108 protein-coding genes (1 of these 108 cut by a window edge) are annotated in these 115,343 nt (G+C 39.9%); 53 read left to right on the top strand and 55 right to left on the bottom strand.

Annotated features, from left to right (window positions below; translation table 11 throughout):
• The 4 genes from FTU16_RS02710 to FTU16_RS02695 form a co-directional block, all read right to left on the bottom strand.
• Nucleotides 1–283: the beginning of an HRDC domain-containing protein gene (locus FTU16_RS02710; protein ID WP_180162639.1), read on the bottom strand. Its footprint begins 860 nt before the window's first position; the window shows 283 of its 1,143 coding nt (coding positions 1–283); its start codon is at nucleotides 281–283; its stop codon lies beyond the left edge, outside the window.
• 201 nt (nucleotides 284–484) lie between these two features.
• On the bottom strand, nucleotides 485–1,081 hold the full coding sequence (gene recR / locus FTU16_RS02705) for a recombination mediator RecR (RefSeq protein WP_180056134.1): 597 nt from the start codon (nucleotides 1,079–1,081) through the stop codon (nucleotides 485–487).
• Nucleotides 1,082–1,093: 12 nt separating this feature from the next.
• Complete coding sequence (locus FTU16_RS02700; RefSeq protein ID WP_078188506.1) at nucleotides 1,094–1,423, bottom strand: YbaB/EbfC family nucleoid-associated protein; 330 nt, start codon at nucleotides 1,421–1,423, stop codon at nucleotides 1,094–1,096.
• A 32-nt stretch (nucleotides 1,424–1,455) separates the two neighbouring features.
• Nucleotides 1,456–2,643, bottom strand: a complete 1,188-nt coding sequence (locus FTU16_RS02695) for an O-succinylhomoserine sulfhydrylase (RefSeq protein ID WP_168379669.1) — start codon at nucleotides 2,641–2,643, stop codon at nucleotides 1,456–1,458.
• A 142-nt stretch (nucleotides 2,644–2,785) separates the two neighbouring features.
• On the opposite strand from FTU16_RS02695, the gene FTU16_RS02690 reads away from it, so the two are divergent.
• From FTU16_RS02690 to FTU16_RS02640, 11 genes are all read left to right on the top strand, one after another.
• Nucleotides 2,786–3,880, top strand: a complete 1,095-nt coding sequence (locus FTU16_RS02690; RefSeq protein ID WP_180005092.1) for an alpha/beta fold hydrolase — start codon at nucleotides 2,786–2,788, stop codon at nucleotides 3,878–3,880.
• A gap of 22 nt (nucleotides 3,881–3,902) precedes the next feature.
• Nucleotides 3,903–4,775 (top strand): NAD(P)-dependent oxidoreductase, encoded by an 873-nt coding sequence (locus FTU16_RS02685; RefSeq protein WP_180005093.1) that lies wholly within the window; start codon nucleotides 3,903–3,905, stop codon nucleotides 4,773–4,775.
• An 88-nt stretch (nucleotides 4,776–4,863) separates the two neighbouring features.
• Complete coding sequence (locus FTU16_RS02680; protein WP_180005094.1) at nucleotides 4,864–5,133, top strand: YARHG domain-containing protein; 270 nt, start codon at nucleotides 4,864–4,866, stop codon at nucleotides 5,131–5,133.
• 31 nt (nucleotides 5,134–5,164) lie between these two features.
• Complete coding sequence (locus FTU16_RS02675) at nucleotides 5,165–5,578, top strand: HIT family protein (RefSeq protein ID WP_180005095.1); 414 nt, start codon at nucleotides 5,165–5,167, stop codon at nucleotides 5,576–5,578.
• A gap of 312 nt (nucleotides 5,579–5,890) precedes the next feature.
• Complete coding sequence (locus FTU16_RS02670; protein WP_180005096.1) at nucleotides 5,891–6,970, top strand: porin; 1,080 nt, start codon at nucleotides 5,891–5,893, stop codon at nucleotides 6,968–6,970.
• Nucleotides 6,971–7,494: 524 nt separating this feature from the next.
• Entirely contained in the window at nucleotides 7,495–7,686 is a 192-nt protein-coding gene (gene cydP, locus FTU16_RS02665) for a cytochrome oxidase putative small subunit CydP (protein WP_078188513.1), read from the top strand.
• The gene (locus tag FTU16_RS02660) at nucleotides 7,686–9,272 is read left to right on the top strand and encodes a cytochrome ubiquinol oxidase subunit I (RefSeq protein ID WP_168378621.1); all 1,587 of its coding nucleotides are present in this window, start codon (nucleotides 7,686–7,688) and stop codon (nucleotides 9,270–9,272) included. Before cydP ends, FTU16_RS02660 begins: the two co-directional genes overlap by 1 nt.
• Complete coding sequence (gene cydB, locus FTU16_RS02655) at nucleotides 9,269–10,414, top strand: cytochrome d ubiquinol oxidase subunit II (RefSeq protein WP_078193913.1); 1,146 nt, start codon at nucleotides 9,269–9,271, stop codon at nucleotides 10,412–10,414. Before FTU16_RS02660 ends, cydB begins: the two co-directional genes overlap by 4 nt.
• Before the next feature lie 24 nt (nucleotides 10,415–10,438).
• Nucleotides 10,439–10,540, top strand: a complete 102-nt coding sequence (gene cydX, locus FTU16_RS02650; RefSeq protein WP_002120988.1) for a cytochrome bd-I oxidase subunit CydX — start codon at nucleotides 10,439–10,441, stop codon at nucleotides 10,538–10,540.
• 3 nt (nucleotides 10,541–10,543) lie between these two features.
• Entirely contained in the window at nucleotides 10,544–10,846 is a 303-nt protein-coding gene (locus FTU16_RS02645; protein ID WP_078188516.1) for a cyd operon YbgE family protein, read from the top strand.
• Between the two features lie 291 nt (nucleotides 10,847–11,137).
• On the top strand, nucleotides 11,138–12,322 hold the full coding sequence (locus FTU16_RS02640; protein WP_180162638.1) for a hypothetical protein: 1,185 nt from the start codon (nucleotides 11,138–11,140) through the stop codon (nucleotides 12,320–12,322).
• Between the two features lie 359 nt (nucleotides 12,323–12,681).
• Here FTU16_RS02640 and rodA read toward each other — a convergent pair whose 3' ends face one another.
• The 6 genes from rodA to FTU16_RS02610 form a co-directional block, all read right to left on the bottom strand.
• Nucleotides 12,682–13,818 carry a rod shape-determining protein RodA gene (gene rodA, locus FTU16_RS02635; protein ID WP_168378624.1) on the bottom strand — a complete coding sequence of 379 codons (1,137 nt, stop codon included), beginning with the start codon at nucleotides 13,816–13,818 and terminating at the stop codon, nucleotides 12,682–12,684.
• An 85-nt stretch (nucleotides 13,819–13,903) separates the two neighbouring features.
• Nucleotides 13,904–14,629, bottom strand: coding sequence for a 2-C-methyl-D-erythritol 4-phosphate cytidylyltransferase (ispD, locus tag FTU16_RS02630; protein WP_180114254.1), 726 nt, complete (start codon nucleotides 14,627–14,629; stop codon nucleotides 13,904–13,906).
• The gene (locus FTU16_RS02625; protein ID WP_078188520.1) at nucleotides 14,592–14,984 is read right to left on the bottom strand and encodes a septum formation initiator family protein; all 393 of its coding nucleotides are present in this window, start codon (nucleotides 14,982–14,984) and stop codon (nucleotides 14,592–14,594) included. Before FTU16_RS02625 ends, ispD begins: the two co-directional genes overlap by 38 nt.
• 16 nt (nucleotides 14,985–15,000) lie before the next feature.
• On the bottom strand, nucleotides 15,001–16,290 hold the full coding sequence (gene eno / locus FTU16_RS02620) for a phosphopyruvate hydratase (protein WP_180162637.1): 1,290 nt from the start codon (nucleotides 16,288–16,290) through the stop codon (nucleotides 15,001–15,003).
• A gap of 64 nt (nucleotides 16,291–16,354) precedes the next feature.
• Nucleotides 16,355–17,212 carry a 3-deoxy-8-phosphooctulonate synthase gene (kdsA, locus tag FTU16_RS02615; protein ID WP_078188522.1) on the bottom strand — a complete coding sequence of 286 codons (858 nt, stop codon included), beginning with the start codon at nucleotides 17,210–17,212 and terminating at the stop codon, nucleotides 16,355–16,357.
• A gap of 31 nt (nucleotides 17,213–17,243) precedes the next feature.
• Nucleotides 17,244–18,884: a CTP synthase gene (locus FTU16_RS02610; protein ID WP_078188523.1), complete on the bottom strand. Its 1,641-nt coding sequence runs from the start codon at nucleotides 18,882–18,884 to the stop codon at nucleotides 17,244–17,246.
• 229 nt (nucleotides 18,885–19,113) lie between these two features.
• Between FTU16_RS02610 and FTU16_RS02605 the strand changes: the two genes are divergently transcribed.
• Complete coding sequence (locus FTU16_RS02605; RefSeq protein ID WP_180041001.1) at nucleotides 19,114–19,527, top strand: internalin; 414 nt, start codon at nucleotides 19,114–19,116, stop codon at nucleotides 19,525–19,527.
• A gap of 111 nt (nucleotides 19,528–19,638) precedes the next feature.
• Here the strand turns inward: FTU16_RS02605 and FTU16_RS02600 are convergent, their stop codons facing one another.
• Nucleotides 19,639–20,523 (bottom strand): LysR family transcriptional regulator, encoded by an 885-nt coding sequence (locus FTU16_RS02600; RefSeq protein WP_180162636.1) that lies wholly within the window; start codon nucleotides 20,521–20,523, stop codon nucleotides 19,639–19,641.
• A gap of 108 nt (nucleotides 20,524–20,631) precedes the next feature.
• Between FTU16_RS02600 and dkgB the strand changes: the two genes are divergently transcribed.
• Nucleotides 20,632–21,438: a 2,5-didehydrogluconate reductase DkgB gene (dkgB, locus tag FTU16_RS02595; RefSeq protein WP_218955611.1), complete on the top strand. Its 807-nt coding sequence runs from the start codon at nucleotides 20,632–20,634 to the stop codon at nucleotides 21,436–21,438.
• Nucleotide 21,439: 1 nt separating this feature from the next.
• Nucleotides 21,440–22,615 carry an MFS transporter gene (locus FTU16_RS02590; RefSeq protein WP_180026264.1) on the top strand — a complete coding sequence of 392 codons (1,176 nt, stop codon included), beginning with the start codon at nucleotides 21,440–21,442 and terminating at the stop codon, nucleotides 22,613–22,615.
• 38 nt (nucleotides 22,616–22,653) lie between these two features.
• Here the strand turns inward: FTU16_RS02590 and FTU16_RS02585 are convergent, their stop codons facing one another.
• The 3 genes from FTU16_RS02585 to FTU16_RS02575 all read right to left on the bottom strand — a co-directional run bounded on the left by FTU16_RS02585 (nucleotide 22,654) and on the right by FTU16_RS02575 (nucleotide 26,500).
• Nucleotides 22,654–23,745 carry a YheT family hydrolase gene (locus tag FTU16_RS02585; protein WP_180162635.1) on the bottom strand — a complete coding sequence of 364 codons (1,092 nt, stop codon included), beginning with the start codon at nucleotides 23,743–23,745 and terminating at the stop codon, nucleotides 22,654–22,656.
• A 201-nt stretch (nucleotides 23,746–23,946) separates the two neighbouring features.
• Nucleotides 23,947–24,351: a nuclear transport factor 2 family protein gene (locus FTU16_RS02580; protein WP_121532411.1), complete on the bottom strand. Its 405-nt coding sequence runs from the start codon at nucleotides 24,349–24,351 to the stop codon at nucleotides 23,947–23,949.
• Nucleotides 24,352–24,475: 124 nt separating this feature from the next.
• A complete protein-coding gene (locus tag FTU16_RS02575) occupies nucleotides 24,476–26,500 on the bottom strand; it encodes an NADPH-dependent 2,4-dienoyl-CoA reductase (RefSeq protein WP_180022123.1) in 2,025 nt (674 codons plus the stop codon).
• A 181-nt stretch (nucleotides 26,501–26,681) separates the two neighbouring features.
• On the opposite strand from FTU16_RS02575, the gene FTU16_RS02570 reads away from it, so the two are divergent.
• Both FTU16_RS02570 and FTU16_RS02565 read left to right on the top strand, forming a co-directional pair.
• Nucleotides 26,682–27,221 (top strand): PadR family transcriptional regulator, encoded by a 540-nt coding sequence (locus tag FTU16_RS02570; protein ID WP_180022122.1) that lies wholly within the window; start codon nucleotides 26,682–26,684, stop codon nucleotides 27,219–27,221.
• Between the two features lie 24 nt (nucleotides 27,222–27,245).
• Nucleotides 27,246–28,154: an alpha/beta fold hydrolase gene (locus tag FTU16_RS02565; protein ID WP_180162634.1), complete on the top strand. Its 909-nt coding sequence runs from the start codon at nucleotides 27,246–27,248 to the stop codon at nucleotides 28,152–28,154.
• A 133-nt stretch (nucleotides 28,155–28,287) separates the two neighbouring features.
• On the opposite strand, the gene FTU16_RS02560 is transcribed toward FTU16_RS02565, so the two are convergent.
• On the bottom strand, nucleotides 28,288–29,199 hold the full coding sequence (locus FTU16_RS02560) for a LysR family transcriptional regulator (protein WP_078188530.1): 912 nt from the start codon (nucleotides 29,197–29,199) through the stop codon (nucleotides 28,288–28,290).
• A gap of 279 nt (nucleotides 29,200–29,478) precedes the next feature.
• Here FTU16_RS02560 and FTU16_RS02555 point away from each other — a divergent pair, with 279 nt between their 5' ends.
• Complete coding sequence (locus FTU16_RS02555) at nucleotides 29,479–30,393, top strand: LysR substrate-binding domain-containing protein (RefSeq protein ID WP_180162633.1); 915 nt, start codon at nucleotides 29,479–29,481, stop codon at nucleotides 30,391–30,393.
• Between the two features lie 311 nt (nucleotides 30,394–30,704).
• Here FTU16_RS02555 and map read toward each other — a convergent pair whose 3' ends face one another.
• A complete protein-coding gene (gene map / locus FTU16_RS02550; RefSeq protein WP_168378636.1) occupies nucleotides 30,705–31,499 on the bottom strand; it encodes a type I methionyl aminopeptidase in 795 nt (264 codons plus the stop codon).
• A 349-nt stretch (nucleotides 31,500–31,848) separates the two neighbouring features.
• Here map and brnQ point away from each other — a divergent pair, with 349 nt between their 5' ends.
• Both brnQ and FTU16_RS02540 read left to right on the top strand, forming a co-directional pair.
• Complete coding sequence (gene brnQ / locus FTU16_RS02545; RefSeq protein ID WP_180162632.1) at nucleotides 31,849–33,141, top strand: branched-chain amino acid transport system II carrier protein; 1,293 nt, start codon at nucleotides 31,849–31,851, stop codon at nucleotides 33,139–33,141.
• A gap of 559 nt (nucleotides 33,142–33,700) precedes the next feature.
• Complete coding sequence (locus tag FTU16_RS02540) at nucleotides 33,701–33,937, top strand: hypothetical protein (RefSeq protein ID WP_078188534.1); 237 nt, start codon at nucleotides 33,701–33,703, stop codon at nucleotides 33,935–33,937.
• 273 nt (nucleotides 33,938–34,210) lie between these two features.
• On the opposite strand, the gene FTU16_RS02535 is transcribed toward FTU16_RS02540, so the two are convergent.
• Nucleotides 34,211–34,672 carry a hypothetical protein gene (locus FTU16_RS02535; protein ID WP_180162631.1) on the bottom strand — a complete coding sequence of 154 codons (462 nt, stop codon included), beginning with the start codon at nucleotides 34,670–34,672 and terminating at the stop codon, nucleotides 34,211–34,213.
• A gap of 174 nt (nucleotides 34,673–34,846) precedes the next feature.
• Between FTU16_RS02535 and FTU16_RS02530 the strand changes: the two genes are divergently transcribed.
• Both FTU16_RS02530 and FTU16_RS02525 read left to right on the top strand, forming a co-directional pair.
• On the top strand, nucleotides 34,847–35,707 hold the full coding sequence (locus tag FTU16_RS02530) for an alpha/beta fold hydrolase (protein ID WP_180162630.1): 861 nt from the start codon (nucleotides 34,847–34,849) through the stop codon (nucleotides 35,705–35,707).
• A gap of 216 nt (nucleotides 35,708–35,923) precedes the next feature.
• The gene (locus FTU16_RS02525) at nucleotides 35,924–36,409 is read left to right on the top strand and encodes an Lrp/AsnC family transcriptional regulator (RefSeq protein ID WP_078188537.1); all 486 of its coding nucleotides are present in this window, start codon (nucleotides 35,924–35,926) and stop codon (nucleotides 36,407–36,409) included.
• Nucleotides 36,410–36,494: 85 nt separating this feature from the next.
• Here the strand turns inward: FTU16_RS02525 and FTU16_RS02520 are convergent, their stop codons facing one another.
• The 10 genes from FTU16_RS02520 to FTU16_RS02475 form a co-directional block, all read right to left on the bottom strand.
• Nucleotides 36,495–36,707: a hypothetical protein gene (locus FTU16_RS02520; protein WP_180162629.1), complete on the bottom strand. Its 213-nt coding sequence runs from the start codon at nucleotides 36,705–36,707 to the stop codon at nucleotides 36,495–36,497.
• Nucleotides 36,704–36,916, bottom strand: coding sequence for a DUF4177 domain-containing protein (locus FTU16_RS02515; RefSeq protein WP_180063815.1), 213 nt, complete (start codon nucleotides 36,914–36,916; stop codon nucleotides 36,704–36,706). Before FTU16_RS02515 ends, FTU16_RS02520 begins: the two co-directional genes overlap by 4 nt.
• A 202-nt stretch (nucleotides 36,917–37,118) precedes the next feature.
• Nucleotides 37,119–37,934: a tetratricopeptide repeat protein gene (locus FTU16_RS02510; RefSeq protein ID WP_180162628.1), complete on the bottom strand. Its 816-nt coding sequence runs from the start codon at nucleotides 37,932–37,934 to the stop codon at nucleotides 37,119–37,121.
• Between the two features lie 165 nt (nucleotides 37,935–38,099).
• Nucleotides 38,100–39,323 (bottom strand): sodium/glutamate symporter, encoded by a 1,224-nt coding sequence (gene gltS / locus FTU16_RS02505; RefSeq protein ID WP_180011287.1) that lies wholly within the window; start codon nucleotides 39,321–39,323, stop codon nucleotides 38,100–38,102.
• Nucleotides 39,324–39,527: 204 nt separating this feature from the next.
• The gene (locus FTU16_RS02500) at nucleotides 39,528–39,743 is read right to left on the bottom strand and encodes a hypothetical protein (protein WP_078193934.1); all 216 of its coding nucleotides are present in this window, start codon (nucleotides 39,741–39,743) and stop codon (nucleotides 39,528–39,530) included.
• A 106-nt stretch (nucleotides 39,744–39,849) separates the two neighbouring features.
• On the bottom strand, nucleotides 39,850–40,860 hold the full coding sequence (locus FTU16_RS02495; protein ID WP_078193935.1) for a DUF4034 domain-containing protein: 1,011 nt from the start codon (nucleotides 40,858–40,860) through the stop codon (nucleotides 39,850–39,852).
• A gap of 99 nt (nucleotides 40,861–40,959) precedes the next feature.
• Complete coding sequence (locus FTU16_RS02490; RefSeq protein ID WP_078193936.1) at nucleotides 40,960–43,599, bottom strand: bifunctional aconitate hydratase 2/2-methylisocitrate dehydratase; 2,640 nt, start codon at nucleotides 43,597–43,599, stop codon at nucleotides 40,960–40,962.
• A 296-nt stretch (nucleotides 43,600–43,895) separates the two neighbouring features.
• Nucleotides 43,896–44,165 carry a hypothetical protein gene (locus tag FTU16_RS02485; protein ID WP_078193937.1) on the bottom strand — a complete coding sequence of 90 codons (270 nt, stop codon included), beginning with the start codon at nucleotides 44,163–44,165 and terminating at the stop codon, nucleotides 43,896–43,898.
• A 296-nt stretch (nucleotides 44,166–44,461) separates the two neighbouring features.
• Nucleotides 44,462–44,821, bottom strand: a complete 360-nt coding sequence (locus FTU16_RS02480) for a hypothetical protein (protein WP_078193938.1) — start codon at nucleotides 44,819–44,821, stop codon at nucleotides 44,462–44,464.
• A 112-nt stretch (nucleotides 44,822–44,933) separates the two neighbouring features.
• Complete coding sequence (locus tag FTU16_RS02475) at nucleotides 44,934–45,368, bottom strand: I78 family peptidase inhibitor (RefSeq protein WP_078189190.1); 435 nt, start codon at nucleotides 45,366–45,368, stop codon at nucleotides 44,934–44,936.
• Nucleotides 45,369–45,667: 299 nt separating this feature from the next.
• Here FTU16_RS02475 and FTU16_RS02470 point away from each other — a divergent pair, with 299 nt between their 5' ends.
• The 4 genes from FTU16_RS02470 (at nucleotide 45,668) to xseB (ending at nucleotide 49,214) form a co-directional block, all read left to right on the top strand.
• The gene (locus FTU16_RS02470) at nucleotides 45,668–46,315 is read left to right on the top strand and encodes a LexA family transcriptional regulator (RefSeq protein WP_180105534.1); all 648 of its coding nucleotides are present in this window, start codon (nucleotides 45,668–45,670) and stop codon (nucleotides 46,313–46,315) included.
• A 15-nt stretch (nucleotides 46,316–46,330) separates the two neighbouring features.
• The gene (locus FTU16_RS02465) at nucleotides 46,331–47,626 is read left to right on the top strand and encodes a Y-family DNA polymerase (RefSeq protein ID WP_180162627.1); all 1,296 of its coding nucleotides are present in this window, start codon (nucleotides 46,331–46,333) and stop codon (nucleotides 47,624–47,626) included.
• A gap of 123 nt (nucleotides 47,627–47,749) precedes the next feature.
• Complete coding sequence (gene xseA, locus FTU16_RS02460) at nucleotides 47,750–49,030, top strand: exodeoxyribonuclease VII large subunit (RefSeq protein WP_180162626.1); 1,281 nt, start codon at nucleotides 47,750–47,752, stop codon at nucleotides 49,028–49,030.
• Nucleotides 49,020–49,214: an exodeoxyribonuclease VII small subunit gene (gene xseB, locus FTU16_RS02455; RefSeq protein ID WP_078188551.1), complete on the top strand. Its 195-nt coding sequence runs from the start codon at nucleotides 49,020–49,022 to the stop codon at nucleotides 49,212–49,214. Before xseA ends, xseB begins: the two co-directional genes overlap by 11 nt.
• A gap of 71 nt (nucleotides 49,215–49,285) precedes the next feature.
• Here the strand turns inward: xseB and FTU16_RS02450 are convergent, their stop codons facing one another.
• Nucleotides 49,286–53,806, bottom strand: coding sequence for a translocation/assembly module TamB domain-containing protein (locus FTU16_RS02450; protein ID WP_180162625.1), 4,521 nt, complete (start codon nucleotides 53,804–53,806; stop codon nucleotides 49,286–49,288).
• 21 nt (nucleotides 53,807–53,827) lie between these two features.
• Nucleotides 53,828–56,569, bottom strand: a complete 2,742-nt coding sequence (locus tag FTU16_RS02445) for an autotransporter assembly complex family protein (RefSeq protein WP_180162624.1) — start codon at nucleotides 56,567–56,569, stop codon at nucleotides 53,828–53,830.
• Nucleotides 56,570–56,746: 177 nt separating this feature from the next.
• On the opposite strand from FTU16_RS02445, the gene FTU16_RS02440 reads away from it, so the two are divergent.
• Nucleotides 56,747–58,066, top strand: coding sequence for an MFS transporter (locus FTU16_RS02440; RefSeq protein ID WP_180027036.1), 1,320 nt, complete (start codon nucleotides 56,747–56,749; stop codon nucleotides 58,064–58,066).
• Nucleotides 58,067–58,069: 3 nt separating this feature from the next.
• Nucleotides 58,070–58,705: a 2-polyprenyl-3-methyl-6-methoxy-1,4-benzoquinone monooxygenase gene (gene coq7 / locus FTU16_RS02435; RefSeq protein WP_180004953.1), complete on the top strand. Its 636-nt coding sequence runs from the start codon at nucleotides 58,070–58,072 to the stop codon at nucleotides 58,703–58,705.
• A gap of 69 nt (nucleotides 58,706–58,774) precedes the next feature.
• Here the strand turns inward: coq7 and FTU16_RS02430 are convergent, their stop codons facing one another.
• From FTU16_RS02430 to FTU16_RS02405, 6 genes are all read right to left on the bottom strand, one after another.
• Nucleotides 58,775–59,455 carry a hypothetical protein gene (locus FTU16_RS02430; protein WP_180048876.1) on the bottom strand — a complete coding sequence of 227 codons (681 nt, stop codon included), beginning with the start codon at nucleotides 59,453–59,455 and terminating at the stop codon, nucleotides 58,775–58,777.
• A gap of 77 nt (nucleotides 59,456–59,532) precedes the next feature.
• Nucleotides 59,533–60,111: a DedA family protein gene (locus FTU16_RS02425; protein ID WP_257220684.1), complete on the bottom strand. Its 579-nt coding sequence runs from the start codon at nucleotides 60,109–60,111 to the stop codon at nucleotides 59,533–59,535.
• A gap of 162 nt (nucleotides 60,112–60,273) precedes the next feature.
• Entirely contained in the window at nucleotides 60,274–60,723 is a 450-nt protein-coding gene (locus FTU16_RS02420; protein WP_078193947.1) for a 2-amino-4-hydroxy-6-hydroxymethyldihydropteridine diphosphokinase, read from the bottom strand.
• Complete coding sequence (gene folB, locus FTU16_RS02415) at nucleotides 60,680–61,060, bottom strand: dihydroneopterin aldolase (RefSeq protein ID WP_168377722.1); 381 nt, start codon at nucleotides 61,058–61,060, stop codon at nucleotides 60,680–60,682. The genes FTU16_RS02420 and folB overlap by 44 nt, the downstream gene beginning before the upstream one ends.
• Nucleotides 61,061–61,143: 83 nt before the next feature.
• Nucleotides 61,144–62,442: an AarF/ABC1/UbiB kinase family protein gene (locus FTU16_RS02410; protein WP_180040380.1), complete on the bottom strand. Its 1,299-nt coding sequence runs from the start codon at nucleotides 62,440–62,442 to the stop codon at nucleotides 61,144–61,146.
• 58 nt (nucleotides 62,443–62,500) lie between these two features.
• A complete protein-coding gene (locus FTU16_RS02405; RefSeq protein WP_180162646.1) occupies nucleotides 62,501–63,229 on the bottom strand; it encodes a HesA/MoeB/ThiF family protein in 729 nt (242 codons plus the stop codon).
• A 662-nt stretch (nucleotides 63,230–63,891) separates the two neighbouring features.
• Here FTU16_RS02405 and FTU16_RS02400 point away from each other — a divergent pair.
• Nucleotides 63,892–64,407, top strand: a complete 516-nt coding sequence (locus tag FTU16_RS02400) for a pyridoxamine 5'-phosphate oxidase family protein (RefSeq protein ID WP_078193950.1) — start codon at nucleotides 63,892–63,894, stop codon at nucleotides 64,405–64,407.
• Between the two features lie 162 nt (nucleotides 64,408–64,569).
• Here the strand turns inward: FTU16_RS02400 and FTU16_RS02395 are convergent, their stop codons facing one another.
• From FTU16_RS02395 to FTU16_RS02385, 3 genes are all read right to left on the bottom strand, one after another.
• Nucleotides 64,570–66,213: an AMP-binding protein gene (locus FTU16_RS02395; protein WP_180162623.1), complete on the bottom strand. Its 1,644-nt coding sequence runs from the start codon at nucleotides 66,211–66,213 to the stop codon at nucleotides 64,570–64,572.
• Between the two features lie 297 nt (nucleotides 66,214–66,510).
• Complete coding sequence (locus FTU16_RS02390; RefSeq protein ID WP_180162622.1) at nucleotides 66,511–67,647, bottom strand: acyl-CoA dehydrogenase family protein; 1,137 nt, start codon at nucleotides 67,645–67,647, stop codon at nucleotides 66,511–66,513.
• A 319-nt stretch (nucleotides 67,648–67,966) separates the two neighbouring features.
• A complete protein-coding gene (locus FTU16_RS02385) occupies nucleotides 67,967–68,737 on the bottom strand; it encodes an SDR family NAD(P)-dependent oxidoreductase (RefSeq protein ID WP_180162621.1) in 771 nt (256 codons plus the stop codon).
• A 141-nt stretch (nucleotides 68,738–68,878) separates the two neighbouring features.
• Between FTU16_RS02385 and FTU16_RS02380 the strand changes: the two genes are divergently transcribed.
• Both FTU16_RS02380 and FTU16_RS02375 read left to right on the top strand, forming a co-directional pair.
• A complete protein-coding gene (locus FTU16_RS02380; RefSeq protein ID WP_180162620.1) occupies nucleotides 68,879–69,913 on the top strand; it encodes an AraC family transcriptional regulator in 1,035 nt (344 codons plus the stop codon).
• 200 nt (nucleotides 69,914–70,113) lie between these two features.
• Nucleotides 70,114–70,467: a hypothetical protein gene (locus tag FTU16_RS02375; protein WP_180026411.1), complete on the top strand. Its 354-nt coding sequence runs from the start codon at nucleotides 70,114–70,116 to the stop codon at nucleotides 70,465–70,467.
• Between the two features lie 76 nt (nucleotides 70,468–70,543).
• Here FTU16_RS02375 and prmC read toward each other — a convergent pair whose 3' ends face one another.
• Together prmC and prfA are read right to left on the bottom strand one after the other, a co-directional pair.
• Nucleotides 70,544–71,362 carry a peptide chain release factor N(5)-glutamine methyltransferase gene (prmC, locus tag FTU16_RS02370; protein WP_180162619.1) on the bottom strand — a complete coding sequence of 273 codons (819 nt, stop codon included), beginning with the start codon at nucleotides 71,360–71,362 and terminating at the stop codon, nucleotides 70,544–70,546.
• Nucleotides 71,362–72,450: a peptide chain release factor 1 gene (gene prfA / locus FTU16_RS02365; protein WP_078188570.1), complete on the bottom strand. Its 1,089-nt coding sequence runs from the start codon at nucleotides 72,448–72,450 to the stop codon at nucleotides 71,362–71,364. The genes prmC and prfA overlap by 1 nt, the downstream gene beginning before the upstream one ends.
• Before the next feature lie 367 nt (nucleotides 72,451–72,817).
• On the opposite strand from prfA, the gene FTU16_RS02360 reads away from it, so the two are divergent.
• The 5 genes from FTU16_RS02360 to FTU16_RS02340 all read left to right on the top strand — a co-directional run bounded on the left by FTU16_RS02360 (nucleotide 72,818) and on the right by FTU16_RS02340 (nucleotide 76,782).
• Complete coding sequence (locus tag FTU16_RS02360; RefSeq protein ID WP_078193959.1) at nucleotides 72,818–73,246, top strand: glycine zipper domain-containing protein; 429 nt, start codon at nucleotides 72,818–72,820, stop codon at nucleotides 73,244–73,246.
• A 289-nt stretch (nucleotides 73,247–73,535) separates the two neighbouring features.
• Nucleotides 73,536–74,051 (top strand): hypothetical protein, encoded by a 516-nt coding sequence (locus FTU16_RS02355; protein WP_078188572.1) that lies wholly within the window; start codon nucleotides 73,536–73,538, stop codon nucleotides 74,049–74,051.
• A 178-nt stretch (nucleotides 74,052–74,229) separates the two neighbouring features.
• Nucleotides 74,230–75,237, top strand: coding sequence for an LLM class flavin-dependent oxidoreductase (locus tag FTU16_RS02350; RefSeq protein WP_180162618.1), 1,008 nt, complete (start codon nucleotides 74,230–74,232; stop codon nucleotides 75,235–75,237).
• Nucleotides 75,238–75,470: 233 nt separating this feature from the next.
• Nucleotides 75,471–75,947, top strand: coding sequence for an inner membrane protein YiaA (yiaA, locus tag FTU16_RS02345; protein ID WP_180007913.1), 477 nt, complete (start codon nucleotides 75,471–75,473; stop codon nucleotides 75,945–75,947).
• Between the two features lie 262 nt (nucleotides 75,948–76,209).
• The gene (locus tag FTU16_RS02340; RefSeq protein WP_180162617.1) at nucleotides 76,210–76,782 is read left to right on the top strand and encodes a flavoprotein; all 573 of its coding nucleotides are present in this window, start codon (nucleotides 76,210–76,212) and stop codon (nucleotides 76,780–76,782) included.
• 1,000 nt (nucleotides 76,783–77,782) lie between these two features.
• On the opposite strand, the gene FTU16_RS02335 is transcribed toward FTU16_RS02340, so the two are convergent.
• The gene (locus FTU16_RS02335; RefSeq protein WP_168377735.1) at nucleotides 77,783–78,619 is read right to left on the bottom strand and encodes a pyruvate, water dikinase regulatory protein; all 837 of its coding nucleotides are present in this window, start codon (nucleotides 78,617–78,619) and stop codon (nucleotides 77,783–77,785) included.
• Between the two features lie 153 nt (nucleotides 78,620–78,772).
• Here FTU16_RS02335 and ppsA point away from each other — a divergent pair, with 153 nt between their 5' ends.
• The 14 genes from ppsA to alr all read left to right on the top strand — a co-directional run bounded on the left by ppsA (nucleotide 78,773) and on the right by alr (nucleotide 94,275).
• On the top strand, nucleotides 78,773–81,151 hold the full coding sequence (gene ppsA, locus FTU16_RS02330; RefSeq protein ID WP_180162616.1) for a phosphoenolpyruvate synthase: 2,379 nt from the start codon (nucleotides 78,773–78,775) through the stop codon (nucleotides 81,149–81,151).
• 82 nt (nucleotides 81,152–81,233) lie between these two features.
• Nucleotides 81,234–82,016 carry an RDD family protein gene (locus tag FTU16_RS02325; RefSeq protein ID WP_180005233.1) on the top strand — a complete coding sequence of 261 codons (783 nt, stop codon included), beginning with the start codon at nucleotides 81,234–81,236 and terminating at the stop codon, nucleotides 82,014–82,016.
• 302 nt (nucleotides 82,017–82,318) lie between these two features.
• Complete coding sequence (gene cyoA, locus FTU16_RS02320; protein ID WP_078188579.1) at nucleotides 82,319–83,386, top strand: ubiquinol oxidase subunit II; 1,068 nt, start codon at nucleotides 82,319–82,321, stop codon at nucleotides 83,384–83,386.
• Between the two features lie 3 nt (nucleotides 83,387–83,389).
• Nucleotides 83,390–85,378, top strand: coding sequence for a cytochrome o ubiquinol oxidase subunit I (gene cyoB / locus FTU16_RS02315; RefSeq protein WP_067767311.1), 1,989 nt, complete (start codon nucleotides 83,390–83,392; stop codon nucleotides 85,376–85,378).
• 4 nt (nucleotides 85,379–85,382) lie between these two features.
• Nucleotides 85,383–86,003, top strand: a complete 621-nt coding sequence (gene cyoC, locus FTU16_RS02310) for a cytochrome o ubiquinol oxidase subunit III (protein ID WP_078188581.1) — start codon at nucleotides 85,383–85,385, stop codon at nucleotides 86,001–86,003.
• Complete coding sequence (locus FTU16_RS02305; RefSeq protein WP_078188582.1) at nucleotides 86,003–86,329, top strand: cytochrome o ubiquinol oxidase subunit IV; 327 nt, start codon at nucleotides 86,003–86,005, stop codon at nucleotides 86,327–86,329. The genes cyoC and FTU16_RS02305 overlap by 1 nt, the downstream gene beginning before the upstream one ends.
• 10 nt (nucleotides 86,330–86,339) lie before the next feature.
• Nucleotides 86,340–87,218 (top strand): heme o synthase, encoded by an 879-nt coding sequence (gene cyoE / locus FTU16_RS02300; protein ID WP_180073995.1) that lies wholly within the window; start codon nucleotides 86,340–86,342, stop codon nucleotides 87,216–87,218.
• Nucleotides 87,219–87,321: 103 nt separating this feature from the next.
• Nucleotides 87,322–89,436, top strand: coding sequence for a hypothetical protein (locus tag FTU16_RS02295; protein ID WP_373683878.1), 2,115 nt, complete (start codon nucleotides 87,322–87,324; stop codon nucleotides 89,434–89,436).
• Nucleotides 89,437–89,443: 7 nt separating this feature from the next.
• On the top strand, nucleotides 89,444–90,235 hold the full coding sequence (locus tag FTU16_RS02290; RefSeq protein ID WP_180116742.1) for a DUF3142 domain-containing protein: 792 nt from the start codon (nucleotides 89,444–89,446) through the stop codon (nucleotides 90,233–90,235).
• Nucleotides 90,236–90,392: 157 nt separating this feature from the next.
• Nucleotides 90,393–90,779, top strand: coding sequence for a 30S ribosomal protein S6 (gene rpsF / locus FTU16_RS02285; RefSeq protein WP_004696436.1), 387 nt, complete (start codon nucleotides 90,393–90,395; stop codon nucleotides 90,777–90,779).
• Nucleotides 90,780–90,791: 12 nt separating this feature from the next.
• Nucleotides 90,792–91,019 carry a 30S ribosomal protein S18 gene (rpsR, locus tag FTU16_RS02280; RefSeq protein WP_004278792.1) on the top strand — a complete coding sequence of 76 codons (228 nt, stop codon included), beginning with the start codon at nucleotides 90,792–90,794 and terminating at the stop codon, nucleotides 91,017–91,019.
• A 9-nt stretch (nucleotides 91,020–91,028) separates the two neighbouring features.
• The gene (gene rplI, locus FTU16_RS02275; RefSeq protein ID WP_078188585.1) at nucleotides 91,029–91,475 is read left to right on the top strand and encodes a 50S ribosomal protein L9; all 447 of its coding nucleotides are present in this window, start codon (nucleotides 91,029–91,031) and stop codon (nucleotides 91,473–91,475) included.
• A gap of 238 nt (nucleotides 91,476–91,713) precedes the next feature.
• Nucleotides 91,714–93,153, top strand: a complete 1,440-nt coding sequence (dnaB, locus tag FTU16_RS02270) for a replicative DNA helicase (protein ID WP_111884293.1) — start codon at nucleotides 91,714–91,716, stop codon at nucleotides 93,151–93,153.
• A gap of 48 nt (nucleotides 93,154–93,201) precedes the next feature.
• Nucleotides 93,202–94,275 carry an alanine racemase gene (gene alr, locus FTU16_RS02265; protein ID WP_180162615.1) on the top strand — a complete coding sequence of 358 codons (1,074 nt, stop codon included), beginning with the start codon at nucleotides 93,202–93,204 and terminating at the stop codon, nucleotides 94,273–94,275.
• Nucleotides 94,276–94,371: 96 nt separating this feature from the next.
• On the opposite strand, the gene FTU16_RS02260 is transcribed toward alr, so the two are convergent.
• From FTU16_RS02260 to FTU16_RS02245, 4 genes are read right to left on the bottom strand one after another with little or no spacing between them, the layout of a single operon-like run.
• The gene (locus FTU16_RS02260) at nucleotides 94,372–95,106 is read right to left on the bottom strand and encodes a proteasome-type protease (protein WP_180007906.1); all 735 of its coding nucleotides are present in this window, start codon (nucleotides 95,104–95,106) and stop codon (nucleotides 94,372–94,374) included.
• A 17-nt stretch (nucleotides 95,107–95,123) separates the two neighbouring features.
• The gene (locus FTU16_RS02255) at nucleotides 95,124–95,903 is read right to left on the bottom strand and encodes a transglutaminase family protein (RefSeq protein ID WP_180162614.1); all 780 of its coding nucleotides are present in this window, start codon (nucleotides 95,901–95,903) and stop codon (nucleotides 95,124–95,126) included.
• Nucleotides 95,900–96,502, bottom strand: coding sequence for an alpha-E domain-containing protein (locus tag FTU16_RS02250; RefSeq protein WP_180162613.1), 603 nt, complete (start codon nucleotides 96,500–96,502; stop codon nucleotides 95,900–95,902). Before FTU16_RS02250 ends, FTU16_RS02255 begins: the two co-directional genes overlap by 4 nt.
• A 22-nt stretch (nucleotides 96,503–96,524) precedes the next feature.
• Complete coding sequence (locus FTU16_RS02245) at nucleotides 96,525–98,072, bottom strand: circularly permuted type 2 ATP-grasp protein (protein ID WP_180162612.1); 1,548 nt, start codon at nucleotides 98,070–98,072, stop codon at nucleotides 96,525–96,527.
• A 260-nt stretch (nucleotides 98,073–98,332) separates the two neighbouring features.
• Between FTU16_RS02245 and FTU16_RS02240 the strand changes: the two genes are divergently transcribed.
• On the top strand, nucleotides 98,333–99,331 hold the full coding sequence (locus tag FTU16_RS02240; protein ID WP_180102508.1) for a YafY family protein: 999 nt from the start codon (nucleotides 98,333–98,335) through the stop codon (nucleotides 99,329–99,331).
• An 840-nt stretch (nucleotides 99,332–100,171) separates the two neighbouring features.
• A complete protein-coding gene (locus FTU16_RS02235) occupies nucleotides 100,172–101,842 on the top strand; it encodes an FMN-binding glutamate synthase family protein (RefSeq protein ID WP_180040358.1) in 1,671 nt (556 codons plus the stop codon).
• A 449-nt stretch (nucleotides 101,843–102,291) separates the two neighbouring features.
• On the opposite strand, the gene FTU16_RS02230 is transcribed toward FTU16_RS02235, so the two are convergent.
• Genes FTU16_RS02230 through FTU16_RS02215 form a run of 4 tightly spaced genes read right to left on the bottom strand, consistent with a single transcriptional unit; the run spans nucleotide 102,292 to nucleotide 106,058 of the window.
• Nucleotides 102,292–103,335: an alpha/beta hydrolase gene (locus FTU16_RS02230; RefSeq protein WP_111884274.1), complete on the bottom strand. Its 1,044-nt coding sequence runs from the start codon at nucleotides 103,333–103,335 to the stop codon at nucleotides 102,292–102,294.
• Entirely contained in the window at nucleotides 103,335–104,474 is a 1,140-nt protein-coding gene (locus FTU16_RS02225; RefSeq protein ID WP_180063537.1) for a YdcF family protein, read from the bottom strand. Before FTU16_RS02225 ends, FTU16_RS02230 begins: the two co-directional genes overlap by 1 nt.
• A gap of 21 nt (nucleotides 104,475–104,495) precedes the next feature.
• Nucleotides 104,496–105,533, bottom strand: coding sequence for a UDP-N-acetylmuramate dehydrogenase (murB, locus tag FTU16_RS02220; RefSeq protein ID WP_180162611.1), 1,038 nt, complete (start codon nucleotides 105,531–105,533; stop codon nucleotides 104,496–104,498).
• A 9-nt stretch (nucleotides 105,534–105,542) separates the two neighbouring features.
• A complete protein-coding gene (locus FTU16_RS02215; protein ID WP_180063535.1) occupies nucleotides 105,543–106,058 on the bottom strand; it encodes a low molecular weight protein-tyrosine-phosphatase in 516 nt (171 codons plus the stop codon).
• A gap of 118 nt (nucleotides 106,059–106,176) precedes the next feature.
• On the opposite strand from FTU16_RS02215, the gene FTU16_RS02210 reads away from it, so the two are divergent.
• Both FTU16_RS02210 and FTU16_RS02205 read left to right on the top strand, forming a co-directional pair.
• Complete coding sequence (locus tag FTU16_RS02210) at nucleotides 106,177–107,337, top strand: iron-containing alcohol dehydrogenase (protein ID WP_180162610.1); 1,161 nt, start codon at nucleotides 106,177–106,179, stop codon at nucleotides 107,335–107,337.
• 36 nt (nucleotides 107,338–107,373) lie between these two features.
• Nucleotides 107,374–107,805: a thioesterase family protein gene (locus FTU16_RS02205; RefSeq protein WP_180041166.1), complete on the top strand. Its 432-nt coding sequence runs from the start codon at nucleotides 107,374–107,376 to the stop codon at nucleotides 107,803–107,805.
• A gap of 21 nt (nucleotides 107,806–107,826) precedes the next feature.
• Here FTU16_RS02205 and dnaX read toward each other — a convergent pair whose 3' ends face one another.
• From dnaX to FTU16_RS02175, 6 genes are all read right to left on the bottom strand, one after another.
• The gene (gene dnaX / locus FTU16_RS02200; RefSeq protein ID WP_180162609.1) at nucleotides 107,827–110,046 is read right to left on the bottom strand and encodes a DNA polymerase III subunit gamma/tau; all 2,220 of its coding nucleotides are present in this window, start codon (nucleotides 110,044–110,046) and stop codon (nucleotides 107,827–107,829) included.
• Between the two features lie 61 nt (nucleotides 110,047–110,107).
• Nucleotides 110,108–110,836: a hypothetical protein gene (locus FTU16_RS02195; protein WP_180162608.1), complete on the bottom strand. Its 729-nt coding sequence runs from the start codon at nucleotides 110,834–110,836 to the stop codon at nucleotides 110,108–110,110.
• 90 nt (nucleotides 110,837–110,926) lie between these two features.
• Nucleotides 110,927–111,376 (bottom strand): copper resistance protein NlpE N-terminal domain-containing protein, encoded by a 450-nt coding sequence (locus tag FTU16_RS02190; protein WP_180162607.1) that lies wholly within the window; start codon nucleotides 111,374–111,376, stop codon nucleotides 110,927–110,929.
• 84 nt (nucleotides 111,377–111,460) lie between these two features.
• Nucleotides 111,461–112,747 carry a serine hydrolase gene (locus FTU16_RS02185; protein WP_180162606.1) on the bottom strand — a complete coding sequence of 429 codons (1,287 nt, stop codon included), beginning with the start codon at nucleotides 112,745–112,747 and terminating at the stop codon, nucleotides 111,461–111,463.
• 75 nt (nucleotides 112,748–112,822) lie between these two features.
• The gene (locus FTU16_RS02180; protein WP_180162605.1) at nucleotides 112,823–113,677 is read right to left on the bottom strand and encodes a MaoC/PaaZ C-terminal domain-containing protein; all 855 of its coding nucleotides are present in this window, start codon (nucleotides 113,675–113,677) and stop codon (nucleotides 112,823–112,825) included.
• A 133-nt stretch (nucleotides 113,678–113,810) separates the two neighbouring features.
• Nucleotides 113,811–115,202 carry a 3-oxoacyl-ACP reductase gene (locus FTU16_RS02175; protein WP_180007894.1) on the bottom strand — a complete coding sequence of 464 codons (1,392 nt, stop codon included), beginning with the start codon at nucleotides 115,200–115,202 and terminating at the stop codon, nucleotides 113,811–113,813.
• Nucleotides 115,203–115,343: the final 141 nt, after the last annotated feature.

Here is a 115,343-nt window from a genome sequence, read left to right as displayed (position 1 = left end):
AAGACTTATGCTGTGCATAGTGATAAATCAGGTCGATATCTTCACTACAAGCATGAAAAATGTTTTGCTGAGCCGCAAATAATTTTTGCCAGAATTGGCTTAAATCGAGGGTTGTACCATCAAGTAAATACACCTGATTTTGTACATTAATTTGGAAAAGTCCAAGTTTGGGCCACAGGGTATCTACTTTTATAAACTCGGTGTCGAGTCCGTAAATCGAGCTTTGGTCCATAAGATTTAAAACAGAATTTAAATCTGGCTGATTTTGAATGAATTGATACATAAGTTGCTGAGTCTAATTTTAGATGCTCTATGAGCTTATATTAACTGATATATATTATTTATCTATAAGGAAAAACGTTATTTTAGTGACTTATTTTCTTTATTTGGCTTTTTTATTCATTGTAAACAAAAACTTTAATCGTTATTAAGTATAAATAATTAGGTGAATTTTATACAAAGCGAAACGAGTTTCGCTCTATAGTTACTTCATTCGCATTCGGTTATGCACGGCCTGACTTAAAGTATGACTATCCACATATTCAAGCTCACCACCCTGTGGTACACCCTGTGCAATACGGGTCATTTGTATTGGTAAATGCTTGGTCGCTTCAACCAAATAATGTGCTGTCGCTTGACCTTCTACCGTTGCATTGGTCGCCAAGATCACCTCCTGCACTTTACCATCACTTAATCGTTGAATTAAATATGGGATACCAATTTCGTCTGGGCCAATACCATCGAGTGGCGACAAATGTCCACCCAATACATGATATTTCCCTCTAAAACTGCCACTTTGCTCGATTGCCATGACATCTGCTGGAGATTCAACCACGCAAAGCAGCTGATCATCACGCTCTGAAGAGATGCAAATATTGCATACTTCATCTTCAGTCAATGAATGGCAAATGGAACATTCATGAATATAGTTGGTTGCTTCAGTCAATGCATGTGCCAAACCAACAGCGCCTTCCCTATTTTTCATGATTAAGTGCAGTGCCATACGTTGAGCCGACTTTGGCCCAACGCTTGGCAAAATACGCAATGCCTGTACAAGTTGATCAAAACGATCACTAAACATTCAACGTATTCCTTAGAATAAACCTGAAAGACCTGGTGGAAGCCCCATACCAGAGTTTGCAGATTTCAGTTTTTCTTCTGAAATCACTTCAGCTTGACGTGAAGCATCATTCATTGCCGCTGCAATTAAGTCTTCAATCATATCTGCATCATCTTGAAGTAGTTCAGGATTAATTTCGATACGTTTCACTACATGACGTGCAGTCATAGTAACTTTAACCAGACCACCACCTGCTTCAGCGTGAACTTCAACTTGTGCAAGCTCTTCCTTGGCTTTTTTAATGTTGCTCTCAACTTCTTTTTGCATGCGTTGAGCTTGCTGCATGAGCATATTAATGTTCATAAAAATCTCCGAACAAAACTGATGAATTCACTTTAGATAAGATCTAAACCGCGTGAAAGATCGCGAATAATATCATTAATATCTTCTAAACCAACAGATACCCGAATTAAACCTTCGCTAATCCCTGCTGCTTTTTTCGCTTCTGCTGACATTCTGCCATGAGAAGTCGTTGCAGGATGAGTAATTGTTGATTTTACATCACCCAAATTACTTGTAATAGAAAGGAACTTGGTATTATCAATTACTGTCCAAGCACCTTCACGTTCGCCTTTGGCAACAAACGACACAACACCGCCAAAGCCTTTTTGTTGCTTTTTCGCCAACTCATGACCTTCATGATTTGGAAGTCCCGCATAGTACACTTTTTCAACTTTCGGGTGCGCATCCAACCATTCAGCTAAAGTCTGAGCACTTGCACAATGTGCTTTCATACGTAAGCTTAAAGTTTCTAGACCTTTCAGGAAGATCCATGCATTGAATGGACTCATCGAGTTACCCAGTGTACGAATAACACCTGTAATCTCTTCCATCAATTTTGCACTACCAACAACTGCACCACCTAGCGCACGACCTTGACCATCAATATATTTTGTTGATGAATAGATCACGAGGTCCGCACCAAATTTAATCGGTTGCTGTAACACTGGTGTACAGAAGGTATTATCGACTGCAAATAATGCGCCATGCGCATGTGCAATATCGGCAATGGCTTGTAAATCACCTACTTGAGCTAATGGGTTTGACGGTGTTTCAATAAACAATAGGCGTGTAGTTGGACGAATCGCTTGTTTCCAAGCATCTAAATCTTCCAAATCAACAAAAGTAACATCAACGCCAAATTTGATGACATATTTTTCAAACAGAGAAATGATCGAACCAAAGACAGCACGTGAACAAACCACATGATCGCCAGCTTTCAAATATGCCAAAGTAATTGCGTGTACGCCCGCCATACCTGAACTTGTCGCAACCGCGGCTTCAGCACCATCCAAAACAGCTAAACGTTTTTCGAAAGTTTGTACAGTTGGATTGGTATAACGTGAATAGGTATTGCCTTCAATTTGACCTGAAAATTTTGCTGCGGCATCTGCTGCACTTTCACAAACAAATGATGAAGTCAGGAAAATTGGCTCGCTATGTTCACCCTCAAAAGTACGAGTATGACCTGTACGAATCGCTAAAGTCTCTAATTGGTATTCGATGTCGTCTTGTTGGCTCATCTGTATTACTCAGTCGCGAAGAACTGCCTTTGTGAAGAATTGCCAATATTTTGAGCGTCTAAGCTATTTAAGGTCAAGGTAAAATACGAAATTATCGCTTAGACTTCGACCAATCCTACAAGGACTTAGGCAATTGACAGTTATGCACCCTTTCAAACAGAAATTTCTAGCGCAGCAAAAGAAAATTAAACACCTGTCTACACGTGTGTTTAATGCAAAATCGCTGGTCCTTTCTCAATCAACACCCTATGAAGTAATTACTGAATATAAACATGCAAAAGTTCGGTATTACGCTTCGCCTGATCGTAAATACAAAGAACCCTTAGTGTTTGTTGCACCACTGGCCATCAATATGGCAATTTATGATTTGTATCCATATCGCTCATTGGTGAAACATTTTCAACACAGTGGCTTTGATGTCTATTTGTTGGAATGGGGAAAGTTGAACTATCAAGATCGATTCTTAAATTTTCTATCGTTTATTGATGATGTGATTCCACATTGTATTGATCAAATTTCTCAGCATGCAGATAGTCGATACATCTCGCTACATGGTTGGAGTATGGCTGGAGTCTTTGTCACGCTGTATACCGCATTACATCAACCTGAACATGTTAAAAATCTAATGGTGATGGGCGCGCCGATAGATAGCTATGCCTCAGGTCGTATCGGAAAGTTATTTCAAAAAACCAATCGCTTGCTTTCACGTAGTAAGAATTTACAAGATACGGTCTACACCGGGAAAATCCCTAAACATTTTATCCATACACCGGGTGTGCTCAATGCGATTGGCTTTAAAATCGTCGATCCAATGGGTTGGTTCAAAAGCCAAAAACAATTTCTTTCCAACTTAGATAATCTGCATGATCTGTATGAACATGCAACCATGGGCGATTTTCTCAATCACATGATTGACTATCCTGGTGGCATTAACCAAGACATGGTATTCAATGTTTGGCTGCAAAATCCGCTTAAAAACGGCATTATTCAATTGAAAGATAAAGTTATTCAATTAAAAAATATCCACTGTTCATTGTTAATTGGCGCGGGTTCTACCGATCAAATCGTTACGGCAGATGCAGCAAGTCCTTTAGGCGAATTGACAAGTAGTCAAGATGTCACGTTTACTCTCATTCCCGGTGGTCACCTCGGCCTGATGTCGAGTCAAAAAAGTGCCAATCAATTTTGGCCAACTTTGACCCAGTGGCTTACACAAAGATCCAGTTTATTGAAATAAAAATTTAGAGGGTAAAGTAAAGATGATTCAGTCAGTTGCATTTATTGGATTGGGCGCAATGGGTTCCCGTATGGCAGCGCACCTACCAAAACAGTTCGACACGGTTTATGTCTGGAATCGAAACTTTACCAAGGCAGAGCAACATGCTGCTGAATTTGGTACGCAAGCGGTTGCTTTAGAACAAGCAGTACAAGCGGACATTATTTTTTCTTGCCTACCCATCAGCCAAGATGTTGAAAATTTAATTGCGAGTGTGACGCTGAAATCAGGCTCGATTTGGGTCGACTGTACCAGCGGTGTGCCAGAATCTGCAAAAAAACTCGCTTCAGCCTTAAAGCAACAAAACGTTTCATTCTTAGACGCCCCTGTGAGTGGACAAACCATTGGCGCTGAAACGGGAACATTAACCGTCATGATTGGTGGTGACGCAGCAGCCTTTGAACGTGCATTACCTGCGATCCAAACATTTGGCAGACTGATTAAACATGTGGGTGAACCGGGTGCGGGTTTTGCTGTTAAAGCTGTAAACAACATGTTAATGGCTGTAAATCTTTGTGCAGTTGCTGAAGGATTCACCACCTTAAAAGCGCATGGCGTAGACTTACATGAAGCACTCGATTGTATAAATGCGTCGAGTGGTAAAAGTAATGTGACCGAAACGGTTTTACCGCAGCGCGTACTGAATCGTAGCTTCCCATTAACCTTTGCACTTCCATTACTTGCAAAAGATACGGGAATTGCTGTTGATCTGGTGCGACAAGCAAAACTTTCAGCGCCTGTGCTGTCTTTGACGCAAAACTTAATCCAAGCAGCAAGTGATCAAGCTGAAGAAAACAGTGATTTTTCAAGCGCTATGATTATGTATGAAAAATGGAGTAAAATTACAATTGAGTAATAACTCGCCATTGAATAACGATAAATAACCATCATATTGTACTCTAGTGTCATAACACACATTGTTACAAATGACAGAGGAAACTCGCATGAACAAATTTACCCTCGCAACTTTGCTAGGTGCTGTAACTTTAATCGGGGCTTCTACTACTGTTTTAGCATCTGAGCAAGAATGCCAAAAGTTGAAAAATGACCATGACGTGATTTATGCATCGAAAGGTTTCTGCTTTAAAGATCCTGACGCTAAAGCGAAGTTTGGCAATGACAATTGCTACACAACTAAGCCTAAATTTTCAGAAAAAGAGCAACAACGACTTGACGCGATCAAAGATCGTCAGAAAGAATTGAACTGTAAATAATTACGATTCAATTCGCTCAAGGAATTTAGCAATGACTTATGATGATCAAAATATTTTTGCTCGGATTTTACGTGGAGAACTTCCCGCGTTTAAAGTCTATGAAGATGATCAAGTACTCGCTTTTATGGATGTCATGCCACAGGCCGAAGGTCATACGCTCGTAATTCCTAAAACCCCTGCTATTACGCTACTTGATTTAGATCCTGAAGCGGCTGCTTATACCATTCAGATTGTCCAAAAAGTTGCGAAAGCAATGGAGAAAGCCTTAGACGTGAAAGGTATCGTATTGATGCAGTTGTCTGGTGCTGCTGCGGGTCAAACTGTTCCGCATGTGCATTTCCACCTAATTCCGACTTCAGTCCATGAATTAGGTAAACATGCCGCACAAATGGGCGACATGGAAAAAATTAAAGCTATTGGCGAAAAAATCAAAGCAGCACTTTAAGTCCAATTGAGTTTAAAGTGATGATCAATGGAGCTTCGGCTCCATTTTTTTATGTTTAGAATATTGTGCCAAGTCATTTTAACTGCAAAATTTAATATTTAAAAATAACTATAAATATTTAATAAATATCAATCTTTATAAATAAAAATACAATTTAAACCAAAAATCACCTTTCACCGTTTTGAAATATTTCCTTAATAGAACTGTCTTATTTGTAATGAATACTTAGCGCCATTAGATAGCGAAATTACTTCTAGCCAAGCTACTGATAAAACATATTGATATGACTGGAAAAGTCTTCTGGAGCTTCAAATGAAAAAAACTCTATGTGCATTAGCAATCGGGGCAACAATTCTTACACCAATGATGGCATCTGCTGCAGATGTAAAAATTTATGGCCGTGCACATGTCTCTCTTGACTATCTAGATGATGGTAAAGATTACAACGAAGTTGGTCTTTCTTCTAATGCTTCACGCTTAGGCTTCAAAGTAGATCAAAAAATTAATGATGACCTCAACGTATTCGCTCAAATTGAGCAAGAAGTAAACTTTGCAAGCGGTAGCCAAGACAGCAAAGGCGTAGATTTTTCAACACGTGACACCTTCGTGGGTTTAAAAAGTTCAACTTATGGTCAAGCACGTGTAGGTCGTTTTGACAGCCCATTTAAAGTCGCTCGTAGCCCTGTGAACTTCTTCGGTGACATGGTTGGTGACGTTCGTAACGTAACACGTGTAGGCAACTTAAAATTTGATGAACGTAATGAAAACACCATTGAATATAAATCTCCAAAATTTGGCGGTGGTTTCAATGTATTAGCTGCAATGTCTATGCATTCAGGTACACAAATTGACCGTGACGCAGATGGCGAAGGCAAAGATGATAACAAAGCCTATGACCTTGCTCTAACTTATAAAGAAGGCCCAATTGATTTTGCAGCAGCATACGAAAAGTATGATGAAAATGCAGCAAACGCAGCAGGTGGCGCAAGTCGAGATGCATTCCGTATTGCCGGTGCATATAAGTTAACTGAAGAATTTAACTTGGGTGCTTTATACCAAATTGCGAAACACGACAACGATACAGCCAACCCAGATGCTCAAGTTTTTGGTGTAACTGGCGAATATAAAGTAACGCCTAAAACCTCAGTACGCGGTGAATACTTCTACCGTGACGTAGATGCTGATGATGCCAATGCAAGCTTGATCGGTGTGGGTGTAGAACATAAGTTAGATAGCACTTTACGCGTATATGGCAACCTAGCAACTGTGCTTAACGACAAAAACTCTAAACTTAACCCTTGGAAAGAAGGTCGTAGCTTCGGTAACGGTATCGCAGGGATCGGTGATGAAAATGCAACTGCACTTTCTCTTGGTCTACGTTACGACTTCTAAGCTGCAATATCTCCCCCAAAAGACATACTCCGGTATGTCTTTTTTTTACTCAAATAAAATGTCTCAGAACTAAAATAAGCTAATTTCATCATTTATCAGTGGTTTATAAAAACAATTAAAAAAAACTAGACACGCCTATTCAATATCATCCGTATAACGATCGTTTACTAGCACCACATCAACAACGGATTTATTTAGCCAAACTTAAAAATAATAAATACAAATCTTATTCATTCAATAAAGATTCTCATTATTAACAATATAACTTTTAGTAAATATAGTAAATTAGTCAGAATTTAAAACATAAATATAAGCGTTTTAGTCGGATTTAAAATAATTAAACACAAGTGTTTTAGTCAAGTATTTAAAATAAAAAATTAGTTTATTTTTTAACTAATAAGTAATATAAGTAATTGTATTTAAATTACTTAATAATATATTTTTATTTTAACTGTTCAACCTATTTGCTTTTTGTATATATTTGTTAATAATATAGTACAAGTTTAAAGAATAGGCTTATCTCCATGAGCTTAAAATTCAAAGATTTAAATCGTCGTGTGGTCAGAGAAATAACCGCAATACTAATAATTAAAGTGATTATTTTAATGATCATTAAGAACATCTGGTTCGACGCCCCTACTATCCCTAAAAACTTTGACAATCAAGTTGCCGAGCATATTGCTGGCAGTCCTTCCCAAATCAAGGAGACACGTTGATGATTTCTGAAAGCGTGGTCGATCTTTCGCGGTTCCAATTTGCAATGACCGCGATGTATCACTTTATTTTTGTTCCACTGACTTTAGGTCTGGCTTTTATTCTTGCCATTATGGAAACCACCTATGTGATTTCTGGCAAAGAAATTTATAAAGACATGACTAAATTCTGGGGAAAACTCTTCGGTATTAACTTCGCTTTAGGTGTTACTACTGGTTTGACCATGGAGTTTCAGTTCGGTACTAACTGGGCGTATTACTCACACTATGTCGGTGATATTTTCGGTGCACCATTAGCCATTGAAGGTCTGATGGCATTCTTCCTTGAATCAACATTTATTGGTTTATTCTTCTTCGGCTGGGATCGCCTATCTAAAGTTCAGCATTTGGCTGTCACTTGGTTGGTTGCACTTGGCTCGAACATGTCCGCACTATGGATTTTAGTGGCCAATGGTTGGATGCAAAACCCTGTCGGTTCCGCATTTAACTATGAAACTATGCGTATGGAAATGGTGGACTTCGGTGCATTGATTTTCAACCCTGTGGCTCAGGTTAAATTCGTACATACCGTATCTGCAGGTTATGTGACTGGTGCTATTTTCGTACTGGCAATTTCAAGTTACTACTTATTGAAAAAGCGTGACTTGCCATTTGCGCGTCGTTCATTCGCTATCGCTGCTATCTTTGGTTTAGCTTCTACACTTTCAGTGATCTTACTAGGTGATGAATCTGGTTATGAAATTGGTGATGTACAAAAAACTAAACTTGCTGCAATTGAAGCGGAATGGGACACTCACCCAGCTCCAGCGCCATTTACTTTGTTTGGTATTCCAAATAAAGAAACCATGTCTACTGACTACGCGATCAAAATTCCTTATGTCATGGGGATTATTGCAACACGTTCAACTGACAAAGAAGTAACAGGTATTAAAGACCTGATCGTTCAACACGAAGCACGTATTCGTAACGGTATGGTGGCTTACTCACAGTTAGAACAACTTCGTGCAGGCGATACTTCTCCTGAACTTAAAGCAGCATTTGCTGAGTCTCAAAAAGACTTGGGTTATGGTTTGCTTCTGAAAAAATACACAGACAAAGTTGTCGATGCTTCTGATGATCAAATCAAAGCTGCTGCAAAAGACACTATTCCACATGTTCCAAGCTTGTTCTGGGCATTCCGTGCAATGGTTGCTTCTGGTTTCTTAATGCTCCTTCTGTTCGTACTTGCTACCTTTGCTGTCGGTAAACGTAATGCAGAAAACAAACCTTGGTTATTAAAATTTGCTTTGTTTGCTCTACCATTACCTTGGATTGCTGCACAAACAGGTTGGTATGTTGCCGAAGTTGGTCGTCAACCTTGGACTATCGGTGAAGTTCTACCTACACATCTTTCAGCGTCTAGCTTAAGTACAGGTGATGTATGGGGTTCTATCCTTGCATTGGCAGCGTTCTACACTGTACTGCTGATCATTGAAATGTACTTAATGATTAAATTCTCACGCCTTGGCCCAAGTTCTCTACATACTGGTAAATACCACTTCGAGAAACTTGAAGCTGCAAAAAAGGCAAATGAGGAGGCTCAAGCATGATCGAATATGAATTACTCAAAATCATTTGGTGGGTTTTAGTCGGTGTCCTACTGATCGGCTTCGCCCTCACCGATGGCTTCGATATGGGCTCAATGGCGATCATGCCATTCGTAGGTAAAAAAGACGAAGAACGTCGTGCGGCAATCAATACGATTGCCCCACACTGGGACGGTAACCAAGTTTGGTTTATTACTGCCGGTGGTGCACTGTTTGCAGCATGGCCAATGGTATATGCAACTGCATTCTCAGGCATGTATTGGGCGCTGTTACTGGTACTCTTCGCCCTCTTCTTACGTCCAGTCGGTTTTGATTACCGTTCTAAACTTGAAAATACCAAGTGGCGTAATTCTTGGGATTGGGGTTTAGCAATTGGTGGTGCAGTTCCTGCCCTCGTATTTGGTGTTGCGTTTGGTAATATGTTCCTCGGTGTTCCATTCACTATGGACGAAACTGTTCGCTCGACTTATACAGGTAGTTTCTTTGCGCTGCTTAACCCATTCGCTTTAGTTTGCGGTATCGTGAGTTTATCTATGCTTTGCGCACACGGTGGTGCATGGCTCATGCTTCGTACAGACGGCGACCTACGCGCACGCTCTGCAAAAGCAACCCAGCTTATGGGTATCGTATTCTTAGTTTGCTTCTTACTGGCAGGCGCATGGTTATACTTCGGTAATATCCAAGGCTACACATTAGCGCAACCGTTTGACACGAATGGCGTTGCTAACCCATTGGCTAAAGAAGTGATCACCAATGCCAACCCAGGTTGGATGAACAATTATAGTATTTATCCTATTACTATGATTGCGCCAATCATGGCAATTTTAGGTGCTTTGATCATTATCCTTGCCGCAGGTAAAGGTAAAGCCGGTTTCAGCTTCCTTGGTTCAAGCTTGGCAGTCATTGGTGCAATCTTAACTGCTGGTTTTGCATTGTTCCCTTTCCTTATGCCTTCCAGCATCAACCCAACTGTAAGTTTGACTATGTGGGATGCGGTTTCAAGTAAAAATACCCTGACTGTGATGACAGTTGCCGCGTGTATTTTTGTCCCAATTATCCTGTGCTACACAACTTGGTGTTACTACAAGATGTGGGGCGTGGTCACTAACAAACATATTGAAGAGAATTCACACAGCCTATACTAAGGCTGTGTCTAAGGAGAAAAGACGATGTGGTATTTTGCTTGGATTCTCGGTATTTTGATGGCATGTTTTGCAGGTGTACTCAGTGCGCTTTACATCGAACATCATCAAGATCTAGATGAGGAATAACAAATGACTGATGCTGCTGTAGAAAAATCACTTGTAGAAAAGAAGCCAAATAAATTTGCAATGGTCATTTCCTGCCTGTTAGCTTTTCCTTTGGCAGCCGTGTTACTTGTACATCCTGCTGCCATGCTGGATGACAATGGTGGATATAGCCATCGAGCGCTGATGTTCATCATGATAGGTATTTCAGGTGGTTTTGTGCATGGTGTGGGTTTTACACCACACCATTGGTTCTGGAAATGGCTTTTTAGCCCCTTCCTCGCTTGGCCACTTATGTTGTGGGGCTACTACACATGGTTCCTACATTAATTAATATCTAAAAAAAGCCCTCAATTGAGGGCTTTTTTTAGATTTAAGCCATCGAAACCACTTTAAGTAAATAGTGAGCGTTCATATTTTATTTAATGGAAATTAAAGCCCACAGGTAAATAAACAAATATTTCGATCTTAGTAGTATACTTTATAGTTTGTATAATCGCCGTTATGCTCAATGGATATAAAAAGGTTATTAATACGCTGATGGGATAAATAGCGAACATTTATTTGTAAATAAAAATAAAAAATTATAAAATTCAGCTACTTTATATTTAGCGTAAAAAAATGTATATTAAAAGCGTTGATATTACTCACCAAAACGATAAATTAATATTATCATCCACTATAGAAAGTAGTGCCTTAGGATCTAAAAATCTTTGGTTTTCTGTACCTGAATTGTATGAACAACATGTTTGTACCACTCAAATGGACGCATTTCTTGTAGGGATGCTTTTTCCAGCAATGATGTGTGGAGAAGATCTTTATATTGATGGCATTGTGTCTAAAAAATTAATTTTTAACATAAATAAATATGTCATTCCATTACTCATTTCATTTTGCCCTACTGCTAAAAAAATAAAAGTTAGTGCAAAGGAACTAAGTGAACAATTTTTTGATAATACAGGTATCGGTACAGGATTTTCTGGTGGTGTAGACTCTTTTAATGCGATACATGAGCTATTTGTTAAACAAAACGATATAGGTTTAAGAGTAAATACACTTTTATTTTTAAATGTAGGTTCTCATGGCAGTAAGGAGGAAAATGCGAAGGTAAAATATTTGCAAAGACATAACCACCTTAAAAACTATCCAAAAGAAGTAAATCTTGATTACATACCTATAGATTCTAATTTACACACTTTTCATCCTTGGGGGCATGAAAAGACACATACTTTGACAGGCTGTGCCGGTGTCCTAGTACTACAAAAACATTTTTCAAAATATTATTATGCATCTGCTGGATTTAATTACAATCAGATTATAACTTTCTCAAAAAAATATAGAGATAAAAGTATTGGTATTTATTGTGATCCTATTTTATTACCTTTATTATCAACAGAAAGTACAGAGTTTTATCAAGAGGGTGCTGCGTACTCACGTATTGACAAAATAATAGATATATCAAACTACGAGCCAACGTATAGATATTTAAATGTATGTGTAAGTGGTGATGATACACATGAAAATTGTTCAACTTGCAATAAATGCCTAAGAACTCTGTTTGCTTTAGATCTTTTAGGAAATCTAAATAAATATGAAAATATCTTTGATATTAAAAAGTATAAAAAAGTGAAAGGTTTTTATATTGCACAACTTATTCAAGATTCAAAAAAAGATATTTTTGCACAAAGTCTAATTGAACTGGCAAAAGAAAAAGGTGTTAAAATTCCTAATAAAATAGTGAGTAAAGTTAAGTTTTTTTATTATCGAAAAATTATTCGAAAATTAAAAAAGATTGGACTTATCTAAAATACAGGCAACTATTTTAAGTATTCTATTAAATATATAGTAGTATTTTTATATTTTATCCCTTTTCTAACTGAATTACATTCTGTTTTTAAAGATCAACCGAATGGATCTTAAGAAAAATTTTACTTTAGATCCATTTATTTTAAAGGAAAAATCAACACAATACACGTTACACAAAATACTTCCAATTACCTTTGCTAGATCAACCTAAAACTATGCATAAAAGTACTATCCTACGAGATGGTACTTTTATGCAGCTTGAGACATTTAGTGGTTACTTAAATAGCCAATTTTTAAATCTATAAACCCAACCCATAAAAAAACCGGATATAAATCCGGCTTAATGTTGTCTATTCTGTTTAACGATGCGTATGAATCGACATCACAATCCCCATACCTGCAAGCATGGATATGACTGCTGTACCCCCATAACTCATCAAAGGCAATGGATCGCCTGTTACAGGCAAAATACCGCTAACCATACCTGAGTTCAAAAACACAAAGAAAAAGAAGGTTAAGCCCATCGCCCCTGCATAAAGTCGTCCAAAATTATGGAAGGAATTTAGTCCAATAATCAAACAGCGAACAATAATTGCTGTAAACAAACTAAATAAAAGGAATACACCAATAAAGCCAAATTCTTCAGCATAAGTCGACATAATAAAGTCAGTATGATGCTCTGGTAGATAACCCAAGTGCGACTGTGTCCCTTCGGTATAACCCTTGCCCATTAACCCGCCTGAACCAATGGCAATTTTAGACTGAATAATGTTCCAACCTGCACCAAGCGCGTCAGATTCAGGGTCAAATAACGTCAGTACACGTTTTTTCTGATATTCCTGCAGAAAGAACATCCAGAGTACAGGTGCTGCAATCGCAAAGGCGGTTAAAGCAGCTGCAATTAAACGCCAAGACATACCACTTAAAAATAAAACAAAAATACCCGGAATAATCAAACCGATATTCAAATCAGGCTGTAAAGCGACCAATGCAAATGGAATCAATAATAAAATTAATGCCCCGACGATTTGTAAAAATTTCGGTGGAAATGGTTTTCGCGCAAAATACCACGCCATCATGAGTGGCATGGCAAATTTCATAAACTCACTCGGCTGCATACTACCGATACCCGGCAAGCTAATCCAGCGTTTCGCCCCCATCCTTTTTTCACCAATGACCAAAACCAACAACAGTAAAAATATACCGATGGCGTATAAGTACGGACTCATAGATTGGTAAACTTTGGGTGGAATTTGCGCGCAGATCAACATCACAATAAAGCCCACACCAAAACTTGTGGCTTGGCGTAGCACCATTCCCGAATCTTCTGCGGTCGCACTATAGACAACCATCAGCCCCAATATTGCATTGAGTACCAAGAAGCAAAGTAACCACGGGTCTAAATGAAGTTTAGCCCATCGAGAAGAATCGTGTTTTATACTGCGGCCATCACGTAATGACTGACGTAAAAAACGATACTGTTGAGAAGGGATCATTGCGAAACAGATCTAAAAAGGATGCGGGAATTATAGATTAAAGCGACAGTAAAAATCACTGTCCCTTAAATATTCCTTGAAATAATCATCTATTAACTTGAGACGCTAAAATTAAACGTGCCAATTCCAAGTCATCAGGATAGGTAATTTTAATATTGTCCGAACGACCTTGCACGACATTGACATGCTCACCGACAAATTCTAAGGCACTTGCTTCATCTGTGATGGTCGCACCAGCGGCAAGCGCTTGTTCAATGGCATTTTTAAGCACACCCAATTTGGCAATTTGTGGTGTCTGCGCTTGCCATAAAGTTGAACGATCTACCGTTGTTGATATAAGTGGCGCCGTTTCAACTCGCTTTAAGGTATCGCGTACGGGAATGGCGAGAATCGCACTTTGCTCAGAATTTACTGCCGATTGAACTAAATTTTCTAAACACAACTGTGAGACACATGGTCGTGCTGCATCATGAACAAACACCCAATCATCATCATTGGCAATCGAAGATAGATATTGCAATGCATTGAGTACAGAATGCACACGCTCTGCACCACCTAAACAAAAATGTGCCTTATCTTGATTAGTGAGTGCCAAGGTCTGCGCAACATTATCTTGCTCGCCTATAGCCAATATATAGCCTGTTAAAGGCAATTGGTTGAGACGTGCAACTGTGTGATCAAGCACAGTTAGACCCGCAATGTTTTGATATTGTTTTAGTTCAGTTTTAGAAAATCGACTTCCTGAACCAGCAGCAGGAATAATGGCCCACAATTTAAGGTTCGGGTGGAAGTTCGGCTGGTTCTGACTCATTGGTACGTAGGTCTACTTTTGCGTTTGGGTCAATATAAATTGGTTTGTACTGAGTACTGATCGTACTCATTTGTACGAAAGTCTCATGCGGTTTAATTAAACCTAAATCTAGACGAGCATGCTCTTCAATAGCTTCAACGCCATTTTTTAAATCGTATACTTCAGCGGCAAGCACGCGATTTCGTTCTTTTAATTCGTCATTGAGTTCGACTTGTTGTTGTATTTTCTGACTCAGTTGTTGATGTTGATGATAACCACCTTCACCGAACCAGTATAAATATTGAAACCCTGCGATCAAAAAGATCGCAAGGCCCAACAATGCTTTACTCGCTTTGGAGTCAAATACATTTAACATAGATAGCATGATCTGCTTAGTTCAAACCTTTGAACTCAGCTTTACCGCGATATGCAGCATTAGTCAATTCTTCAATACGAAGTAATTGGTTATATTTCGCTACACGGTCAGAACGGCAAAGTGAACCAGTTTTGATTTGACCCGCTGCTGTACCCACTGCAAGATCTGCAATAGTTGAATCTTCAGTTTCACCAGAACGGTGTGAAATTACTGTAGTGTAACCATTTGCTTTCGCAAGATAGATTGCATCTAGAGTTTCAGTCAACGTACCGATTTGGTTGTACTTGATCAGAATAGAGTTACCCACTTTTTCGTTGATACCACGTTGAAGAATCTTAGGATTCGTAACGAATAGGTCATCACCAACCAATTGGATTTTGTCACCAAGGATTGAAGTAAGGTAAGACCAACCTTCCCAATCAGACTCGTCTAAACCATCTTCAATTGAAATGATTGGGTATTGTTTTGCAAAACCAGCAAGGTAGTCAGCAAATTGGTTGCTTGTGAATGCTTTATTGCCTTCACCTGCAAGGATGTATTGACCATCTTTGTAGAATTCTGAAGATGCACAGTCAAGCGCAAGCATAATGTCTGAACCAGCTTTGTAGCCAGTTTTTTCAATTGCTTCAAGAATTACTGTAATTGCTTCTTCGTTAGAACGAAGGTTCGGTGCAAAACCGCCTTCATCACCAACTGCAGTATTTAAACCTTGTTTCTTTAAAACTGATTTTAAAGAATGGAAAATTTCAGCACCAGCACGTAAAGCCTCAGAGAATGAAGTGAAGCCTACTGGCTCAATCATAAATTCTTGAATATCTACGTTGTTGTCTGCATGTGAACCACCATTTAGGATGTTCATCATTGGAACAGGCATAGTCAAAATGCTGTTATTACGAAGGTCTGCGATGTATTGGAAAAGTGGAATTTTCTTTTCGTCAGCAGCAGCGCGTGCAGCAGCTAGCGATACCGCTAAAGTTGCGTTCGCACCTAATTTTTCTTTGTTTTCAGTACCGTCAAGCGCGATCATTGTGTTATCAATGTCTTTTTGTTCGAATACTGATTTACCCAACAATGCATCACGAATTACTGTGTTAACGTTGTTAACCGCAGTTTTAACGCCTTTACCTAAGTAACGAGCTTTGTCGCCGTCACGAAGTTCTAAAGCTTCACGAGAACCAGTTGAAGCACCAGATGGTGCACATGCACGGCCTACAACGCCAGAGGCTAAGGTTACGTCTGCTTCGATGGTAGGGTTACCACGAGAGTCCAAAATTTCACGTGCACGAATGTCAACGATTTGACTCATGAACAATTCCTCAGTTGATTAATAAAAATGATGCGTCAAAAGTGACGCATCAATGTGTATCGAATTAGTGTGTGTCTAACTTTGCGAAACCTTTAACTAAGGTATCGAGCTCTTTTAACTGTGCCAAGAAAGGTTCCAACTGTGACATGCGTAGCGCACATGGACCGTCACATTTGGCATTTTCTGGATCTGGATGAGCTTCTAAGAACAATCCTGCTAAACCAGTCGCCATACCTGCACGTGCCAATGTAGTGATTTGCGCACGACGACCACCTGCAGAATCCGCACGACCACCCGGCGTTTGAAGCGCATGCGTAACATCAAAGAACACAGGGACATTCATTTCTTTCATGATGTCAAAGCCCAACATGTCTACAACTAAATTATTGTAACCAAATGCTGAACCACGTTCACAAAGAATCAGTTTGTCATTCCCTGCTTCCAAACACTTATGCAAAATATGACGCATTTCGTGTGGTGCGAGGAACTGTGCTTTTTTAATGTTGATGATGGCATCAGTTTTCGCCATCGCTTCAACAAGGTCAGTTTGACGGCTTAAAAATGCAGGAAGCTGGATAATATCCGCAACTTCAGCAACAGGCGCAGCTTGATATGGTTCATGTACGTCAGTAATAATCGGCACATTAAAGTGTTTTTTTATGTCAGCTAACCACTCGATTCCTTTTTCCAGGCCTGGGCCACGGAAAGAGTTCAAGCTTGAACGATTGGCTTTATCAAAACTTGCTTTAAACACATACGGAATATCCAAGCGTTTGCAGATATCCACATAGGTTTCAGCAATTTCAAAAGCAAGGTCTTTTGACTCAAGTACGTTCATGCCGCCGAATAGTACAAATGGCAAATGATTTGCCATTTGTATATCACCTAAACGTACAATTTCCTGTGGTTTTAATTGTGACATTTAAACTCTTCCTGGTTTAGTCAAAAACACATTATTTCGCTTTTTGGTACTGCTTTTTAGCAGCATCAATAAAGCCTGCGAATAATGGGTGTCCATCACGTGGTGAACTTGTAAATTCCGGATGGAATTGTACAGCAATAAACCAAGGATGTTCAGGAATTTCAACAGTTTCAACAAGACGCTGTACTGGAGAATAACCTGAAATCTTCATGCCTTTTTCTTCAAGCACTGGGATATAACGGTTGTTCATTTCATAACGGTGACGATGACGTTCAACGATCTCTTCAGAACCGTAAACTTGTGCAGTTTTTGTACCTGCAACCAATTCAGATTTTTGAGCACCCAGACGCATTGTGCCGCCTAAGTCAGAATCTGCATTACGTTGTTGAACTTCGCCGCGCTCATCTAACCATTCAGTGATTAGACCAATCAATGGTGATTTTGTAGAACGGTTAAATTCAGTTGAAGTTGCATCGCTAATACCCGCAACGTTGCGCGCATATTCGATCACAGCCAACTGCATACCTAAACAGATGCCGAGGAACGGTACACCGTTTTCACGTGCAAAACGAATCGCTTTCATTTTGCCTTCTGTACCACGTTCACCAAAACCACCTGGAACTAAGATTGCATCCGCGTCTTTTAATACGTCGTTTACATCTTGGCTTTCAAGTTCTTCTGCATTGACGTAATCGATTTGAACTTTCACACGGTTTTGAATACCCGCATGTAAAAGTGCTTCGTTTACAGATTTGTATGCATCTGGAAGTTCAACGTATTTACCAACCATCGCTACACGAACTGTATATTCAGGGTTCAGTAATGCATCTACAACGTTATCCCAGTCTGTAAGATCAGCTTCTGGAAGATCGTTATAACCAAAACGTTCGCAGATTAAATCATCAACGTTTTGTTCATAGAAAGTACGTGGAATTTGGTAAATTGAACGCGCATCTTTACATACCACAACTGCACGCGCTTCAACGTTCGTAAATAACGCAATTTTACGTGTAGTGTCAGCATCAACATCATGCTCTGTACGGCAGATCAGGATGTCTGGTTGAATACCAATCGACAAAAGCTCTTTTACAGAGTGTTGAGTTGGTTTAGTTTTTAATTCAGCAGCTGACTTAATGTATGGGAGTAAAGTTAAGTGCATTAACATTGTTCGCTTATGACCTAGTTCGACCATAAGTTGACGTACAGATTCCATGAATGGGAGAGATTCAATGTCACCTACTGTACCGCCGATCTCAACGATCGCAACGTCATAGCCTTCACCTGCGCGAAGAACACGTTCTTTAATATTGTCAGTAATATGTGGAATAACTTGAACTGTACCACCGAGGTAGTCACCACGACGTTCTTTATTCAAGACATCTTGGTACACTCGTCCTGAAGTAAAGTTGTTCAGTTTGGTCATTTTCGCACGACGCAAGAAACGTTCGTAATAACCCAAGTCTAAGTCAGTTTCAGCACCATCCTCTGTGACAAAAACTTCACCGTGTTGGAATGGACTCATAGTCCCTGGATCGACATTAATGTATGGATCCATTTTTACCATGGTTACTTTTAAACCACGGGCTTCTAAAAGCGCAGCCACTGATGCAGCTGAAATACCTTTACCTAGTGATGATACAACACCACCAGTAACGAAAATAAAATGGGTCATTAAGTTTCTCGTACAATGGAGCCTAAATTGGCCTACAATGTTGTGCGATTTTACTTTACTCTGTACCAAGAAAGCAAAGTCATTCCGCATCAATTCATAGAACAATTAACAATTGGCTATTGTAACAGCAATTATCATAAAAATTTAGAGTAAGTTCTTATCATTTCTATATTCTTATTTGCTGTTATAATGCATTTATCCAATCCACACTTTTTTGTTTTGTGTAATTATGAATAAGAAACTTTTAATCTGCGGTGCAATCGCAACAGGTCTACTTCTTACAGCATGTGTAAAAAAAGAAGCACCAAAAGAAGAAGAACAGGAACAGGTTGAAGTTGCAGCATCTGAACCAACAGCATCTGTACCTACACAATTAGAACCAGTTGAAGAACAACCCGTTGTTGAAGAAACGACTCAACAGCAAGTTGAAGTGATTCGTGAAGAAACACCGAATACAACAACTGAAATTCGTCGTGAACCTACTCCTCCTGCAGAAGCTCCAGCTCCAAAAGCAGAAGCACCTAAAGCTGCAGAAAAACCTGCACAAGCTGCTCAACCTAAACAAAACTCAGGTTCTGCTCAGTCTGAAGATGACGCCGTGGCTGCTGCCATTGCTGCTGCAACACCTGCTTTAGAGAACTAAGATCGAAGTTTTATCAAACCAATGATCAAAAAAACCCGGCAATTGTCGGGTTTTTTATTGTTTATATGTATATAAAAAGCTGCACAAAACGATGCACAGTTTTTCTCACAACTATTCTTGTAATTTTTCAGCTAAATATTCAATAAATAAACGAACACGTTTCGGTAAATGCTCTTGTTGATAATAGACAGCATGAATAAGCTGTTCATGTGGCTCAATTTGATCGTCTAAAAGTTGTACCAATCGCCCTTCTGCAATATCTTTTTCTAACATAAAAATCGAAAGACAAGCGATGCCCATCCCATGAATCGCAAGCTCGCGTAACGTTTCACCATTTGATGCCTTAATGTTTGGTCGGATTGTCAAAGGCTTCCCTGCGACTTGGATCGGCCAAGTATTCATATGGGTAATTTGACTAAATCCAAGTAAAGCATGTGCGGTTAGCTCATCAGCATTTTGCGGACGTCCATGCTGCTTAAGATATTCAGGACTCGCCACCAAACACAGTCGACTCTTATAGATGAGTTTTGCATGCAAACTGGAGTCGTTTAATTTCCCAAAGCGAATTGCGACATCCGCTTTATGCTCTAATAAGTCAATCACTTGATCATGATTCACCAATTCAATCTGTATATGCGGATAACGCGCATTAAATTCTGGAATCAAGGGAACGATCATATGCAGAATAAACGAAATCGCAGAATCGACTCGCACCAAACCCGATATATCTGCATCTAATTTCAGCAGGGAATCTTCCGCTTCGCTCAAATCATTCAATATCCGCCGTGTTTTAGCTAAAAATAATTGCCCCTCCTGCGTCAGCTTAATTTTGCGGGTTGTTCGTTCCAACAGGGTTACATTTAATTTAGATTCCAGACGCTGTAATGCGCGGCTTACACCAGATGCTGTTTGATCCAGTCTTTCTGCTGCTTTAATAATAGAGCCGCTATCTACAATAACAGTAAAAGCCTGCAGCTCCTCAATTGTCGATTTCATTGCTTATTCGATTCGTGATTTTTAATCAATAATATATTCCAAATTCATGCATTTTTCTTCATTAAAATTAGCAGCACAATAGCATCAATTCAAAAAAGAGAATTCCTGATGATTGTTCCCCAATTTGGTGTCGGTACCTTCCGTTTGGCAGGTGAAACTGTCATTCATTCAGTTAAAACAGCCTTAGAGGTAGGATATCGTGCTGTAGACACCGCACAAATTTACGCTAATGAAGCAGAAGTAGGCCAAGCACTCCATGAAAGTCAGGTCAATCGAGCTGATATTTTCTTAACCACGAAAATTTGGACTGAAAATTATGCTGCCGACAAACTAATACCCAGTCTAAAAGACAGTTTAATTAAATTGAGGACTGATGCAGTTAACCTCACACTTATTCATTGGCCAGCACCTGCTCTAGGAGTCGATATTCCTGAATTAATGGGACATTTACTTGAAGCAAAAAAACAAGGTTTGACTGAACATATTGGTGTATCTAATTTTAATATTGAGCTCACTCAACAAGCCATTGATCACATCGGGCTAGAAAATATTGCAACCAATCAAATTGAACTTAGTCCATATTTGCAAAATCAAAAATTGGTCAATTATCTGCAAACGAACAATATAGATGCCACATCCTATATGACCTTGGCTTATGGCAAAGTTTTGCAAGACCCAACCCTGTTAAATATTGCGGCCGAACACCAAGTCACTTCGGCCCAAATTGCACTCGCATGGGCACTGCAAAAAGGTTATGCCGTGATTCCATCATCAACCAAACGTGAACATTTAATCAGTAATTTAAAAGCTCAAGAGATTCATTTAACACCAGAACAGATGCAGGCCATTACCACACTAGACAGAAATGCGCGTGAAGTGAACCCACCTGAACTTGCTCCAGTGTGGGATATTTAATATGAAATTCAATTTTCCATTAATTGCATTAGCCGTAGGTGCTTTTGCAATTGGCACAACAGAATTTTCACCGATGGGTTTTTTGCCTGAAATCGCAGCAGATTTATCGGTATCTATTCCTCAAGCGGGCTTACTGATTAGTGCCTATGCCGTTGGCGTCATGATTGGTGCCCCATTGATGACCTTATGGTTAGCACGTTTTCCAAAACGTACATCACTCATGTTATTAATGACAATTTTCACCCTTGGTAATCTGCTTGCCACAGTTGCGCCAGATTATTTAGGTTTAATGGCTGCGCGTTTAGTGACGAGTTTGAACCACGGCGCCTTTTTTGGCTTAGGCTCTGTCGTCGCAGCAAGTGTTGTTCCAAAAGATAAACAAGCCAGTGCCGTTGCTATGATGTTTATGGGCTTGACCATTGCCAATATTGGCGGCGTGCCACTCGCAACATGGGTGGGGCAAAATATCGGTTGGCGTATGTCTTTTGCGGCCATCACCTTACTTGGCATCATCACCATGTTGGCATTATGGAAAGCACTGCCCCATCAGCAACAGACCGAAAAACCGGATGTACGAGCAGAGTTAAAAGTATTAACACGCATGCCTGTTGTTTTAGCACTGCTCACCACGGTCATGAGTGCTGGAGCTATGTTCTCGCTCTATACCTATATCGCACCAAGCTTAAAAGTCTTTACTCATGCAAGCCCCGAACTTATCACTTTCATGTTGGTCTTAATCGGGATCGGATTTTCAATTGGTAACCATTTCGGTGGTAAGTTCGCAGATCAATCCTTAGATAAAACCTTGATTGGCTTTTTAGTCTTACTCATGCTGATGATGCTGTTATTTCCAATTTTAGCAACAACCACCATTGGCGCGGCGATTGCATTAATCATCTGGGGAGCAGCAGCCTTTGCCGTCGTACCACCTTTACAAATGCATGTTATGACAGTAGCTCACGATGCACCAGGCCTCGCTTCTTCAGTGAATATTGGTGCATTTAATCTTGGAAATGCTTTGGGCGCTGTTGCAGGTGCCGCAGTGCTAAATCTCAACCTAAGCTATGCTGCAGTGTCTTATGCAGGCGCTACACTGAGCGCTATAGCGTTGATTTTAGTATTGATACAGATGAAGCTTAAACCTCAAACATCTGCATGTTGCGCACAAGCTGAGTAACACACACTTAAAATAGCCTACCCAAAGTAGGCTATTTTTTAGTTCGCATATAACTTTAAAAAATCTGCCATCAATTTGGTTGCCCATGAATGGGTTTCCACTAAACCTTCATAATAACCACAGTGACTGCCTTTTTTGGTGGTTACCACCACAACATTCGGCAAAGAACGGATTAATTCTTTATAGGGTTCAAAGTTTTGAATGTGGCAAACAGGGTCATCTTCGGCATTTAAAATCATCAATGGAATTTTAAGATTTTCAAATACATAAATTGGATTGGTAGATTTTGCATAACTTTCATAATCGGCAAAACCAGCCATTTGGAAATAAGCACGCTCAAACTGCGCCAGATCTTTACTTTTTAGGACTTCTATTAAAGATGGTGTTGTTGACCATGTTGCAGAATAGGGTTCTACAAATTTCTGAAAGAGCTTCTTGGTCATCATTTTACTGTAAAAAGGATGTACATTTTTAAAGCCAAGCTCAGTATCATAGCCCGGACATAAAGCAAAAGCCGCTTTAAGTGGTGTTTCCTCACCTTGCTCTCCTAAATAGCGGACCAATAGCCCCGTTCCGGCAGATGAACCGACGCCATACAAACTCGATTCGGGAAATTTCTGCTGAATACAGGCAATCTGTTCACGTAAGTCATCTGTTGAGCCAAATAAATTTATTTTGGCAACTGGCATAGGTAAATTGGCATGACCGCGTCTTAAACACAGTGCAATGCGCCAACCTGTATATAGATGAAGATCCCGAACCACTTCTCGCATACTTTCAGGCGTTCCCGTAATCGTATGCATGAGTACCACAGTTGGCACATCCGCAGGTAAATCTAAGCCCAACCATGCAATGGCTGTGATTCCACCATCAGCCATGGTTAGCTGCTCTATAGCATCATATTTAAGCTTCACTTGACGCTTTTTAATGACATCAAAATATAGTAAATGTGCGTGGGTATTCGACAGCCAAGGCGTAGGGCGATATTTTTCATGTAGTTGCTTTAACTTCGGCAGCACATGTTTCATTTGCCCTTCAGGATGATAATAAAGCTGTGGTAATTCTGCACCGATTGCATGATCTACAAAATTTAAAAGAGCCTGACGCCCTTTATGCATCACATTATTCATTGACCCTACCTTCACCTCGCTTCGCACTACAGCAAATCATTTCCATCTTTTCACTTTGGCAGACAATGTCCATAAAAAACCGCATCTAAAAAACCGTATCTAGCTAGCAATATTTGTTTGCTTAAGCCTCATAAGCAAAAAGCATGACAATATCCATCATGCTTTTTATCATCCTGAGTTGAGCATTTAAAATCAGCAGATTTAAGGCTGATATTGCATAATGCGCTCACCCATTTTCGCCGCCAATGCTTCTAACCCACTTTTTGGACGGAGCATGACTTCAAAATCAATCATCTGTCCTTGTTCATTAAACTGAATCATGTCGATCCCTTTTAACTTTTTCTCGCCAACATTGGCAGAAAACTCAAGTACAACATTGAGGCCATCCTCACTATAAAACTCACGGTGGTAAGTAAAATTTTCAAAAATTTGAATCACATTGGTCAAAATAAAAGTTACTACAGGCTTACCCGGATATGGGTTAAACGCGACGGGTGAACGAAACACCACATCCTCTGCCAAGAGTTCATTTAAAATATTCATATCCCGTGTGTCGAGCATTTCGTGCCAACGTGCAACAGATTTTTTTGTTGTTTCAATCGTCATGTTTATGTCCTTTTTTTTGTTGATAAATCATTTCCCTATCCTCAAACTCCTCTCAAAATGGAGAGGAAGCACGACAACTGCATATTAAATTGAATGTAGTTGTCGTGGTTAAGTATGAGGCTGATTAAATCACCGCAGCCAAATCTGCACCTTGACGAATGGCACGTTTAGCATCTAACTCACCAGCTTCTTTCGCACCACCAATCAAATGCACATTTTTCCCATCTGCTTGTAGCTGTTCATACATCGCGGTATAGGATTCCTGACCTGCACAAATCACCACATGATCAACATCTAAAATACGTGATTGACCATCAACGGTAATATGCAAACCTTGATCATCAATTTTGTCGTAGCTTGCACCCGCAATCATTTTCACATCGCGGTGTTTCAAACCTGTACGGTGAATCCAACCCGTGGTTTTACCTAAGCCAGCACCAACCGATTTAGCCTTACGTTGCAATAAATACACTTCACGCGGCGATTCTTCGACGTCTGGATGTTTCAAGCCACCGACTTGCGCATAAGTGGTATCAATTCCCCATTCATCATAAAATTTCTCAGGATTGAGGCTACCGCTTTCACCTTCATGCGTTAAATATTCAGCCGTATCGAAACCAATACCGCCTGCACCAATGATCGCTACACGTTTGCCAACTGGTTGACGCTCACGTAAAACTTGTAAATAACTCAATACTTTTGGATGATCAATACCATCTATATCTAACTGACGCGGTGTTACACCCGTCGCCACCACGATGTCATCAAAATCAGACTGAGCTAATTCTTCATAGGTTGCTGTATGGTTCAATACCAATTTAATCTGAGGCAATAGTTCTATTTTACGTTTGAAATAACGCAGCGTTTCATAAAACTCTTCTTTACCAGGAATCGTTTTCGCAATATTAAACTGCCCACCAATTTGGCTCGAAGCTTCAAAAATAGTTATGTTATGGCCACGCTCTGCTGCATAAGTTGCAAAGCTTAAACCCGCAGGTCCCGCACCAATCACAGCGATATTTTTCACCTGTGCAGATTCTTTAAATATCAGTTCAGTTTCATAGCAGGCTTGAGGGTTAACCAAACATGTTGCAATTTTCATTGAGAAAATATGATCTAGGCAGGCTTGGTTACAACCAATACAGGTATTAATTTCATCACTACGACCTTGTTCTGCTTTTTCCACAAAACGTGGGTCAGCCAGCATTGGACGTGCCATGGACACCATATCTGCATCACCCGAAGCAAGTACGTGCTCAGCCATTTCAGGAGTGTTAATACGGTTTGAGGTGATTAAAGGAACATTCACAATACCTTTTAATTTCTTAGTCACCCATGTAAATGCAGCACGTGGCACTTTGGTTGCAATGGTCGGAATACGCGCTTCATGCCAACCAATACCGGTATTGATAATGGTTGCACCAGCTTTTTCAATGGCTTTTGCAAGTTGCACAACTTCTTCGAAAGTCGAACCGCCTTCAACCAAATCCAACATAGAAAGACGATAAATAATAATAAAATTTTCACCGACTAATTCACGCGTACGACGCACGATCTCGATTGGAAAACGAATACGGTTTTCATAACTGCCGCCCCATTCATCATCACGGTGGTTGGTACGTGCAGCAATAAACTCATTAATTAAATAACCTTCTGACCCCATGACCTCTACACCGTCATAACCCGCTGTCTGTGCTAACTGAGCACATCGAGCAAAGTCATTGATCGTGCGTTCGACGTCTGCTGTGCTTAAAGCTTGCGGTTTTACAGGGTTAATTGGTGCTTGAATAGATGAAGGTGCAACATTATTGGCCTGATACGAGTAGCGGCCTGTATGCAAAATCTGCATCGCAATTTTACCGCCAGCATCATGTACCGCCTGCGTAATCACTTTATGCTTTTCCGCTTCTTCTAAAGAGTCTAATTTTGAACCACCAGCAAATGTCACACCATCATCATTGGGAGAAATACCACCGGTTACAATCAGACCTACACCGCCTTTCGCACGCTCTGCATAAAAAGCTGCCATGCGTTCATAACCACCCGGTGCTTCTTCCAAACCGATATGCATAGAACCCATCAATACACGGTTCTTTAGCGTTGTAAAACCTAAATCTAGTGGTGCCAATAAATTTGGATAATTTGACATTTTTTCTCCTTAGCGTGCTGAAAAGCTGGCTATTTTTATCTTCGCTTGTATACGAGCTTTCTATTTCCATCTACGTATACAAGATTTTTGCAACTTGTTGCACTAATTTATATGCGAGATTTGATTTTTATGCAACATGTTGCATAATAAAAAGTACAAAACTATTTTGACTGAGCCATATATGTCTTTAGCCCATGTTTTACTCACGAGCTTACTTGAAAAACCGAGTACAGGAATCGACCTTGCACGCCGTTTTGACCGCTCTATGGGCTTTTTTTGGAATGCGACACATCAGCAAATCTACCGTGAACTCAGTGGCATGCAGCAAAAAGGCTGGATCAGCACTATTGAAGATGAGCACAGCACAACCCGTAAAAAAACCTACCAAGTTGAACAACTTGGACGTGTTGAATTAGCCAATTGGATGGTTGAGCAAAGCCCTCCGGCTCAATTACGTGAAGAGTTGATGGTTCGTTTACGTGCAGAAGCTCAGCTGGGTACAAATGGCGTATTACCCGAATTAGAGCGCCATCTTGAAATTCACAAAGAAAAACTAAAAGTGTACCAGTCTATTTTTGCAAAAGACTTTGCACATGCGCATGATGAAGACCGTACTTTGTACATTCATAAAATGATTTTACAGCTTGGGATTGATTTGGAAATCGGTTGGATCAAATGGCTTGAAACCATCATTCCACAGTTGCATAAGTTTAATCGCTAAAACAAAAAATAAATAGGAAGCCGCATGCCACACTATACAATGCCCGATCAGCAACAACTGTATGTTCGTGAATATGGTCAAGGAGAACCCATTCTGGTTTTATCTGGACTGGGCATGCAAAGTTGGCAATTGCACCCTTTTCTATATCAACACCGAAAGCATTTTAAATTTATCATTCCAGACTGGCGTGGATTTGGCGGCTCTAAACTTTGTCAAATTCCAAATATGGACACCATTTCAAGCCATTGGCGAGATATTGACAGCTTAGTTTCCCAGCTCGGTTACGATAAACTCACGGTGATTGCCTACTCCATGGGGGCAACAACCACCATGCATGGTTTAAAATACGGTCAGTTTGCTGAAAAAATTAAACGTTATTTGCACATCGATCAAACGCCTAAAATACGAGTAGATGCTGATTGGCAATATGGTTTATATGGCAAACGCCACACTGAGTTTTTAAGTATTTTAGAAGACATCTCGAAGGTACTTGCAATCAACCTCTCTGTGCCATTTGCACAGCAGATGAATAAACATGACCGTCAAGGTCTGGTCGACGCTTGGTTAAGGTTCATAGACTTACAAAATAGCAATCCTTATGCATTATCCGCTTTCCGTATTGCATACCAACAACCAACTTTACAGAAGCTGATGTTACCCTCACAAAGTGTGGCGTATTTATATTGGTATATTCAAAATTATTTGAACCATACTGAAGATTATCGTGAAGCCATTGCAGCACTCACCGCGCCAACAACTTTTTTCACAGGGGCAAAATCGATCCTCTATCCTGCTCAAGGTCAAAAAATTATTGCTGACAGCCTAGCCAATGCAGAGCAGATTATTTTTAAAAAATCGGGACACACGCCATTGCTCAGTGAACCGGTCAAATTCAGCCGTGAACTCACCAAGTTCTTAAAACAAGCGCTCTAATAAGACTGAATAAAAAAATAGGCTCAATACTTTTCAAGATTGAGCCTGTTTTTTATATACAGGATGGTTTTACTTAATAGGTAACTTAAAAATTAATTTCAAAATCAAATTGTTTTTAATGTTAAAACAAGTGTTAGAAAACTCGACGATCATATTCAATTGCTTCTAAGTCATACACTTGGTAAACACAGTCAAATAAAGGACGCGCCAATTCCCCTTCATCATCATTCCGCACGATCAAGTAAATTTGGCTAATGGCCGCACTATCCGATAATTTCACATAATTCACATGCCTAAACTGCATAATTTGTACAGATTCAGGAACAATACAAATGCCTTCGCCTGCGGCAACCATGCCTAGTGATTGCTGCAAATCTGCTTGAGTGTTAAAGCGTTTCGGCTCCATACCATATTCTAAAAACAACGACTTGATTAGCGTTGCATAACTTTGACCATCCGTTGCTGGATAGATAAAAATCTGCTCATCTTTGAGATTATTTAATGCAATCTGCTGCTGTGAAGATAAAGGATGACTCGAATGCACCGCAACAATTAGTGGCTCTTCTCGTAATAGCACACGTTTAACCGCCTGATCCGACACACGAACTCGGCTAAAACATGCATCAACCCGACCTTCTTTTAATGCCTGAATCTGATCGACTGCACTCAGTTCAATTAAATTTACATTTAAGTGTGGATATTGCTGACGGAACAAATAAACAATTCGAGGTAATAAACCACAGAGTAACGAACCGCCATAGCCAATATTAATAGTACGTTCAGTGGCACTGGCCCGCTGCGTAATGAGCTTAATTTCTTCTGCATTGGAGAGTAATTTCACGGCTTGCTGATAAAAGAAACGGCCGATGGTGGTGGTTCTTAAAGGACGGCTGCCACGCTCAAAAAGCTGCGCACCCAACTCTTCTTCTAAATTTTGAATTTGACGACTTAAAGGAGGTTGAGCAATAAATAGCTTTTCAGCAGCCTTCGTAAAACTCTGTTCTTCTACAACGGCGACAAAGTAACGTAAATGTCTTAATTCCATGACATTGTCCTTTAATGTCGAATTTCTTTCATAATGGTCTTTTATTTGAATATATCAGGACGACACTCAAATCACATCCTTCAAATTCGGTTATTTAAAAGATGTATACACCACATTTATTGTTTGGTCATGCTAATGTGAAACGATTACAAGGTTAACCCGACTTTAGTCTTGGCAATTTTGCTCAATCTTCTCACATGAAAAACTACAAAACGTGATTGACTTCATGAAACAATTCAAGTTAATTAGCAAAATCGTTGCAAATATGGAATAAGAATAGTGCTGAGTGATCTAGATGATTTTTATTGTTTTGCCCAAGTGGTCGAACATGGTGGTTTTAGTGCAGCAGAACGTGCAACAGATATTCCAAAATCAAAACTGAGTCGTCGGGTCTATAACTTAGAAGAACGTTTAGGTGTCCGCCTAATTCAGCGTAGCTCACGACATTTTGCTGTTACAGATATTGGTATGAATATCTATCGCCATGCACAAGTCATGATGAATGCCGCTCAAGCCGCACACGATTTGGTTGATCATCTCAGCACACAGCCGCGCGGCTTAATTAAAGTCAGCTTACCTGTTTCCATCGCGCAAAATGAAATGACCAAAATATTGCCTGAATTTTTAAAGCAATATCCAGAAATCAAAGTGCAAATGATGGTGACCAATCGGCGCGTAGATATCATTAATGAAGGCTTCGATCTTGCGCTACGTGTACGTTCAAATCTAGACGACGACCCCAATTTAGTCATTCGTAAATTTGAAACGATTGAGCAGCACTTATTTGCCAGTCAGGCGTATCTGAATAAATTTGGCGAACTCAAACACCCTGAAGATTTATCGCAACATCAAATATTAAGTATGGCGGATGAGCATCTCGATCAACATATTATTGTGACCGATGCACAGCAGCATCAGAAAAAAATTAAAGTCAACCCAACGGTAATGGGCTCTGACCTATCGATGTTAGCTGCACTAGCCTGCCAAGATTGTGGCGTGGTGTTATTACCCGACAGTATTGTGTCCGATCATGTGAAATCAGGTGCTTTGGTTCATGTATTACCTGAATGGAAAGCTGCACATGGTATTTTCCATGCTGTATATCCATCTCGTCGTGGCTTATTACCGGCTGTACGTGTTTTCATTGATTATTTAGTTGAAAAACTCAGCCAACATGAACACGCTAAATTTTAGGCAAAAAAAAGCTTACCCATGTGATGGGTAAGCGAAAACTTAAAAACTAAGAAACTACAGCAGAATCTGTAATCATATTATATAAATAAAATACATCTTTATTAAATCGTTAATAGCTCTAACTGATTTTCAGAGTTATAAGCAAAACCTTATAAATTAAGCTATAGAGAAAACCTCTTAGTCTTAAAACCTATAACGCTCATACACACTACAACTTATTAGACTAAAGTCAAAAAATATACACTTGTACAATTTAATTTAACTTCAATCCTTTAGATACAGCAGATTCAGGATTAAATTCGCGATTTAGCTTAGATTGCAGGATATGTACCTGTACCTTCTGGCCATGGAGATAGCAACTCAAAACCACTATCGGTTACAACCACCATATGTTCCCACTGTGCAGATAAAGAGCGGTCTGCAGTAATCACTGTCCAGCCATCTTTTAACTCTTTAGTTCGCGCTTTACCGCTGTTAATCATCGGTTCAATGGTAAAGACCATGCCTTTTTTCAGAATGACACCTTGACCCGGTTGACCATAGTGTAAAACGCTTGGTTGCTCATGATAAACTTTACCAATCCCGTGACCACAGTATTCACGTACAATGCTGTAGCCTTCACGATGAGCAACTTGTTGAATGGCATAGCCTACATCCCCCAAAGTTGCTCCCGGTTTAACTGCATGAATCCCTGCAACCATGGCTTCGTAGGTAGTTTCCACTAACTTTTTAGCCGCAGGCGAAACCTCACCCACATAGTACATGCGACTGGTATCACCAAAATAACCATCTTTAATGATCGCGACATCAATATTGATAATGTCACCATCTTTCAATACGGTTTCTTTCGAAGGAATACCATGACAAACCACTTCATTCGGTGAAATACAGGTGGTTTTGGTATAGCCATAGTAGCCAACGTTGGCAGGAATCACTTTAAGTGTGTTGACGATAAAATCATTACAGATATCGTCTAGATATTCAGTGGTCACGCCCGGCTTGACATACTCCCCGATCATCTCTAAAACCTGAGCAGCTAAACGACCTGAAATGCGTAATTTTTCAATATCTTGCTCGGTTTTAATCGTGATTTTGGAAGCTTTCATCTGAATATCCTCAAATTTGAATACACCAAATTATAGACCTTTTAGATTTTTTTTGTTTTATTCAGCCAATATTTCTGCATTTATTCGGCTTATAGCATCCTATTTAGTGCTGAAAATTAGAACAATTGATTTATATCTGATAAATCTTAATCGCTAAACATATTCCTATAAAAATTTTATATACAATAAATTTCTTTTATTTATCATAAATATAAATAAAACATTATTTTATCTGTCAATATATTCATGATTCGTATTATAAAAACTATCTATACGATTTATAAATTTTGCTCCAAAAACGAGCTTAATTGCACTAAAATTGCCTTTTTTCACAGTTCATCTCCCCTTTATGACAAGTCTTCGTACACGGGATATTGTTGCCTTAGGTTTTATGACCTTTGCACTGTTTATTGGTGCAGGTAACATTATTTTCCCACCAATTGTCGCACAGCAAGCGGGTGAACATGTTTGGTTAGCTGCATTTGGTTTCTTAATCACCGCAGTTGGCCTACCTGTCATCACGATTATTGCTTTGTCGCGTGTAGAAGGTTCTATTCAAGTTTTAAGTTCACCTCTGGGTAAAGTAGCCAGCATTATCCTTACTGTCGCGTGTTACTTAGCTGTTGGACCTTTATTTGCAACACCCCGTACAGCTACCGTTTCATATGAAATTGGTTTCTCTTCTTATTTTGGTAATGGCGCAAACAGTCTGCTAATTTATAGCGTGATTTATTTTGCATTGGTGACGATTGTTTCACTTTATCCAAACAAAATTTTGGATACTGTGGGTTATTTCCTTTCACCACTCAAGATCTTAGGTCTCATCGTACTGGGTATCTCTGCGTTCTTTATCCCTGCCGGTGTGATTCCACCTGCCATTGGTAACTACGTGGCTGCACCAGTTTCAGAAGGTGTGGTCAATGGTTATTTAACCATGGATACCTTAGGCGCTTTAGTTTTTGGTATTGTGATCGTAAAAGCCATTACTTCACGCGGCGTAACGGATAGTAAGCTCGTCACCAAATATGCTGTCATTGCCAGTATTATTTCTGGTATTGGACTTACACTGGTATATATCAGCTTATTCAAACTCGGTATGGGCAGCCATGATATTGCTCCAAATGCAACAAATGGTGCAGTGATCCTGCATGCATATGTACAACATGCTTTTGGTGATATGGGCGCTTATTTCCTATCTGCAATGATTTTTGTTGCATGTATGGTGACCGCGATAGGCTTAACCTGCGCATGTGCTGAATATTTCTCAGAATTGACTAAAATTCCATACAAAGTTTTTGTGTTCATTTTAGTTGGCTTCTCACTGCTGATTTCAAACTTAGGTTTAACCAAACTCATTGCTGTTTCAGTACCTGTTTTAAGTGCGATTTATCCACCTGCGATTGCAGTTATCCTACTTAGCTTCTGCTCTAAATGGTTTATTTCACCATCAAGAGTTATTGCGCCTGTTACCGCATGTGCGTTTATTTTCGGTATTTTTGACGGTTTAAAAGTGGCTGGTTTCGAAGATGCACTTCCAAGCTTTATTGCCAATCTACCGCTTGCTCAACAAAATTTAGCATGGCTGATCCCTTCTGCGATTGTGCTGATTATTGCTGCTGTAATTGACAAAGTTAAAAAATAACCTTTTTTGACCTGTCTAAAATCGGAGTTTTACCCGAATGACGATTTTACCTGCGACCAATAATTGTCGAGTTTTACCCAAACTGACATTTATTTGTCCTACTACAGCGCAAAAATCCTAAGTCATTGAACTTTTTTAATAAAGTTTTATTTTCATGATGAGAAAAAAATCCAGCCCTTTGGCTACAAAATATAATAATAGTTAAAATACAAATACTTTCTGCAAAATACACCGTACACAAACTCCATGATTAAGCTCGATTCAGACTGTAAGCTAGGCGGTTTCTTGTCATAAAGCCGATATACCCGTGTTGGTATATATATTGCTTATTCATACATAGATATTATGCATCGACCATTTTACTCACCAGTCAACACCTTTAGATTCATAATATTTAGTATATGAATAAAATGATTATTCTTATACGATGATCTAACATAGTTTTATGACAAACTAATGACATTTGCTATTGAAATACTTCTAGTTTCGAAGTACAACAGTAGTTCAAACCTGACCAAAATCATGGGTTTTGGCGAAACAACAACAAGGAGGGGTGGAGATGTTATCAGTACATTTCAAAAAGCAATTCTTCATTAACGCTCTGAAGGCAAATAAGAACATGGTGACCTATACAAGCACCACTATTGCTCTCATGCTAACACTACTTATTCAAGGCTTAATACAAGGAAATTTAAGACCTGAATACTTTGCTTATGCTCTTATTGTCTCGGTAGCCTTTTATTTATGGGCAGTCATTGACCACAAATATCGAAAGCAAAAATCAACAGAATTTTAAGTTAGAAGATGGATGAGGCATCATCCATCTTGAAAAAAGAAAAGATGCCACCCCTACCTTCTCGATTATTCAATCCATTTTAAAAAACAATACAAATAATCCCTAAAATAACCAGAAAATCATCAGCCTTTTCTCATGAATTTTCGATTCTATTTAACTTCAAATTTTGTTTTATAAATTCTTCTACATAGCCATCGTCTGCACTTTAAAAGCTTTTAGTTCTTGATTAGCTTCCAATCTCATGCAAACCATTTCTAATTGATATTGCTTTGTTTAAAACCAAAATTTAACGATGACTCCGAAGAGCAATCCGAGTGTTGCAATTAACTCGCCTATCACCAATCCAAGCATTGCCATACTCATCATCCATTTAGGTAAATGCCATTTGCCTAAGACGTGCGGGACTTTAAATTGATTGGTGGTATCAGCTAAAAAGCCATGCAGTACATAGCTTAAAATCGAAAAGCTAAAAAAGAACAAATTGATGATTACAAAGAGTAAATTGAGCACATGAGGAAGTGCTGAAAAATAGGCTAATACCGCCAAAATGAGCGTTGCTGGGGCGTATAACAAACTGCTCCGATGTGCAATATCGACATAATAATGCGCACGTGCCAGTTCAGACTGCCTTATTTGTGCATATTTCCACACACCCGTGAGCATACCTACCCATAAATAAATCCCACTAAAGACTATCGCAATTTTTACTGCACTCGAAAGTTGAAGCATGTCCATTTTTAATTTACATCCATTGTTCAATTACACGCATTATTTTTATCTGTATTTCTTCTCCAATAATACTTACTTCAAACCTGTTATGACATGACTTTAGAGTCATACTCTTTTCAGGTTTCTTTTTGGAACTTGTGTAAATTAGTGACATCGGAACACACCCATGAAGTTTGAATCATGTCATCATCTGAAAAACTCACGATTCATTGCCAAGACGGCTATTCACTGAGTGCGCGCTTTTATCCGCACCAGACAGAGCTCAAACAGGCTTTACCTGTGTTGATTTGTCCAGCCACAGGCATTACCAAGCAATTTTATAATAGCTATGCAACATGGTTGAGCCAACAAGGCTATGACGTTTTAGTTTTCGATTTTCGTGGTATTGGTGAGTCGCTACACAGCCCTTTAAAACAATCGACAGCAAGTATTGTGCAATGGGGGCAGCTAGATATCCCTGCGGCAATCGACGCTTTGATCAGTAAAACGCAGGCACCTAAAGTCATATTACTCGGTCATAGTGCAGGCGGACAATTATTAGGTATCGTGCCAAATTATGACAAAGTTGCCAAAGTGGTTGCTGTTTCTGGCTCTACGGGACATGTCAAAGATCTTAAAAGTCGCACCAAGCTTTTAGCTCCGGTGATGTTTAATGTGATCTTCCCGATTGCACGCTATACCATTGGCTATGGTCCGACCAATGCGATTGGTATGGGTGAAAATTTACCAAAAGATGTTGCTCGTGAATGGGCTGAATTTTGTAGCAAACCCGGTTATGTCATCAATGCCTTAGGCAAAACTGTTCAGCATGATTTTCATCAACAGGTGAGCTGTCCGATCACTGCCGTATGGAGCTCCGATGACGAAATCGCCACGGAAGCCAATGTCAAAGACTTGCTGCGCTTATACCCGAATGCTTCGACTCAAATGATTGAGTTAAAACCGAAAGAAACAGGTCATAAAGCCATCGGACATATGTTGATGTTTAAATCGTCACATCAAAACCTATGGCCGATCATTGAACAACAGTTACACGCTTAAGTTTTTGCCACTCAGTCAGTAATCCGGCTGAGTGGTCTTTTTATGGTCTGCACAAGATTTTCTACTTTTAGATTCAATCACACTACCTAACACCTTACATATTTTATTTTTCTATCTTTAAAATCTGCACTGAAAGTCCAAGTGTGCTTATTTTCTTCAGCCGACCATTGCAAAAAATGATATAACTATTTTTTCTCAATTATATTCTATTTTGGCATGAGTGAAGCACGACACAACCTCGACAGAATTGATCGTTTAATATTATCCGCATTAAGAGAAGATGGACGACTCACCATAGCCCAGCTTTCTGAACGTGTTGGTCTCTCCTCTTCGCCATGTTGGACACGCTTAAAACGTCTAGAAAATTTAAAAATTATCGATGGTTATACAGCCAACATCAATCCAAAATCGATTGGGATCAATGAATTATTCTTTATTGAAATCACATTAGAACGTCACGATGATGAAATTTTAGATCAATTTAGTGAAACTTTAGCCAATATGCCAGAAGTGGTAGAGGCACATTTAGTCACTGGCGATTACGATTATTTAGTGAAAGTTGCGGTTAAAAATGCTGAACACTATGAGCGTTTTTTGCGTAAAAACTTATATTCTATGAAAGGTATACGCCATACACGCTCTATTTTTGCGCTACGACAATTAAAATCTGCCAGCAGTGCTGACCTTATGATGATTGAGTAATGAGCCAATATAGATTTAATCTATAAGATGACTTTAAAATTTAAGGGCAATTGAGTTCAGCACTCAATCGCCCTATTTATGCGGTCTAATCTATAAAGCCATCTTTTTTCAATTTTTTATCTGTCAAATACTCACGTATGACCAATGTTGCGATAATAATGATGGCTTCTAGAATCGCCACAGTGACGGTTATTTTGGTAAATACTTCGACACTGAGCAACTCAAACCACAACTGAGCAATGGCTAATAAACCCCATAAAATTGAAATAATCAGTGCGCTGAAGACACCGTATTTCATTTTTCTCTCTCCAAAACAACCACATAAGCTTCACGCTTCCAAAACAGCAGCATACGGCGGATATCTTTTTCCATCGTAATCACCGCCCAGCCTTGCTGCGCATTTTGGTTTAAAAAATTTGTGAATTTAACAGGATCAACTTTTGAAGCGCCAAGCAGTAAAGACCCCAGCATGCCTTCTTGATAAATAACAACTTTATATTCTTTCATCAATTTCGTTCTTTATGGTTATAGTGAAATGAACAAATGTTCACGGCAAAGTATAACGATCGCTTTTTCCTTAAACAACCCGGTTTTCCTGCCAATTTACTCAGCAATTTTTTCAATTTTATGTTTTAATACACGCAGTATGAGATGAGCCTTATATGAGTATCACGCGAGTGATACGACTAGCCCCTAACCATGGGGCTTTTTATTGTTTTCTACTCAACTCACATTGTTGTGTTTCATTGTTCAATTCTGACAGAACGAGACTGTGAATTTCACATGTTTTCACAGGGTCCTGCTCATAAGCCGAATTAAACCATGCAACAGCTTTTTCAAAATCTCGCTGTACGCCTAGCCCACCTAAATAAAAACTTGCTACGCTAATTTTTCCGTTCAAATCATTTGCTTCCGCAGCCTTTAAAAACCACGGATAAGCCTTTTTATAATCAGGCTTTGCGTCAATACCTTGATAATAAATCATACCCAAACGGGACTGATATTGAGCCAAGCCTTGTTCAGCCAACAACATCGTTGGCTTTTCAGCAAGCTGCATATTTTGCTTCGTATAGTAATAATAGTCGACCAATTGTTCGATATCTTCTTGCTTGCCTTTATTTGCAAATTCAATTAAAAGACTTTCCAATTTTTTCTCATTCCTTGGAATGAGTTCATATTTATTCATAATCAAAAGCATACGCTTTGAATCATCTAAGTTTCTTTCAGCACCGATCTCAAACCATTTTGCGGCTTCTACATAATCTACTTTTACTCCTACACCTTTGTAATACATCAATCCCAAATTTTGATTTGCAGAGCGGTGCCCTAAGGCAGAAGCACGCTTATACAGCGCTATGGCTTCAGGCAGATTAATCTCCACACCTTCTAGCCCCATATGTTTCAGTACAGCCAAATCATAAAGCGCCTGTTTATCGTTATTTTTTGCTTGAACGATGGTCTTTCGGACATCAATTTCGGCTGAAAAGGTTATAGAAAATGGAAATGCTGTTAATACAAATAGCATGAACAATTTGATGTAAGGCAAATAGCATGAACAATTTGATGTAAGGCAAATGATATTTTAAAACTTTCATTGTTTATTATTCTTGATCAATAAGATGGTGAAAAATGAAATGCTAAAGCACTCTATCTAGATGCTTTAGCATTTTTTAAAGCTGTATATATAGTATTAACCAAAGAAGCCTATCGTTGCCTGAATGACCACAGCATTGACAATATCTACAAAGAATGCCCCTGTCAAAGGAATAATCAAAAAGGCTTTATGTGATGGCCCATAGGTATTGGTCACTGCCTGAATATTGGCAATCGCTGTCGGTGTTGCACCCAAATTTATACCACATTGCCCTGCACAAAGTACGGCTGCGTCATAGCTTTTTCCCATGATCTTAAAAGTTACAAAGTACAGATACAGTGCTAAAACGAGGGTTTGTACCAGTAAAATAATCACCAGCGGGCCTGCAAGATCTGCCAATAACCAGAGCTGCAATGACATCAGCGCCATGGATAAAAATAATGCCAAGGATGCGTTACCAAATACATCGATACAGCGATCAAACATTTCAATTTTAAAGCCAAGTTCAAGGGTGTTTCTTAAAAATACACCACACGCTAAAGCCCAAACGAAGGTAGGTAATTCAAACCACTGTCCACGAGCAAACTCTGTCATGAAATAAGCAAAGCTGATACAGATGGCAAACATCCCCATCGTTTTGACGGCATCATCTGCGGTAATTAAACGAGTTTTTTCAGGATATTCGAAAGGCGCCGTTTCAGATGCAGGCGGTGCTTCATTACGTCCTGTTGTCGGTACAAGTTCTTCTGCCAACTGAAAACGGCGGATGAGGAATTTCGCCACTGGCCCGCCCATCATGCCACCAATGACTAAGCCGAATGTTGCACTTGCCATACCGAGTACGACTGCGCCTTGTATACCATGATCTTGTTCAAAGACTGTGCCCCATGCACCTGCTGTACCGTGACCGCCAGTTAATGTGACTGAACCTGTAATTAAACCGATGAGCGGATCTAATCCTAAAATTTTGGCTAAACTGATACCAACGATGTTTTGCAGCATGACAAATACAATCACACAACCTAAAAACAGCACCAGCGCCTTTCCGCCTTCTTTGAGTTTTCCAAGACTTGCGCTCAAGCCTACCGATGTAAAGAACATCAGCATGAATATTTGCTGGATTTTGGCATCAAAATTTACGGTGATATTAAAGTTTTTAAATAATATAAATGTGATAATCGCAGCGACCAAACCGCCTGCTACAGGTTCAGGAATGTTGTATTTTTTCAGGATGGAAATTTTGTGTACGAAGAAATAACCGATAAATAAAACCAAAACCGCCACGACAATTGTCAAAAAAGCATCTAGCTCATAATTCATAATTTAATCTTAAGTGCTCAATTTTATTTATCTTTTTACATAATTATTTGATTTTTTCAGCTAGAAAAATGTAAATAAGTTATTTAGCCCCTTCTTCTACTACACATTTCTGAAGCCTAATAAATGAAATAAATAAAAATGCTCAGCGTATGTGATGTGCTGAGCATTTGCTGTTTATGACTGAAAAGCAGGAATTTTGAGAGATTATTTGATATCGAATACCCAGTTATGCGCTTCTTTATCACTGGTGGTTTCACAGACATAGTAATCTTGATCCCAAGCATCTTGGTTAAAGATTTCTTTTTTGTGGTAAGTCATCTGTTTGCCATTTTCGACACAGACAAAGCTTTCGCCTTGGTCTTTGACTTGGGTTCCGTTGAGGAAGCCACCAATACAGAGGAATCGGGATTGTTTGGGCACTGATCTATGCTACTGTAAAATAATATTAGTTGTGATTAAACGTTGTATTCTTAGAACTGTAAATAACATTTATAAATAAAAGCCTCCAATTAAGAGGCGATTATTTCTATTTTTGACAGTTATTCAAACTATTTTCTATATAGCTTTTTTCTAATTGTCCTTGTTTAAAGGATTTTAATAACCGTTCCAACCTCACTCTATTCCCAGGATAAGAGCAATACAATTTTTGCACATCATTTATTTTACTCAAAGAAGTAAGTTTACTTAAAGAATCTACGGCACCTTGCTCAACCCTAGCCCAATTTACATTTAGTTTTTTCAAATCATACTTATTGTTATGTACTGTATATAGAATATGATAATAATGAAAATCTTTTTCTGCAGGATTCATTTCCTGTATATCATTAATAATCATTTGAATAGCATCATAATTTTCTCCAAACCACTTTGGCTCAAAACTCTCCATAAATGTATTATAAATAACTCGCTGTTTTGGATATTTTACAATTCCATCTTGATAAGCTTTTAAGTAGTTTTCTTCAGCCCCCAGATCACGTAGGGTCATTAACAGTATGTAGTAATAAAAAGGATCTTTAGATGCAACATCATAATTTTCTAATAAAAAATTTAAATTTTTAATTGATTGATCACCAAAATATTGCATATTTTTTTTCGATACTTGTGAAGTATAACTTCCCCCTCTAATGCTCCAAGCATGTTTTCTAACCCAAAGCGTATAGTAAATATAACCTAATGGTGACTCTGGTTCAGCCTTAATCCATTTCTGTGCGATTGCTATATTTTCTTTATAATAATTTGGAGAAGTTACTCGATGTTTATTTACAATCCCAAGAAAAGAATCTAAATAACTAGTATGTTTAAACTTACCATCAAAATTATATTCTTCACTATTTAAAAGCTGTTGTGCTTTGTTTGAAATATCTTTGAACTTTTTCTCTCTAATCAAATTTTCCACTTCAGACTGAATGTCATATCCTGTGGGATATATACTTTCATCAACCAATTTTATGTTTGCTAACTTCGTATACGACACTTCTGCAAAAATTTGTGTAGAACAAAATGTTAATAATATAAAAGATAAATTCTTTAGTTTCATAAGGCCAATTTCTAAATTACAGTTTTATTATTAGTAAGATTCTATTAAATAAAGAAAATCCCACATGACGTGGGATTTTCTTATTAACTACTTAATCAATTAAGACAATTGAGCAGCAGCAATTTTCTTAGTATCAACGTCTTTAGCAGCGTCAGTATAGTCGCCCATTTTGTCGAAGCTTAAGTATTGGTAGATGTCTGCAGACATGCTATCAATTTGAGCTGCGTATTCTTGGTACTCAGCTGGAGTTGGTAATTTACCAAGTACAGCAGCAACAGAAGCAAGCTCAGCAGAAGCTAAGTAAACGTTTGCGCCTTGACCTAAACGGTTCGGGAAGTTACGAGTAGAAGTCGATACACAAGTAGTGTTCGGAGCTACACGTGCTTGGTTACCCATACATAATGAACAACCTGGCATTTCTGTACGAGCGCCAGCTTTACCATAGATGTTGTAGAAACCTTCTTCCATCAATTGACGTTCGTCCATACGAGTTGGAGGAGCCAACCATAGACGAGTAGATAAAGAACCACCAGGAACTTTGTCTAGAAGTTTACCAGCCGCACGGAAGTGACCAATGTTAGTCATACATGAACCAACGAATACTTCGTCAATTTTTGTACCAGCAACGTCAGAAAGCAATTTAGCGTCATCTGGGTCGTTCGGGCAGCAAAGAACTGGTTCAGTAATTGTAGAAAGGTCAATTTCATACACTTTAGTGTATTCAGCATCTGGATCTGCTTTGATTAGGCTTGGGTTCGCTAACCATTTCTCCATGTTTTCTACACGGCGCGCCATAGTACGAGCATCGCCATAACCTTCAGAAATCATCCATTTCAACATAGTAATGTTTGATTTAAGGTATTCAGCAACTTTCTCTTCAGAAAGCGTGATAGAACAACCAGCAGCAGAACGTTCAGCAGATGCGTCAGAAAGTTCGAACGCTTGCTCAACAGTAAGGTCAGTTTCCATTTCTGTAAGGTCGATCTCAAGGATACGGCCAGAGAAGATGTTTTTCTTACCTTTTTTCTCTACAGTTAAGTCGCCTTGTTGGATCGCAACGTAAGGAATCGCATGTACTAGGTCACGTAGAGTGATACCAGGTTGCATTTTACCTTTGAACTTAACAAGTACAGACTCAGGCATGTCTAGTGGCATAACGCCAGTTGCAGCAGCAAACGCTACAAGACCAGAACCCGCTGGGAATGAAATACCGATTGGGAAACGAGTATGCGAGTCACCACCAGTACCAACTGTATCTGGAAGAAGCATACGGTTTAACCAAGAGTGGATAATACCGTCGCCTGGACGTAGAGAAACACCGCCACGGTTCATGATGAAATCAGGAAGCGTGTGCTGCATTTGAACGTCAACTGGTTTTGGATACGCAGCTGTATGACAGAAAGATTGCATAACTAGGTCAGCAGAGAAGCCTAGGCAAGCAAGATCTTTAAGTTCGTCACGAGTCATTGGACCTGTTGTATCTTGAGAACCAACAGTAGTCATCTTAGGTTCACAGTAAGTACCTGGAAGTACACCTTGACCTTCAGGAAGACCACAAGCGCGACCAACCATTTTTTGAGCTTGAGTGAAGCCTTTACCAGTAGCTGCAGGTTGAACTGGAGTACGGAATAAAGTTGAAGGTGCAAGACCAAGAGCTTCACGAGCTTTAGTTGTTAAACCACGACCAACGATAAGGTTGATACGGCCACCAGCACGTACTTCATCTAAAAGAACTGGAGTTTTAAGTTCAGATTCAGCGATTTGAACGCCGTCTTTGAACGCAGTTACTTTAGCAGCAGCGTGGTCGATTTTAAGCGTGATTTCGTCGCCCATGTTCATGTTTTGAACATCGATTTCTACTGGCAATGCACCAGCATCTTCCATAGTGTTGAAGAAAATCGGAGCGATTTTAGAACCTAAGCAATAACCACCGTCTTTTTTGTTTGGAATGTGCGCGATTTCATCACCGAAGAACCAAAGTACAGAGTTAGTTGCAGACTTACGAGAAGAACCTGTACCAACAACGTCACCCACGTAAGCAACTTGGTTGCCTTTCGCGATAAGCTCTTTGATTTGGCTAAGTGGACCAACTTCGCCAGGAACTTCTGGATTGATACCGTCACGTACGTTTTTAAGCATTGCGTTAGCATGTAACGGAATGTCTGGACGGCTCCACGCGTCTTGTGCAGGTGACAAGTCGTCTGTGTTCGTTTCGCCAGTTACTTTGAAAACTGTAAGTTTGATTTCTTCAGGAACGTCTTTACGGCTAGTGAACCATTCAGCATCTGCCCAAGATTGCATAACTGCTTGTGCATTCGCATTGCCCGCTTTTGCTTTATCAGCAACGTCGTGGAAGGCATCAAATACAAGAAGAGTTTTCTTAAGTGCGTCAGCAGCTAATTCACCAAGCTCTGCATCATCAAGAAGTGCAACTAAAGGAGCAACGTTATAACCACCAAGCATAGTACCTAGTAGGTAAACCGCACGTTCTTTAGTTACTAGTGGAGAAGTCGCTTCACCTTTTGCCAAAGCAGCTAAGAAAGCAGCTTTAACGTATGCAGCTTGGTCAACACCCGCTGGAACACGGTTTTCTAGTAAATCAACTAAAAATGCTTCTTCGCCAGCTGGTGGGTTTTTTAATAATTCAACTAATGCAGCTGTTTGAGCATCGTCAAGTGGCTTCGGTGGGACTCCGAGTGCGGCACGTTCTTCAACGTGTTGGCGGTAAGCTTCTAGCACGGTGTTATTCCTCTTTTTTAAAAAATTATTTACGCATTCCTGCTTTAAATAAAGCTACGCAAATAATATGGACTGCTAAATTTTACTAAAATTCCAGTTAAAAGTTAATGCACTACAAGTGTTTCTTCGTGATGCCCGTTATTTTATAAATAAATGATCCTCATATCGTTTATACATTAAGCAAAATCAATACTTAGAACACGCTTTTCTTGCGCATATTAACTTTTGACTAAAATTAACCATCAAAAAAAGGCAACTAAATGTTGCCTGTTTTTATCAGTATTGGATATTCCACCTTAGTGTACAGTGGTTGCAGTGATATATTGCTGAAGTTCTGCTCGATCGCCTGTAAATCTGAGGCACCATTCGTCCTGACATGTGGTTTGATGTTGATTACTTGCAAAGCTGATATCGACCAAATAACGCTGAGAAAATTCATCTATTTTTTGGCGTAATGTGACTTTATCTCCAATGCTGAGCACGTAGTTCCCACCACCGATAATTGCTACGCCTTGTTCATCTTCTAGGAGTAGATCTGAGTGATGCATATAACCTATAACGTCCATATTCTGCTCCTCTACTGTTTTTTATTCTCCATTTCATTATTCATTAAAAAGATTTGCTTTTCTATATTTATGATTTAGCAAGTTGTCACAATTTGTATTTCTCTCTGCTTAGGCTATTTAAAAATCTTTAAGCATCTCATATTCAAAGTAACCCGAAGATAAATATGCATTCGCAAAATAAGCATGAACTCCATCATATGGCTAAACAACGGATAGTTGCCCCGTTGTAACTACTCACTGCTGAATAGAGCCTTTAGGTTTTGCTTTACGCGCTTTCTCGCATAAAAAACCGTTCCTTAGAACGGTTTATAATCTGGCATTTCGGTATGCGGTGTTGCGATACATTTTTCAGTAAACTCAGCACGAATTTTTTCACGTGCTTTTTCAACATCAGTATTAATCTCAGCTTGCGGCAAGGCATAAACTTCATCAATGATGTTCAGGATAAATCCTTTGGTGGTTTCATCCTCAATTTTGTTGGCATGCTCAACTGCTTTGTCTTTTTCAATTGCATTTTGACGATCTAACATAATCGTACGTGCAGCATTACCTACACTGCGGCAGTAACCCTGCCACTGCTCTTCAGGGGTTAATGGTTTTTTTTCAGCACAGCCGACCAAAGCCACCATAACGGATAAAGCAAATAACTTTTTCATGAACTTCTCCTTACGAGGGGCAATATAAAAGATCGTAATGGATTTGTCATTTAAATTAGTCGCAACCGAACAAACAAAAAAAGCCCTTTCGGGCCTTTTTTATGCGTTTAAATTAACCACAAGTTGCTTGAATAATCTTTTGATTGATTGGATTTACAGTGACGGTGACGCGCTCTACACGATAATCCATTGTTACTGGCTGCCCAGGTTTGACTAAACGGACAATTTGAGCTTGGCTAATCGCCTTGATCTGATCTTCAGTCAATTTTGCTTGGCCAATCAACGTCTTTGCCTTATCAGCAACACATTGGGTCTGGCTACTACGGAATAATGCCCACTCTTCAACCACTTGCCCGTTTGGCAGATGGCAATACCCTACCTGACCATTTGCTTCATCACGAATTTCAAGTTTACCTTTTTGCTCTACACAATATTGGCTGGCTGGATTTGCCATACCAATTTTTTCTGGTGTCGTTTCAGTTTGTTGTGTTGTACTACAACCCGCCATAAATGCTGTCAGTGCAGCTAAAATCCATATATTTTTCATCATGTCTATTTCTGAATATAAAAATTTAACTTATCAAGTTTATGGCAACTAAACGAGTTGTTTATTGCAATTTTTAGCAATCCTTCTGCTTTCTGCGATTGGGCAGCAATGCAGCCTTTATTCAAAATACAGCACGCCATTTTCTGTGAGCCGATGATGATTTTTGCAATATTTAAAACGACTCAACTTGTCGCAGTTTTGATTTTAAAGGTTTTATTAATTTGAAATTTGACCTGCCCAACGCGTATCCTAAAAAAAGTAATTTTCTTCAAACACGCCACGTTGCGTAGGAGCAAAATATGTCAAAAAAACTGCCAATTTATTTTTCGGACCAAGCTTGGTCGTCTTTGCAACAGCTCATGGGCGAAGATGGTAAACCGAGTCCCACCATCAATGCCCTGCTTGAACAGCAATCTCAAGAACCTCCTAAAGATCCATTTTTGGATTCTTCGCTCAATGTTCAGCCTGTTCAAAAAAATACCCGTATTGAACTTCCCGTTGCCTTGGAACGTATTCCTGCTGGCCCAGCTTTCGCCAATAAAGATGTTTTTGAAAAAGTCTTAGACCTGAACGATTATTTGGTGATTAACCCGCTCGCTACATTTGTTGCGCATGTCGATAGCGAGTCTTTACTCAATGCTGGCTTTGAAATTAATGATACTTTTTTGGTGGATCGAAGCTTAGAAGCCAAACATGGCGATATCGTAGTCGCACTAATTGATAATCGTGAAATCACCTTAAAGCGTTTGATGATCACCGCGAAAATGTCAAAAGAAGAAATTGCCGACATTTTTGGTGACCCTAATAAAGTCTTACCCCAAATTTGGCTGAAAGCAGAAAACCCTGCCTATGCGCATATTATCCCTTCAGATAGCGAATCTATCGTTGTTCAGGGTGTTGTGACTTTTAATTTAAAGCAATTTTATAAGCGCTCATCACACACCTAAACACAAGAATTCGTCATGAAAGCTGAAAATAAAATATTTGCGTTAGTTGACCTCAACAACTGCTACGTCAGTTGCGAGCGTGTCTTTAACCCAAAGCTCAATAATGTCCCTGTCGTCGTGCTGTCCAATAACGATGGCTGTGTTGTATCACGAAGTCAGGAAGCCAAAGACCTTGGGATTAAAATGGCTGTGCCGGTCTATCAAATTCAAGATTTAATCCAACAGCATCATGTTCAGGTGTTGTCGAGTAACTATGCACTCTACACCGAGATGTCTAATCGATTTATGAATATTTTAGGCATGTATGTCGGCCCCGAAGACCGTGAAGTTTACTCGATCGATGAATGTTTTTTAGATCTCACCGCCTATCAAGAACTGTTCGATTTGAGCCTATATGCCAAAGAAATACGAGATACGATCCTAAAATGGCTAGGCTTAACCTGCTGTGTCGGGATTGGTCGCTCTAAAACGGAAGCCAAAATGGCCAACCATCTTGCCAAAAAAAATGCTTATTTGAACGGTGTGTGCAATTTAGTTGAAATGGACCCTTGTTCCTCAGAACAACTCCTTGCCCAGACACCAGTCAATGAAGTTTGGGGCGTCGGTCGCAATCATACAAAAGCCCTGAATCAGCTTGGCATTCATTATGTTTTAGATCTGATCAATGCACAGCCTAAAGATATTCGAAAAAAATTTAGTGTGGTGATGGAAAAAACCGTCTTGGAACTGCAAGGTCTATCTTGTCTGTCTATTGAAGAAGAAGCACCGAGCAAACAGCAAATTATCAGTAGTCGTTCCTATGGTCAGCCAGTCTACGAACTGGAAGATATTAAGGCCTCTATTCGTGTATATATCGCGCGAGCCGTCACACGTTTAAGAGCAGATCATTCTCTATGTCGTATGGTGGGAGTGTTTATTCAAACGAGTCGCTTTAATTCTGCTGAAAAATACGCACCTTATCTGGCCATTACACTGAATGAGCATACCGATGACTTAATTAGTATCACCCAAGCAGCAACGCGTGCCGCCGAAAAAATCTTTAAAGCGGGATTTAAATATAAAAAAGCCGGTGTGGTGTTATTAGAAATCATTCCAAAACAAAACTTTACCCCAGATTTGTTTTGCGATATGGCGTTAAGACAAAGCCGTTTGAAACTGTCCGACACCATCGACGATATTCAAAAAAAATTTGGGCATCATTTTGTCTCGATCGGTTTAGCGCAGGACGATGCTGCAACATGGCGGATGAAAAAAAATCTGTGTTCCCCCGCTTACCTGAGTAATTGGAACGAACTGCTTCGTGTGAAATGAAACACTATGTTGTAGCGCCGCTTAGTCCTTCTATTGTTTTAACCGAAATGATCATTTGCAATTGCTGAATATTTATTTAGTATTTAAATGAATATTCATTTTTATATTCTCCTATTTTAAATTATGTCTGATGTTCAATTAACGCTGAGCGAATACCTATCTGCGGTCAAAGAAGTCATTCAGTTGGCTTTTGATGATGCCGTGTGGGTCAAAGCCGAGATTCGAAATTTAAACATCAAAGGTGGACATTACTATCTAGAATTAGCTGAAAAAGAACAAGAAAGCGATAAAGTCATTGCCAGTTGTAAGGCCACAATTTGGAAATTTACCGCAAATAAAGTTGTCGGAAAATTTGAACGTGAAAGCGGCATTGAGCTCAGTCGCGACTTAAACGTCTTGGTTAAAGTGCGTGCCAAATTTGACCCTCAGTACGGCTTTTCAGTCAATATCGAAGAAATTGATTCGAGTTTTACTTTGGGTGATCTGGCTCGACGTTATCAACAAATCTTAGAAAAACTCACCAGCGAAGGTCTGATTCATAAAAATCGAAACTTGCCTGCGCCATTTGATATTCAGCATGTCTTAGTTATTGCACCTGAAAATGCGGCAGGCTTAGGTGACTTTAAAAAAGATGCAGATGCGCTACAACATGCTGGCGTGTGTGAATTTGTCTATCATGCTGCAACCTTTCAAGGAAATACCGCAGCACAAAGTATCCGAGATGCTTTAGCACTGGGTTTAAGACAATGGGCAAATGACTTTCAAACTGCGCCAGATTTGATCGTGATTATTCGTGGTGGCGGTGCTGTTAACGATCTTGCTTATCTGAATGATTATGATTTGGCTGCACTTTTATCTAAGCGTAGCGTGCCAATTTGGGTCGGTATCGGCCATGAAAAAGACCGCACGATCTTAGATGAAATTGCACATCGCTCTTTCGACACCCCGAGTAAAGTGATTGGGGGGATTCGTAATCATATTGTTGAGCGAACACAAGAAGTTTTAGAGGCCTTACAAAGCATTCAACTGCGCTCTCAACATCAAATTGCTCTGTATCAAAGTCAAAATGATCAGTTGCTACAGGTCATAAAGACCTTGGCTCAAAGTCAAATCAATGACTCAACTCGGCTCTTACAGCAATACCAAGATAACACTGCTTATTTTGCTCAGTTACAACTTAAAACAGCTGCACAGAATATTGAAATACTCATGCGTGAGACTTTGTTGCAAAACCCTGCACATGTGCTCTCCAAAGGTTATGCCATCGTGCGGCAGCAAGGTCACGCCATTCGCGCAACGAAAAATCTTCAGCCTTCAACGCATTCACCGATTGAAATTGAAATGCAAGACGGCATCATCACGGCTGACATTCAATATATACAGGTAAAAAATCATGACGACTGATACTCTAAGTTTTAAAGAAGGCTATGAAGTTTTAAAACGTAATGCTGAATTACTCGAATCTCAGCAAGAACCCGATATTGATAATCTTATGAAAATCGTTGAAGAGTCGATGCAAGCCTATAAAGCCTGCAAGACTCGTGTTGAAGCAGTACAACAGGCACTGAATGATACGTTTAAAGATTGATTTCTCAGCTCATCATTTGTATAAAATACGCAGCCTAAGCTGCGTTTTTTATACTCAAATTTTGACTTCTCTTAGAAGCGCCAATTATAAAACAAGTCAATTGCACGTTCTAAAGACTGACTCGCTTCCAAATACAAACGTTGATTCATTTGATAACGTAAGGTCAGTTTATTCACTGGTGTAAATACCCCGACACCATAACGAATGAATAAATCAGGTGTAATATAACCCGTCAGTGAAACCTGAGTATCATCTCCTGTTCCTTGAGCATCGAGTGCCAAACCACTCAGACCAAATGTACGACCAATTTGATTGGTCAATGCACGTGTACCACCCAAGCCCATACTAATACCGGCTGCTGCAATCGTATTGTTCACATCAGAACGGAAACCTTCCGCCTGACTTAAACCTGAACTTCCTTCATTGATACGACCTGTAATTAAGGCATTTAAGGCTTCTTGTTCAGACAGACCTGCATCGTTATACACCTGAATTGCAGGACTTGATGCCGTACCCGTCACACGAACCCCAACTGTACTACCTTGCACGGCTTTATTTGCATCGATATCTAACGTTGGATTTGCCAATGGTCCATTAAAACGGGCAATCGCACGGTTCAAGTCCAGACTTTGACCATAGGCTTCAATTTTCACACGTTGTGAAACACCGATTGCACCATTGGCACGCATTGCTGTTTCTAAACCACGTTGTGTCAAATTCAAACGACCAATCAACGGAATTCGACTATCAAAACCTTGGAAAATCACTTGATTACCAATGTTCACCTGTACATCTGCGCGAATATCCCAAGGACGTGCCGATTTTAAGATTTCAAGTTGGTTATCACCTTCATGTACCACACGTACATCTGAAGATACCCCAACCACTGTTGCAGACGATTCTGGCATCGAAATCAATGCACGCGGCACATCAATTTTACCTTTTAATGTTAATTTCTTACTGAAAGGCAGCACATCTAAAGATAAATCAGGCGTTACAACAGCGGTGATCAATGGCGCTTGACGGACCAACATTTCATTACCCGTTAAATTCAACTGGATACGCAGATCATTTTTCCAGTCGATATTTCCAGTTAATTTGCCCACACCACGACCACTATTAAATGCGCCATCAATCGTCGCATGGTTTTGACGTACAGCAGAATACAACTGAATATTGGTCAAGTTCACAGGCAGTGAAATCATGCTAATCGAGCCATTTTTCACTCGAATCTCAGCATCCATTAAAGGCTGAGACAATGTTCCGCTAATTTTTGCCGCATAAGACAACGTACCGCCCATTGAACGGACATCTTGTATAAATGGTTTTAAGATTTTCAATTGAACTTGGTTAAAGGCCACTTCACCACGGATCGGTTTATTGGCTTTATACGGATCAATAATAATATTGGCATAACCTGTACCAATATCAGGAGCTTTGGTATCGAGTCGAATTTGTAGCCCTTCAGCGCCACTTTTCGCAATCAAACCTACTTCATCATATTTTAAAGTGGATGCTAAATACTGTGGGTCTTCCGCTGCTAAACCGAGTAAACCGTCACGAGTCACTAAACGTGCATCAATTTTAGGTTTTGCACCTTTCGCCCAAGACGCTTTCGCATAACCATTCACTTTACCCGTGATCGCCAGGCCTTCAGGCATAAATGCTGCAAAATCATTTAAGTCTAGGTTCTTTGTCACAAAGGATACATTGCCGCGGTTTTTATTCACACGAATCGGCTGATCAAAACATAATTCGCTTTGCTGACTCATCCAACAATGCGCACCGACAAATAAGTCAGACTGTGCCGTGTTATAAATAATAGACGCATTTTGACGCTGTACGAGACGTGTACGCAACGAGTCAAAATCGCCTTTTTGAATCTGACCGAGCCAATTATTTTGTGCGTTGAAACCACCGGCTAACTGCACATAAAATTTTGATAATTTATTTTCAGCACTGACTTTTAATAAATGCGCATTACGTGTACCGGCCAGTGAAATTTGACCTTTCACAATCTCACGGTTGTTACTACGTAAATTATCCATCGTTGCCGTTAATAAACTTGGTGAAGTCGCAGAAGTTGGCAACTCGCCTTGCACCCGTATTTTTTTCACACTGAATAAATTATTAAAAGCAAAATCATCTATTGCGATATTGGCAGATGCTTGCAGTCGTGGTTGTGCTTGAACATTTAAGTAGCCATAAGCACGTCCACGTAGGCCTGCATAAATTTCATATAATGCCGGTGCATTAATTTTCAATTGTAAATTTTGTGCATTACCTGTGGCTTGAATTTGGTTATTGGCATAAGCCAACAGTAAATTATTCGCTTCAAACTGTTTTGGCATAAAACCAGATTGATTTGAATTAATCACCATCGCCAAGTTACCTTGACCACGGACAGGTTTGTTATTGATCATACCTGCCAAATTCAGACGTTCAATTTGAATACGTTTTAGCGTATCTGACCACACACCACTGGTTTTTAAATTTCCAGATAATTCACCCCGTACATTTGAGGCAAAGTAATGCGGCTTAAAATGCACCAGTGATGCATTGATATCCCAACCAATGGCTTTTTGTAGTAAAACTTGTCCATTGGCAGAAATTTTACCTGCCACGCCATCATGACGTAGCTCGGTAATTTTAATGAGTTCTGGGGTACCAAATACTTTGAAAATCAAGCTGCCTTTACTTGCGGCAACTTGGCTTGCATTGAGACCACCATCATAATTCACAGCAAAAGCTTTAAAGCCTCCGCCTTGTTTCTCATCATGGAAAGTCAGCGCAGCAGTAGATTTACCTGTTAAATGTACGGTTTCATTTTGTTGTGCTAGTCGACCTAACAAATCAATATTATTCAGCTGAATAATCTGTTGATTTGGTTTTGCATAACCATTGGCTTTTAATGACCCTGTAATTTGATCGACAGGCGCAGCAGCCACGATGGTTTGCGGATTGAACTGCTGTGCTTGTACATTGGCTTGCCATTTCAGCATGCGTTTTTCATCAGGCAATTCTACAACTGCGTTACCTTTGAGCTGACCTTTGTCGGCCACATAACTAAAGGCAGGGACATTGAGATTGTTATTTTTCAGATTCAGTTTGGCTTGATATTGTCCAGCAGGCAGAGCACCTTTTTCATGTCGTGACACTGTGGTCGCCACGTTGATGTTCTGCTGACCTTCTGTAAGCGCCAATTGCACATTGCCCGAATCACTACTCAACCATCCAACATATGGCACTGCACGGTCTATATTTTTCCAAGACACATCCATCAGCATCGGCTGAGCTTTATTATTTTTGGCAGGCGCTTGATCGAGTTTTAAATTCCAAGTTTCATATTGGTCAAAATCCACCAACGCCGTCAAGTGCATACCTTTTTCAAGGGTCCCTTTGGACGCAATCTTACTGTTTAAATTTACAGGTAGAAAATCTTGAACCACTTGCGGGATCAGCTTATGTTTTGGATTAATTTTATCCAAACGACCACTTACATCCCAAGTGACCTGATCTTTCCAACTCACCACGCCACCCAAATTGACAGCACCGCCCATCACTTGACCATTTAGGTTAGAAATATCAAGTTGGTTGACCAAGTCCGTACTCATGAGCGCAGTATATTTACCTTCAGGAATATTGGCCCCGCTCAGGTCCGTGTCTAAATCTAAATTGAGACGCTGAATATCCCCTTTGAATTTTGCCAGCCCATTTTTAGCAAAGAGCTTTTGCTCAGTCAGTAAAGGTAAATGATAGTTTTTAAATTTAAGCGCACCAAACATCGGGACATGTGGACGCATTGGATGGACCACTGCCCATCCTGTTAAAAGATCAGGCGTATGAGTTGCCACACCGGCTTGAATCGTATCAAGAGATCCTTTAGCCACCACTTGAATATCATGAATATTCAAGCTTTCACGTAGTGAAGGTAAATTGACAATCCCCACAGCATTTAGCGGATACTTGCCTTCAAATTTCATATTCCCAGACGCTTGGCGCACGGATAAATAGCCCATATCCATACGGGTATCTTCAAATTTTAATTCCGTCCCAGACCAAAGCGCTTCATTTAATTCAATATCATAAAAATCCACACCTGAACTATGCGTTTTAATCAGCATATGATCTAGATCTGCATGATCGACACGAAGGACGAAAGGCAAACGGATTTCACTAAATGCAAAAGGTTTATCGCTAGGTGGTGTCTTGGTAATAATTTGCAGATTTTTAACATCTGCCTTATTTAAGTGAATTTCTTTATTAATAATGGCGCGCCAGCCGAGTGTAATATCGGCACGGTCAATTTTTACATCGACAGGTTTTAGCGTAACGAGGACATTTCGTAGAATAATGCCCCGCCACAGGTTACCACCTTCATATTCATAGTGAATGATTTGCTGACGTTCCAGAACACGGTCAAGTAAAAACTTACTGCCTTTGTCTGTAGAAAACATGACTGCTAATGCAGCCACCAAAAAGATAAGCACGAACACGAAGGTCAAAATGACACTTCGAAGAATACGACGCTTCTTCGGCAGTTGCTCTACCGGCGTTTCGTTTTCTGGTTCTTGCTGTTCTTGTTCAGTCATAAAAAACACATCACCTAAAAATTATAATTGTGAACCAATAAAGAAATGTAAACGAATTGGTTTGCTGTCGTCAGAAAGTCCGGTAGCGACATCTAAACGAATTGGGCCAATTGGAGAAGCCCAACGTATCCCCACACCTGCGCTATATGCAGTCGGTGTATTAAAGTCTTTATCGTACGCATTACCAAAGTCACTAAAGACCGCAGCACGCCAGCCTTCTTTAAATTGGTAGTTATATTCTAATGAACCCGTTGCCAAGACTTGACCACCAATTTTATAGCCATTTTTTTCGGCAGCTAAACTCTTATAGTCAAAGCCACGAATGGTTTGGTCACCACCGGTAAAGTAGCGTAAGTTATAAGGAACTTTATCAAAGTTCTCTGTCAGAATATAACCTACATCACTGCGCCCCACGAACTGGTGATTATCATTTTCACCCAATGAATAAATAAAGCGCCAGCCCGCATTCAAGATAGCCATATCAACATCCGAAAGTAAGCTTTCACTTCCGACTTCAACTTTATAGGTTTGCTTTATCCCTTTACTTGGATTCACACGTTTATCAGAGTCGGTTCGAGAAATTTCATAGCCAAACATCAAGGACTGTTGTTCATTGTTGGTATTCACCAAGAATGCATCTGGAATGTCATCACTAGGATTAAGTCCGTCATCAGTAACACGGTCTAAACGGTAACGTAAACCAAAAGTATGCTGCCAATTACCACGTGGGTTTTTAATAATCCGGTCAACCCCAGCTACAGCAGATTCAATCGAAAGATTAACGCCTTGACCGACATCGTCACGTTCTTCACGCTCATAACCACCGACCAAGCTGACATAGTCATTTAATGGATGGTTATATGGAATGTTATAGCGACCATCAATCGATTGACGGATTTTGGATACTTCCATGTTGGCGTCAAAAGAATGACCACGTTTGTTTACAATGGCACGACGATACTGGCCACGAACACGTGTACCGGTGTCGGTACCAAAACCAGCACCAATTTCTGCACTATTCAACTTATCTGCATTTAGTGTCACAATCACAGGGACTTTTTTATCTTCACGTGCTTGCGCTTTTAAACGTTCTTGTTCTGCTTGTTTAGCATCTTGCGTATCTTGCAAACTGCGTAATTTAGAGGATTGCTCTACATCATTCACCCCCGCAAATTGGTCTTCATTAACCACTTTTTGCGTCACTTCTTTATTCGACATCACTTCCGTTTTGTCTTTCACTACTTGTGAACTTTCTGACAACTGATTTTGATCGACCAAGGTTTGAATATCCGGGGGCAATTCAAGTGGCTTTTCTATCGGGTCTGGTCGAATTGAATCAACCAAGGTGTAGTTAAAATAGCGAGAGTTGGTCAAGTTATTAGCCAAACCATTCACACGCCAGAAAGTATAGTCAGCACCATCTTTCCACGTCACCAAACTTTCTAAAATATCTCGATCCAATGGAAACTCTGCATTAGGATCACTCATTCGAAATTCGACTTCGCCAAGCTTATAACGCTCACCCGTCTCAAAGCGCAAATTGATATCGGCTGTATTTTGTGGTTGAGCCACTCTTACATCGTGCAAACGCCAGTACGAGTCGAAATAACCGTTATTAGTTGCTGCATCATTAATTCGGCCTTTCGTCGTTTCGTATTCACCATGATTAAGAATGTCACCTTCTTCCTGATCTGGTAAAACACCAATCACCTGAAACTGAGCTTGGTTCGCCCCAGCCCCAGAAAATTCAACATTCTGTTTTTCAATTTGCACAGGCGTATTTGGTGTAACCAATACACGAACTTTGCTGTCAGACACTTTTTCAAATTTGAATTCTGATTGATAGAAACCCACGGCTTGCGCGGCTTGATTGGACAAGCTACGTAATTGAGGCAAAGCCGATGGAAAATCACTAAAGGATTCTTGAGTAAAACCTGAAAGCTTACCTTTAATATTGGCTTTGAGATCTTCCAGTGCCGCACCGTAGGCCTTACTCGACGTTTGACTGGTGTTATGTGCTGAGGTAATTTCAACATCCGCACTAATTCGTGGCACTTTTGCCGTATTCATCTGACGTGGCGGACGTACTTTATATAATAAGCGCTTGAAAATACCTGGCTCTACATCATCCTCAACTGTTGGGTTATGCAGCTCTTGCAGAGTATTGGCATTTTCATTTCGTGTCGCGGTAATTTCATTATCCGAACGAATTTCACCCATGAGCTGATCAATATTGACTGGCGCTTGGTTAATTTCCGTTAACTCTTTTTGGGTAATATCCGCAACAGCAATTTCTGTTTGCTGTGTTGCACGGTACTCCTGTGCTTGACGTTTGGCTTCTTCAGCAACTTGGAAGATTTCATTCGCCATGTTTTGATCAACAGGTGTCACGGGTAAGTTTTCTAAATCTTCAAACTCAATGGGTTTAAATTCTTGTAGTTGTGTTCCTGCTTGCTGCTGTTCTTGCAGCATTTTCATGCTATCAACAGATTCTTCCGGCTCATTTATATTTTCAATTTTTTCAATTGCTTCAGGCGTCGATAGCCCTTGCTTTACAGCCTCATCCTTGATTTCAGTAACAATCTCTGCTTTTGTATCTGCAGATGTTGGAACCGTTTCTGCGGGAGTTTGGGCGAAACTATGCTGAGCACACAAGGTCAAAAAGATGCTCATATATAGACTTTTATTGCTATGATGCTGTCGTATGCAGTGAGCTATACTGTGATGAAGCAATGTTTTTTTAAACTTGATTTTTGCAGGCATAGCAAACTCTAACAAATTTCATTATGTAATGGACTTAGTCAACCAGATATAGAGCTAAAGATCTTATATCTATTGGTTTTTCGCCATCTCCAAACTCAAAAAACATATTACATGATTTTTTAGAGATTTTACCAATCACTCACATTTCTTAATAAAACTTAATGTAGCAAGACACTTATGAATAACAACGAACATCTGCTAGGTACACGCCGCTTCCTGCCTATGTTTTTGACCCAATTTTTTGGGGCGCTCAATGACAATGTGTATAAACAGGCTTTATTGTTGGTCATCACCTATGGATTAATCCAACAACAGGCATTACCCATCAGCACGCTAAACAATCTAGCTGCATTATTGTTTATTTTACCCTACTTTATTTTTTCAGCGACAGCGGGACAGATCGCAGATAAGTTTGAACGTTCACAACTTGTCCGTGGCATCAAAATTTTAGAAATTATCATCATGATCATCGGCAGTATTGGCTTTCTGACCGGTCATTTATGGTTATTGTTGCTGGCTTTATTTTTGATGGGGACCCATTCGACATTTTTTGGTCCAATCAAATATGCAATTTTGCCTGAAATTTTAAAGCCCAATGAGCTGATGTCAGGCAATGCGCTCTTCCAATCGGCAACATCCATGGCAATTTTATTCGGGATGATCTTGGGTGGTGCTGTGATTGCTTCATCACAAGGCAATTTAATGTGGATCAGCCTGACAGTGATGACCATCGCAATTTTAGGTTATATCACCAGTCGTTTTATTCTTAAGCAAAATGTCACTACACCAGATTTAAAAATCGATTGGAACTTTTTTCGTACCAGTTACCAAACGATGAAATATGCCAAAAGTTTGCCACTAATTTTTACTATTTTATTGGGGAACTCGTGGTATTGGTTTTATGGTGCAACCTACCTTACCCAAATTCCACAAATGACTCAGCAAAATCTACATGCCTCTGAAAATGTCGTTAGCTTGCTATTGACCTTTTTCTCTGTCGGTGTGGGCGTAGGTTCATTGCTTTGTCGTAAATTGGGCGGCACTCAAGTCAATATTAAGATGGTTCCCATCGGTGCTGTCGGTTTAACGGTATTTGCACTGTATTTAGCGTTTAGTTTGACCCTCGTCCCGACTCAAACTGGCCCACTTATTACCCTTTCAGAAGTTTTTCATCAAGGTTGGGGCTATTACCATGTCATGATTGCCGTGACTTTATTGGGTATTAGTGGTGGTTTTTACATCGTTCCACTCTATGCAATGATGCAAGCTTACTCTCCACGCTCACATCGTGCGCGAGTCGTTGCCGCAAACAACATTTTAAATGCGGTATTTATGGTATCTTCTGCTATATTTTCAATTATTATTCTGAGTGTTTTAAAGATTGATATTAAAATACTTTTTTGTATAACTGCAGTGCTCAGTGCAATTTTTTGTATTTGGCTGCTATTACATATCAAACCTTTGCTTCAAACTACGCAAGTCTCTCTGGAGGATTAATCCATGCGTCAATTTACAGGTGTCGACAAACTTATTCACTCATTTGATCAGGCCTTACGTAGTTTAGTTCCCGGAGCAACGGCTGCACATCGTGAAAATCCGTCTGTTGCTGAAAAGACTCAACTTGCAGTCAGTGAAGCACGTCATGTGGCGGGTCTAATGCGTGTCAACCATAGTGGTGAAGTTTGTGCCCAAGCGCTTTATCATGGCCAAGCACTCACCGCTAAACTGCCAAATGTCCGCCGTGAAATGGAACACGCTGCGATTGAAGAACAAGATCATTTGGCTTGGTGTGAAGACCGCTTAAAAGAATTAGACAGCCATACCAGTCTGCTCAACCCTGTTTGGTACGGCCTTTCTTTTGGGATGGGTGCATTAGCAGGTATTGCCGGTGATAAATACAGCTTAGGTTTTGTCGCTGAAACTGAGCGTCAAGTGAGCCTGCATTTAGAAGATCACATCCGCCAACTTCCTGAACAAGACGAACGTTCACGTAAAATCTTAGTGCAAATGAATGAAGATGAGCTGCATCACCGTGATACAGCACTCAATGCAGGTGGTGTAGACCTTCCTGTTCCAGTTCGTATTGCCATGACTGGTATTTCAAAGCTGATGACCAAAACCAGTTATTACATTTAATGATTTTCTAATGATTGTCGCTAAGTTTTATAAATAGTGAAAAAAAAGCCTGCAATGATGCAGGCTTTTTTATGAGAAATCTTTTGACTTTAATACAATAATTCCTTCGCCATCAAAACAGTTTATAGGCTGCCATCGACTTGGTGTAAACCAATCAAAATTCAAACTATAACGTTGTGCAGTGGACGGATAACCTGATCCCCCTAATTCAAGCAGCCATCCTGCCGGACAAATTACTTTTTGGTTATTCATCATAACGGTTTGATCATGTGCCAACTCAAGCAATAAATGGCGATGCAGCTCAAATGCAATAACATCAAATCCAGCTATTTGAATCGGCTGTGGAAAACGAGCCGATGTCAAACCTTGACGAATATCAGTCATCTGTTCCAGAGTATAATCGGTTTCAAATGATCGGTTAATCCACGTGCCTTCAGGCAGTACAACCTCTCCAAAGTTTAAGGGTTCCTGCAACTGTATATGAATTTTCTTTTGATGCTGCCACTCTGCATAGTCAGAACTAAGATCTGAAATCACGAACAATCCCAGCGTTACTGCAACAAATAAAGGGAAAAACAATACGCCAGATAAACCAATTTTAAGTACCGCATTTACTTTATATGGTCGATTTTTTTGCTTTTTATACCAATTATTCCAACTCAACCAAATCGCAATGACAATAAATAGCACCAAAATCGCAAAGCAAATAATAAGGAAACCTCCCGCACCCGCACCATAACCTAAGCCCATATTGCTCTCACTAAATATCCCTTTAAATCTTTTGATTATGTTTTGACGACTTTATCAGATCAGCCACGTTCACTTTATCAATGTTGATGATGCTTACGCCACCACTTCAACACCGTATAGAGCACACGGAAGAATACGATACATAAAATAACGGCAATAACGATGTAAATATCTTGATGATAAGGCAGCATTTTCGCCCAAAACAGATGTAAATAATGACTGATTTGGAAGCCAATCGTTGCGACCAACATCGCCCAAATAAAACAGGCAACCAAATTAATCAGCACATATTTCCAAACAGGATAAGCACGCACACCGACTGCAATAGGTAAAATAGTTCTAAAACCCCAAGCAAAGCGCATAAATAAAATGGTCAAAATAGGATAACGTTCAATAAACTGGCTCGCACGATCGAATTTTTGTGCAAATTCTGCATTCGACTGGATAAGTTTTTGCCCATAGCGAGCGCCCATTTGATAATAAAACTGATCGCCAATAAAACTGCCCAACATCGCCACTGCAATCAACATTGGAAAATGAAGTATGTGTTGATGGACGGCATAGGCGCCAATCATCAGCACTGTTTCTCCTTCAAACAACGTGCCAATAAAAATCGCAATATAGCCATAGTGCTGAATCAGATCCGTCCAGTTCATATCATTATTTTGAAGCTAAAAAGATAATGTAATCCTGCGACAGCCTATACGCTAGCGCATGCCATGACAGGATTTGAATATTTTTTGTTATTGTCTACTTGGGATATTTAGGGACATTTGAAATATACGTCATGAGTTTTGAAAGCATTGCGTTTCATTCGCTCAATCCACTAAAACTTTTTGACAACTCACCATAGGAAATTGATGTGCTGGATGTTCAAACATTTCATTTTTCCAAATGTCGAACATTGGTATTTTAACATCGAGTGCTAAAGGCAGTTTTTTCGGATTAAATTGCATGTGCGCTAAGCTTTCGCCCCACGCGATCAGATCCAGATCCAAAGCGATATTATGAGACGGACGAACACGACCTGAGTCTGCTTCCATTTTTTTCAGTAAGGTGCTGATTTCATCTACAGATAAACTGCTTTTCACCAAACAAGCTGCATTCCAATAATCCGCCCCAATGCCATCACGACAAGGAATCACATAAATTTTGGAAAATTCAACATGACCCAAAGCCTGAATTTGACGTAAAGCCTGTTGAAAATGCGGCTTGGGATTGAAATTACTCGCCAGAGCTAGGGCGAAAATCGTTTCGGTGGCGTTCAAGACGAATTCCTACAGAATTGGCTTGCGCGATAATGGCAGGCTTCCGGATGCTAATCATAATAGATTCAATGCTGTCATAGGTAGCAAAAAGTGCATCAATCACCAGTTTTGCTGCATGTTCGATCAATTTAGGTTGAGCAGTTTGAATGACTTTGGCTGATATTTCGCAAATTTCAGCATAATTCAAGGTATCTTCAAGCTCATCTGACTGAGCCGCCTGCGCTAAACTGGTTTGAATATTGAGGTCGAGCATCAAAGGCTGAATAATCTGACGCTCCCAATTGAAACAGCCGATGACGGTCTCAACTTTCAAACCTTCAATGATAATTGCGTCCATTCTTACACTCAAATTAAAATCTTAAACATCGATAAAATCCTCCTGTTAAAGAAGGAGGATTTTATTTATATCTTGCGGCTAAATTATTGCTTCAACAATAAATTAGGATCCATAGTCTGCACCATTTGAATACGCTGGTCTGCATAAATATCAGTATATGGCGCAAGGATGCGCATAAAGCGGTCAAAGTACAACATTTGTTTGAATAATAAAGCGAAGTCACGTGGGAAGCGAATACCATGACGCTCTCCGACTTGTACCATATCCATCATGATGTCATTCAAATCGGCAGGATTCGAGGTTAATAACTCTTGCGGATCGGCCAAAAGCACACCGCTAAATAAGCGCTCTAAGTCGGCAGCTAAGACTTGTGTGTCAATTTTGACAGCCGTCATGCCCATTTTCAGCATATTTTCAGCCATCAAGTTGTAGTCAGTTTTTTGTAGGGCATCCATAAACGCAATACATGCTGTCCACACTTCAGGTTTCAACTGGCCCACGATACCAAAATCGATGAAGCCTACTCGACCATCTTCTAGCAGCATCAGGTTGCCTGCATGTAAGTCTGCATGGAAACTGTTACATAACATCAAGCTGCCAAACCATGTATTCATCGCTGTCACCAAAACTTGCGATGGATCTTTAGCGACTTTCTTGACCACGTCAAAATCGGTCAATGGCACGCCGTATAAACGTTCCATGGTTAAGACACGACGTGTTGAATATTGGTGATAAACCTTTGGTGCTGTTGCGGCTTTGTTTTGAGTTACGTTCAGATAATTCACAAAGTCGTCAAGATTTTGAGCTTCTTCAATAAAGTCCACCTCACGTACCATGCGAACTTTAATTTCTTCAACGATATCTGCAAGTGAAGCAAATTTGACTTTGGGTACAGCTTTTTCGACCAGTTTAGTAGCCCAATGTAAGACGTTTAAATCTGTATAGAGAATCGTCTCGACACCCGGTTTTTGCACCTTAATAACAACATTTTCACCAGTGACCAATTTAGCGGCATGCACCTGTGCAATCGATGCAGAAGCCAAAGGCTTTTCATCAATTGAAGCAAATATTTCATCTAAATTACGACCAGCAAATTCTGAAGCCAATACCTGCTGCACATAACTAAACGGCAATGACGGTGTCTGATCTAAACAGCCTTGGAACTCTTCGACATATTCACGCGGAAATAAAGAAGGTGTACTGGCAATAAATTGACCCAATTTAATATAGGTTGAACCTAGTGATTCAAAAGTTTCACGCATTAATTTTGCGTTACTTGGTTTTTCAGTTGCATATTTAAAGCCGGCTTTTGCCGCAACGACTGCGGTCTCACCCATTCGGGCAACCGAGCGAATTCCATCTAACCAGATATTGTTTTTCATAATGTCTTAGAAAAAAATAATTAACGTGAGTGTAGCAAAAAAATAAGGACTTGCTGCTTTATCTTGCCTGACAGATTGGACAATCGGGATCTTTTTCAAAAGCGAGAATTTTTTGCTTCATTGACCGACCGTCCCACAACAAAAGCTTTTGTTTCAGTGCTGTCGTCCCCAAACCCAAATAGAGTAAGGCATGATGTGCTTGCAAACTTGCCATAACATTTGGTGTGGTTGCAAGCACACCCGAGTCTGCACAGCGCAAACTTTCACTGGTATGATGTTCTTTTGGAAATAAACATTCATAACAGGCAGCATCGGCTTCAACCATAAATAACTGCCCTTGAAAGCCAATTGCAGAAGCACTAATCAGCGCCACACTATTTTCTACGCAGCTTGCATTGACCAAATAACGCGTGCTGAAATTATCACAACCGTCGAGAACCAAATCTTGCTGTGAAATCAATATCTTTGCGTTGCTTTCATCTAATTTTTTGGTATAGCTTTGCACTCGGATATGCGGGTTAATCGCTTGTAAGCGTTTAGCCAAAATTTCAGCTTTATAAAATCCTACATCGTGTTTGGTATAAGCAATTTGTCGTTGCAAATTACTGATTTCAATTCGATCTGCATCGATCAAAGTGATTTGTCCGACGCCTGCACGTGCCAATAATTCGGCTGTGGTACACCCAATCCCACCACACCCCACGATGAGTACATTGGCAAGTTTTAGCTTCTCTTGTGCATCGATGTCCCATCCATCAAGCAATATTTGACGGCTGTATAAATGCATTTCATCATCACTTAATTCAAATTCAGATGTTGATTCATTCGATTTAAACGTAGACAAAGTATTTCCTTATTAAAATTCGTCAAGCATGAAAAATGGGCGAGTTTATACCGCAGGCAAAAGATTAAAAAAACCGATATCCATCAAATGTTATTCGGCTACAAACCCGAAACAGTGTAAAAACACCCGGCTATTTGAGCAAGACAATATACAGCTTAAAGTTAGAATAAATGCTCTGTAGACATGACATTTTTCTCAGTTAGCGTATCTTCAATTACACTATTTAAAAAACAGTATCTCAAACACCTTAGTATGTAGGAACATCATCGAGGTATAGCGTATACATGTTTTAAAAATAATAAATAAAAAATATAGTTATATTTTTAAACATATTTAGTTGCACTAGAGCTGCTTATATTAGGTTCATTTTAATGATTCTTTTCTACCTTAACCTCAAAAAATAAAACTTAATTCAAGACATTTTAAGCGTTTACGTATGCAAAGAGATTTAATCCGTAGGTATATATATGAATTCAGTGAGAATTAAATTGCTGACACAATATGTTCGATAAACTTATGAGCTAACACACATTATTCAAATACTTTGTGCTCAGTCATATTTACCCCTTTACCCCAAAGTGATTACTTAAAAGTGGAGAATAAAAATGTCACAAGAATACATTGAACAAGATCAGCGACAAAAATTATGGAAACTCATTAAAGACGTGCGTTTCACCATGATTAGCCATGTCACTGACAAGCAAGAAATTCATTCTCAACCTATGACCATGCTTAATTCTGATAAGATGAATGAGCATGAAAATATCTATTTTCTTATGAAAGAAAACAATGACCTTGTAGAGGCAGTCAATGCAGGTCGTAATCATCTTGGATTAGCATTCGCTAAACCTTCAGACGATATTTATGTATCAATTAGTGCTCATGGAGAAATCAGTACAGATGCGGCCCTAATCGATAAATTATGGAATCCTTGGGCTGAAAACTGGTTCGATGGCAAGACTGATCCTACTGTTCGCGTTTTGATAGCTAATCCTATTAGTGCAGAATTCTGGAATGTCAAAGACAATAAAGTCACCCATTTATTCAAAGTTTTGAAGGGCAATTTAACGGGTAAAACTCAAGAACTTGATACTGAACATAATACCCTGAACTTAAAATAAATGATTTTATTGATTTGAATGAATGCTTTAATTTTAGGTTAATTTGGATTGTCCCATAGTTAGTCAAGTGCATATATGATCTCGAATGAATGGTTTCACCAGCTCAAACATCAATTTAAAAAAGGCTGCATCAAGCAGCCTTTTTTGCGTATATAAATTGATTCAACTGACCTTTTGAATTAATTGCGCTTTGGCCACTTCTTGTTGCTTTAATAAGTTACGTTGGATTTTTCCACTCGATGTTTTAGGCAACGCATCTACAAATTCAATTTCTTTTGGATAAGCATGCTTGGATAAACGAGATCGTACATAGGCTTGTAGCTTATCCATGAGTTCTGAACTTGCTTGATATTGTGGTTTCAATACCACAAAAGCTTTGACCAATTCAGTTCGCTCAGGATCAGGCTTACCGACAACTGCCGATTCTAAAACCTCTTCGCACTCTAATAATGTGCTTTCCACATCGAAAGGCCCTACACGATAGCCTGACGTTGTAATGACATCGTCAGCACGACCCACAAAATCAATGCCGCCTTCTTCATTTAACCTAACAGTATCACCAGTTAAATAGTAGTTCCCGACAAAGGCTTTACGGTTATTGCCGCCATAGCCCGTGAACCACATGAGTGGAGATTGCGACCAGTCTAATGCCAATGTTCCAATCCCACCACGTTCAATTTCTTGATGGTCTTTATCAAGCACCGCGAAACGATGTCCCGGTATAGCAAAACCGGCTGAACCCACTTTTTTGTAGTGTTCTAAAGCATGATGATTTGCAATCACCATACCGAGTTCCGTTTGTCCATATTGGTCATAAATATTGACGTTTAAGTCGTGATTAAACCATTGAATCACTTCGGGAGTTAGTGGCTCTCCTGCGCTACTCACAACCCGTAAATGTGATTTTATTGATTCATCAAATTTTTCTTTAAAACCAAAGAACATACGAAATGCCGTTGGTGAACCGGTCAGATTGCTGACTTTATATTTTTTGATGACTTGAAGTGCATGATCTACACTAAAAGCCCGTTCATCCATAATAATGCTGTGCCCCAAACTTAAAGGCCCTGCAATTCCATAGTACAAACCATAAGCCCAACCCGGATCTGCCAAATTCCAAAATGAATCTTCATCACGCAAATCAACCGCATGTGCCATATACCCTTTAAATGCCAACAACGCTTTGTGTGGCACAGGTACAGACTTGGCTAAACCCGTCGTCCCTGAAGTAAACATCATTAAAAATTCATCATCAAAAGAACGGGGTACTGAGTTAAACGTGGTGTCATGAAGTTGCAGCTCTGACCAAAAGTCAGGATCTGTCTGAATTGCTTGATCGGCATGTACCGTTAAAATATTCGGCAAATCAATATGGTTAAGTTTTGAGCGTTGCTCGGTGTTGGTTACAATCAGCTTTGTTCCCGCAGTTTGCACCCGATGTTCAATCGCTTTAGACTCAAATGCAGTAAACAAAGGCTGATAAATTGCCCCTATACGCCATGTTGCCAACACGGTGATCAATAACTCTGCTGTGCGGGGTAATAGACCTGCAATGCAATCACCGGCTTTCAGTCCAATGCGCTGATAATAATTTGCCAATTGTGCAGAAGCTAAATCTAATTGCTCAAAAGTCCATTGCTCAGATTCACCATTTTTACCTTCCCAGATCAGCGCAGTTCGATTTTGCCCAACATAGCGCCCACAACATTCATCATAAGCATTGATTGAACTTGGCGTACCGACCAATTGTTCTGTAACCATCTTTTCAAAATTAAAATCACGATATGCTTGTTCTAGTGTCTTCATGACGACAATTCCTATCCTGTTCTCTATGATTCAAAGTGCAATACTTTGAGGTTTATTGATCTTGTTGTTGTACCGCTGCGTACTAGTGACGATTCCTTTGCCACGTTTGCTTTTACTGCTTTTCCATACACCGATTGCAAGGTCGGTTTTTTAGTTTTGAAACTTATACTTTGTTAAACAATCTATTCTTAGACTGTGTATACCTAGATAACCATGTTTGGATGTGCCCTGCAATTTCCATAACCATCAACGCCATTACAGGGTTTGAACATCGACCAAAGTCTATTTCTTAACCAGCTATCCTTTGGTTACTTCACGTGCAATCACCAGACGTTGAATGTCCGACGCACCTTCATAGATTTGACTGACACGCACATCACGATAAATTCGTTCTACTGGGAAATCAGATACATAACCATAGCCCCCATGAATTTGAATCGCATCTGAACACACTCGTTCAGCCATCGTCGATGCAAAAAGTTTCGCCATTGAGGCTTCTTTTAAACATGGAAAACCGGCATCTTTTAAAGTCGCTGCATGGAAGATTAATTGGCGTGCCGCCTCAATTTGGGTGGCCATATCTGCTAGGCGAAATGCCACGGCCTGATGCTGTACAATCTCCACCCCAAATGCCTTGCGTTCATTGGCATATTCAACAGCCGCATCTAATGCTGCTCGTGCCATACCCACAGACTGCGCAGCAATACCAATTCGACCTGACTCTAGGTTTGATAAGGCAATTTTATAGCCTTCCCCCTCTTGGCCTAAAAGACTATCCGCAGGAATACGACAGTCATCTAAAACAATAGTTGCTGTATCGGAACAATGCTGACCCATTTTGTCTTCTAATCGCGATACGATATAACCTGGCGCATCCGTTGGTACTAAAAAGCACGAAATCCCTTTTTTACCTGCAGACTTGTCCGTTACCGCAAAAACTAAGGCAACTTGGGCATGTTTTCCTGTGGTAATAAATTGCTTGGTGCCATTTAACACCCACTCATCACCATCACGCTCCGCTTTACATTCCAATGCACTCGCATCTGAACCCACTTGTGGTTCTGTTAAGCAAAAACAACCTAACCATTCGCCAGTGGCTAATTTTTTTAAGTATTTTTCTTTTTGTGCTTCTGTAGCATAACGCTGCGTAATGCCACATGGCAGTGAGTTTTGTACGCTGACAATCGTCGAAATCGCACCATCACCTGCAGCAATTTCTTCTAAGGCAACAACCAAAGACACATAGTCTAAACCTGCACCTCCCCATTCGTCCGAAACCGTCATGCCTAAAGCACCCAGCTCACCAAGCTCCTTTAACTCTTGTGCAGGAAATGCTGCCGTTTTGTCACGCTCAGCAGCCGTTGGTTTCAGTTTTTCTTGCGAATAGCTTCGCATCATGTCCTGAACCATTTTTTGTTCATCATTTAAAATCATGAGACTTCCTTTTCTAAATCTTTTATAGCGCGTATAGCTTTAATTTTTGAATAACTGCGGAATTAAAAATACTTTGGCTGTATTAAAGCAAAGTTGGATACACGACGACGTTATTTGCAACTGTCTGAGGCAGGACGCCATTAATCTCTAATCTTTCTGCGACCTGTAAATCAATAAATACTTGATGACGAGTTTTACAAATGACTATGGTTTAGGTTACTTTTGCCGAAACAAAAGTAACGAGATGAGCTACTGTCAACGAAGTTATTCTCGATAAGACTCCGTCGTAGAAGCCTGAATAAGCAGTTTTAATAAATAACTATTTAGGCTGCATACGGATCGCGCCATCAAGACGTATCACTTCACCATTGAGATAAGCATTTTCAAAAATATGCGTCACTAATTTTGCAAACTCTTGTGGTTTTGCTAAACGTGGAGGAAAAGGCACCATTTGCCCCAAAGCATCTTGTACATTTTGTGCTAAGCCTTTGAGCATCGGCGTTTCCATAATGCCCGGAGCAATGGTCATCACACGGATTGATTCACGTGCAAGCTCACGTGCAAGAGGTAATGTCATTGCAACCACTGCCCCTTTTGATGCTACATAAGCCGACTGACCAATTTGACCATCGAAAGCCGCAACCGACGCAGTATTCACTATCACGCCACGCTCTTCTTCACCTGCTTTTAATTCATATTTAGCAATCAGTTGTGCCGCATAGCGCAGCATATTGAATGTACCTGAAACATTTATATTTAATACTTTTTGGAACATCGCCAAATCATGTAATCCGTCACGACCTAAAACTTTTGCAGAGGGTGCGATACCTGCGCAGTTCACTAAGCCATTAAGTTGACCAAATTCCGCTTCAACTTGTGTAAAGAAAGCGCCGACCGCTTGTTCATCAGTGACATCCAATTGAACAAATTTGGCATGATCACCGAGTTGACGTTGCATTGCTTCGCCATGCTCATGATTCATATCCACAATAATCACTTTGGCACCCAAGCCAATCAGATGTGTTGCTGTCGCAGCGCCTAAACCCGATGCACCACCGGTCACGACGAAAACTTTTCCTTTAATGTCCATAGCATTTCCCTATTTACGATATCTTGTTTTAAATTCGACTTAAGATGCAGAGTAAACAGAGAATTTATTCAGTACAATTTCCAAATGTTGCATCTTTTCTGATGTATTTGGACAATTCTGAACAAGGACCTATCCGCACATATGCCGAAGCATGGACTCGAATACAGTAAAGGGACGATTTCTATCGACTTGGTGCATGAAGCATTACACGATGCGCAAAAAAAGCACTTTGATATTTCTGCTATTTTACAAAAGTCTGGTATACCCTCAGAGTTACTGCTATCAAGTAAGACCAGAGTTTCCGTTTCACAATATGCGGCTTTATGGACTCATCTTGCAGATGTGATGGATGATGAATTTTTTGGCATGGATCAGCATGCCATGCGACGAGGTAGTTATAAGCTACTGTCGAAAATGGTCATGCATAACAGTACCTTGGGTGATGCACTCAAGCAAATCCTACAATTTTTAAATCTGGTTTTAGATGACTTGCATAGTGATTTAATCATTGAAGATCACTTTGCTTATATCGTGATCTATGACCAACATGCGCCTAAACGCATGTTCAGCTATGCCACATATTTGATGCTCATCCATACGCTACTGTGCTGGCTAAGTGGTCAACGGATTTTATTAAACCAAATCCAATTTAAATGTGATGCACCTATTGATGATCACGACTACAAAGTTCGCTTCTGTGAAAATATTCATTACCAAGCCAGTCAAAACTACATACAGCTCGATGCCAGTTATTTAAGTCTACCAATCAAGCAAAACACACGTTCGTGGTATCAATTCTTACAACAAACACCTGAAAACCTCTTAGTGCGATTTAAAAACCCCTATGCACTTAGCAGCCAAATTCGTAAACAACTGTTAGACGTTTCTCCTGCTGAATGGTTAGAGTTTTATGAGTTGGCGGTTAAAATGAATATGTCGGAAGCCACGATGCATCGCCGTCTTAAAAGTGAAGGTGTGAGTTATCAACAACTCAAAAATGATATCCGACGAGATACCGCCATCGATTTTTTAACCCATACCGATAAAAGCTTGCAAGATATCAGTGAAGAACTGAATTTTCATGATCCGAGTGCTTTCCATCGGGCATTTAAAAAATGGACAGGCGTCAGTCCCGGTGCGTATCGACAAAATAATGCGCCTGAATTCAAGGCCTAAAATTTGATATTCGCTATTTATAAATTGAATATTCATCTAATTAATAGAAAATCAATAACTTAAAAATATTCAATAAATAGACTGACCATTCATCCTTGAACGATTGCTACTTTAGTCTAATTAGGTTATTTTTCACTCAATTTAAAGCACTTTGCTTATTTATTTTCCAATTCTCCTGCATCTCCTTGAAAGGCTTTCCTATGCTTAAGATGATTGATGTTCTTGAACAACAACTTGTTCAAAACTTTTCAGATTCTCTTTTCACTCAGATTGACGCAATTGATGAACTGTTTCATGAACAGCTTAAAACTGTCGCAGATATTGATTTGCAAAATTTGATCTCACAATTTTTTAGCACTGAAAATGCAGTTGAAGTTGCTCATGCACTGGATATCCAAGCGGATGACATTGAAGCAATTCAAGCAGGTGCGAATCTAAAAGATGAAAATTTAGTCAATGCAACTGCAAAAATTATTGCTTACTGTCTTGCAGTAGAAACATCAGCTTTAGAACAAGTTGAAGTTTTCGATAGCTTACAAGACTACCCAATGTAAGTATTGATCGAATATCAAAAACAAAAAAATAAAGCGCATTCAATGCGCTTTATTTTTGACTATCTCTAATACCAAATCAATGTTGCCACTGACCTAAGCTGACACGGTCATTGCCACCATAATCTTTTACAGTCCGAACATTTCGATATCCAGCCTGTAAGAACAAATGTCTGACTGCTTCACCTTGGTCATAGCCATGTTCAAGCACCACCCAACCATGCACAGTCAAATGTTTTTTAGCTTGAAGAATGATTTGTTCAAGATCTGCAAGCCCATGATTGTCTGCAACCAAAGCACGTTCAGGCTCTGTCGCCAAATCTTTCATGTGTACATCATCAGCATCGATATACGGCGGATTTGACACAATTACATCAAAGAAAGCACGACCAAAGGGTTTCAACCAAGAACCTAAGACAAACTGCACATATTCAAGATCATGCTTTTTGGCATTAAACTCAGCGACTTCCAATGTAGGTTCGTAAATATCTGAAGCCACAATTGACCAATCTGGACGTTCACTGGCTAATGATAACGCTACAGCACCAGTTCCTGTTCCTAAATCGACCACACGAGCATCTTCAGGAAGTTCTAAACGCAGTACAGTTTCAACAAGTACTTCCGTATCAGGACGTGGCACCAAAGTGTCTTTAGTCACTTTTAAGTCTAGCGTCCAAAATGGCTGAGAACCTGTGACATAAGCCAAAGGCTCACCTGCTGCAATACGTGCAAGTGATGCGACATATTGTTGTTCTTGCTCAGCTGTTAATTCTTGATCCTTTTTCAGGATTAAATCAAAAGAATCAATCTTGGTGATGTGCTCTAACAACCACGCATTTTCCTGACGTTCATAACTTTCAGGTTCACCACGATAGGCCAAAGCCTGTGCAATATTCATTAGCCACCATTCTGCTGTGCTAATAATGCCAACTGATCGGCTTGATATTCACGATGCAAACTATCTAGCAATTCAGTCAAATCACCTTCCATCACTGCATCCAACTTATACAGTGTTAGGTTAATACGATGATCAGTCATACGACCTTGTGGATAGTTATAGGTACGAATACGCTCAGAACGGTCACCAGAACCCACCAAGTCACGACGCATTTCAGATGTCGCTGCATCTGCTGCTGCGCGTTTGGCATTTTCTAAACGAGAAACCAATAGCGCCATCGCTTTGGCTTTGTTTTTATGTTGTGAACGTTCATCCTGACATTCTACAACTGTACCCGTTGGAATATGGGTAATACGCACAGCAGAGTCAGTTTTGTTAATGTGCTGACCACCCGCACCAGATGCACGATAGGTATCAATACGTAGTTCTGAAGGATTAATTTCAACACTAGTGTCTACATCAATTTCCGGCAAAATCGCAACAGTACATGCCGAAGTATGAACACGACCTTGAGACTCAGTTGCAGGCACACGCTGTACACGATGTGCACCACTTTCAAATTTTAAGCGACCATATACGCCTTCACCATTGATGAGGCAAATCACTTCTTTATAACCGCCGTGTTCACCGTCATTTTCAGACAACACTTCAATACGCCAACCTTGTGATTCAGCATATTTACTGTACATGCGATACAAGTCACCAGAGAAAATCGCGGCTTCGTCACCACCCGTTCCGGCACGGATTTCTAAATAGGCAGAGTTCGCATCATTCGGATCTTTTGGAATCATCAGAATGTTTAAGTCTGCTTCAAGCTGACCAATCAAAGCTTTATTTTCTTTGATTTCCTCAACGGCCATCTCTTTAAAATCTGGATCCGTCATCATTACTTCAGCAGTCTCAATATCTTCTTCTGCTTGACGGTATTTTTTCCAAACTTCAGTGATTTCAGATAAATCACTATGCTCACGTGACAACTGACGGAAACGTTTATTGTCTGAAATGACTTCTACATCTGCGAGTAATGCATTTAATTCTTCGTGACGGTCAGAGAGCTGATCTAATCGTAAACGTAACGATTCTTTCATTTTTCAAAAAATCTCAATACACAGGCTCTACCGCTAAACTTTCACGGATATGCCAAAATTCAAAATAATGGGGCTAGTGTACCGATAATGGGTCTGAAATGACATATATATTGTTTTTTGGCCTATCAATGACCCTAAATATCAAAGTGTGAACTTCATCACTCCTACCTTTCTCCACAAAGTCGTACAGATTTTCTGCATTCGACCATTTTTTTCACAATATTAATAAAACTTATACAAACTAGACACTCAAATCACCAAATAAAGAGAAAGCTCTCCATATTTATAGCGAATAGTTTTGTTACATTTACTGCCATCGACATGATTAAGAAAAGTCCTCGCGTTTATGAAGGACATGGAGTGAACTATGAAACTGAATACTCTTTTAATGACAGCCACTCTAGCAACTGCTTCTATGTTCACTGTGTCTGCAAATGCAGATAGTACAACACGCGTTGCTGCAGCTAGTGCATTAGGTAGTGTTGCAGGTACTGCAATTGGTAAAAACATGGGCGGTAATACCGGAGCTACAATTGGTGCCGCTCTTGGTGGTGCTGGTGGTGCTGCGGTAGCAAGTAATAAACGCAACCGTACAGAATCTGCTATCGGCGGTGCTTTAGGTGGTGGTACAGGTTATACTGTTGGTAAAAGCATGGGCGGTACAAACGGTGGTTACATCGGCTCTGCACTAGGTGCTGCTGGTGGTGCTGCTCTAGGTAATAAAATCTCTAAAGATAAAGCTTACGACAAACACCAAGAACGTAAATACAAAAAACGTTACCGTCGTCGTCACTAATTCAAAAATTAGTGAGTCCTTATTGAATAGTGAAAATAGCACCTTCGGGTGCTTTTTTATGTATCGCCTTTTTTCAAATGATAAATACAACTTTATTTATTGCTCCTGATAAATATTTAGATTTGCCTTCTCTCCAACCAAGTCATCAATCATGTAGAAATAAAGTGCAAAATTTACATTGCAGCAACGGAACACGTATTTTATTTCACATCACGCTCCAAATATTCGCTATGTGTTTTCATATATTGATATCAACAGATAAACATCATGCTTCGTAAGGAGTTTAAAAATGAAAATTAATAAAATTCTATTCAGTGCAGCAATTGCCGCTTCAGCGCTTACTATGACTGCAACACATGCAGGTAATAGCACCAATACTGCATTAACATCTGCTTTAGGTGGTGTTGTTGGTGCAGCAATCGGTAACCAAGTTGGCGGCCAAACTGGCGCAATGATTGGTTCAGCTATTGGTGGCGGTGCAGGTGCTGCAGCATCGGCGAACAAACGTGACCGTAATGGTGCCATCATTGGTGGCGCACTTGGTGGCGCGGGTGGTTATACCGTAGGTAAAAACATGGGCGGTACAAACGGTGGTTATATCGGTGCTGCACTTGGTTCAGCCGGTGGTTCTGCACTAGGTAAAAAAGTGTCTGAAGACCGTCGCTATGATGACCGTTATGATGATCGCTATGACCGTCGTTATAACAACCGTGGCTATCGTACCAATAATTATAGTTACAATGACCGAGGCTACCGTGGAGACAATGGTCGTCACTTAGGTTGGTACAAAAACGGTAAACGTTAATCGATATATTTCAATGAAAAAAAATCAGCACCTTCGGGTGCTTTTTTTGTTTATAAAAAACTTTAGGTATATCTAAAGTTGACTTTTTACACCGCCCCACGACCATATCGAATTTATTCGATATACATTAGGCTATTTATATCGTATTATTTCGATATAAAGATCTCTGAGAGAAAAAATGCGTACTCTAGCCGATACAAAATTTTCAATACTTGAACTCGCACCTGTTCGAGATGATAAAACCATCGAATTTTCACTCAAACATGCACTCCAGTTAGCACAAAAAGCGGAACAACTTGGCTATGAGCGTCTATGGTTAGCCGAACACCACAATATGGATGGCATCGCAAGTTCTGCAACTGCGGTTTTACTCGGTTATCTCTTAGCAAATACACAATCCATCAAGCTCGGTTCAGGCGGGATTATGTTGCCTAACCATGCACCTTTGGTTGTCGCTGAACAATTTGGCACACTTGAAACGTTATATCCCGGCCGCATTGAACTCGGGTTAGGTCGTGCGCCGGGTACCGACCAAACCACCATGCGTGCATTACGCCGTGGCCGTCAAGAAACTGAAGACCAATTTCCACAAGATGTCCTTGAAATATTGCAATACTTCAAAGCACCTGAACCTCACCAGCGCATCATTGCCACACCGGGACAAAATACACATGTTCCTGTATGGCTTCTAGGTTCAAGTCTATTCAGTGCACAACTCGCTGCACGTTTAGGTCTACCCTATTCTTTTGCTTCACATTTCGCACCACGCATGCTTGGACAAGCAATTCAGCTCTATCGTGAAAATTTCCAAGCATCCGAATATTTAGATCAACCTTATGTCTCTATGGGCGTACCAACGGTTGTTGCTGAAACAGATGAAGAAGCAGAATATCTAGCAACGAGTGCTTATCAGCGAGTTTTAGGTTTAATGCGTGGTCAAAGTTTAAAACTCAAAGCTCCAGTCGACAGTATGCAAGGCTTATGGTCTGCTGCAGAAAAGCTGTCTGTTGATAATTTCTACGCTATGGGACAAGTCGGTTCAAATGCAACCGTTCGAGCAGGTTTAGAAAACCTACTCACAAAATATGACGTTGATGAATTTATTTTCACCTGTGACATTTACGATACCGACAAGCGCATTGAAAACTTCGAACGTTTAATGCAAATCAAAAATGATCTCGCTTAAGACTCTAAGCTTAATAATCTAATCCAAGCGTTTAATCCGTCTAAAGGCAGAATTGTGACTACATGTTTTGTGGTTCTTTAGACGGATAGCAGTCAACAGATAATATGGTTTCGGCTAACAACGACCAAACCTGTACTTAAAAACCATCATTGCCTCAACGAAATAATTGCTTTACTCATTTTCATTCCTGTATAAATATTAAACACAAGCAAAACAATGAGAAAAATAAGCAGATGAGCCAATATATTAATAAACCCACACCCGCATTTATCGCAGCAAGTTGGTGTGCACTGATCTTAGGCGCTGTGGTGTTTTGCATAGGTTTATTCAATGCAAATATGATGTTGAATGAAAAAGGCTTTTATCTCATTTTATTGCTCTATGGATTATTTTCATCGGTTTCACTACAAAAAATCATTCGTGACCGTTTAGAAGGAATGCATGTCACTGCAATCTACTTTGGACTGTGCTGGGCATCCGTCATTATTTGCCTCGTACTTCTTGCCATTGGTCTATGGAATGCTGAACTGGCATTAAGTGAAAAAGGTTTTTACATGATGGCTTTCCTAATGAGTCTGTTTGGTGCAGTTGCTGTACAAAAAAATATTCGTGATATGGACTATTTACGTACACATACCGACCAACCCGAACTTAAACATTCAACCACGAGTCAGCTTGACTATAACTCATCAGATGATGAACCACTTTAAAACTCACAAAATTATAGATCTCAAAAGCTGTTCATGCAGGTCGCTCATTGTTTTATCGATCTGCTTGAGCGGTTAATGAACTACAACGCATAAAAAAATCAGTTCACTCCTAGAAATGTATAAATGACAAGGGCCAAGCAAATCAATTCTAGACAAATTGTATGACTCATCAGACTGAAAAAACGCTTTACCCCGACTGGCCCATCACAGAATATATTCCTATCTAAGACTCAACTAAAAAAACAAAAGACAAGGAATAAATATGGCCAACAAGCAGGATGCAACCCACCATATTTTTAATAATCATCTAGAGGATTTTGAACACTTTCGTGGAACGATCATCAGTTCAGAACAGATCAAAGATTATGATTTTAAGAATCAAAAAATCGCAATTATTGGGATAGATCAGCATGTGGTCTCTGAACTACATCATCTATGTCAGGTTGCAGATAACATCATGGTCTATCAAATCAAACCGCAATTTGTTTTACCGCGAACTGAACGTCTACTGAATAAATTAATCCAACATCCACTGATTGCAAAAAATCGACGTTTATTTAGCAATCGTATTAAGAGTATTTTGGCGATTCGCTTTTTAGAAGATCAAGTGCCGAACCATTGGTTAAGACATTTACTCAGTCCAAATACCGCAATTCAGAACAAAACCTTCCTAAAATCTGATCATTATTATGCAGCATTACAGCAGCCAAACTGCATCTTAAATACTTGGCCAATTGCGAATATTCAGAATAATTCAATCACGGCTTTAGATGAGCATACGTTTGAGTGTGATGTCATTGTGCGCAGCGAACCTAACCAATCCAAAGAAAAGTAATGACATTGCAATTATTTTCACATGACATTTACTAAAATTTATCCAATTGATCAAAATTCACAACACTAAAAGCCATCTTTGGTGGCTTTTAGTAAATCCCCTACGTTATTGAATACTTTCATTCGATAAGGCTAAGGATTCTTAAAAATCCATAAATGAAAATAGCTTTAATCGTGCTACATGCTTTTTCATTTCTCAGACTTAAATCATGCCTCCGACCTACACCATCAGCTACAGCGAGTTTATAGACGTGCAATTTTGAATAGTTATGATCAATTCTTCATAAAAAATTTATATCAAACCAATAATTTTTCAGTCGCTTAATCTGGTCTTACACCACTCTTTTAATCCCTAACTATAAGTTGGAAAATTTATACCGATGCTCATATTCAGCCGACATTTACTTATGTTCTAATCTATATTCAATAGGGAAATAACTGCTAAAAATCCAATTTTAATATCACTTCATATCAGCTTTTAAAGCCTAAATAGTCTCAATTCGAGCACTTTTCACTCACATCAATTAAATAAATGATGCCATTTCTTGAGATTTAACACCTAAAAGCAACTGTTTGATTATTTTTTATTCTATTTTTTGCCTATTTTTTTTGCATTTAAACAAGCTATTTTTGAAAACTTGATCAAATATTAAACTGTATGTGCTAAATCAGGTATATACACCACTCTTATCAAGTAGATTATTCAGGCTTAATTCATAGCTAAAAATACAGCACAGCACGGATTATTTTAAAAGATTCAAGCTGTCAATTAGGCCATATTTTATAAATTTTCAGCCAAAAAAATTCATCAAATTGGTACACATTTGAATGCAGAAATTGCTTAAATTTTAAGTCTAAATATTGAGGAAAATTTTCATCAATATTTTAAATATTTATCATTCATTAAAAGTATGACAAGCCAGAAATTAATACTATTTTTATATAATTTATACAGAAATTCATTATCATCAAAAGAGCCACCGAAGTGGCTCAATTTACACTTAACCAATACGACGTTTCAGTCCAGTCATTTGTAAAACACGAGTTGAAATTTCTTCAATCGACATTTCCGACACGTTTAAGTATTTAATTCCTTCTGAAATATAAATACCTTCAATCGCACGTAATTCCATCTGGCACTGACTAAAACTAGCATAACGACTATTGGCCTTACGTTCTGAACGAATTGCTACAAGGCGCTCTGCATCAATCATCAAGCCAAATAACTTATGCTTATGTTCACGTAAAACTGCAGGTAAACGGTTGTCATCCAAGTCTTCTTCTGTCAAAGGATAGTTCGCTACACGAATACCAAATTGCAAAGAGAGATAGATGGAAGTCGGTGTTTTACCCGAACGTGACACGCCAATTAAAATTAAGTCGGCTTTGTCATAATGACGAGTACGTGCCCCATCATCGTTATCTAAAGCAAAATGCACCGCATCAATACGTGCTTTATAAGACTCAGAATCTGTTACTGCATGGGTTTGACCGACTAAAGTTGTAGGAGCTGTGCCTAACTCGTCAGATAATTTACTAATAAGCCCTTCAAAAACATCAAGATTTACTGCATCTGCCGTATTAATAATGTCACGTACATACGGGTCAACAAGGGTGTCAAACACCAAAGGCTTTTGACCGTCTTGCTGCGCTCTAAGATTGATCTCTGCAACCACATTTGTAGCTGCTTCTTCAGAGGTAATATAAGGAATAATATGAATGTCAAAATCTACATGAGGGAACTGGGCTAACAGTGAATGACCAAGCGTTTCTGCGGTAATCGCGGTACCATCCGAAACAAAGAAAACACTACGCTGAATCTGTTTACCTTCTGACATTAAAATTCTCCTCCAAAATTTGTCTTAGTGCTATATAATCATTATAGTAAACCATCTTACATGACTGTCACTTAGTAAATTTAGAATGCTAAGTAATTTGTTATAATTTCATGCCAAGATAGTGATTAATACTGCAAAAGTGGAGTAACAACTTTGGAAGCGCGCGTAATTGGTCTAGAAAAATTAGGGAAACACGACGTAGAACTCGTGGGCGGTAAAAACTCATCATTAGGTGAAATGATCAGCCATCTCGCAAATGCTGGTGTATCTGTTCCTGGTGGTTTTGCTACTACAGCTCAAGCATATCGTGAATTCCTCGAGCAAAGTGGCCTGAACGCTAAAATTAACGCTGAACTTGCTGCACTCAATGTTGACGATGTAAATGCACTTGCTGAAACTGGTGCGAAAATCCGTCAATGGATTGTAGACACTCCGCTGACTGCTGAACTTGAAAAAGAAATTCGTGAAGCTTTCACAGCTCTTTCAAACGGCAACCCTGAAATCGCGGTTGCCGTTCGTTCATCTGCAACTGCAGAAGACTTACCAGACGCTTCATTTGCAGGCCAACAAGAAACTTTCTTGAACATCCGTGGTATCGATAACATCCTTGTTGCGATTAAAGAAGTATTTGCTTCACTTTATAACGACCGCGCAATTTCTTACCGTGTACACCAAAACTTCGCACATGACGTCGTTGCGTTATCTGCTGGTGTTCAACGCATGGTTCGCTCTGAAACAGGTGCTGCTGGTGTAATGTTTACACTTGATACAGAATCTGGTTTCCGTGACGCAGTTTTCATCACAGCATCTTATGGCTTGGGTGAAATGGTTGTACAAGGTGCAGTTAACCCTGACGAATTCTATGTATCTAAACCACTTCTAAATGCAGGAAAACACGCTGTATTACGTCGTAACCTTGGTTCTAAACACCAAAAAATGATTTATGGTGAAGAAGGTGCTGCGGGTAAATCAGTGGTTGTTGTAGACGTTGAAAAAGCAGATCGTCAACAATTCGCTTTAAATGACCACGAACTTCAAGAACTTGCTAAACAAGCATTGATCATTGAAAACCACTATGGTTCAGCAATGGACATCGAATGGGCGAAAGATGGCGATGATGGTCAAATCTATATCGTTCAAGCACGTCCTGAAACTGTGAAGAGCCGCCAAAACGTTGGCACCATGGAACGTTACCTACTTAAGCAAAAAGGTAATGTAGTTTGTGAAGGCCGCTCAATCGGTCAACGTATTGGTTCTGGTCGCGTTCGTATTGTGACTTCAATCAAAGAAATGGACAAAGTGCAAGACGGCGACGTACTTGTATCTGACATGACTGACCCAGACTGGGAACCAGTAATGAAACGTGCTGCTGCGATTGTCACTAACCGTGGTGGTCGTACTTGTCACGCTGCAATTATTGCACGTGAACTTGGTGTCCCTGCAATCGTAGGTTGTGGTAATGCAACTGAAGTATTAACTGATGGTCAAGAAGTGACTGTTTCTTGTGCTGAAGGTGACACAGGCTTTATTTACGAAGGTTCTTTGGACTTTGAAATCCAACGCAACTCTATCGAATCTATGCCTAAACTTCCGTTCAAAATCATGATGAACGTAGGTAACCCTGACCGCGCATTTGACTTTGCTCAAATTCCTAACGAAGGTGTTGGTCTTGCTCGTCTTGAGTTCATCATCAACCGTATGATCGGTGTACATCCTAAAGCATTGCTTAACATTGACAGCCTACCACGTGAAACTCGTGCTGCTGTAATGTCACGTACTGCGGGTTATGCATCTCCTATCGAATTCTATGTTGAAAAACTAGTTGAAGGCATTTCTACACTTGCTGCAGCGTTTGCTGACAAACCAGTGATTGTTCGTATGTCTGACTTTAAGTCAAACGAATATGCAAACTTAATCGGTGGTAAGTTATACGAACCTGAAGAAGAAAACCCAATGCTTGGCTTCCGTGGTGCAAGCCGTTATGTGTCTGACAACTTCCGTGACTGCTTCGAACTTGAATGCCGCGCACTGAAAAAAGCACGTGACGAAATGGGCTTAACCAACATTCAAATCATGATTCCTTTCGTACGTACTGTTGCTGAAGCGAAACGAGTTATTGAATTGTTAGCGCTTAACGGTCTTAAACGTGGTGAAAATGGTCTTAAAGTGATCATGATGTGTGAACTTCCAACTAACGCATTGTTGGCTGAACAGTTCCTTGAACATTTCGACGGTTTCTCTATCGGTTCTAACGACTTAACTCAGTTAACACTCGGTCTAGACCGTGACTCTGGTATCGTTTCTCACCTATTTGATGAACGTGATCCAGCCGTTAAAGCACTTCTATCAATGGCAATCCATGCTTGTCGTAAAGCTGGCAAATACGTAGGTATTTGTGGTCAAGGCCCTTCAGATCACCCTGACCTAGCTAAATGGTTAATGGAACAAGGCATTGAGTCTGTTTCGCTTAACCCAGACTCAGTATTAGACACATGGTTCTTCCTTTCTGAAGAAAAAGCTCAACAAGCTTAATAAACTGTGTTAAAAAAAGACCCACATGTGGGTCTTTTTTTTTATTTATACTTTTACAGACGTTTTTTGAGATTTTAGTTTTATGCAGATTTACTTGGCACGAAATAACCAACAAGCTGGTCCCTACACCTTAGAACAACTTAACCAAATGCTCGCGAGCCAACAAGTGTTACTCACGGACTTGGTTTGGCACCAAGGTATGACCGAATGGAAAGCTTTGGGTGAACTCACTCAAGGTCAGTTGGTTTATATGCCTGCAGGATATACTGCACCAACAGCATTCGAATCAAATCAAACTGCAACTACGCCATCAAATACCTATGCACAGCCTCAAGCGGTACAAGAGCAAACTAGCCTAGCTAGTATTCCTAAACGTGTTTTGGCGAAAATCGTCGATTTACTGCTTTGGATACCAGCAACTTTTATCTTAACGGCATTTTTTAGTCCAAGTGAAAAGACACAATTTGCAAATCTGAATGAACAGTTTATGCAAGCTGTGATGACCCCAAATGCTGACCCCAATGTTTTACAAGCACTACAAACACAAATGGTTGAAATGTTTCCCAACCAAGCTTGGATTGCAATGTTTGCGTATCTCTTCATTATGCTTTTCATTCAAGCATATTTGATTGCTAAATCAGGTCAAAGCATTGGTAAAAAAATCACCAAGATTAAAATTGTAGATGCCGAAACCAGTCAACCTGTAAACCTCATGCGTGGCTTCACTTTACGCAGTGTTTTATTTATTTTCCTGAACTTTTTATCAATGCCATTAAGCGTAATCATCGATTCCGTTTTCATTTTCGGCAAGAAGCGTCAAACCTTGCATGACAAATTGGCAAAAACCAAGGTAATAAACCAATAATTTTCACTTTTATTCAGGGATGATTTTTTCATCCCTTTTTTGTGCATTATATTGAAATTAAAATAAAATTTAGATAAAAAAAATACAATCCTGACTAGCAAAATAGGGTTTTAATACAGTCATTTAAAGCATCTTTATGTATAGCTTAGTTTGCCGATATCAGGCATAATGCCCTACAACGTAGCGGTGTCGCATCATTGTGACTGTTTTTTCATGTCTGAAAAAATCACAATCATGCGACACTTTATTCGCTATCCCAAATTTTAAATTTAGGGAATGGGACTCTTCACCGAGGTTGTAAAATGAGACAAACAATTTTAGCTGTATTGTCTTTATCTGCGATCGCTGCACTCTTAACTGGGTGTGGTGGTGATATGGTACTTCTAAACTCAAAAGGTCCAGTTGCTGAAGGTCAATCAAACCTCATGCTTACTGCGATCTACCTAATGTTGTTGGTCGTTATTCCATCAGCACTTATGGCGTTATGGTTTGGTTGGAAATATCGCGCGTCAAATAAAGATGCAGACTATAAACCTACTTGGGCACACTCGACTGCAATTGAAGTTGTAGTTTGGGGTATTCCTGTCATTATTATTGGTATTTTAGCGGCATTAACATGGTGGGGCTCACACGAGTACGATCCATACAAACCATTAAAATCAGAAAAAGCACCATTAACAGTTCAAGTTATTGCTGAACAATTTAAATGGATCTTTATCTACCCGGAACAAGGCATCGCGACTGTAAACGAAATGCGTTTCCCAGAGAAAACTCCGGTATCGCTTCGTATTACATCTAACTTTACGATGAACTCATTCTTCATCCCTGCGTTAGGTGGTCAGATTTATGCAATGGCGGGTATGCAAACTCACCTGAACCTTTTAGCTGACGAACTTAGTCCTGCTGAAGGCTTCCGTGGTTTCTCATCTAACTACTCAGGTTACGGTTTCTCACAAATGCGCTTCCGCGCTCACTCTGTGACAGATACTCAGTTTGCTGAATGGGTTTCTGCTGTTAAAGCTGGTAATGGTACTTCAGTGAATCCACAAGCAGTTCAAAAAACTGTTTTAGACCAAGCTGAATTCCAAACTCTTAAAGACGGCGACCGCTCTAAACATCAGATCGAAGCTTTAGTTGCTAGAGCAACTACTCCTGAAGAAAAGGCTAAAGCTGAAGCAATGAAGCCTTACCCTACTAAGCCACATCCAGTGACTTATTACTCTTCAGTAGAACCTAAATTGTTCGAATCAGTGATCAATAAATACATGAGTAACTACCACGGTGCTGATCATACAGCTACTGTTGGACACGAAGCTGCTGCTTCTGAAGCTCATGCAGGCGTTGAACATGCGACTGTTGCAGGGGAATAAGACATGAGCTTATTAGGTAAGTTAGGACCAGATGCAATTCCACACGATCCAATCGTGTTGGTTACTGTTGCAATGATGATCCTTGGCGGTATCGCAGTTGTTGCTGGTATCACCTACTTTAAAAAATGGGGCTACTTGTGGAACGAATGGTTCACATCTGTAGACCATAAAAAAATTGGTATCATGTATATCCTCGTGTCAATTGTCATGCTTGTGCGTGGTTTTGCCGATGCGATTATGATGCGTCTTCAACTGTTCCTTGCAAAAGGTGGCGGTGAAGGTTACTTACACCCAGAACACTATGACCAGATCTTTACTGCCCACGGCGTAATCATGATCTTCTTCGTAGCAATGGGTCTAGTTGTTGGTTTAATGAACGTTGCTGTACCACTTCAAATTGGTGCGCGTGACGTAGCATTCCCATTATTAAACTCTCTAAGCTTCTGGTTATTTGCCGGCGCTGCGGGCTTAATGATGGCTTCTCTTGCAATTGGTGAATTCGCTGCAACAGGTTGGATGGCTTACCCTCCACTTTCTGGCATCGAATACTCTCCAGGTGTAGGTGTAGACTACTATATCTGGGCACTTCAGGTTTCTGGTCTAGGTACGCTTCTTACTGGTGTTAACTTCTTCGTTACCATCATCAAAATGCGTGCGCCTGGCATGAAACTTATGGACATGCCTATTTTCACTTGGACTGCATTAGTTACTGTAGTGCTTATCGTTGCAACTTTCCCAGTTTTGACTGCGACTATTGCAATGCTTTCACTTGACCGTTACTTCGGCTTCCACTTCTTTACAAATGACATGGGTGGTAGCCCAATGTTGTATGTAAACTTGATTTGGACTTGGGGCCACCCAGAAGTTTACATCTTGGTATTACCTGCTTTTGGTATTTACTCAGAAGTTACTGCTGTGTTCTCACGCAAAGCGTTGTTCGGCTATAAATCTATGGTGTACGCAACTGTAGCAATTGGTGTTCTTTCACTGGTTGTTTGGGTTCACCACTTCTTTACAATGGGTGCTGGTGCCAACGTTAACGCGTTCTTCGGTATCATGACCATGATCATTGCGATCCCAACTGGTGTGAAAATCTTCTCTTGGTTATTCACCATGTACAAGGGCCGCATCACCTATACAACTCCAATGCTTTGGACACTTGGCTTCCTTGTGACTTTCGGTATTGGTGGTTTAACAGGCGTATTAATGGCAGTTCCACCAGCGGACTTCTTAGTACACAACTCTTTATTCCTTATCGCTCACTTCCATAACGTAATTATTGGTGGTGTAGTGTTCGCGATGTTCGCGGGTATCATTTTCTACTGGCCAAAAATGTTTGGTTGGAAACTAAATGAAACTTGGGGTAAAGCAGCGTTCTGGTTCTGGTTCTTCGGTTTCTACTTTGCATTCATGCCACTTTATATCCTTGGTTTCATGGGTATGACTCGTCGTTTGAATACATATGACAACCCTGAATGGGATCCGTACTTAGCGATCGCTTTATTTGGTTCTGTATTGGTTGCTATCGGTATCTTCTGTTTTGTTATGCAAATTGTTGTTGGTTTCCTTCAACGCAAAGACAACATGGACGTTACTGGCGATATCTGGGATGGTCGTACTCTTGAGTGGGCTACTTCATCTCCTTCACCATTCTATAACTTTGCTTATCTTCCAAAGATCAATGGTATTGATACTTTCTGGACTGACAAAGAAAATGGTGTTGCTTACGCTAAGCCAACTACATACGAAGACATCCATATGCCTACAAACCGTGCGGCAGGTTTCGTAATTGCAATGTTTATTACAGTTATGGGCTTCGCATTAATCTGGCATATCTGGTGGTTAGTCGTTGTAACTTTCATTGCTTCAATTATCAGCTTCATCGTTTCTTCTTTCACTAAGAAAGTTGACTACTATGTTCCAGCTGCAGAAGTTGAACGTATTGAAAATGAACGCTACGCGCTTCTTGAAAAACATTTGAAGAAGGACTAAGACAATGGCTGAAGTACTTCATCACGACAACCACGGACATGACGAACATCATCATCACGATGATACTGACATCACTGTCTTTGGTTTCTGGACTTACTTGATGAGTGACTTGGTTCTTTTCGGGACACTCTTCATCGCGTTCGCTGTATTAAGTAGCCACGTTCCAGTGGGTACGCCAAGTGCACAAGAGCTGTTTGGTGAATCTTTAGGTTTCGTTTTAACTGAAACTTTCGCCCTTCTTATCTCTTCTGTAACTTTTGGTTTTGCTGTTCTTGCAGCATACAAGAAAAATGTTGGTCAAGTTTTAACTTGGTTAGCAGTTACTTGGGTATTTGGTGCAGCCTTCATTGGCATGGAGCTTTATGAGTTCAATCATTTAGTTCATGCTGGTCATGGCCCAAGCACAAGTGCGTTCTTATCTGCGTTCTTTACTTTAGTTGGTACGCACGGTATTCACGTAACTTCTGGTTTGGTATGGATGCTTGTGTTGATGTTCCAAATCAAGAAATATGGTTTGACACTTCCAAACACTCGTCGTCTTGCTTGCCTAAGCTTGTTCTGGCACTTCCTTGACATCGTTTGGATCTGCGTATTCAGCGTTGTTTACTTGATGGGAGTTATCTAATGAGTCACGATCATAACTCTGCTGGTGCAGCTCACGGTAACGTTAAACAATATACAATCGGATTTATCCTTTCTGTTCTACTTACCGTAATTCCATTCGGTATGGTAATGGCAGGTGGTTTTAGCCGCGGTCTATTGGTTGCCGTAATCGCGATTACTGCGGTTGCTCAGGTTCTTATTCAGTTAGTTTACTTCCTGCATATGAACTCTTCTTCAGAGCAACGCTGGAACGTGATTGCATTTGTTTATACAATCCTCACAATTGCTATCCTTTTAGTAGGTTCTGTGTGGATTATGAACTACCTTCACTTCAACATGATGATCTAAACTGGTCGTCATGCTGAAAAAGTATTTATTCCTGACTAAACCAGGAATTCTCTTTGGTAACTTTGTTACCGCTTTGGGTGGCTACTTTGTAGCTGCCCAAGGTTCTGTAGATTTCCTTCTGTTGCTTCTTACCCTCTTAGGCACCCTCTTTGTGGTCGCTTCTGGATGTGTTGTCAATAACGTTATTGACCAAGACATCGACTCAAAAATGCAACGCACACAAAATCGTGCGATGGTTAAAAAATCAATCTCGATTCCTGTTGCTTTAGTTTTTGCTTTAGTTTTAGGTGTATTTGGTTTTAGTATTTTATGGTTCTGGGTAAATGCTTACGCTTTTCTTTTTGCTGTTATTGGTTTTGTCGTATACGTTGGTTTTTACAGCTTATGGACAAAACGAACAACAATTCATCAAACCATTATCGGCAGTCTTTCTGGCGCAGCGCCACCTGTAATCGGGTATACGGCTGTTGCAAACCAGTTTGATTTAGGTGCATTACTGATTTTTATTGGTTATGCATTTTGGCAAATGCCTCATTCTTGGGGAATTGCAGTTTACCGATTTGATGACTACAAAAATGCAGGAATTCCAATTTTACCTGTAGCACGTTCAATTCATCGAACCAAGGTTGAATCTTTGGTTTACGTGATTTTGTTCTGCATCACCATGAACGGTTTATACTTTTATGGTTATGCCAATTGGATTTATATGATTGTCCTGAATGCCTTAAGTCTGTATTGGATTTATTTAACCATTCAAGGATTCAAAGCTGAAGATGATCAAGTTTGGGCAAAACAATATTTCATGTTTTCGGTCAAATTGATCACAGTGATTAGTTTAATTTTTAGTTTTACTTCCACTGCCCCTCTAAAGCCAATTGTATTTTTTTAAAGAAGATAGAGTTTTACTCTATCTTTTTTATTTCTATATCTCTTCAATGTATCCCTGCAACTTGATAATATCGCAGCCACAATTATAAATTTATACCTGCGCTATGTCATACCAACAACAATTCATTCGCTCTTCATTTTTAACACTGTGTATACCTTTTACTCTTTTGTTTGGCTTACCAAGCAATGCAGGTGTAGACATGTCATGTGAACCCTCAACACAGGTTGATGGTCATCGCTATAATTCTTGTGACAATTTACCTGTACTTAGCCCTGCAAATGACAATCGAACTAATATTCTGCTTTTACTCAGTGATATGGGTTTGGCCAAAATTAATATCGAAGAATCAAATTCAACACTATGGATGACCAACTATAGTAAAGTTCCGTTTGAGTTTTCAAATATCATCGATCATAGTACCAATAAACTGCCAAACGCACGGAGTCAAATCACGAATCCACCCTTAATTTATAATGAGCATTGCATTAGTCTAAAATCTGGCGCGCAAGCATTTATTCAGCAAGTCAAAACAGATACAAAACTTTCAAATACAGAAAAAGATATATTAATCCGTGAACGTCAAAAAATTGCAGAATGCACGGACAAGCTGAATTTAATCACCGTGAATTCGAATTGGTCAGTACCTACACGTCAATATGCATCCTATCTAAACGCCACAATTTCTTTTTATAATGCTAACTTTTCCACAGCAACGAAGATTTATTCAGTACTCACCAGTGTTGATCAAGCATGGCTCAAAGAAACCTCTCAATATATGCTGATTCGAAGCTCTCTAGATGAAGCCTATCAAAGTGGTGTTCGTGAATATGGTGATCTTGACCATAACAAGCTCAATCAAAATTTGCTCTCTACTTTTTTTAATAACATTACCCAGTACTTTAAGCTCTATCCGCAAGGTCAATATGCTGCAAGTGCTCGTGGTTATTTGCGTCGTGGTTTTTGGCTGAGTGGCAAACATGATTTACTCATTAATGAATATGTATGGCAAATCAATAACCCTAAATCTCGTGTTTATAATTTAGAAATTCCCAATTTACCTTATGAAATAGATCGTCGTGTTTTTCAGTCAAAACATTTTCATGTCAAAAACCTGAAAGATCCATTTTTTCTTAGCATTTATGACCTTATGCATATGCGCGAAAAACAGTCTGATGATGACATTGTGATTTCGTGGGCTGAACTCAATGCACAAAAAAATTACTTTAAAGACCAACCTGAACTGTTCCACTATTTACAGGCCAATCATTTATTTTATGTGCAAAACAAAGCACAAGAAGCACTCAAATATCTGCCACAACAAGCACCGAGCAGCATCAATAGTTACCTACAGTTGAGTCAGCTACTACTTAAAGGTCGTATTCTGGAAGCAAGTGGGCAAAATCAAGCTACTCAACAATATTGGGAAAACCTACTTTCCATCAGCAAAACCGCCGAACAACGAGGTTTGGCAGAACTCATGCTTTACCCTTATTATGCAAAGCTAAATAACGCTGCGCTTTTTGTCGGTAAACTCGCAAAAATCAAACAAGCTTCCCTTCAGAAAAGCTTTATTGAAAATATAGCGAATGAACGTAGTTTGATGTCGATCATTCAAGATCAAACAGCACAAACCGATCAGAAAAATTTAGCGATTAATACGATATTGCAAAAATCTTTGATTCATCAAAACTACAATTTATTCAATCAAGCCTACGCACTTTTACCTAAAAATGCTGCGCAATATATTTATAACAATGAAAAATTCGAACACTATAAAAACCAACCCCCACTGGGCGATTTTGTATGGAAAGGTACAAAAATCAGTCATAGTTTACAATGCCCTGATTTATATACACTAACGCAAAAACTTGAAAAATCCCCTCAAGATTTAACGCTACGCTTGTGCCTAGGTGAATATATTCGTTCCGAACAAGGCTATAGCGTACATCATCAAACTTATGTCGAAAAAGACCAAACAAGTTTTCAAGGCACCGTCTTTACTCGTGGGCAGGTCTATAAAGACATTATGAAACAGAGTGCCGATCCTAAGTTAAAAGCCTATGCCCTATATCGTTCTATTATGTGTTATTCACCCAATGGTACGAATGATTGCCAAGATCAAGACGTAGTTCAATCAGTTAGAAAACAATGGTTTAATCAAATCAAACGTGACTATCCTGACACTTCTTGGGCTAAATCTCTAAAATATTATTGGTAAATAGCTTATGTGGCCATTGAGTAAGTTTGCAAAAACAATTTGTCTTTTGTTTATATCAGGCTTGGTTTTATGTACTGCTTGCTCACCGGCTCAATCTGAAAATTCATCTTTATTGAAAGCAGATGTAGATCCTTCACGGTATGTTGATGCACGGCAATATGCAAGTTTTTGGATTTGGGGCAATATTTCTAGTAGCCCCTACTTACAGCAAGCCTCAGAGCTTTATATTTTACAAGGTGAAATGAATTGGAATAAACCTTTAAAGCAATCCGAGTTTATCCCACAAGGTATTCAAGTCCTCCATAAACCACAGCAGAAAATTTGGATTGTAATCCGTAGCCATCATTTACAATGGTCAAATAACAATATTCAGCAAATTTTGCAGCGGCTTAAACATTGGGAAAATAACGGCAATCAGATCCAAGGCTTACAAATCGATTTTGACGCCAAAACTAAAAACATTCATCAATATGCCTTATTCCTTGAAAATATACGAAAGCAACTACCTCAAAAATATCGTTTAAGCATTACTGGTTTAATGGATTGGACCAATGTTCAAGATCAGCAAACGCTCAGTATATTGCGCCGCAATATTGATGAGATCGCCATTCAAACTTATCGTGGTAGTGCCACGATCGAGAATTACACGAGTTATCTGAATAAAGTCTCAAAATTGAAACTACCCTATAAAATAGGCCTCGTACAACATGGCCGTTGGCACGCACCTCAACATTTAATTAATGATCCTTATTTTAAAGGTTATGTGGTGTTTTTATTACGTACCGCTAATCGGCCTTAAACCATAAATAATTCAAGCATTTTAAATCCATGCCTTGTATTTCAAACCTAAACGCTCTAAAATTCACGCTTCGCAATTATTGCGACACAACTTTGGTTGTGACTCCTTGCTTCAATCAATTAATGATTGGGGCTGCCTAAACCGTAAGGAGCTGACAATGCGTCACTACGAAATCGTACTATTGGTACATCCAGACCAAAGCGATCAAGTTGTGGGTATGGTAGAACGTTACCTAACTCACATCAAAGAAGCTGAAGGTCAAATCCACCGTCTTGAAGACTGGGGTCGTCGTCAATTGGCTTACCCAATCAACAAGATCCACAAAGCTCACTACATTCTTATGAATGTTGAGTGTGGTCAAACTACTCTTGATGAGCTAGAAGAATTGTTCCGTTACAACGACGCAATCATTCGTAGCCTTATCATCCGTCGTGAAAACGCTATCACTGAAGAGTCACTATTGGCTAAGAGTGCTGAAGAAAAACGTGCGCGTAAAGCTCAACGTGAAGAAGCACAACAAGCTCAAGACTCTGCTGAAGCATAAGGAGAACATAACATGGCACGTTTTTACCGTCGTCGCAAGTTCTGCCGCTTTACAGCTGAGAACGTTACGTACATCGACTACAAAGATATCGACACTTTAAAACAGTACATCACTGAAAACGGCAAGATTGTTCCTAGCCGTATTACAGGTACTAAAGCTCGTTACCAACGTCAATTAGCGCTTGCTATCAAACAAGCTCGCTACTTGTCTTTGATCCCTTACACTGACAATCATAAGTGAGGTTGAGCTGTGGATATTATCTTATTACAACGCATTAAAAACCTTGGTAAATTAGGCGATAAAGTTTCAGTTAAAGCTGGTTACGGCCGTAACTTCCTTATCCCTCAAGGTAAAGCAGTTGCTGCTACTGAAGCTAACACTGCTGCATTTGAAGCTCGTCGTGCTGAACTTGAGAAACAAGAAGCTGAAGTATTAGCTGCTGCTCAAGCACGTGCTGACCAATTGAACGAAGTTAACATCGTAATCACTGCTAAAGCTGGTGACGAAGGTAAACTATTCGGTTCTATCGGTACTCGTGACATCGCTGACGCGTTAACTAATGCTGGTCTTGTTGTAGACCGCGCAGAAGTTCGTTTACCAAATGGTGCGCTTCGCAACACTGGTGAATTCAACATCGCAATCCAATTGCATCATGATGTTGTTGCAGAAGTTCTAGTTACTATCGTAGCTGAGTAATTTCTTGCAAAGAAAAGAGCATGCTTACGCATGCTCTTTTTTTATCTGTAAAAAATAGTGCTCCAACTTTTTTATATTTTTAACTCTTCATTCAATTCAATGTATGACGAATTAATCGGAAATACTTGTTCGCATTTCTGTAGAAAACGCCTATCATTTCAGTTCAATGAAGAGTTGAAAAAACTGTAATTAGCACCCATTTCCATCACATTAAATGGTTTCAGCATCAGGGATTTTTATGTCACAGGCGAATGCCATCAAGCCAAACTCTACGCCAACAGCAAAAACCACAGAACAAAGTTCGTTGAAAGAGTTTCGTACCCCACCCCATAACCTTGCGATTGAACAAGCCGTGCTTGCTGCACTGATGACCGTTGCAGAATCTTTTGAGCAAGTGGGTGATGTACTGACTGAAGCTGATTTTTATGCGACCCGTCATAAATATATTTTCCGTGCCATCGACCAGTTATCAAAAGATAGCTCACCTTATGATGCGGTCTTGGTCAATGACTGGCTGATTAAACAAAACTTGCTCGATGCTGCAGGTGGCGAAGAATATCTGATGCAACTCATGTCAGATTCACCTTCAAGTTTCTATAACCTTGAAACTTATGCTGCAAAAATTAAAGAATTTTCCACTTTACGCAGCATGATTAAAGTCAGCTCGGAGATTTTACAAAATGCCTATGACACCAAAGGTCGTACGGTCAGTGAAATTTTAGATCTGGCAGAAACCAATATTTTCTCGATTGCCGAACAACACAACAATAACGCCAAAGCACAAGGCCCTAAAGCCATTAACTCTGTCGTTGCTAGTGTTTTTGATAAGTTAAATGAACTTTCTCAAACTGAAGGCAGTATCACGGGTTTAACCACTGGATTTGTTGAACTTGATAATAAAACCTCAGGTATGCAAGCAGGCGATTTGATTATTGTGGCGGCCCGTCCATCGATGGGTAAAACTACTTTTGCCATGAACTTGGTTGAAAGTGTGCTGTTTAATAACAACCTGCCCGCTCTAGTTTACTCTATGGAGATGCCCGCGGACTCGATTGCAATGCGTTTGATATCCTCGTTCGGTCGTGTACACCAAGGGCATTTACGTGCAGGTAAAATGGATGCAGATGAATGGTCGAAAGTAACCAGTACCATTGTGCATCTCCAAGAAAAGAATTTGTATATCGATGACTCGTCTGCACTACCTCCAACGGAAGTACGTGCCCGCGCGCGCCGAATTGCCAAAATGCACGGCGGTAAACTTGGCTGCATCATGGTCGATTACTTGCAGCTTATGAAAGTACCCGGTATGGGCGATAACCGTGTTGGCGAGATCTCAGAAATTTCCCGAAGCTTAAAAGCACTGGCTAAAGAAATGCACTGCCCAGTAATTGCACTGTCACAGTTGAACCGATCACTGGAAAACCGTCCTAATAAACGCCCAGTGATGTCCGACTTACGTGAATCAGGTGCAATCGAGCAGGATGCCGATTTGATCATGTTTATTTACCGCGACGAGGTTTATAACAAAGAATCTAAAGAAGCGGGTACTGCAGAAATTATTATTGGTAAACAGCGTAACGGTCCAATTGGTACTGTGCGTCTTGCCTTTGAAGGTCAATACACCAAATTTAGTAACCTCTCCCCTGAGTTTTATGCTCAGTATGATGATGAAGAGTAAAGACTTTTTATCATCCATTAATTCATCGACCCTGTAGGAGTATTTAGGGTGCGCCAAGCTACAGTTTATATTGATCAACAAGCACTTCAATATAATTTAAACCGTGTCAAACAACTTGCCCCAACCGCTAAAATTGTAAGTATGGTGAAAGCCAATGCTTATGGACATGGAGTTAAAGACTGCTTAGCAGCCTTAAAAGACAGTGATGCCTTCGGTGTTGCCTGCCTAAAAGAAGCCTTAGAAATTCGTGAACTGGGTTATGAACAACCCATTACTTTAATTGAAGGCATTTTCTCAGATGATGAAATGCAAATTATCATCGATAAAAAAATTGAATGTGTGGTGCATCATCAGCAACAACTAGATTGGTTACGTGCACATAAGGATGCCTATATTGCTCAAGGTCTGAAAGTTTGGGTCAAACTCAACAGCGGTATGAACCGTTTAGGTTTTAAAGTGCCTGAAATTATTGATGTCATCAATGCTTTAAAGGCGGAAGGTTTTACTTGCGTACTGGCGATGCACTTTGCCAATGCAGACGCAGAAAATCATCCTTTAAATGACCAACAACGTGAACAATTCTTACACGTAAAAGAAGCTTGTGCGCCAATCATGGGTTCGTGCTGTAACTCGGCTGCGATTTTCAAATGGCCAGAACTGAATTTTGATTTTGTTCGCCCAGGCATCATGCTATATGGCGCGACACCTTTCTCAGACCGTTCTGTAGAAGCATTAGATCTTAAACCGGTGATGACCTTTACCGCTGAAGTGATTGCTTTAAATACCATTCAAGCTGGTGAATCTGTGGGTTATGGATCGACTTTCGTTGCAGAACAAGAAATGAATCTTGCGATTGTGTCGATTGGTTATGGTGACGGTTATCCACGTGCCTTCCCTAAACAAAACTATGTATCCATCCATGGACAGAAAACGCGTGTGATTGGCCGTGTTGCCATGGATATGATTGCGATTGATATCACCGGTATGCATGCACCGATAGGCACTGAAGTTGAGCTTTGGGGCAAAGATCGTCTGGTTGATGACGTTGCAGAAGCGAACGGAACCATTGGCTATGAATTATTATGCCGTATGAGCGCGCGCCCTGTACGTAAATTAGCTTAATTACGCCAAATCAAAAAGCCCAGATCAAATCTGGGCTTTTTTTTATCTCGCTTTTTTTATTCACTTTTTAAATTGATCGATTTGTTGATCAAATGGTTATTGAAAATAGTCAGCTGTTGGTTTTGCCAATTCAATCAAACCCTGACGCAATGCTTCTGACCAGCCTTTACTGATCATGGTGAAATATGGGTCCTCTTCATAAATGCGCTTACCATTTGGTATTTCTAAACTGTCTTTTTTATAAACCAAAGCATCTAAAGGCATACCCACTGACACATTTGAGCGTATCGTTGAATCAAAAGAAATTAAGCTACAACGCATTGCTTCATCGAGCGGCATATCGTAACGCAAAGTTCGGTCGAGTATCGGCTTGCCATATTTGCTTTCGCCAATTTGAAAATATGGGGTATCTGGTGTCGCACAAATAAAGTTGCCTTGTGGATAGATGTTATATAACTGCATATCCGCACTGCCAATTTGACCGCCTACCAATAAACTACAGTAATAATTACTTTGTTCTAAAGTATCGGATGTGACATCTGAGATGACTTTTTTTAAGGTATGCCCAACCAATTCAGCCACTTCGAACATCGTATTTACACTATATAAATTCGGCTCTTGTTTGACCTCTAGTTGATTTTGTAAATGCCCGATGACTGCTTGTGTTGTGGCTAAATTTCCAGAGGTTTGGATGGTAATAAATCGCTCACCCGCAATACCAAAGGTATAAAGTTTACGAAAAACTGAAATATGGTCAACACCTGCATTTGTCCGCGTATCACTGATAAATACCATGCCATCTTTTAACCGTAATGCACAACAATAGGTCATTTTTATCCCTCAAATGATTAACAACTCAGCACTTGTACAATTGAGCTCATAGACTCAATACCACCTTTATCACGAACACCTCGAACAGGAGCTACATCCCAGTAGTCCCGCCCAATCGCGACATAGATATGTGATTGTGGTGTAAATAGCTGATTACTGACATCAAAACAATACCATTTATTTTCGATATAGACTTCTACCCAAGCGTGACTGGCAAGGTGGCTAGTATTCGGTACAAATAAATACCCAGAAATATAACGTGCAGGAATACCCAAATAGCGACACATTGCGATCATGACATGGCTATGATCCTGACATACCCCTTGCTTATGATGAAAAGCATCAATCGCTGAAGTATGAACAGATGTTTGATTGGAAACATAGGGAATATGCGCCAAGATTGCTTCAGCCAAACGAATCAGATTGGCACGATTGATACGAGGGACATAACAATCGGCAAAACTTTTCATGTGAATATCGCACTGCGTACTCGACGTTGGCTGTAAAAACAATTTTGGGTTTAAATCATCTGCATTTGAATCAGTTGAGCTCAAATTCATCTCTACGATGCCCTGCGCCATAATGGTCATTTGCAAATAAGGTTCGCGCTGCGTTGTGGTCAACCACACATTACCAAAAGTATCCAATTGCATATCACGCTGCCCCGGCACACTCACATCCCAATTTTGCACCTGTTGGTGTGCATTGGTGGACGGGGTCATTTTGATATATTGAATGCTTCTGTTTACCACATCAGTGTAAACATAATGGGTCTGATGGTTGATCATAAGCCTCATACAACCACCTCAAACATATTTTGGATATGATCACTGAAATGGTAGAAGTTTTGGCTATTCGGCTGCTGTTTAAGTGCCAACCATGCCTCTTGCACGCTTTCCCATCCAAACTGAACCAACGCCAATACGATATGTTCAATCTTCGCTAGGGTGTGTTGAATGTTCTGCTGCATGCGTAACTGGCGATCAAGCTGCTCTATAGCTTGTCCTAAACTAAAAAATAAAAATACATCTTCAGATTCGGACTCTAAAACATCTTGGCAATCTGTTACCACGTCACAGATATAACCCGGGTTATCACTCGCATTACGAATTAAACGGCTGAGTTCTGCATAACTTTTTGCTGAAAGTACACCCCTTAAATCCTGAATATTACTTTGTGCATATTGAAATTGGCTGTAAAATGACGCCGGTTGCTCTGCATTTAAAACCAATTCATTCATTGAGTCGACATCGAAGGCTGGTAAACAAAAAGCATGTGCATAGTTCAATGCCGTATTGACATCTTGAAATGGAAAAATACTGCATAAATATTGAGTGCGTGCTAAATAGCGCCCCAACCAAAAAATATGTTCTGCATTACTGTTTAATAAAATCATGTTTTGCTCCTTCACTGGAGTGCTATGAGCGTAAATCGTCTACTACCCACGTATCTTTAATGCCGCCGCCTTGCGATGAATTCACCACCAATGAACCTGCTTGCATTGCGACACGAGTTAAGCCGCCCGGTACAATTTCAGTTCGATATGGAGAACTCAGTACAAATGGACGCAAATCGATATGGCGTTCAGAAACACCGGCCTCACTTAGGGTTGGGCTAACAGATAAATTTAAAGTCGGCTGTGCAATATATAAATGTGGTGCTGCGGCCACTTTATCTTTAAAGCTATTTAATTCTTGTAAAGAGGCTTGCGGACCGATCAGCATGCCGTATCCACCTGAACCCTGTGCTTCTTTGACCACGAATTTTTCGATATTCGACAGCACATAGTCTAAGTCGTTCTGCTCACGACATTGATAGGTCGGCACATTTTTCAGGATCGCTTGTTCACCTAAATAGAAATGAATCATTTTATCCACATAAGGATAAATCGATTTATCATCTGCTACGCCTGTTCCCGGTGCATTTGCAATAACCACATTATGTTGCATATACGCTGACATGAGCCCTGCTACGCCCAAAGTACTGTCAGGTTTGAAACATAATGGATCGAGGAAAGCATCATCCACACGACGATAAATTACATCAACCTGTTGTCGACCTTTGATGGTTTTCACATAAACCTTATCGTTTTCTACATAAAGGTCACGTGATGTCACTAAGGGTACATCCATCTCCCTTGCCAAAAAGGCATGTTCATAATACGCACTGTTAAAACGCCCTGGGGTTAAGACCACAATAAATGGGTTATCGACGTAGGCATTTTCTGCAAGAATTTCACGTAAGAGCTGCGGATATTGCTCAATCCCCATGATGTTGCTTTGCTGGCAAAGTTCAGGCATCAGTTTTTGACTGATCTTACGGCTTTCCAGCATATACGACACACCAGACGGTGTTCTAAGATTGTCCTCAAGGACGTAAAATTCGCCTGATTGATCACGTATGATATCAATGCCACTGATTTGGCTATAAATTTTACCTTTTAGCCCATGCATATACATTTGTGGCAAATAGGCTTCATGGGTTAAGACTTGCAGTTCAGGAATAATTCCTGCTTTTAAAATATCTTGTTGATGATAGACATCATGTAAAAACAGATTGAGTGCTTTCACGCGCTGTGCGCAGCCTAGAGATAAATTATTCCATTCCTTTCGTGCAATCACACGCGGAATAAGATCATAAGGTATGGTGCGTTCAATGCCCTCATCTTCGCCATACACTGTAAAAGTAATGCCTTCATAGAGAAAATGTTGTTTTGCAACCTGATTTAGTTGCTTCAATTCATCAAGCGTATGCTGTGATAACCACTGCTCTATCCGTTGGCATGATTCTTTAGCTACCGTTTTGCTGTCGCGCATTTCATTAAAAAAATCCGAATTGAATTGATTAAACAGCGCATATCCTCGAGCAAGTGGTAAAGTTTTTAATGTAGAGACAGAAGTATTAACCAACTTTGCCTCATAACCCTCAATTCCATTTGAAGTTGTATTACGATTTTCTTTCAGCATAGCAACTCCATGTTTTTGTCATGTTTTGTAAATCAGATAAAGCAATATATATGCCATCAATACATATGCTGCTTCTCTTTGATTATTTATGCATCATTTTTGCAAAGTGGTACAGCATGTAACTGCTCAAGTTGTGTCAAATTGCGTTATTAAAATCATCTTAGTTTTTTCAGATGAAGACTTGCTTAACGCAGGAAGATTTCTTATTGTGTCCCACAGCATCATTTTATTCATTTAAGTCCAAGTTCAAGCACTAGATTATGTCTTCACAAGAAAAAGAAACGTCGAACAGCCTCTATCGTCAGTGGCAAATTCTTTCACGACTGTCCACAGGTAAGTGGATGGGTACGCGTGAATTACAAGAAATACTGAACCGTGAAGGCATTGATATCAGCCTACGCACCATTCAGCGTGACTTAAACCAAATTTCTCTACGTTTCCCAATTGAGAGCAGTAAAACAACGCCGCAAGGCTGGCGTTGGCGTTCTGATGCACCTATTCAAAGCTTGCCTCATATGACCAGCTCACAAGCGGTCACCTTTATGATGGTTGAGGAGCACCTAAAACATTTGCTTCCACCAAGCTTAATTGAAGAAATGAATCCTTGGTTTGACCTCGCACGTCGTAGTCTATCGTCGCAAAATAATGTCCGTCAGTGGATTAACCGCGTGCGTATCGTGCCAGCAACTCAGCCATTGATCCCTCCTGTGGTTGAAAAAGCCGCACAGCAATCGATTTATGAAGGCTTACTACAAGACAAACAACTTGAATGTCTATATCAAGGTCGTGGACAACAAAGCGAAGAAAAGACCTATATTTTAAATCCACTGGCGTTGGTCCAAAAAGGTGCAATTATTTATTTGGTGTGCACACGTCATGACAAAACAGACATCCAAACCTTTGCTTTACATCGTTTTAAATCAGCTACAGTCTTAAATTCACGTGCATTACACCCTGTCGATTTTGATATTGATGCCTATATTGACTCTGGAGCGCTTGGCTTCCGTGTGGACTTCAATAAACCGACTGAAATGATTCAGCTCAAATTAACCATGTCTGAAGCAGAGGCAGTTTATTTTGAAGAAAGTCAGCTAAGTAAAGATCAAGTGATTCAAAAAACCGAAGATGGCTGGGTTGAAGTTAGTGCAACAGTACCATTTACCTCTCAGTTAACATGGTGGCTGCGTAGTTTTGGGAAAAAGATTCAGAAAATTGAACCTGAAGAAGTCGCTATAGTTGTACAACAACGCAATGATTAAACCGATCTAAGGTTTTCTGCTACCTTAAATACTAACTAATGTTACGCACATAAAAGTAATTTCGCATTTTAAAAATGATTTTTAAGTCTATTCGACGGAGTCTTACATCTAGGGTTTAAATAAAGGAATTAGCCTTCGGCTGGAGGTACTTTTGTTTCGGCAAAAGTACCCAAAACCATTGTCATCCGAAAAACTCGTTCACTAACGTCTACTTATTCAAAGTATCGCAAAAACATTTTTAAATAAATGTAGTCCTGTCTCAAACACTTGCGGATGACCTTACCGCGTATCATTCTTTTATTTGAGGTGACAACTTCTAACGCATAATGAATATCTAGTACATTATTTATGCTTAGATTTTCCCTTAAAATATCAACACATAAAAAAGTCCCAACGCTGGGACTGGATAATTTCTTAGAATATTTTTGTAATTTTAGTCGTTTAGGTCAAAGGAACTACAGCATACGTATCTGCTGAATACCTTATGCCGTAGCGCTAATTTCTCATGGCTATAATCAATTACTGACATAGGCAGGCTAGGTCGGCATTATTATAACGAATAGATTTCATAGTCATATTCAGCACCTCGTGTTTAGAAAGCAAAATCACTATAACCTCCATTTTGTTCACTGTGAAATAACAAGAACCGCGCTACTTTTCATAAATTTTCTTAAAGAACAATCCTGCTTTTCTTATCTCATTTGGCTTTAAATGAAAAAATCATCCAACTTCAGTGCTGCTTTTTATAAATGCTACACTGAATCAACAAATTAAAGCTTGAGCATTGTGCATAAACTCGGCAAATTATGAGCAAATGAGCAGAATAAGATTTTTCAAAATATGGCCAGTCCAGCACAAACTATTCGCCACAAGCTACTGAATACTTTTTTTTCTCGGCATTCCATTTGGTTTGCTTGTATTTTTATCTTCCTACTCATTTCGAGTTTTCATTTAGGTTATTCCCCTCGTTATATTCAATATTTTATTCCACAAACCTTATTGAATAGTATCTGGGTCATTACTGGGCTTTTGAGTTTATTGGGTTTGTATGACGTCATACAAAACAAACATTCGATCTTAAAAAATTACCCCATCATGGGGCACTTTCGTTTTCTATTTGAAGAATTTCGACCTGAAATTCGTCAATATTTTATTGAATCTGATCAAGATGCTCTGCCCTTTTCTCGTATGCAACGTAGCTTGGTCTATCAACGTGCAAAAAACCAAAATGCAGATAAACCATTTGGTTCAATTGTTGATGTTTACCAAAATGATTACCGCTTTATTAACCACTCCTTGTCACCTTGTATTCCTGCCATTCCTGAAACATTCCGTATTAACATCGGCAATGAACAGTGTAAGCAACCGTATAGCGCATCGATATTAAACATTTCTGCGATGAGCTTTGGTAGCTTAAGTGCCAATGCCATTCGTGCCTTAAACTTAGGCGCAAAAATGGGTAATTTCTACCATGACACTGGTGAAGGCAGTATTAGTCCGTATCACTTGGAAAATGGGGGCGACATTGTTTGGGAACTCGGTAGTGGTTACTTTGGCTGTCGTACCATTGATGGTCAATTCGATCCTGTACGTTTTGCTGAACAAGCCAAACACCCTCAAGTCAAAATGATTGAGATCAAATTATCTCAAGGTGCAAAACCAGGCCATGGTGGTATTTTACCTAAAGACAAAATTTCCGAAGAGATTGCTCAAATCCGTGGTGTCAGCCGTGAACATGACTGTATCTCTCCATCTAGCCATCCTGCCTTTAGCACCCCTATTGAAATGATGCAATTTATTCAGCAATTGCGCGAGCTTTCCGAAGGTAAACCTGTAGGCTTTAAACTGTGTATCGGGCAACCGTGGCAATTTATGAGTATCGTAAAAGCCATGTTACACACAGGTATTACACCTGATTTTATCGTGGTGGATGGTTCTGAAGGTGGGACTGGCGCAGCGCCGATTGAACTGATTGATAATATGGGGACACCCCTGCGTGAAGGCCTACTCTTTGTCAATAACACCCTAATTGGTGCAGGCTTACGTGCAAAAATTAAAGTCGGTGCCAGTGGTAAAATTATTAGTGCTTTTGATATTGCCAGTACCATGGCGATTGGCGCAGATTGGGTGAACTCAGCTCGTGGCTTTATGTTTGCAGTCGGGTGTATTCAAGCTCAAAGCTGTCATACCAACCAATGTCCTGTTGGGGTTGCAACACAGGACAAAGACCGTCAAAAAGCCATTCATGTTCCTACAAAGGCAGAACGTGTTTTTAATTTCCACAAAAACACCATGCATGGTTTATCTGAACTTATTGCCTCAGCAGGTTTACAACATCCATCGGATATCCGTGCACACCATCTAGCGCAGCGCATTAATAACCGTGAAATTAAAAACTATGCACAGCTACATTTTTGGTTAAAAGATGGTGAGCTGCTCAGTTGTGAAAATAAAGATGAAGAAAACTTCTATTTCCGTATGTGGAATATGGCACATCTAGAAAAGTTCTAATCCCTACCGCATAAAAAAGAGGCGACCACGCCTCTTTTTTTCGTCTAGATCCATCACACTGATTAAGGTAGGCTGTGCTCAATCATCAATTAGTAACTGATGTTACGCGCGTAAAAGTAATTACGCATTTTAAAATAATTTTTAAACCTATTCGACGGAGTCTTACATCTAGGGCTTAAACATAGGGATTAGCCTTCGGCAGGAGGTACTCTTACGAAACGTTGTTTCTCATTCGGCAAAATGAGAAGCAAAGCTTCGCAAGGAAACCTTCTTGCGGTGCAATGCACCTCACCGACAAAACTCGTTCACTAGCGTCAAATTATTCAAAGTATTGCAAAAACATTTTTGATTAGGAGTAGTCCAGTCTCAAACACTTGCGGATGACCTTCCCGCGTATCGTACTTTTATTTGAATCAAATTACGCTCCTGATGTTAGTGCGTAACATCAGTTAGTAATAAGACTTACTATTCGATTGAGCATGCAAGAATGCAGGGATCAAACCTGTTAATGCAGCACGAATATCGGCACGTTCATTAATCAGCTGATGTGAACCTTCTTCAAGCATGAGAAGCGTCTGTAAACGGAATTTACGACGTATAAACTCAATGTTATAACGCCAATCCACCGTCTGATCCTGTGCGCCTTGAGCTAACCACACTGGAATACGACATGCAGGTCGCTCTTCCATTTCCTGCATCCATTTTGACATGGCCAAAATCCAGTCCATCCCCATCATTCGAGGTTGTAGAGGATCTTTTAAACGTACAAAACGCAAAAACTCAGGGTTATGATTATTCCGTCTAAAATGACGTGGCACTTCACGTTTAATACGACGAATAATGCCTAATCCAACCGAGTTATGCCACCATGCCGTTTTTGCAGGGCGAATCAGCGGAGATAATAATAAAACTCGTTCGACATAAGGGTTTTTGCGATGTTCAGCAAAATCTAACAGATGATGCAGCCAAATCGCCCCACCCGTACTCTGCCCAATCCCTAACCACGGTGTCGGTAATTGAGCTGCATGTTTCACATAACGATATACCGCTTCCAAAACTTGTTGGTAATGATCAAAGTTTTGAATACTGGCTGGCGATCCATTACTTAGACCATGCCCCGGTAAATCATAGGTCAAAACACTAAAACCTTGATCTAAGAGCTCACGAATAATCGGCTGATATATTCCACTATGCTCTAAATAACCATGCAATAAAAATACAGTGCCTTTAATGACATCCGTTTCAGTTTTCAGTTTCGGTTGAAATACTTGTACATGTAATTTGAACAAAGGCATTTCTACATAGCCTTGCCAATGTTCACAGTTCAAGGCATCTAAACCATAAAGTCGTCTATAAGACTGTATTTCAACACTAGGCTCAAAAGGTCGATTTAAATTTAGAGGTTCTAATACTTGTGGGGTTAATTCTCGACTTGGAACTGGAAGATCTAATTGTTTAAGAATCGAAGGATTAAGAAATGGGATATCTGACATTATGGGACCTCCCGACAGTCACTTGAGCCAAACCAAACGTCACGTAAGGTGGCTAATAATTCATAATTGGCACGACGACTATGGTCATAATTTTTTTCACTTGGTCGCCATGTGGTTAGTGTCGTTGGCATAGGTGCCACAACAGGAATGGTTTCGATACCATTTAATGCAAATAAACGACGTGTTCGAGGCATATGATATTGGTCGGTGATTAAAATAACCGTCGGTGCGCCGCCTTTTTTCTGTAAAAGTAACGAACTAAAACGCGAATTTTCGCAAGTATTCATACTGCGGTCTTCAAGCAATTTCGCATCGACATCATATTGCTTTAACCATGCTTGCATATACGGTGCTTCTACACCACTGAGTACAATCGGTAACTTATTGGCACGTTCGACATCGAGTGTTTTTTCCAGTCGAAGTCGTGTGTAGTCATTCACTACGATATCTTTATCATTTTTATCTAAGGTTAAACCACCACCTAACACCACGATCGCATACGGCTCTGCCGTTGGCTGCTTCAGGGTTTTATCTTTCATTTTGGCAAGATCAAGATACGTTTCATCATCGATCGGTTCTGCTTCTGAAGCAGCTTGCTCAATTTCATGGGTTTTTAAGAACTCAGTATATTGAGTCATCAGGCCTTTATTTTCCGCACTATTGAGCTCAAGCAGCTCTTTCATTTTTTGAGCAGGATTTTCCGCCAATGCTTCAGAGGATGCTGCCTCGGACGCAGAAGGATTCAGCAAAGGTACTTTCGGCATGTCCTTTTGACTATCATTCTTTTCTTTTTCATGTTCTTCTTCAATGAGCTGCTGTAACGCCTTATAACGTGCTTGTATAAGGGTTAAATCTTGAGGCTCATCAGACTGTATGGCTTGCTCCATGAGTTTTAAATACGCTTGGCGCGCTATCCATAAGTCAGAACCCGGCTCATAGTTATCATCGTCACTCAAAGCGCCGAGTTTTTGACTTTGCGCTGCGAGCTGATTGACTTCTACAGGAACGAAATAATTTAAACTTTTAACGATCAATTTAGAATAAAACGGCGTATAGATAAAAATCATTAGACAGCCCAAAAGTACAAATAGCACTGCGGCAATTTGTACTAAGCGAACCATCCAATGTGTTTTATGCATAAATCTAAAACCTATGTGTTTTTATTGATCTGCGTGAGATCGAATCAAGCCATTTGTATCAAATAATACAGGCTCAGGATGTAGTTCAATATTAAATTTTTCAAAAACATCATGTTGTACAGCTTTGTAAGTTGTACGTACATCTTGCAGCGTGGCGTCTTGATAATTGACCAACACCAATGCTTGCTTATGGAACATGCCCACTGAACCCACAGATTTCCCTTTCCAACCCGCTTGATCAATCAACCAGCCCGCTGCCAGTTTTACCGCATTATTCGGTTGTGGGTAATGGGGTAAATTTGGAAATTGCAGCGCAATTTGGTCAAAAGCGTGCTGGCTAATCACAGGGTTTTTAAAGAAACTTCCGACATTTGGAAATTCTTTGGGATCTGGCAGTTTGGTTTGACGGATATGAATGACTTGTTGTTGTAGGTTTTCTGCACTTAAGTCTTCGCCTACCGCCTGCTTTAAATCACCATAATTTAATTTTAAATCGGCATGTTTTAAAAGTTTAAACGTGACATGCGTAATAATAAAACGCTCTGGCTCATCTTTAAAAATACTATGACGATATGAAAAATGGCAATCGGCAGCGCTAATACTACTTTGCTGTTCTGTTACTCGGTCATAGACCTGCACAGATTCAATAAATTCACCCGCCTCAACACCATAAGCTCCAATATTTTGCACAGGTGAAGCCCCAACTAAACCGGGTATCAGCGCTAAATTTTGTAAACCATAAAACTGGTGTGCCGTCGTCCAAAGCACAAAGTCATGCCACACTTGCCCTGCACCCACTTTTAAAGTCTGTGTATCGGCATCGTCTTGTATATATTCAATACCTTGAATATCCATGTGCATCACTAAAGCATGAATTTGCTCAGGCAACAGCATATTACTGCCCCCTGAAAGCACCAATACATTTAACTGCTCAGCTTTGGCAAAGTCGAGCACCGTTTGAATATCTTCTACCGATTGAACACGTACATAATGAGATGCAACAGCATCGAGGCTTAATGTATTAAATGGCTTAAGCTGAACCTGTGTTTGAATTTGCATTCTTAAACCTTAATTTTTTTGCTGTGCTTGTAACTGAGTTTTTAAATAATTGACCCAAGCCTGACTGCTAGATTCGCATTGATCTAATACATGTTCAAACCCTGCATCACCACCATAGTACGGATCTGGTACTTCTTGTTGCGGATATTGGTGATCATGTTGACTCATCAAAGACACTTGGGCACGTAGCTGACCCAATTGTTGCTGCGCTTTTTGCATGAGGTTTTGAATATTGTCTAAATTTTCGTAGTCCATGGCCAAGATCAAATCAAATTCAATAAAATCATGAACTGTTAATTGACGTGCACGTAATGCAGATAAGCTATAGCCACGTAATTTTGCATGCTTTTGGCTACGTAGATCTGGCGCTTTGCCCGGATGATAATTGCTCGTACCCGCAGAATCGACGTGAATATTGAGTTGCGCTTCATCACAAAAATGTCTGAGAACCACTTCAGCCGTAGGTGAACGGCAAATATTTCCTAAACAAACACACAACACCTTATATGGCGTGCTGGATGACATAACAACCTCAAGACTACTTTTATTTCAAGCGTCTTATGTTAAGTTATTTACAGGATGAATCCTATATCAACACTCAAGAATAATGTTTATTTGGATATAAAAAATTAGGGATAAGCCAATGAGTCAATTTCAGTTTCAAACCGTCAGCAATATTATTTCAGGCTTAGGCTCTATTTCCCAACTGAGAGAGGTCCTAGACGACTTTCAAGCCAAACGTGTCATGCTTGTGACCGACCCCGGTATGTTGCAACAACAATTACATTTACCCATTTTGGATATTTTAGAAAGTATCCATCAAGATTATGTAATTTATTCCAGTATTCAAGCTGACCCTGCAGAACATATAGTTTTAGATGCAGTTCAATTTGCCAAGAATGAAAAAGTAGATTTGATTATTGGTTTTGGCGGTGGAAGTTCAATGGATGTGGCTAAAATTATTGCGATTTTGGCTCATCCTAAGCAAACACAACAGATCAGTGATTTATATGGTGTAGCTAATGCAAAACGACCACGCTTGCCACTCATTTTGATTCCGACAACGGCAGGGACCGGCTCTGAAGTCACACCAATCTCTATCGTCACTACAGGTGAAACCACCAAAACAGGTATCGTCTCCCCTGTACTGTATGCCGATGTCTGTATCCTCGATGCGAACTTTACATTAAATCTCCCCGCACACATTACCGCAGCAACCGGTATCGATGCCATGGTGCATGCCATTGAAGCCTATACATCAAAAATTAAAAAAAATCCGTATGCGGATATGCTTGCTAAACAAGCTTTGCGTTTATTAAATAAAAATTTAGCGCTCGTTTTACACGACGGACATAACCTCGAAGCGCGTCAGCACATGCTAGTCGGTTCAATGCTTGCAGGTCAGGCCTTTGCTAATGCACCAGTTGCAGCGGTGCATGCACTCGCCTATCCACTCGGTGGACACTTTCATCTCTCGCATGGTCATACCAATGCACTGGTTCTCGCTGAAGTGTTAAAGTTTAATGCACCTCAGGCCAAGCAGCATTATGCAGAACTTATGAGTTGGCTAGACCCATACAGTACGGGCTGTACCGATGGTTTATGTGATTTATTTATAGATCATATGCAAAATCATTTAGATCAGAGCGGTTTAGTGCTTAAACTCAGTCAACTCAATGTGCCTGAAAATATGCTCGATCGTTTAGCAGAAGACGCATTATTACAAACACGACTATTACAAAATAATCCGCGAGAACTGCAGTTTGAAGATGCTCGCCAGATTTACCAATCAATATATGCCTAAAGTTCACTCATTTTTGAAATAAAGAAAATACCAACGATGAAACCTGAAACTAAACGCCGCCAAAACTATCGATTTTTATTTCCAATCCAAACGCGTTGGGCAGACAACGATATGTATGGCCACGTTAATAATGTCACCTATTACAGCTATTTTGATACCGCTGCAAATGCACTCTTGATTCAACATGCCGGTTTTGATTTGCAAAATACCCCGATCATCGGTTTAGTGGTCGATTCAGCCTGCAGTTTTTTACAAGAACTGTCCTATCCAGAAATCATTGAAGTTGGGGTTGCGATTGAAAAAATTGGTAATTCTTCACTGCGCTATGATTTGGCTATTTTTAAACAAGGACAAAATGAGGCTGCAGCCCAAGGACATTTCGTACATGTGTTTGTCGACCGCCAAACACGAAAAAGCACCTCGATACCCGATGAAATGCGAGATGCTTTAACTCAGTTTTTACTTTAATTTTTATATCCAGCTTAAAACTTATTTGAGCTGGATATTTTGCAACTCACCATCAAAGCTTTTGAGTAAGTCTTTCACAACAGGCTCTGCATGTAATAACTCATTTGCACGTGCAAAGGCCTTTTCCTTGCGGACATGTTGTAAAGCATATGGTGTGGTTTCTTCGACATCTTCAAAGCTGATATGGAAACGACATTTTGACCATTGCGTATGAATCGCTTGTTCCAATACATGCTGTAATTGAGTCACTAAAGCTTCGTACCGCTTTGGAATATGGAAAGTCGATTCACCGTCAATCGTACCGCGCATAATTCCATGCTGCGCCAACTCTTGTACCGCAGGTGAAAGTTGACTATTACGGAACCAATACTCCCACTTTTCGACCGTCCACTCACCTTCTAGGTTTTGAGGCTGTAAAGTCAAAATATCTTGTGGCATCAAGGTAGAGGATGAACCCGTTTGAACAGCATCCGAAGAAACGGAACTTTGCGTAACTTGTGGTGATGCTAGATCAAAACCATTGTGATCTTGAGCCCCCGAAACTGATTCATTCACCACATGCTTTGGTTCAACTGCATCTGTCAAATTTGGCTGAGACGTTTCAGTCTCTGTAATTGTTGACTCTAAAGCTGTTGATTCTAAAGGTGCAATATCTTCAAAATTTATAGCGCTTACATCAACTTCTTCAGTTTCAGTACTCGGCGTCGGATCTAAATCAAATAATGTATCTTCTGCCACGGCATCCATAACAAGCGTGTCATTTTGCTGTGTCGCTACAGATTCAACCGATGCAACCTCTTGCGTATCTAGAGTGCCATTTGCTGTAGATGCTGTAGAAGTTTGGCTAATCACATCCTCTTCAGGATCATCTAAAAAATCATCAGATGAAGGTTCATCGACTGCAGGTGCAGAAACATAGCCATCATCGTCATCATAATGTGAATCATCAAAATCATCGAAAGCTGGCGAAGTGTCTACAGCAGGTACAGCTTCAGGCTGCTCAACAGCGACAACCTGCGCAGCAGACTCAACAACTGTATTGGGTTGCTGCAAAGACTGTGCTTGAGTCGGCTGAACTGTATTGACTTGAATTTGAGCAAGCTGTGGCTGTGCGGCTGATTCTTGCTGTACGGCAGAAACCAACATTTCGTTTGGCTGTAATGGACGGAATGCTAATAGACGTAGCACACACATCTCAAAACCTTGCTCTTGCGTCACTGCCAACTGCAAGTCTGCCCGACCTTTGCATGCGACTTGATAATACAACTGCAAGTCTTGAGCTGAAATTAACTGCGACAATTGCATAATTTTTTGATTGATCTCAGCGCTATATTTCAACGCTAAGTCTGGCAAGTATTGTAATAATGCCAGTTCATGCAAAGTCGAAATTAACTGATCCAATACCAGTGAAACATCCAGTGCTTGTTGACGGAATTGCATGAGTAAAGCACTCACGCGTTCACGCTGATTTTGATGAATGGCTAAAATCAAATCATAAATGATCGTACGGTCAATTAGGCCCAACATGTCTTTAACATCTTGGTGCTGAATTGAACCTTGACCATAGGCAATGGCCTGATCGGTCAGTGACAAAGCATCACGCAGTGAACCTTGAGCCGATTCAGCAATTTGCCAAATCGCATCTTGCTCCGCTTGAATTTGTTCTTTTTGTAAAATATCGGTCAGATGCATGGTGATTTCATCCACGGCTAAAGGACGCAAAGTAAATTGCAAGCAACGTGAAATGACAGTAATCGGTAATTTTTGTGGATCTGTGGTTGCAAATAAGAACTTCACATGCTCTGGCGGCTCTTCCAACGTCTTTAATAACGCATTAAATGAATGCGTAGAGAGCATATGCACTTCATCGATTAGATAAACTTTGAAGCGACCTTGCGTTGGTGCATAAGGAACGTTATCGAGTAGTTCTCGCGTATCTTCAACTTTGGTCCGTGATGCCGCATCGATTTCAATTAAATCAATAAAACGACCTTCATTTACTGCTTTACACGTTGGGCAGACTTCACACGGCGTTGAGGTTACACCTGTTTCACAGTTCAGACATTTTGCCAAAATACGGGCAATGGTGGTTTTACCCACCCCTCGAGTACCTGTAAATAAATACGCATGATGTAACCGACCACGTTCTAAGGCACTAGTAAGTGCGCGTGACACATGGTTTTGCCCCACGAGTTCAATGAAATTTCGTGGACGGTATTTTCGTGCAAGTACTTGATACATGTATGCTCCTTTTTACAGGTGTAAGCATACTGTTTTTTTGTCTAAGAGTGAATGCAAAGGGCTAATTTACAGAGCTAGATCCAACAATCTTTTCAATTTGATCGCTTTGTATAACATTAAATTCATATTTAGAATTGCCTTTATAGAAAACTATCACTTTATCCTGATACATATCTAGGAGTTTTAGTTCTCTTCTAACTTCATTTTCCTCTTTAATAAAAACAATAGGAGCATCAGCAATATAAGCAATTTTGATTTCTGCATTTAAAGCCGTTGCACAGATAAGAATAAAAATAAGACTAACTCTTCTCGTTAGACCATCTAATTCTTTACTCGCAACAGTTTTCAAAAGTGCCCCCCAAGTAAAAGCTGTCCAAAACATTACTTCTGATGTAATTAGAAATTCAAACTTTCGAAGAGCCATAAATATAAAATAAAGCAGAACTATAGAAAAAATTGTATAGCCACGAATAAAAGACTCTCTTTTTTTCCCTAGTATAACTTTTACTTCTTTTTCATTATCTTTGTAGATTATTTTTCTCTTTTTAATACAAATCTTTATGACAAACTTATAAATTTCCTCTGCTCCCAAAGCCCCTATAATTAGAACTATGGCAAGTGCTAAAACTCTCAAAACTTCAAGAAAAAATACTGATGGCGGTAATATAGATAATAGCCAAAGTGCATCTAACCTATAATAAAAATAAGTTTGTGAAGCCATTGTAACAACAAGTGCTACCGCTGAAATAGCTGCAATAATATCGGTTAAACTGGATTCCTTTAATTTCATATTCTTAAGAACTTATTTGTTATTTTTCAACATACCCAAGCATTCTTAATATTTCAATAAATTAACAACTAACGATTAAAATTTAACAAATCAACTTTGAGCTAATAAAACAAAGTCACTTTGCATTTGATAGCGTTTCGCCGTCTGGTCTTCCCGAATTTCAAGCAATTGCTGATCCAAATCTACATACAAAAGATTGCGCGTTTGCACATTCATGAGTTCTAGCTGCTGCTTTGATTCATCTTTAAAACGAATTACACCTTTTAGCACTTCTACTTCGTTATGACCACTTAGACTTTCACGAGTGAGTGTATAGGTTTGGTCTTCATGTAGCTCTAGAGCCACAGCCATGCCAGGACAATCTTCACAACGAGAAAGACAGCCCATACACGGCGTGGTACCTTTAAAATCACCCACCCATGCAGCTTGCTGTTTTTCGGCAGTAATCGCTTCTATCTCTTTTGCTTTCGTTTGAGTTGAATCCTGACAACCCAACATTGCCGACGTTGCTACTAAGGGAATCAAAACAACTTTTTTCATAGGGATATCACAGCAGTCTAAAACTGCGAGGGAAAATAGCATATTTTTCACATTTCCCCAATTTCTGTTCTATTCCGAAGTATCTTAAATCCAGCCTTTACGACCTTTTAATACTTTATCTGCACAGCGTAAGGTTTCTTGAGTTAAGCCCCATAAGCGATAATCGCCGGTGATTGAACCCGTCGCAAAGTTATGTGTATAAGCAAAACTTAAATCACGCTGCGGATCACACCAAGCCCCAGAACCATTAAACCCAATATGTCCAAAACCTTGACTAGATTTGCCTAAGGTTAAAATTCGATGATATCCCAAACGCCAATTCATTGGTAAAGGCATAATACGATCACGTTTTTTAAATTGAATTTTACTTAAAGATTCAAAAATTTGTGGCGTGATTAAGGTCTGTCCCTGCCACCGCCCTTGATTGGCTAGCATGGCATAGATTTTCGCTAAACTATTGGCACTAAATACGCCTGTTGCTGCAGGAATGATGGCTTGTAAACCCTCATCACTAAAAAATGAAAACTTGCGCATTCCTTTTGGAATCATACCATCTTGAAAGTCTTGCAAATTTTGTCCCGAAAGTTGTAGGAGCTGATCAAAGATTGATGGTTTTCGTGTATCAGTCTTTTTTTTCGTTGTCTGCGCTTGGGTATTTTCTTGTGCAGATGTATCTACAGCACGTTCTACTTGTTTCTTTTTCGGAATCAAGCGAGCAACCTCACTAAGTTGATGCTCTGGTACGCCAAAAAATGCATGATCCAATGCCAAAGGCTCAACCAAATAGTGTTGCATTAGTTCAGCAAGCGGTCGACCTGTGGCCTTTTCAAGTACACCACCGACTTGCCAACCGAAGGTTAACGGTTGATATGCTGCATCAGTTGATGGCTCAAAACGTGGCTTAGCTTGCTCAATCACGTTGAGCATATGTGGCCAATCTGCCATTTCAGATGCTGTTTGAATGATATTACGGATATCGTATAAACCACTTTGGTGACTCAGCATGTGCCTTAATGTGATATCCGACTTGCCATTTTGAGCAAACTCCGGCCAATATGCTGCAACGGGAGTATCGTAATCTAGAAAGCCTTCACTCACTAAAATATGTGCTAGCGTTGCAAGTACGCCTTTACCCGTGGAATAACAGACCGAGGGGGTATTGGACTTCCAAGCTTCTTCGGCTGATTTTTTACCGGTCCAAATATCCACAACTTTTTGACCTTTAAAATACACCACTAAGGCAGCTCCGCCTAAGTGGGTTCGAGCATCCTGCATCCGGCTAAATTGCGCCGCCAAATCTTGAAACGCCTCGTCAACCGTACCTTGAAAATTATTCTTCTGTGCAAATAGATATTCTTTGAGCGCCTGCATCATCATTCCTTTGAATATGAATCGCTTGAGATTAAAACAAAAAAGCCTAAACCGATATCGATTTAGGCTTAAGTCTTAAATTGCCTTTACACTTCCCGCTACATGCGGCTTTTTGTTCTTACTATTTCGAATAGCAAACTCTGTATCTTTACCCGTTTGTGCAGTAAGGAACTCAACTTGAGAAGGCAAATACATCGGTAATTTAAACCAGACATCCGCTTCATAGGCATCTGGCAAAGTTAAGCTCGACAAGGCTTTGGCTTTACTCCACATACCATGTGCAATGGCTTGTTTAAAACCAAACGCTTTAGCGGTTACAGCATGAATATGAATCAAGTTAAAGTCACCAGAAGTCAACGCATAACGGCGACCGGTATTTTCAGAAACATTCCATTCAGCTTGAACTTGCAACTCAGCTGACTTTGTTTCGGTAGATTTTGCCGCAGCTTTGTTCTCTGTTTTTTGACGTGCTAAATACGTGGTTAATGATTCTACAACCACTTCATCGCCCACTTTTGCAGTGGTAATAAAATCAAATTGCACGCCTTTATCATGTGGCTGTAATTCACCAAATTTGCATGACAATGACAGTGTTTCATTCACACCAACTTTGCGATATTGCTTCACTTGGTTACGAATATGTACCAAACCCAAGATCGCAAATGGAAAAGCTTCCGTAGTCATCATATGCATTTGCAAACTTTGAGAAAGCACAGCCAAATAAATCGCTGGGATATAACCATTGTTTTTAAAGCCACAGACTTCTTTATAAGCTTTTAAATGTTTTTGATCGACCTTAAATGAATCCACCACATATTCAACTTGCGGCAGCACTTTTTCAGCTTTAGGCTTTTTAAAAATCAAGCCTTGAATCACTTTTGGATAGGCTAAATAAGGTTTTGGAAGTTGACTAAAATGGCGAGTATTCATACTAAACCTTTGGAAGTTTTATCTTTATAAAGTTCCCTTCCTTTTAAAGAAGGATATTTTAAATCCCCCTCATCCCCCTTTGATAAAGGGGGACTTCTCCTCTCTTTTTCAAAGGGAGGTCGGGAGAGATTAATTAAGCCCCTAACAAGCTTTGACCACACACACGTACCACATTACCGTTCAAGCCAGTCGATGCCGTTGAAGCAAACATCGCAATCGTTTCAGCAACATCTACAGGTAAACCACCTTGACTCATCGAGTTCATACGACGACCTGCTTCACGGATTGCAAATGGAATCGCAGCAGTCATTTGCGTTTCAATAAAGCCTGGAGCAACAGCATTAATGGTTACGCCATTTTTCAATAATGGAGCAGTAAATTTAACCACACCAATTACACCAGCTTTAGAAGCAGCATAGTTGGTTTGACCTAAGTTACCTGCAATACCTGAAATAGAAGATACGCAAACAATACGACCATTTGCATTGAAGCCATCATTTTCAAGAAGGTAATCATTTACACGCTCAATCGCAGACAAGTTAATGTTAATCACCAAATCCCAAAGCTCAGGCTTCATATTGGCCAAAGTTTTGTCACGGGTAATCCCTGCGTTGTGCACGATGATATCCAAACCACCTTGAGCAGCTGCAGCCGCTTTAATTTTTTCACCGGCATCGCTTGCAGTAATATCAATCGCTAGCGTAGAACCGCCAATTTCACCTGCAACACGGTCAAGGTCTGCTTGCTGCTGTGGAACGTCTAAACAAATGACATGCGCGCCATCACGTGACAATACATGTGCAATTGCTTCACCAATACCACGGCTTGCACCTGTTACTACAGCTGTTTTGCCTGCAAGCGGTTTATTCCAGTCAACATCCACAACATCTGCTTTAGATACACGAATCACCTGACCCGATACATAAGCTGAACGCGGTGAAATCACAAAACGTAATGCAGATTCTAAGTTTGCTTCAGCACCTTCGTCCACATAAACTAATTGTGCTGCAATCCCTTTCTTAAACTCTTTACCCACTGATTTTACAAAACCTTCTAATGCACGTTGTGCAATGGCTTGTTTCACAGTTTTCGCAGTCTCTGGTGTTGTACCAACAACGACAACGCGACCAGACGCCTGAATTTGACGTGCGATTGGGTTAAAAAAGGCATATAAGGCATGCAATTGTTCTGAGTTTTGAATACCTGAAGCATCAAACACCACAACTTTAAACTTAGACTCTTTATCGCCTTCGTTGAATGCGCTTAAGTTTAGACCTGATTTTGCCGCAGCTTGTTGTAATTCAGCATTATTGCCTGCATAGCTATTGGCATGAATATTTGCCAAGACTTGTGCAATAGCACCAGATAATGTTGAAGCAGGCGCTGCACCGAATAAAACCGCACCTTTAACTACAGGTGTTGCAGACTCAAAACGCTCTAAAAAAGTCGGTGATGGTAAACCTAAATTTTTGATGACAAATTTACCAATAGGAGATTTTGCAAATGTTTGGTATTGATCAGTCATGTTTATTATCTCTCATACAGATTAATTTTTGATGGATCTGAAGATATCCCTTTAACTTCAAGATGATGTCAGATACTTATATTTCAATAGTTCCATCAGTTTCCATGGAATCATACTTGAGTTAAACCGCAGATGGCTTGA

Origin of the sequence: Acinetobacter sp. YH12069 (assembly GCF_013419675.1) — a bacterium.
Classification (GTDB): Bacteria; Pseudomonadota; Gammaproteobacteria; order Pseudomonadales; family Moraxellaceae; genus Acinetobacter; species Acinetobacter amyesii.
The sequence above is the reverse complement of the archived record's forward strand: the minus strand, read 5'-3'. Positions and strand labels throughout refer to the sequence as shown.

What these genes read in the sequence shown, in the direction of transcription:
- FTU16_RS02380 (WP_180162620.1), top strand. Translation starts at nt 68,879, where the DNA reads ATGCCGAAGCATGGACTCGAATACAGTAAAGGGACGATTTCTATCGAC.
- FTU16_RS02260 (WP_180007906.1), bottom strand. Translation starts at nt 95,106, where the DNA reads ATGACCTATTGTTGTGCATTACGGTTAAAAGATGGCATGGTATTTATC.
- FTU16_RS02560 (WP_078188530.1), bottom strand. Translation starts at nt 29,199, where the DNA reads ATGGAATTAAGACATTTACGTTACTTTGTCGCCGTTGTAGAAGAACAG.
- FTU16_RS02185 (WP_180162606.1), bottom strand. Translation starts at nt 112,747, where the DNA reads ATGCAGGCGCTCAAAGAATATCTATTTGCACAGAAGAATAATTTTCAA.
- xseB (WP_078188551.1), top strand. Translation starts at nt 49,020, where the DNA reads ATGACGACTGATACTCTAAGTTTTAAAGAAGGCTATGAAGTTTTAAAA.
- FTU16_RS02465 (WP_180162627.1), top strand. Translation starts at nt 46,331, where the DNA reads ATGAAAGCTGAAAATAAAATATTTGCGTTAGTTGACCTCAACAACTGC.
- FTU16_RS02685 (WP_180005093.1), top strand. Translation starts at nt 3,903, where the DNA reads ATGATTCAGTCAGTTGCATTTATTGGATTGGGCGCAATGGGTTCCCGT.
- FTU16_RS02425 (WP_257220684.1), bottom strand. Translation starts at nt 60,111, where the DNA reads ATGAACTGGACGGATCTGATTCAGCACTATGGCTATATTGCGATTTTT.
- prfA (WP_078188570.1), bottom strand. Translation starts at nt 72,450, where the DNA reads ATGAAAGAATCGTTACGTTTACGATTAGATCAGCTCTCTGACCGTCAC.
- FTU16_RS02405 (WP_180162646.1), bottom strand. Translation starts at nt 63,229, where the DNA reads ATGCATTTATACAGCCGTCAAATATTGCTTGATGGATGGGACATCGAT.
- FTU16_RS02305 (WP_078188582.1), top strand. Translation starts at nt 86,003, where the DNA reads ATGAGTCACGATCATAACTCTGCTGGTGCAGCTCACGGTAACGTTAAA.
- FTU16_RS02355 (WP_078188572.1), top strand. Translation starts at nt 73,536, where the DNA reads ATGAAAATTAATAAAATTCTATTCAGTGCAGCAATTGCCGCTTCAGCG.
- murB (WP_180162611.1), bottom strand. Translation starts at nt 105,533, where the DNA reads ATGCAAATTCAAACACAGGTTCAGCTTAAGCCATTTAATACATTAAGC.
- FTU16_RS02495 (WP_078193935.1), bottom strand. Translation starts at nt 40,860, where the DNA reads ATGAAACTAAAGAATTTATCTTTTATATTATTAACATTTTGTTCTACA.
- FTU16_RS02525 (WP_078188537.1), top strand. Translation starts at nt 35,924, where the DNA reads ATGAGTGAAGCACGACACAACCTCGACAGAATTGATCGTTTAATATTA.
- FTU16_RS02470 (WP_180105534.1), top strand. Translation starts at nt 45,668, where the DNA reads ATGTCAAAAAAACTGCCAATTTATTTTTCGGACCAAGCTTGGTCGTCT.
- cyoA (WP_078188579.1), top strand. Translation starts at nt 82,319, where the DNA reads ATGAGACAAACAATTTTAGCTGTATTGTCTTTATCTGCGATCGCTGCA.
- dnaB (WP_111884293.1), top strand. Translation starts at nt 91,714, where the DNA reads ATGTCACAGGCGAATGCCATCAAGCCAAACTCTACGCCAACAGCAAAA.
- coq7 (WP_180004953.1), top strand. Translation starts at nt 58,070, where the DNA reads ATGCGTCAATTTACAGGTGTCGACAAACTTATTCACTCATTTGATCAG.
- FTU16_RS02210 (WP_180162610.1), top strand. Translation starts at nt 106,177, where the DNA reads ATGAGTCAATTTCAGTTTCAAACCGTCAGCAATATTATTTCAGGCTTA.
- yiaA (WP_180007913.1), top strand. Translation starts at nt 75,471, where the DNA reads ATGAGCCAATATATTAATAAACCCACACCCGCATTTATCGCAGCAAGT.
- FTU16_RS02180 (WP_180162605.1), bottom strand. Translation starts at nt 113,677, where the DNA reads ATGAATACTCGCCATTTTAGTCAACTTCCAAAACCTTATTTAGCCTAT.
- ispD (WP_180114254.1), bottom strand. Translation starts at nt 14,629, where the DNA reads ATGAGTCAGAACCAGCCGAACTTCCACCCGAACCTTAAATTGTGGGCC.
- FTU16_RS02450 (WP_180162625.1), bottom strand. Translation starts at nt 53,806, where the DNA reads ATGACTGAACAAGAACAGCAAGAACCAGAAAACGAAACGCCGGTAGAG.
- FTU16_RS02250 (WP_180162613.1), bottom strand. Translation starts at nt 96,502, where the DNA reads ATGATTTTATTAAACAGTAATGCAGAACATATTTTTTGGTTGGGGCGC.
- FTU16_RS02240 (WP_180102508.1), top strand. Translation starts at nt 98,333, where the DNA reads ATGTCTTCACAAGAAAAAGAAACGTCGAACAGCCTCTATCGTCAGTGG.
- map (WP_168378636.1), bottom strand. Translation starts at nt 31,499, where the DNA reads ATGAAAGCTTCCAAAATCACGATTAAAACCGAGCAAGATATTGAAAAA.
- cydB (WP_078193913.1), top strand. Translation starts at nt 9,269, where the DNA reads ATGATCGAATATGAATTACTCAAAATCATTTGGTGGGTTTTAGTCGGT.
- FTU16_RS02230 (WP_111884274.1), bottom strand. Translation starts at nt 103,335, where the DNA reads ATGTCAGATATCCCATTTCTTAATCCTTCGATTCTTAAACAATTAGAT.
- rpsF (WP_004696436.1), top strand. Translation starts at nt 90,393, where the DNA reads ATGCGTCACTACGAAATCGTACTATTGGTACATCCAGACCAAAGCGAT.
- FTU16_RS02390 (WP_180162622.1), bottom strand. Translation starts at nt 67,647, where the DNA reads ATGATTTTAAATGATGAACAAAAAATGGTTCAGGACATGATGCGAAGC.
- brnQ (WP_180162632.1), top strand. Translation starts at nt 31,849, where the DNA reads ATGACAAGTCTTCGTACACGGGATATTGTTGCCTTAGGTTTTATGACC.
- cyoB (WP_067767311.1), top strand. Translation starts at nt 83,390, where the DNA reads ATGAGCTTATTAGGTAAGTTAGGACCAGATGCAATTCCACACGATCCA.
- FTU16_RS02350 (WP_180162618.1), top strand. Translation starts at nt 74,230, where the DNA reads ATGCGTACTCTAGCCGATACAAAATTTTCAATACTTGAACTCGCACCT.
- FTU16_RS02590 (WP_180026264.1), top strand. Translation starts at nt 21,440, where the DNA reads ATGAAATTCAATTTTCCATTAATTGCATTAGCCGTAGGTGCTTTTGCA.
- FTU16_RS02700 (WP_078188506.1), bottom strand. Translation starts at nt 1,423, where the DNA reads ATGAACATTAATATGCTCATGCAGCAAGCTCAACGCATGCAAAAAGAA.
- FTU16_RS02605 (WP_180041001.1), top strand. Translation starts at nt 19,114, where the DNA reads ATGAATAAGAAACTTTTAATCTGCGGTGCAATCGCAACAGGTCTACTT.
- FTU16_RS02245 (WP_180162612.1), bottom strand. Translation starts at nt 98,072, where the DNA reads ATGCTGAAAGAAAATCGTAATACAACTTCAAATGGAATTGAGGGTTAT.
- FTU16_RS02400 (WP_078193950.1), top strand. Translation starts at nt 63,892, where the DNA reads ATGTCACAAGAATACATTGAACAAGATCAGCGACAAAAATTATGGAAA.
- FTU16_RS02195 (WP_180162608.1), bottom strand. Translation starts at nt 110,836, where the DNA reads ATGAAATTAAAGGAATCCAGTTTAACCGATATTATTGCAGCTATTTCA.
- FTU16_RS02255 (WP_180162614.1), bottom strand. Translation starts at nt 95,903, where the DNA reads ATGAGGCTTATGATCAACCATCAGACCCATTATGTTTACACTGATGTG.
- FTU16_RS02325 (WP_180005233.1), top strand. Translation starts at nt 81,234, where the DNA reads ATGCAGATTTACTTGGCACGAAATAACCAACAAGCTGGTCCCTACACC.
- FTU16_RS02340 (WP_180162617.1), top strand. Translation starts at nt 76,210, where the DNA reads ATGGCCAACAAGCAGGATGCAACCCACCATATTTTTAATAATCATCTA.
- FTU16_RS02385 (WP_180162621.1), bottom strand. Translation starts at nt 68,737, where the DNA reads ATGGACATTAAAGGAAAAGTTTTCGTCGTGACCGGTGGTGCATCGGGT.
- FTU16_RS02645 (WP_078188516.1), top strand. Translation starts at nt 10,544, where the DNA reads ATGACTGATGCTGCTGTAGAAAAATCACTTGTAGAAAAGAAGCCAAAT.
- FTU16_RS02430 (WP_180048876.1), bottom strand. Translation starts at nt 59,455, where the DNA reads ATGGGCTTAGGTTATGGTGCGGGTGCGGGAGGTTTCCTTATTATTTGC.
- FTU16_RS02235 (WP_180040358.1), top strand. Translation starts at nt 100,172, where the DNA reads ATGGCCAGTCCAGCACAAACTATTCGCCACAAGCTACTGAATACTTTT.
- FTU16_RS02600 (WP_180162636.1), bottom strand. Translation starts at nt 20,523, where the DNA reads ATGAAATCGACAATTGAGGAGCTGCAGGCTTTTACTGTTATTGTAGAT.
- FTU16_RS02580 (WP_121532411.1), bottom strand. Translation starts at nt 24,351, where the DNA reads ATGACGATTGAAACAACAAAAAAATCTGTTGCACGTTGGCACGAAATG.
- FTU16_RS02335 (WP_168377735.1), bottom strand. Translation starts at nt 78,619, where the DNA reads ATGTCAGAAGGTAAACAGATTCAGCGTAGTGTTTTCTTTGTTTCGGAT.
- FTU16_RS02535 (WP_180162631.1), bottom strand. Translation starts at nt 34,672, where the DNA reads ATGGACATGCTTCAACTTTCGAGTGCAGTAAAAATTGCGATAGTCTTT.
- FTU16_RS02510 (WP_180162628.1), bottom strand. Translation starts at nt 37,934, where the DNA reads ATGCTATTTGTATTAACAGCATTTCCATTTTCTATAACCTTTTCAGCC.
- gltS (WP_180011287.1), bottom strand. Translation starts at nt 39,323, where the DNA reads ATGAATTATGAGCTAGATGCTTTTTTGACAATTGTCGTGGCGGTTTTG.
- FTU16_RS02290 (WP_180116742.1), top strand. Translation starts at nt 89,444, where the DNA reads ATGTGGCCATTGAGTAAGTTTGCAAAAACAATTTGTCTTTTGTTTATA.
- FTU16_RS02485 (WP_078193937.1), bottom strand. Translation starts at nt 44,165, where the DNA reads ATGGACGTTATAGGTTATATGCATCACTCAGATCTACTCCTAGAAGAT.
- FTU16_RS02540 (WP_078188534.1), top strand. Translation starts at nt 33,701, where the DNA reads ATGTTATCAGTACATTTCAAAAAGCAATTCTTCATTAACGCTCTGAAG.
- FTU16_RS02205 (WP_180041166.1), top strand. Translation starts at nt 107,374, where the DNA reads ATGAAACCTGAAACTAAACGCCGCCAAAACTATCGATTTTTATTTCCA.
- dkgB (WP_218955611.1), top strand. Translation starts at nt 20,632, where the DNA reads ATGATTGTTCCCCAATTTGGTGTCGGTACCTTCCGTTTGGCAGGTGAA.
- FTU16_RS02190 (WP_180162607.1), bottom strand. Translation starts at nt 111,376, where the DNA reads ATGAAAAAAGTTGTTTTGATTCCCTTAGTAGCAACGTCGGCAATGTTG.
- FTU16_RS02680 (WP_180005094.1), top strand. Translation starts at nt 4,864, where the DNA reads ATGAACAAATTTACCCTCGCAACTTTGCTAGGTGCTGTAACTTTAATC.
- FTU16_RS02515 (WP_180063815.1), bottom strand. Translation starts at nt 36,916, where the DNA reads ATGAAAGAATATAAAGTTGTTATTTATCAAGAAGGCATGCTGGGGTCT.
- FTU16_RS02575 (WP_180022123.1), bottom strand. Translation starts at nt 26,500, where the DNA reads ATGTCAAATTATCCAAATTTATTGGCACCACTAGATTTAGGTTTTACA.
- kdsA (WP_078188522.1), bottom strand. Translation starts at nt 17,212, where the DNA reads ATGTCACAATTAAAACCACAGGAAATTGTACGTTTAGGTGATATACAA.
- FTU16_RS02480 (WP_078193938.1), bottom strand. Translation starts at nt 44,821, where the DNA reads ATGAAAAAGTTATTTGCTTTATCCGTTATGGTGGCTTTGGTCGGCTGT.
- FTU16_RS02475 (WP_078189190.1), bottom strand. Translation starts at nt 45,368, where the DNA reads ATGAAAAATATATGGATTTTAGCTGCACTGACAGCATTTATGGCGGGT.
- FTU16_RS02295 (WP_373683878.1), top strand. Translation starts at nt 87,322, where the DNA reads ATGTCATACCAACAACAATTCATTCGCTCTTCATTTTTAACACTGTGT.
- FTU16_RS02175 (WP_180007894.1), bottom strand. Translation starts at nt 115,202, where the DNA reads ATGACTGATCAATACCAAACATTTGCAAAATCTCCTATTGGTAAATTT.
- cyoC (WP_078188581.1), top strand. Translation starts at nt 85,383, where the DNA reads ATGGCTGAAGTACTTCATCACGACAACCACGGACATGACGAACATCAT.
- FTU16_RS02410 (WP_180040380.1), bottom strand. Translation starts at nt 62,442, where the DNA reads ATGAAAAACAATATCTGGTTAGATGGAATTCGCTCGGTTGCCCGAATG.
- FTU16_RS02695 (WP_168379669.1), bottom strand. Translation starts at nt 2,643, where the DNA reads ATGAGCCAACAAGACGACATCGAATACCAATTAGAGACTTTAGCGATT.
- folB (WP_168377722.1), bottom strand. Translation starts at nt 61,060, where the DNA reads ATGGACGCAATTATCATTGAAGGTTTGAAAGTTGAGACCGTCATCGGC.
- rodA (WP_168378624.1), bottom strand. Translation starts at nt 13,818, where the DNA reads ATGATCCCTTCTCAACAGTATCGTTTTTTACGTCAGTCATTACGTGAT.
- FTU16_RS02225 (WP_180063537.1), bottom strand. Translation starts at nt 104,474, where the DNA reads ATGCATAAAACACATTGGATGGTTCGCTTAGTACAAATTGCCGCAGTG.
- cydX (WP_002120988.1), top strand. Translation starts at nt 10,439, where the DNA reads ATGTGGTATTTTGCTTGGATTCTCGGTATTTTGATGGCATGTTTTGCA.
- FTU16_RS02445 (WP_180162624.1), bottom strand. Translation starts at nt 56,569, where the DNA reads ATGCCTGCAAAAATCAAGTTTAAAAAAACATTGCTTCATCACAGTATA.
- FTU16_RS02675 (WP_180005095.1), top strand. Translation starts at nt 5,165, where the DNA reads ATGACTTATGATGATCAAAATATTTTTGCTCGGATTTTACGTGGAGAA.
- dnaX (WP_180162609.1), bottom strand. Translation starts at nt 110,046, where the DNA reads ATGTATCAAGTACTTGCACGAAAATACCGTCCACGAAATTTCATTGAA.
- FTU16_RS02215 (WP_180063535.1), bottom strand. Translation starts at nt 106,058, where the DNA reads ATGTCATCCAGCACGCCATATAAGGTGTTGTGTGTTTGTTTAGGAAAT.
- FTU16_RS02690 (WP_180005092.1), top strand. Translation starts at nt 2,786, where the DNA reads ATGCACCCTTTCAAACAGAAATTTCTAGCGCAGCAAAAGAAAATTAAA.
- FTU16_RS02520 (WP_180162629.1), bottom strand. Translation starts at nt 36,707, where the DNA reads ATGAAATACGGTGTCTTCAGCGCACTGATTATTTCAATTTTATGGGGT.
- FTU16_RS02625 (WP_078188520.1), bottom strand. Translation starts at nt 14,984, where the DNA reads ATGTTAAATGTATTTGACTCCAAAGCGAGTAAAGCATTGTTGGGCCTT.
- cydP (WP_078188513.1), top strand. Translation starts at nt 7,495, where the DNA reads ATGAGCTTAAAATTCAAAGATTTAAATCGTCGTGTGGTCAGAGAAATA.
- FTU16_RS02585 (WP_180162635.1), bottom strand. Translation starts at nt 23,745, where the DNA reads ATGAATAATGTGATGCATAAAGGGCGTCAGGCTCTTTTAAATTTTGTA.
- FTU16_RS02570 (WP_180022122.1), top strand. Translation starts at nt 26,682, where the DNA reads ATGTCTTTAGCCCATGTTTTACTCACGAGCTTACTTGAAAAACCGAGT.
- FTU16_RS02375 (WP_180026411.1), top strand. Translation starts at nt 70,114, where the DNA reads ATGCTTAAGATGATTGATGTTCTTGAACAACAACTTGTTCAAAACTTT.
- prmC (WP_180162619.1), bottom strand. Translation starts at nt 71,362, where the DNA reads ATGAATATTGCACAGGCTTTGGCCTATCGTGGTGAACCTGAAAGTTAT.
- FTU16_RS02565 (WP_180162634.1), top strand. Translation starts at nt 27,246, where the DNA reads ATGCCACACTATACAATGCCCGATCAGCAACAACTGTATGTTCGTGAA.
- FTU16_RS02530 (WP_180162630.1), top strand. Translation starts at nt 34,847, where the DNA reads ATGTCATCATCTGAAAAACTCACGATTCATTGCCAAGACGGCTATTCA.
- FTU16_RS02610 (WP_078188523.1), bottom strand. Translation starts at nt 18,884, where the DNA reads ATGACCCATTTTATTTTCGTTACTGGTGGTGTTGTATCATCACTAGGT.
- FTU16_RS02670 (WP_180005096.1), top strand. Translation starts at nt 5,891, where the DNA reads ATGAAAAAAACTCTATGTGCATTAGCAATCGGGGCAACAATTCTTACA.
- FTU16_RS02640 (WP_180162638.1), top strand. Translation starts at nt 11,138, where the DNA reads ATGTATATTAAAAGCGTTGATATTACTCACCAAAACGATAAATTAATA.
- FTU16_RS02360 (WP_078193959.1), top strand. Translation starts at nt 72,818, where the DNA reads ATGAAACTGAATACTCTTTTAATGACAGCCACTCTAGCAACTGCTTCT.
- eno (WP_180162637.1), bottom strand. Translation starts at nt 16,290, where the DNA reads ATGAGTCAAATCGTTGACATTCGTGCACGTGAAATTTTGGACTCTCGT.
- xseA (WP_180162626.1), top strand. Translation starts at nt 47,750, where the DNA reads ATGTCTGATGTTCAATTAACGCTGAGCGAATACCTATCTGCGGTCAAA.
- FTU16_RS02660 (WP_168378621.1), top strand. Translation starts at nt 7,686, where the DNA reads ATGATTTCTGAAAGCGTGGTCGATCTTTCGCGGTTCCAATTTGCAATG.
- cyoE (WP_180073995.1), top strand. Translation starts at nt 86,340, where the DNA reads ATGCTGAAAAAGTATTTATTCCTGACTAAACCAGGAATTCTCTTTGGT.
- FTU16_RS02395 (WP_180162623.1), bottom strand. Translation starts at nt 66,213, where the DNA reads ATGAAGACACTAGAACAAGCATATCGTGATTTTAATTTTGAAAAGATG.
- recR (WP_180056134.1), bottom strand. Translation starts at nt 1,081, where the DNA reads ATGTTTAGTGATCGTTTTGATCAACTTGTACAGGCATTGCGTATTTTG.
- FTU16_RS02440 (WP_180027036.1), top strand. Translation starts at nt 56,747, where the DNA reads ATGAATAACAACGAACATCTGCTAGGTACACGCCGCTTCCTGCCTATG.
- rpsR (WP_004278792.1), top strand. Translation starts at nt 90,792, where the DNA reads ATGGCACGTTTTTACCGTCGTCGCAAGTTCTGCCGCTTTACAGCTGAG.